Source organism: Burkholderia sp. MSMB1078WGS, from assembly GCF_001528895.1.
GTDB lineage: Bacteria > Pseudomonadota > Gammaproteobacteria > Burkholderiales > Burkholderiaceae > Burkholderia.
In genome coordinates this window covers 1-90,014 of the sequence record NZ_LPDI01000015.1, presented here as the reverse complement: position 1 = coordinate 90,014, position 90,014 = coordinate 1, and the positions used below count along the sequence as shown (strand labels likewise).

The window sequence follows — 90,014 nt, the reverse complement described above, 5'->3', positions numbered from 1 at the left end:
GGGCTGATCCGGCAGATCGCGCGCCGCTACCTGGAAAACGGGATGTCGGTGGATCCGAACGAGATCATCGTGACGGTTGGCGCGACGGAGGCGATCAACCTGTGCCTGCAGGCGGTGGCGAAGCCGGGCGACACGATCGCCGTGGAATCGCCGACGTTCTACGCGATGCTGCATGCGATCGAGCGGATGGGGATGAAGGCGATCGAGGTCGCCACGCATCCGGAATACGGAATCGACATCGCGGCGCTGGCCGCGATCGCGAAGTCGCAGCCGATCGCCGCGTGCATGGTGATGCCGAACTTCCAGAACCCGCTGGGCTTCCAGATGCCGGACGAGCGCAAGCGCGAACTGGTTGAGTTTGCAACGAAAGCCGGGATGCCGGTCATCGAGAACGGCGTGTACAACGAACTGTATTTCGGCGACACGCATCCGAGCTCGCTGAAGTCGTACGACCGTAGCGGGATCGTGCTGCATTGTTCGTCGTTCTCGAAGAGCCTGACGGCCGCGTACCGGATCGGCTGGGCGCTGCCGGGCCGCTATCGCGAACAGGTCGAGAAGCTGAAGTTCCTGAATACGCTCGCGACGCCGTCGTTGCCGCAGCTCGCGATCGCGGAGTTTCTCGAGCGCGACGGCTACGAGCATCACCTGCGGCGCTTGCGCAAGGCGTATGCGCAGCAAGCGAACCTGATGCGCGCGATGGTGTCGCGGTTCTTTCCGGAGGGCACGCGCATGTCGAGCCCGGCGGGCGGTTACGTGCTGTGGGTCGAGTTGCCCGCGCAGGTCGACGCGATGCGGTTGTATCAGCTCGCGCTGGAGCAGGGGATCACGATCGGGCCGGGCTACATGTTCTCGATCACCGACAACTACCGGAACTTCATCCGCCTGAACTACAGCAGCCCGTGGTCGCCGGATATCGAGCGTGCGGTCATCGTCGTTGGCAAGCTCGCCGCAGTCTGCGTCGGCTGAGCGCACCATCGCGCGGCGCGTCGTCATGTCAGCCGGTACGACTGCGCGCCAGTGCATGCAAGCGTGCCGTCGTCGACGATCAGGCATTCGTTGCGGATCGGCTTGCCGTCGAACCGGCATTGCAGGATCTCCAGCGTGCCGCCCGCATCGCGCCAGCGCGGACAACGCGCCCCTTTGACGGAGGAAGGCGGCACGCGGCTTGCGCGCGTCGCGCGGCGGCCCCTCGCGGAGCGGCCGCCGTGTTGCGCCGCAACGTCGATCATGGGCTACGCCGGTCATGGATCGCGTACACGCTGCAGTCGGCGTTTGCGTGCGCTGCGGGGCGTCTGTACCTGTTCTTTTCAGGACGGACGTCGATAATGGGATCGTTACCTGACTTTCCGGGAGCCACGTCATGACTGGAAGCGATGCTGCGTCCTCACCCGATCTCACGCAAGGGATCGCCCTCGACGATCTCGCCGACGGCGCGATGATCGAGGGCCATGTCGGCGACGCGGCGGTGCTGCTCGTGCGCCGCGCTGACGAACTGTTCGCGGTGGGCGCGCAATGCCCGCACTACGGCGGCCCGCTGGCCCAGGGCCTGCTGATCGGCGACACGATTCGCTGTCCGTGGCATCACGCGGCGTTCTGCCTGCGTACCGGCGAGATGGAGCGCGCGCCGGCGCTCGACGGGCTGACGTGCTGGCGCGTCGAGCGGCGCGATGGCCGCGCCGTCGTATTCGATGCAAGGCCCGCCGCCGTGCCGTCTGCGCCGAAGACAGCCGGGCTGCCAGCGTCGGTCGTGATCGTCGGCGGCGGCGCCGCTGCGATCGCGGCCGCCGTGACGCTGCGGCAGGAGGGCTATCCGCATTCGATCACGCTGCTGAGCGCCGATGCCGATCCGCCGTACGACCGGCCGAACCTGTCGAAGGATTACCTCGCGGGCACGGCTCAGGCCGACTGGCTGCCGCTGCGTGCGCCGTCGTTCTATGCCGAGCAGCGGATCGACGTGCGCTGCAACACGCGGGTCGTGCGCATCGATCCCGCGCAGCGGGCGGTCGAGCTGGCCGACGGCAGCCGTGTCGAATACGGTGCGCTGCTGCTCGCCACCGGCGCCGAGCCGAACCGGCTGAACGTGCCGGGCGCCGATCTGCCGCACGTCTGCCTGCTGCGCTCGCGTGCCGATTGCGATGCGCTGATCGGCAAGCTGAAAACGGCACGCCGTTGCGTGGTGGTCGGCGCGAGCTTCATCGGGCTCGAAGCGGCCGCCGCGTTGCGCACGCGCGGGCTCGACGTGCACGTCGTCGCGCCCGATGCGCATCCGATGGGCCGCGTGCTCGGCGATGCGCTCGGCGACACGATCAAGGCGCTGCACGAAGCGCACGGCGTGGTGTTCCATCTCGGCGCGACGCCCGCGCGGATCGGGCCGGACAGCGTGACGCTGTCGAGCGGCGACGTGCTGCCGGCCGACGTCGTGGTGGTCGGCATCGGCGTGCAGCCGAACGTCGGGCTCGCGCAGGACGCGGGGCTCGCCGTCGAACGCGGCGTGACGGTCGACCGCTTCCTTCGGACGAGCGCGCCCGACATCTACGCGGCCGGCGACATCGCGCGCTGGCCCGATCCGCTCACGGGCGAGCGGATTCGCGTCGAGCACTGGGTCGTCGCCGAGCGGCAGGGCAGCGTCGCGGCGCGCAACATGCTCGGCCAGCGGCGGCCGTTCGACGCCGCGCCGTTTTTCTGGAGTCAGCAGTACGACCTGACGATCCGCTATGTCGGCCATGCGGAGCAATGGGATCGCGTCGAGATCGACGGCAACCTCGGCGCGCACGATTGCACGATCGGGTACTGGCGCGGCAACACGCGGCTCGCGGTCGTGACGATCGGGCGCGATCTCGACAGCCTGAAGGCCGAAGCCGCCCTCGAGCGGCAGATGTCCGCCGCGTGACGGCCGAACCGCCGATGGAGGCGAGAGGGGCCCCGACGTCCGTGCACGTTTCAGAACCGCGTTCGCGCCGCGCATCGCGACGCGCGGATGTTCCGGGCGTCGTTACCGGTCGCGCGTCCTGATCATCACGCGCCCCTGGTCGATGCCGCCGCGCAGCGCTTCGTCGCACGTGAGCCATTCGGGCGTGACGAGTTCGGGCGCGGGCAGATCGACCGGCGCGCCGTCGCGGAAGATCCGCACCTGCGCGACCCACGCGCCGTTCGCGTTGCGCGTCGCGTCGACGCGAATTTCGTGATCCATGAAAATGTCGGTGGCTTGCATCGGTCGGGGCCCTCCGTCGTGCGCGAATGCGGTGCGTCGATCGTATCAGCAACGCGCGACGTGTTGTCCTGTTCCGATATCGACGCGCCGCGCGCCGCTGGGCGGCGACGCGACCGACACGACACCGCCGATCGGCGCCGCACCGACGCTCGTCGAAGCGATCTCGAACGCGCATGACGGCAGCGGCCCGGCGACGGGCCAACGCGTCGGCACAACCCCTCCTCGAAAACGAAGCGCTTCCTGTCCGTGCATCGCGCCGCACGTGCGCAGCACAGGAGCATGCCTTGCTCGATCGGCTCGACGGTCACATTCACCGTTTCCGCTTTCGACAAGGAGGGCCAGACATGAAAGCAGTCGTATTTCACGGCATCGGCGACATTCGCATCGACACGGTGCCCGATCCGGAAGTCTCCGAGGCGACCGACGCGGTCGTGCGCCTGACAGCCAGCGCGATCTGCGGCACCGATCTGCACATGGTGCGCGGCACGCTCGGCGGCATGAAGCCGGGCACGATTCTCGGCCACGAAGGCGTCGGCATCGTCGAGGCGGTCGGGCGCGACGTGCGCAACCTGCGGCGCGGCGATCGCGTGCTGATTCCGTCGACGATCGCGTGCGGCAGTTGCGCATACTGCCGCGCGGGCTACACCGCGCAATGCGACGCCGCGAACCCGGGCGGGCCGCGGGCAGGCACCGCGTTCTTCGGCGGCCCGGCCGATACGGGCCCGTTCGACGGGCTGCAGGCCGAATACGCGCGCACGCCGCTTGCGCACGCGAGCCTGATCCGGCTGCCCGATGCGATCGACGACGATCGCGCGATCCTGATGTCGGACATTTTCCCGACCGGCTATTTCGGCGCGCAGCTCGCGGAAGTGAAACCCGGCGATACGGTGGCCGTGTTCGGCGCGGGGCCGGTCGGCCAGTTCGCGATCGCGAGCGCGAAGCTGATGGGCGCCGGGCGCGTGATCGCGATCGACCGCATCGCGTCGCGGCTCGAGATGGCGTGCGCGCAGGGCGCCGAGATCGTCGATTTTTCCGAGGACGATCCGGTCGATACGGTGCTGCGGCTGACGGGCGGGATCGGCGTCGATCGCGTGATCGACGCGGTGGGCGTCGACGCGATGCGCGCGACGCACGGGCCGGCGGCGGCCGATCGCGAGGCTGCGCGCGCGTTCGATGAGGAAGTCGACGCGATCGCGCCGCACCGCAAGCCGGACGGTCGCAACTGGGTGCCGGGCGACGGGCCGTCGCAGGTGCTGCAATGGGCGGTGCGCGCGGTCGCGAAGGCCGGCACGGTCGCGGTGATCGGCGTGTATCCGCCGGCGGCCCGCGTGTTTCCGGTCGGCGAGGCGATGAACCGCAACCTGACGATCAAGATGGGCAACTGCAATCACCGGACGGTGACGCCGCCGCTCGTCGAGCTCGTGCGCAGCGGTGCGTTCGATCCGCTGTCGGTGCTCACGCGCTGCGAGCCGCTGACGAACGCGATCGACGCGTACCGCGCGTTCGACGTGCGCGAGCCGGGCTGGATGAAGGTGAAGCTGACGCCGTGACGACACGAACCTCAACCGGGAGCACTGCAATGACGGATCGATACGACAACTGCATGGCCGCGTGCGACGCCTGCGCGCACGCGTGCGACACCTGTGCGGCCGCCTGCCTCGCGGAGCGCGACGTGCATGCGCTGGCCGGCTGCATCGCGCTCGACATCGAATGCGCGCAGCTGTGCCGCTTCGCGTCGGGCGCGATGGCGCGCCGCAGCGCGTTCGCCCCGCGCATTTGCGGGCTGTGCGCGCACGCGTGCGACCTGTGTGCGGCCGAGTGTTCGCGGCATGCGCACGAACATTGCCGCCGTTGTGCGCTGGCGTGCGAGGCCTGCGCGGCGATGTGCCGCGCGATGGCCTGAGCACGGGCGCTTACGGCGTGTCCTGAACTTCGCGCGCGACGCGCTGGAGCAACGCATCGAGCACGGCCATCTCGACGGGCTTCACGAGATGATCGTCGAAACCCGCGAGTTCCGTGCGCGCGAGATCCGACGCGCGTGCATGGCCGGACAGCGCGACACAGGTCGTGTCGCGCAGCGCGTCGATCGTGCGCAGTTCCTCCAGCAGCGCGAAGCCGTCGACGTCCGGCATCGTCAGGTCGAGCAGCATCAACTGCGGCGCATAGTCGCGCGCGAGCGCCAGCGCGTCGGCCGCGTTGTACGCGACGCGCGGTGCATGGCCTTTCAGTTGCAGCAGCACCGCGAGCGTGTCGGCCGAGTCGCGGTTGTCGTCGACGATGACGATGCGCAGCGGCACGGCGGCAGGCTGCAGGGGCGCGGCAGGCGCGTGCGGCTCGGCGTGCTCGTTGCGCGTCGTTTGCACGATCGGCAGCCAGACCGTGAACGTCGCGCCGTGGCCGGGCCCGTCGCTTTTCGCGACGATCCGCCCGCCGTGCAGTTCGACGAAGGACCGGCAGATCGCGAGACCGAGCCCGAACCCGCCGGACGGGGAGTGGCCCGACGCACCTTCCTGCTGGAACAGGTCGAAGATCGTTTCGAGCGCGCCGGGCGCGATGCCCACGCCGTGATCGACGACGTCGATCGCCACCGACGATCCGTCGATACGCGCGCCGACGTCGATCCGGCCGCCGTGCGGCGAGAATTTCGATGCGTTGTCGAGCAGGTTGTGCAGCACCTGGACGAGCCGTGCGTCGTCGCCGTGCAGCACCACGGAATCGTCGGGCAGGTCGACACGGATCCACTGCCCGCGCGCGGCCAGTTTCGGCTGGATGCTCTCGACGCCGCGGCACACGATGTCGCGCACGGTGACGGGGCGATCGTCGAGCTCGACCTTGCCGGCCGTGATGCGCCCGACGTCGAGCAGATCGTCGACGAGCCGTGTCAGTTGCCCGACCTGACGGTGCACGGCGTCGCGGCACTGCGCGAGCGCGGGTGCCGGATCGGGCAGGCTCTGCAGCACGCCGACCGAATTGCGCAGCGGCGCGAGATGATTGCGCAGCTCGTGCGCGAGCATCGCGATGAATACGCTGAGCCGGTGTGTCGACGCTTCGAGCGCCTCGAGCCGCTTGCGCTCGGTCATGTCGCGCGTGATCTTGATGAAGCCGCACAGCTGGTGCGTCGCGTCGTGCACCGGCGTGATCGTCACGCTCGCCCAGAACTGCGTGCCGTCCTTGCGCACGCGCCACCCTTCGTCCGCGAAGTGGCCGTGCGCGGCGGCCAGCGCGAGCCCGTGCGCCGGCCGGCCGGCCGCGATCGCGTCGGACGGATAGAACAGCGAGAAGTGGCGGCCGAGGATCTCGGCGGCGCGGTAGCCCTTGATGCGCTGCGCGCCGGCGTTCCAGGTCGCGACGTTGCCGTGCGGGTCGAGCATGAACACCGCGTAGTCGGTGATCGACTCCACCACGGTCTGGAACCGGAATTCGGCGAAGCGATGCAGCAGGTCCCGCGCGTCGTGCGAGCCAGGCGGCAGAGGCGGGTGAAGATCGGCGTCGTCGTTCGTCATCAGGGCGGCAGGTCCAAAATGCGGGCGGCCGAATACCGTCCGCCCGCCGCCGGATACGCCGGGGGCGGCTACGCGAACCGGATTGGCACGTCCGAAAGAATAAAGGAACTCGATTCAGGCGATCAATGGGTGCGCATCGGCCGTGCCGTCCACCGCACCGCGAGCCGGATTCGCGCCGGAGCGCCCGACGGCGGCCGGCGCGGCATGCCGATTGCACGACCGTTCGGTCCCCCTGCCGTGCCGCAGCCGTCCGGCCGCGGCACGGCAGGCAAGCCAGGCAAGGAGATCGACATGAACAGCACGCTGAATCCCGACAACGAACCGGCCGGCCCGGACGACGACAACGCCAGCCGCGGCCGCGACGGGCGCGCGCTCGGCCCGAGCGATTCCTCCGACAGCGGCAGCGACACGGCGGGCGCGCGGCGCCATCCGTTCGACGTCGATTCGCCGCTCGACGATCACGCGCTCGAACGCGGCGACGCGTCGCTCGACAGCGATACCGACCGCGCGGGTACCGGCGAGCGCGCGTCGGCGGACGGCGACTCGACGCTCGAGGAAGGCGCCGACATCGAGCCGGACCGCACCGAGCGGCTGAGCGAGCCCGGTCGCACGGACGAACCGGGCGACGGGGGCGAGGCCGGCGGCGCGCCGTGACGCCCGACACGCAAAAACTGCAATCGCGTTGCAGATTGGGGCGCCTGGCGGCTTGCCGGCGCTGCGGCGCACAACCGTCGCGGCCCGGCAACGGCGCCGGCACGCGATTTGCATTGACCCGACCGACGCGCGTCGCGATCCGGCATGGGGCCGCGCGGCGCAGGCGCGATCAAGGAGAGACACGATGCAACGACGATATCCCGGACGGCACGGCGAGCGTGGCGGCCCGCCCGACTGGCAGGAGCGCAACGAACGCGCGTACCGGGGCGCCGGCGAGCGCGGCATCCCGGACGACCCGGCACTGTGGCCGGAAGAAGACGATGAATCGGCTTACCGCCGCTTCGCGAGCGAGGACGTGGGCCCGGAAGACTGGGGCAGCGAATGGACCGAGCGCGCCGCGCGCCCGGCCGACCAGCGGCGCGGCGGCACCGACCCGGACTGGCCGGGCGGCGCGCGCCAGCCGGCGCGGGACCCCGAGCGCGGCTACGGCGGGCCGGCCCGCCGCGCGGAGGGCCGCGAAGGCCGGTACGGCGGCGAGCGCCCGGAATTCCGCGGCCAGCACCGGATGGGCTGGTACGGCGGCGAGCGCGACGTCGGTAATCCCCGCAGCGATCCCCGTGGCGACCCGCGCTACGGCGGTCGCGCCCCCGACCTGTCGCGGTTCGGCAGCGAAGCCGAACGCGACGCGCTGCGCCATCGCCGCGGGCCGAAAGGCTATACGCGCTCGGACGAGCGCATTCGCGAGGACGTGTGCGAGCGGCTCGCGCATGCGCTCGAGATCGACGTGAGCGACGTCACCGTGCAGGTGAAGGAGGGGCGCGTCGAACTGGACGGCACGGTGCCGGCACGCTGGATGAGGCACGACATCGAGGATCTGGCCGATGGCTGCATGGGCGTGCGCGACGTCGAGAATCGCGTGCGCGTGCGCCGCGACGGCGAACACGATACGGGCATGGTGCTGCATCCCGATCAGCGGACCGTCACGCCGACCCAGCCTGCCGCGCGCGACCCCGAGCCCGGCACCGTCGTGCCCGGCCGCGAGCGCGAATCGCGCCATTGACGCCCGTGCGTGAAACGGCCAGACCCCGACCGCGGGCAACGCGTGCATGACGACCGGAATCGACGACACGCCAATCAGGCACCGTGATGCCCCTGCAGCCCGCGAGCGCCGCGACGCGCGCGGCTTGCGGCTGCGGATCGCGGCCGAACTCTGGCGCGCGATCTGGCATTACCGCGCGCGCGTGCTCGCCGCGATCGCGCTGCTGGTGCTCGCGAAAGCGGCGGCCGTCTCGGTGCCGCTGCTGCTCAAGGACATCGTCGACGGTTTCGGCCGCGTGGCCGGCCAGCCGCTGGCGTGGCCGGTGCTGCTGCTGTTCGCGTACGCGGTCGTGCGCTTCGCGTCGAACGCGCTGAACGAAGTACGCGACATGACCTTCGTGCAGGTCACGCAGCATACGGTCGCGTCGTTTACCGTGCGCACGTTCGGTCACCTGCACCGGCTGGGCGCGCGTTTTCATGCGCAGCGCGAGACCGGCGCCGTCGTGCGCGACCTCGAGAAAGGCACCGCCGGCATCGGTTATCTGCTCGGCGTCGCCGTGTTCACGATCGTGCCGACGGCCATCGAGATCGGCTCGGTGCTCGTGATCGTGATCGGCAAGTACGGCGGCGGCTTTACCGCGATCATTCTCGTCACGTTCGCCGTCTACGCGGTGTATACGGTGGTGTTCACGCGCCGCCGCATGCGTTTCCAGCGGCGAGTGAACGCGCTCGAGGCCGAGTCGAATTCGCGGGTGGTCGACAGCCTGCTGAACGTCGATACGGTCAAGTACTTCGCCCGCGAGGACGTCGAGCGCGACCGGCTCGATCGCGTGCTCGACGCGTGGCGCGAAGCCGGCGTCGACAATCAGTACGCGCTGTCGACGCTGCATATCGGGCAGAGCGCCTGCATCGGCGCGGGGATCGCGGCCGTGATGCTGCTCGCCGGGCAGCAGGTCGCGCGCGGCGCGATGACGATCGGCGATCTCGTGCTGATCAACGCATACATCATCCAGATCAGCCTGCCGCTGAACGCGCTCGGCTTCGTGTTTCGCGAGGCGAACGATGCGATGACGAACATCGAGCGGCTGTTCGGGCTGCTCGATGCGCGCGGCAAGCCCGGCGAGGACGGCGATGCGCCCGGTGCGCAGCCGCTCGTCGTGCGCGGCGGCGCGATCGAGTTCGAGCATGTCGACTTCGGCTACGAGCCGAGCCGGCAGATTCTGTTCGACGTGTCGTTCCGCATCGAGGCCGGGCAGACGATCGCCGTGGTCGGCGGCAGCGGCTCGGGCAAGTCGACGCTCGCGCGACTGCTGTTCCGGCTGTATCAGCCCGACGCGGGCACGATCCGGATCGACGGCCAGGACTTGCGGCTCGTCACCGAGCGCAGCCTGCGCGACGCGCTCGGCATCGTCCCGCAGGACACCATCCTGTTCAACGACACGCTCGCGTACAACATCGCATACGGCAAGCGCGATGCGACCCGCGGCGAAGTGATCGCGGCCGCGCGCGGCGCGCAGCTCGACGCGTTCATCGAGCGGCTGCCCGACGCGTACGACACGCGCGTCGGCGAGCGGGGCGTGCGGCTGTCGGGCGGCGAGCGGCAACGTGTCGCGATCGCGCGCGCGTTGCTGAAGGCGCCGCCGATCGTCGTGTTCGACGAGGCGACGTCGGCGCTCGACACGCGCTCGGAGCGGGCGATCCAGCAGGAGTTGATGCGCGTCGCGCAGCATCGCACGAGCCTCATCATCGCGCACCGGCTGTCGACGATCGTCGATGCCGATCGCATCCTCGTGATGGAGCACGGCCGGCTCGTCGAGCACGGCACCCACGACGAGCTGCTCGAAAGCGGCGGCGTGTATGCGCAGATGTGGTCGCTGCAGGCGAAGCAGCGCGAACTGGAACGCACGGAGGCGAAGTTCGCGCGGCAGCCGGTGCGGATCAACCCGATGGTGTCGCAGGTGCTCGATTCGCTGGCGGAGGCGGCCGCGCAGCGCGGCGTGCCGGTGTTCCGCCACGTGTCCGACGAGGATCTCGTCGTCAAGGCCGATCCGGCCGCGCTGCGGCGCTTCGTGTGGGAACTGTGCCGCGGCGCGATCGACGCGAGCAGCGGCGGGCAGCTCGAGGTGCGCACGGCGCGCCACGATCCGGAAGCGCGGATCACGATCGCGTGCGCGGGCGTCGACGCCACCGAACTGTCGCTGATCGATCTCGAACGATTGCAGGACGCGATCGAGGAGGCCGGCGGCTACGTCGTGCGCGAACGCGACGATATCGGCGTGACACTGCACCTGTCGCTGCCGATGTGCGCGGTGGCGCCGGCGTCGATGCAGCCGGACGGCGCCGTGCCGAACGCGGGCGCCGGCGCGACGGCCAAGCCGCTCGACGGCCTGCGCATCGCGTGCGTGGACGACCACGACGAGGCGCGCGACGCGCTCACCGCGCTGCTGGAGGTGGCCGGCGCCGACGTGCGCGCGTATGCGTCGGGCCAGGCATTGCTGGACGACCTGTGGCGCGCGCGCCGGGCCGACTGGCCGGCGCTGCTCGTTTGCGACATCGATCTCGGCGACGACGAGGAGGACGGCTACACGGTGATGTCGCGCGTGCGTCAGCTCGATGCCGCGCGCGATCGCGACGGCCGCGCGCCGCTCGAGGCGCTGGCATTGTCCGGCCATGCGCGCGATCGCGATCGCACGCGCGCGGTCGAAGCCGGTTTCCATGCGTACCTGACCAAGCCCGCGGTAGCGGCCGACCTGATCGCGGCGTTGCGTGCGCTCGCGTTTTCCTCCGGAGAAATCCATGCCGAACCTTCTGAATTCGACGACACCCGAAGCCCCGAACGCGCGTCGCGGCGGTAGTGCGTTCGCCGACCGCCAGGCGGCGGTGGCGGCCGTCGAGCTGCTGTTGCCGAGCCTGGCCGCCGCGCTGCAGAGCGACTTCGTCGGCGACAGCGGCTGCCTGCACATCGTGATCATGGACCCGGCGCTCGGGCCGCACGACGCGGCGTTCGAGGACGCGATCCTGTACGAGTTTTCGCTGCCCGACCCGAAGGACTGGGACGCCGACTATCGCGCGTATGCGCGCGCCAAGGCGCGGCTGTCGTGGGAAACGGGCCGCGACGGCCATGTCGTGCAGGCGCTCGAGCCGTACCGGCTGCGCGCGGGCGACACGAACCTGTGGGGCGGCGTCGCGCTCGGCGGCATCGTGGTCGGCGTGTCGGGCGCGCAGCCGTGGTTCGACGAGGCGTTCGCAGGTTGCATCGCGCACTGCCTGCGCGCGCTCGCGAAGCACCGTGCGCAGGCGACGCCCGACGGGCTCGCGATCTGAGGGGGCCGCCCAGGCGCGGCCGCCCGGGACCCGTTTTTACAGCCGGTTATAAAAAAGCCAGCGAGCGTGCGGCACGGCCCGATGCGGCGCGGGCGCGCGCGAGCCGGCACGGTTTTCGCTGTATCTCCTCCACGGACGGTTGTCGCGACAAGCGTCGCCGTCAGCCGGATTGCTTTTCCGACATCGACAGGAGGTGCAGGTGAACGCGACTCACGATCCAGCCAGACCGCCGCTCGCCGGCCGGACCGCCCTCGTGACCGGGGGCGGCCGCGGTCTCGGTGAAGCCATTTGCGAAGAGCTTGCGCGCCATGGCGCGCACGTGGTGGTCGCCGATCTCGACGGCGATCGCGCGGCGGCCGTCGCGCAGCGGCTCGAACGGCACGGCGGGCAGGCGGTGGGCCGGCCGCTCGACGTGCGCGACGAAGCGTCGGTGCTGCAGGTCGTGCACGATGCGCGCGAGTCGCTCGGCGAGCTCGACGTGATCGTCAACAACGCGGCGATCGACGTGACCGCGCCGATCGACGACGTGAGCGTCGACGCGTGGCAGCAGGTGCTGATGACGAACCTGTTCGGCCCGTACCTGATGTGTCACGCGGCCGTGCCGATGATGAAGGCGCGCGGCGACGGGCATATCGTCAACATCGCGTCGACCGCGTCGAAGCGGGCGTGGCCGAACGCATCCGCGTATCACGCGACGAAGTGGGGGTTGCTCGGCCTGTCGCACGCGCTGCATGCCGAACTGCGGCCGAGCGGGGTGCGCGTGTCGGCGATCGTCGCGGGCGGGATGCGCACGCCGTTCCTGCTCGACCGTTTTCCGGACATCGACGAGGACACGCTGCAGCCGCCGGAGCACGTCGCGGCCGCCGTGCGTTTCGTGCTGACCCAGCCGCCGGGCACGGTCGTGCCGGAACTGATGGTGCTGCCGATGAAGGAGACGTCATGGCCCTGAAGCGCGAACGGCGGCTGCCCGGCGCGGTGCTGCTCGACAAGGACGGCACGCTGCTCGACGACGTGCCGTACAACGTCGATCCCGCCCGGATGCGCCTCGCGCCGGGCGCAGCGCGCGCGCTGCGCACGCTCGGCGCGACCGGCATGCCGCTGGCGGTCGTGTCGAACCAGTCGGGCGTCGCGCTCGGCCGCTTTACCGAAAACGAGCTTGGCGCGGTCCGCCAGCGTCTCGCCGAACTGTTCGAAGCGAATGGTGCGACGCTGGCGGATTTTTTTTACTGCCCCCATCACCCGCGGGGCAGCGTGCCGCGCTACACCTGCGACTGCATCTGCCGCAAGCCGCGCCCCGGCATGCTGCGGCGCGCGCTGGCGGCGCTCGGCGCCGTGCCCGAATGGAGCTGGATGATCGGCGACATCCTCGACGACGTCGAGGCCGGCCGCGCCGCACGCTGCGGCACGATCCTGGTCGACTGCGGTCACGAGACGGAGTGGCGCGTCAACGCCGCGCGCACGCCGCTCCACGTCGTCGACCGCGTCGACCTGGCCGCCGACATCGTCGTGCGCGAAGCCGTGCGCCGGCACGGCTCGGGAGTGCGGCGATGAACATGGCCTGGAGCCGCGCCCGCCGCATCCTGTGCGTGCGGCTCGACAGCATGGGCGACGTGCTGATGACGACGCCCGCCCTGCGCGCGCTGAAGGAAAGCGGCGCCGACCGCCGGCTGACGCTGCTGACGTCGCGCACGGGCGCCGCGCTCGCCAGGCATCTGCCGATGGTCGACGACGTGTGGCGCTACGATGCGCCGTGGGTCAAGCATCCCGACGTGCGCGGCGATCCGGTGGCCGATCTCGACATGATCGACCGGCTGCTGGCGGGCCGCTTCGACGCGGCCGTGATCTTCACCGTCTACAGCCAGAATCCGTTGCCCGCCGCGATGATGTGCTGGCTCGCCGGCATTCCGCTGCGGCTCGCGCATTGCCGCGAGAACCCGTACGAACTGCTGACCGACCGCGTGCCGGAGACCGAGCCGGAATCGCACGTGCGCCACGAGGTCGCGCGTCAGCTCGCGCTGGTGCGCACCGTCGGCGCGACGACGTCGGACTGGCGGATGGCGTTCGACCCGGGCGACGCGGCGCGGCGCGCGGTGCACGCGCGCTTGCAGGCCGCGTTGCAACGCGTCGGCGGCGCACGCGGGCCGGATGCGCGGCGCGCGCGCTGGCTGGTCGTCCATCCGGGCGCGAGCGCGGCGTCGCGGCGCTGGCCGGCCGAGCGTTTCGGCGAAGCCGCCGCCGCGGTCGCGCCGCTGTTCGACGGCATCGCGGTGACGGGCAGCGCGGGCGAACGCGAGCTGATCGACGCGGTGTGCGAACGCGCCGGGCCGCGCGCCGTGCCGCTCGCCGGCGTGCTGCCGCTCGGCGAACTCGGCGCGCTGATCGAGACGGCCGACCTGCTGCTGTCGAACAACAGCGGCCCCGTGCATCTCGCGGCCGCGCTCGGCACGCCGGTGGTCGACCTGTACGCACTGACCAATCCGCAGCACACGCCGTGGCGTGTGCCGCACCGTGTGCTGAACGTCGACGTGCCGTGCCGCAACTGCTACCGCAGCGTGTGCAACCAGCCCGGGCATCCGTGCCTGCGCGGCGTGAGCGTCGACGACGTGGTCGCCGCCGTGCACGCGCTGCTGCACGGTCGCGCGCGCCATGCGCAACGCTTGGCCGCGCGGGCCGCTGCGCCCGGCAGCGAGCCGGTCGCGGCGCACGCATCGAACGTGCTTCCGTTCGCGCACGTCATCACGAGGAACTGACGCATGCCTGACCCGATCCATACGCTCGGCATCAACGCCGCTTTTCACGACAGCGCCGCGTGCATCGTGCGCGACGGCGTCGTGATCGCGGCGGCCGAGGACGAACGCTTCACGCACGTGAAGCACGCGAAGCGCCCGGTGCCGTTCTCGACCTGGGAGCTGCCCTTCCACGCGATCGACTATTGCCTCGCGGAAGCCGGCATCACGCTCGCGGACGTGGACCACGTCGCGTATTCGTACGACCCGTGGCTCGAACTCGACCGCGAAGGCACGGAGCCGGCGCTGACCCTGCCGCTGTCGCCGTCCGCGCATGCGCCGCGCGACGACGGCGCGTCGCCTTGGCATCCGCTGTTCCTGTCGTCGATCGTCAACGCGCCGCGCCAGCTCGCGGGCGGCGCGCCGCATCATCTGCAGCGGCGCTTTCGCGGCGTCACGCACGACGGGCCGTTCCGCTGGCATTTCATCGAGCACCATCTCGCGCACGAGGCGAGCGCGTTTCTCGCGGCGCCGTTCGAACGCTGCGCGGTGATGACGATGGACGGGCGCGGCGAGCGCGCGACGACGAGCTACGGCGTGTTCGACGGCCGCTCGTACCGGCGGGTCGGGCAGGTCAACCTGCCGCATTCGCTCGGGCTGCTGTACGAGCGCGTGACCCGCTATCTCGGCTTCCTGCACTCGTCCGACGAATACAAGGTGATGGCGCTCGCGTCGTACGGCAAGCCGGTGTTCGCCGACGAGATGCGCAAGCTGGTGCGGTATCGCGGCGAAGGGCGCTATGACGTGGTCGACGGCGATCTGGCCGCGCAATTCGGCCCGCCGCGCGAACGCGGCGGCCCGATCGAGCCGCATCACTGCGACATCGCGCATGCGTTGCAACTGGTGCTCGAGGAGACGACGCTGCAGGCGGTCGACTGGCTGGCCGCCGAAACCGGCGAGCGGCAGCTCGCGATGGCGGGCGGCGTCGCGCTGAACTGCGTGATGAACGCGAAGATTCGCGATCGCGGCCCGTTCGACGACGTGTGGGTGCAGCCGGCCGCCGGCGACGCGGGCACGGCGCTCGGCGCCGCGCTGTGGGCCGACTTCCGGATGCGCGGCGAGCGCGGCGACTGGCGGATGGATCATGCGTATCTCGGGCCGGCCTACGACGACGACGCGATCGAGGCGTTCCTGAAGGAAGCGCAGCTGCCGTACCGGCGGCTCGCCGACGTCGCCGCGCAGACGGCCGCGCTGCTCGCGGCGAACCGCGTGATCGGCTGGTTCCAGGGGCGCATGGAATTCGGCCCGCGCGCGCTCGGCGCACGGTCGATCCTCGCGTCGCCGATCGACCCGGACATGCAGCGCAAGCTGAACCGGATCAAGGATCGCGAGGATTTCCGGCCGGTCGCGCCGGTCGTGCTCGAAGACCGTGCGCATCACTGGTTCAGCGGCGGCCGGCGTACGCCGCTGCGCGCGCCGTTCATGCTGTTCGTGTACGACGTCGTGCCCGAGCGCGCCGAGAGAATTCCGGCGGTGCGCCACATCGACGGCACCGCGCGCGTGCAGACCGTCGACGAAACGCAGCACCCGCTGCTGCATGCGTTGCTGACCGAGTTCGACGCGCTCACCGGCGTGCCGGTGCTCGTCAACACGTCGTTCAACACGCGCGGTGAACCGATCGTGTGCTCGCCGCGCGACGCGATCGAATGCTTCTGGACGTCGCCGCTCGATGCGCTCGTGATCGGGCCGTTCCTGCTGGAGAAACCCAGATGAACGCGCGCGACACGCAACTGCCGCCGGTCGTGTCGGTCGTCGTGCCCACCTACCGGCGGCCCGACCTGCTCGCACGCTGCCTCGACGCGCTGTGCGTGCAGGTGTTCGATCCGACCACCTACGAGATCGTCGTCGTGGACGACGATCCGGCCGGGAGTGCGCGCGCCGTCGTCGATGCGTGCCGCACACGCGTAACCGACGTGCCGGCGATCCGCTACATGACCGCACCCGACACGCAGGGCCCGGCCGGCGCGCGCAACGTCGGCTGGCGCAGCGCGTGCGGCGCGCTGATCGCGTTCACCGACGACGACACGATTCCCGATCCGACCTGGCTGCGCCACGGCGCGGCCGCGCTGCTGGCCGAACCGTCTGCGGCGGCCGCGGCCGGCCGGATCGACGTGCCGCTGCGGCCGTGCCCGACCGACTACGAGCGCGATGCGGCGGGGCTCGCGCATGCGGAATTCGCGACCGCGAACTGCTTCGTGCGGCGCGCGGCGCTCGAACGCGTCGGCGGCTTCGACGAGCGCTTCACGCGCGCGTGGCGCGAGGACGCCGACCTGATGTTCGCTCTGCGCGAGCATGCGGGGCCGATCGTCGAGGCCGACGCCGCGCGCATCGTGCATCCGGTGCGTCCCGCGCGCTGGGGATCGAGCATCGGCGCGCAGTCGAAGGTGTATTTCGATGCGCTGCTGTACAAGAAGCATCGCGCGACTTACCGGCGTCATATCCGGCCGATGCCGCCGTGGCATTACTACGCGGCCGTGCTCGCCGCGCTCGGCGCGCTCGGCTGCCTCGCGGCCGGCTGGCCGGCGCCGGCCATCGCGTGCGCAGTGGTGTGGGCCGCGATTACCGCGGGGTTCTGCGCGAAACGGTTGCGCGGCACGCAGCTCACGCCGTCGCATGTGGCCGAAATGATCGTCACGTCCATCGCGATTCCGCCCGTGTCGCTGTACTGGCGCATGCGCGGCGCGCTTCACTTCCGGGTGCTCTTCCTATGAAGCTCGATCCCAGCGTCGATTCCGACGGCCCGCGCGGCCCCAAGCGGATCGCGGTGTTCCGCGCGCTGCAGCTCGGCGACATGCTGTGCGCGGTGCCCGCGCTGCGTGCGCTGCGGCGCGGCGAACCGGATGCGCGCATCACGTTGATCGGCCTGCCGTGGGCGCGCGAGTTCGCGTCGCGCTTTTCGGACTACATCGACGGTTTCATCGCCTTCCCCGGCGCGGCGGGGCTCGCCGAACAGCCCGAACCCGACGCGGCCACGCGCGAGGCGTTCATCGCCGAATGCCGCTCGCGCGACTTCGACCTCGCGATCCAGCTGCACGGCAGCGGCGCGCACACGAATGCGATCGTCGCGTCGCTCGGCGCGACGCGCACGGCCGGCTTCGTGCCGGCCGACGGCGGCACGGCCGCGCTCGACTGCACGCTCGTGTGGCGCGACGACGAACCGGAAGTGGCGCGCTATCTGGCGCTCACGCGCAAGCTCGGTTACGCGGACTGGGGCGACTACCTCGAATTCCCGCTCGGCGGGCTCGACTACGCGCTGTGGCACGTGCTCTGCGACGAACACGCGCTCGATCCCGGCCGCTACGTGATCGTCCATCCCGGCGCGCGGATGCCATCGCGGCGCTGGCCGGTCGAGCGCTTCGCGCTCGCTGCGCGGCAGCTCGCCGACGACGGCTGGCAGATCGTGCTGACCGGCACGCGCGCGGAACTGGTGCTGGCGAGCGCGTTCGCCGAGCACCTCGGGCGGCCGTGCGTGAACCTGTGCGGCCGCACGCCGCTCGGCGCGCTCGCCGCGCTGATCGCCCGCGCGCGGCTGCTGCTGTGCAACGACACGGGCGTGTCGCACGTCGCGGCGGCGCTCGGCACGCCGAGCATCGTCGTCGCATGCGGCAGCGATACGGCCCGCTGGGCGCCGCTCGACGCCGAACGCCATCGCGTGCTCGCGAACTACCCGGCGTGCCGGCCGTGCATGTTCGATACGTGTCCGTACGGGCACGAATGCGCGACGGCGATCGGCGTCGGCGAAGTGATCGATCGGGCGGGCGAGCTGCTCGCCGAGGAGAGACGTCATGTCACGTAAGCGGTTGCGCGTGCTGACCTGGCACGTGCATGGCAACTACCTGTATTACCTGTCGCAGGCGCCGCACGATTTCTACATCGTGACGAAGCCGCAGCATCCGCCCGGCTATGCGGGCCGCGTCGGGCACCTGCCGTGGGGCGACAACGTGCACGAGGTGCCGGCCGAGTGCGTGCGCGACACCGCATTCGACTGCGTGCTGTACCAGCACGTGAATCATTACCGGAACGACCGCCTGCGGCTGCTGAGCGAAGCGCAGCGCGCGCTGCCGACGCTGTTCGTCGAGCACGATCCGCCGCGCGAGCATCCGACCGACACGCTGCATCCGGTGCAGGACCCGAACGTGTTGTTGGTGCACGTGACGCCGTTCAACGCGCTGATGTGGGACAACGGCGTGACGCCGACACGCGTGATCGAGCACGGCGTGCTGCTGCCGGAAGGCGTCGAGTATCACGGTACGCTGCCGAAGGGCGTGGCCGTGGTGAACAACCTCGCGCGCCGCGGCCGGCGCCTCGGCGCGGACCTGTTCGAGGTGGTGCGGCACAGCGTGCCGATCGATCTGGTCGGGATGGGCTCGACCGAACTCGGCGGGATCGGCGAAGTGCCGAACCCGGCGCTGCCGCAATTCCTGTCGCACTACCGGTTCTTCTTCAATCCGATTCGCTACACGAGCCTCGGGCTCGCGGTGATCGAGGCGATGATGATCGGGCTGCCGATCGTCGCGCTCGCGACGACCGAGATGGCGCAACTCGTGAAGACCGGCAGCAACGGCGTGGCCGATACGCGGCCGGCCGTGCTGATCGACGCGATGCGGATGCTGATTCGCGATCAGGAACTGGCGCGCGAGTGGGGCGCGGCGGCCAGGCGTGACGCCTGCGAGCGATTCGGCATCGAGCGCTTCGCGCGCGACTGGGACGCCGCACTGCGCGACGTGACGGCGTGACGTGGCGAAGGCGACGTGGCGAGGGCGACGTGACGAAGGCGGCGTCACCCGCCGTCTTCATTGCGTCGTCGCGGGCGGCGAAGTGGGCGGGCTGCCGCCGTTTGCGGCGCCTGGCGCCGCCGGCGCGCTGCCGCTGGCCGCATTGCGTTCGCTTTCGGGCAGCAACGCGAGGCGGTTGTACAGCGTTTTCAGGCTGATGCCGAGCGCCTTCGCGGTGCGCGGCTTGTCGCCGTTGAAATGACGCAGCGACGCGACGATGAAGCGCTGCTGCGTGTGCGCGAGCGTCGTGCCGATATGCAGCGTCATCGCGTTGTGGCGTACTTCCTCGCGCGGCGGCTGGCGGCGCGGCAACTGCAGTTCGATCTGCTCGTCGGCGAGGATGAACGCGCGCTCCAGCGCGTTGCGCAGTTCGCGCACGTTGCCGGGCCACGTGTACGCGCGCAGCGCCTTCATCGCCTGCGTCGACAGGCGCTTCCTCGTGCGGTGCCGCGCGTTCAGCCGTTCGACGATCTGCAGCGCGATGTCGCCGACGTCGTCCTCGCGCTGCCTGAGCGCGGGCACGTGCAGCGCGACCGGCGCGATCCGGTAGAACAGGTCTTCGCGCAGCCGGCCGCTGCGCAGTGCCTCGACCGGATCGTGGTGGGTGGCCGCGACGATCCGCACGTCGAGCGGAATCGGCTCGTGGCCGCCCACGCGCACGATCGTGTTGGTTTCGAGCGTGCGCAGCAGCTTGACCTGCAACTCGGCGGGCATCTCGGCGATCTCGTCGAGAAACAGCGTGCCGCCGCGCGCGGCCTCGAACATGCCCACATGTTGCGCGACGGCGCCCGTGAAGCTGCCTTTTTCGTGACCGAACAAGTGCGACTCCGCGATGTCCTTCGGAATCGCGCCGCAGTTGACGGGCACGAACGGCCCGCGCCGGCGCGGGCTCATGTCGTGAATGAGCCGGGCGACGATATCCTTGCCCGCCCCGCTTTCGCCGACCACCAGCACACTCACGCGGGTGGCGGCGACGCGCGACACTTTCAGCAGCAAATCCTGAATTGTTCGCGAACGCCCGAACAGTCGCGTGCCGTCATCGTCGGATTTCGACATGGAGTATGACCGAGTTGGGAAGTTTTGACCGAAGGTGTCGTGATCAGGTAAAAAACGACGTGGCACACGTCGTCTTTCACGTATGCAGGATACCTTTTATACCGATTCGTCGACATTGAATCTGGCAATGCGGCTGGCGCCGGCAGATAGATTTATTCGATGAACGGCGAATGCACGACACCGTTCTTCTATACTGCTAAGCACTCGTTTTCAGTGCAGGACCGCCTGTCTGCCCGATCGTGTGCAGCGTTGAAGATGCGTCGTGTGCCCGCTGACGTGCATGACGCTGCACGTGTCGCGGTGCCGGCCCACCTATGCGCCGGGCCGCATCAAAAGGAGCCTCGATGCCTTACGTCCTGATCGTCGAAGACGACGCCGATACGCGAACGATGCTGGCCACGCTCGCACGCACGCAGCAGCTTTCGTGCGATACGGCCGCGACGCTTGAAGAAGCGCGCACGCTCGTCTCGACGCATACCCCCGATCTCGTGCTGTGCGACCTCGTGCTGCCCGACGGCAACGGGATGGATCTGTTCGACGCATTGCCCAAGCGCGGGCATTGCGAAATGGTGTTGACCACCGGCCACGCGAGCCTCGAAACCGCGATCGACGCGTTGCGGCGCGGCGCGACCGACTATCTGGTGAAGCCGCTCAACATGCAGCGGCTGAACAGCATCTTCGCGCGCGTGCCGCGCACGACCGCGCTGCACGAGGAAATCGCGGAGCTGCGCTCGGAGTTGCAGCGGCTCGGCCGGTTCGGCCGCATGCTCGGCAGCTCGCCGGCGATGCAGGCCGTCTACGATGCGATCGGCCGCGTCGCGCGCACCGAAGCGTCGGTGCTGCTCACCGGCGAATCGGGCACCGGCAAGGAGCTCGCCGCGCAGACCGTGCACGACCTCAGCCTGCGCCGCCGCGGCCCGTTCCTCGCGGTGAACTGCGGCGCGATCGCCGCGAATCTCGTCGAGAGCGAGATGTTCGGCCACGATCGCGGCAGCTTCACCGGCGCGGAACGCCAGCACAAGGGCTTTTTCGAACGTGCGGACGGCGGCACGCTGTTTCTCGACGAAATCACCGAGATGCCGGTCGAATCGCAGGTCAAGCTGCTGCGCGTGCTGGAGACCGGGCGCGTCACGCGGCTCGGCTCGACGCGCGAGATCGACGTCGACGTGCGCATCGTCGCCGCGACGAACCGCGACCCGGAGGCGGCGATGGCGGAAGGCAAGCTGCGGCCGGACCTGTTCCACCGGATCAACGTGTTTCCGATTCCGCTGCCGTCGCTGCGCGAACGCGGCGACGACATCCCGATGCTCGCCGACGCGTTCCTGCAGCGCTACAACGAGGAAAGCGGCCGCAACCTGCGCTTCGCGCCCGCTGCCCGCGAAGCGCTGAAGAGCTACGAATGGCCCGGCAACGTGCGCGAGTTGCGCAACTTCGTGCAGCGCGCGAGCATCTTCACCGATGCCGACGTGATCGAGACGCTGCCTCCGCCGATCATGGACGAGCTGTCCAGCATGGTCGATTCGCATGAAGATCGCGTGACGGTGCCGTTCGGCACGCCGCTCGAGGAGGTCGACCGCAAGCTGATCCTCGGCACGATCGCGCAGTGCGGCGGCGTGAAGGCGCAGGCGGCCGAGGTGCTCGACGTCAGCCTGAAGACGATCTACAACCGGCTCGCGCAACTGGAAGACGAAACGGAAAAACCGGATTCCTGATGTGGCCCCGATCGCGCTCATGTTCCCGCTCATCGTCCCGTTTCGGCTCCGCGGTGCGCGTCGCGCTCGAGCCGGCGGCGCATGCGTTCGACGTGCGGCGGAATGGCGCGGCGTTCGCGCAGGATCCACGGCAGGCCAGCGAACGTGCGCACGATCGCCCGTTCGCGGCGCAGCAGCGGCAGCATGCGCATCGTGTGCAGCCACGCGGCCGCGGCCGGCCATCTGAGCCACGCCGTCCATACCGCGTTGCGGGCGGCGGTGCGCGCGCGCGTGGGCCGGTCGCGCTGCGCCGACGGGTAGTGATGGACCGTCAGGTGGGGCGCATACACGAGCCAGTGGCCGGCGCGAGACAGATCGAGCGCGAGCAGCGCTTCCTCGCCGCCGAGAAAGTAGCGCGGATGGTAGCCGCCCGCGCGCACGAACGCGTCGCGCCGGAACGCGGTCGCACCGGCCAGCAGCCCGAGGATCGGGCGGCCCGGCAGCGCGACGGGCGCGTCCAGCGGGCTGTCGGCCATCAGCCGGCAGGTCGGGTCCTCGCGCCGGTCGGGGCCGACGAGCACGCGCGCGGTGACGGCCGCGACGTGCGGATACGCGTCGAGCAGGTTCGCGGCTTCGGCGATCGAACCGGGCGCCCACCACGTGTCGTCGTCGCAGAACCCGACATGGCGCGTGCGCGCCACGGCGACGCCGAGATTGCGGCCGGCTGCGCCGAGGTTGCCCGGCGCATGCACGAGCGCGACATGCGCGAAGCGCTCGCGGATCAGCGCGGCCGTCTCGGCGTCCGCCGCGTTGTCGACGACGACGATCGCCGGCCGGTCGGGCAGCGCGGAAAGATGTTCGAGCGTGCGCGCGAGTTCGGCGGCGCGCCGGCAGGTCAGCACGATGGCGGTCATGCGCGGCTCGCCCGGCGGCAGCGCGACGCGCGCGGGCGTTACGCGGACGTGACGTCGCATTCGAGCCGCCAGGTCATTTCGGGTTCGTGGAGAGCGGCGCGCATATGAGGTTCGAACAGCGTTACCTGGCTTGCATATGTATCGACGGCGGCGGCTTTCGCGGTGGCGCCTTTCGTGTCGCCGCCGGCCGGCGGCGCGACCGGATGCGCGATCCAGCCGCGCTCGCGCCAGCCGATCACGCGCCTCGCCATCAGCCCGTCGATGCGGCGATACGGCACGTCCTCGTAGAAGCGCCAGATGCGCGACGGATCGTCTTCGCGCAGCAGCGACAGCATGGCCTCCTGCACCTGCAGGTGATCGCGGTGGAACAGGCCGGCCGGCGCGAGCACGCCGAAGCCCGGGTGCGCGTCGATCGTCGCGGCCACGTGTGCCGCGATCGCGGTCGACGTGGCCGGGATGCCGTACTGGTCGTCGAGGAAGTCGAGCCACACGGGGCGTGCGTCGAGCAGTGCGAGCGCGCGGCGGTCTTCGTCGCGGCGCGCGCGCACCGCTTCGTCGGCGTCGTGAAACCCTGCGCGGCGATCCCACGGCGGCGCGGGCATGCCGCGCGGCGGGATCCCCGCGAATACGGTGACGACGATCGAGCCGGGCGCCTGCGCGAGCAGTTGCCCGCAACTGAAGACGGCATCGTCGAGATGCGGCGAGACGACGAGCCAGCGTGTCGGGTCGGGCATGGCGTGAGGATCTCCATCGTGAGCGGCCGGGCCGCCGGTGCCGATCGGCCAGCATGCGCCGTGCCCGCCGGCGGCGCGCACGGCGCCCGCTGCCGACTGTTCCCGCAGGAGCGTGTTCAATGACCGAAATTGCACGGCCGCAGGCCGGAAATTACGCAACGGCCGTGATGCTGGTCGCGATCGCGACCGTGCTGCAGACGCTCGCGATCCGGTTCGGCGGCGTGAATTTGCCGTTCGTGCTGTATTACCCGCTGCTCGCCGGCGCCGCGTGGGCGACATCGTTCCTGTTCGGCATCGTGTCGACCGTGGTCAGCGGGCTGCTCGTGTGGACGCTGTTCCTGTCCGATCCGGCCGCCTATACGGCGCCGCTGCCCGAGCGGCTCGTGCAGCTCGGCACGTTCATGCTGATCGGCGCGCTGGTGTGCGCGATCGCGTCGATGCTGCATCACACGCGCGTGACGAACGCTCGCGCAAGCCGACGCGAGGCGGCTGCACGCCGGCAGCTCGAAGCCGTGCTGGGCGCGCTGCCGCACGGCGTGATCGCGGCCGATACGATGGGCCGGGTCACCTATCTCAACGCGGCCGCGGCCGAACTCGTCGGCTGCCGGCCGGACGACGCAATGGGGCGGCCGGTGCGCGACGTGCTGCGGATCGTCGACCACGAAGGCCGCCGCGTGCCGACCACGCCGCTCGATCGTGCGCTCGGCGGCGCCGAGGCGACGTCCGACCGGCACTGGCTGCAGACCGGCAACGGCGATCCGGTGCCGATCGTCGCGGTCGCGTCGCCGCTTGGCGATGCGGACGGCAATCTCGGCGGCGCGGTGCTGATGCTGCGCGATGCCGGCGCGGACCGCGCGCGCGTCGACGCATCGCGGCTGCAGCGTGCGGTCGTCGATGCATCGCCGGACGCGATCGTCGGGATCGACGCCAGCGGCCACATCGCGAGCTGGAACCCGACCGCGCAGCGGATCTTCGGATACGACGAGGCCGATGCGCGCGGCCGCCGGTTCGACACGCTGATCGCGCCGCGCTGGTTGCGGCTCCATCCGCTCGCCAAATCGTTCGACACGATGCGCGAGCCGGTCGGGCCGCTCGAACTGCTGTGCGTGCGGCGCGACGGCCGGCGTTTTCGGGCGACGGTATCGGCATGTCCGGTGCAGGGCGACGCGCGGGCCTGCGTCGCGCTGTCGCTGACGCTGCGAGAAACCGGCGCGCAGCGCCGCCACGAGCTGCGGGCGCAGCGCTCGTTGCAGGGCGCGCGCCATGCGCGCGAGCAGGCCGACACGTCGAACCGGCTGAAGGACGAGTTGCTGGCCACGGTATCGCACGAATTGCGTACGCCGCTGAACGTGATCTACGGGTGGATCGAGGTGCTGCGCAATACCGGCGACCACGCGCTGCAGCATCAGGCGATCGACGCGATCGACCGCAGCGCGCGTTCGCTCACGCGGATGGTCGGCGACATCCTCGATGCGTCGTCGCTCGCGACCGGCAAGCTGCGGCTCGACACGACGCCGGTCGACATCGTCCGGCTGTTCTCCGACCAGGTCGGCACGTTCCAGACCGCCGCATCGTCGGCCGGCATCATGCTCGAATTCGACTGCGACGCGTCCGCGTGCATCGTGTCGGGCGACGCCGAGCGGTTGCGGCAGATGCTGTCGAACCTCATTTCGAATGCGCTGAAATTCACGCCGGCCGGCGGCAGCGTGACGGTCGGGCTCGCGCGCGACGACGCGCATGCGGTGCTGACCGTCGCCGATACGGGGCAGGGTGTCGCGCCGGAGTTCGTCCCGTACGTGTTCGACATGTTCCGCCGTGCGGACGATTCGCCCGCATCGCCGCGGCGGGGGCTCGGCCTCGGCCTGTCGATCGTGCGGCACATCGCACAGTTGCATGGCGGCCGGGTGACCGTCGCGAGCGCGGGCCGCGATCGCGGCACGACGTTCACTGTGACGCTGCCGGCCGGGTGGCAGCCGGCCGGCGCGATGGCGTGGGGGATCGTGCAGGCGGGCAGCCGTCGCGACGCGCTCGTGCTCGATACGCAACGCATCCTGATCGTCGACGACGATCCGACCACGCGTGCGAGCCTCACGGCCGCGCTGACCACATTCGGCGCGGCCGTCGCGATCGCGTCGTCGGGGCGCGAGGCGCTCGCGATGGCGGCCGACATGCGGCCGACGGTCGTGCTGTCCGATCTCGCGATGCCCAACGGCGACGGCTTCTGGCTGCTGGACGCGTTGCGGCGCGGCACGATGAACGGTGACGGCGGCCCGCCCGACGTGCGCGTGCTGGCCGTCACCGCGCACGCGGGCCTCGCCGACGAACGCCGCGCGCTGGAGGCCGGCTTCGACGGCTACCTGTGCAAGCCGGTCGACGTGCGCGAACTGGCGCACAAGATCGCACACGTGACGAAGCGCGACGGCTGACGCGCGTCGCGCACCGGCCGCGTCAGGTGGTCGGCGCCGGCCGGTTCTGCGTGTGGACCTGGGCGAGCAGATGCGACGCGATGCGCGTGCTGCGCACGAGGTCGCCGGGCGTGTGGTGCGTGACCTGGCGTTGAATGAAGTATCGCGCGGTGTGCGCGAGCCCGTTCGCGAGCGTCGTCGTCGCGCGCCAGCCGAGCCGCTTCTGCGCGGCGGCCAGATTCGGCCGCCGCTGGCGCGGATCGTCGGACGGCAGCGGCCGGAACTCGATCGGCACCGTCGCGCCGACGATCCGCACGACTTCCCGCGCGACGTCGATCATCGCGATTTCGACGTCGCTGCCGAGATTGACCGGCTCGCTCGCATCGCCCGGTTCGTCCATCAGCCGGATCAACGCATCGACCATGTCGTCCACATAGCAGAACGAGCGCGTCTGCTTGCCGTCGCCGTAGACGGTCAGCGGCTGTTCCGCGAGCGCCTGCGTGACGAAGTTCGACACCACGCGCCCGTCGGCCGGGTGCATGCGCGGGCCGTACGTATTGAAGATCCGCGCGATGCGCACGTCGACGCCGTACTGGCGGTGATAGTCCGCGAACAGCGTTTCCGCGCAGCGCTTGCCTTCGTCGTAGCACGCGCGGATGCCGGTCGGATTGACGCGGCCGCAATAGTGCTCGTCCTGCGGATGGACGTCGGGGTCGCCGTACACCTCGCTCGTCGATGCCTGCAGGATGCGCGCCTTCACGCGTTTCGCGAGGCCGAGCAGGTTGATCGCGCCGTGCACGCTGGTCTTCGTCGTCTGCACGGGGTCGCGCTGGTAGTGAACGGGCGACGCCGGGCACGCGAGGTTGTAGATCTCGTCGACTTCGACGTAGAGCGGAAACGTCACGTCGTGGCGCATCAGCTCGAAGTTCGGCGCATCGAGCAGGTGCGCGATGTTGTCCTTCGTGCCCGTGTAGAAATTGTCGACGCACAGCACGTCGTGGCCGGCCGTCACGAGCCGCTCGCACAGATGCGAACCCAGGAAGCCGGCGCCGCCGGTGACGAGGACGCGTTTTCGATCGTAGCCCTTCATTACGTATTCTCCTTGCGGTGTGCGAGCATGGCCGTCGTGGTGCCGACGGGCGTGCGCCGGCCGGTGCCGGCCGACGTGCCGGCGCGCTGCGCGTGGGCGACGTCGCGATAGATGTCGACGAGCCGGTCGGCTACGCCTTGCCAGGTGTAGAAGCGATGCGCGCGCAGGTAGCCGGCGCGGCCGAGCGCCGCGCACAGCTCGGGCTTCGCGCGCAGTTGCACGAGGCGCGCGGCCAGCGCGGCCGGGTCGCGCGGCGGCACGAGATAGCCGGTGGTGCCGTCGTCGACCGTCGTGCGGATGCCGCCGACGTCGCTGCCGATCACCGCCGCCGCGCACGCCATCGCCTCGACCGGCGTGATGCCGAACGGCTCGTACCACGGCGTCGTCACGAACACGTCGGCCGCGCTGTAGTACAGGTGCAGCGCGTCGCGATCGCGCCGGCCGACGAAGGTCACGCGGTTCGCGATCCCGAGTTCGTGCGCGAACGCGGCGAGCCGCGCGAGTTCCGGGTCGCGTGCGGGGTCGGGCGTCGCCTGGCTGCCGCCGACGACGTACAGGTGCGTCGGCCGCTGCGGATCGCGCGGCATGCGCGCGAGCGCGTCGATCACGGTATCGATGCCCTTGCGCGGCACCAAGCGGCCCAGTTGCAGCACGACGAACGCGTCCTGCGGCCAGCCCAGCCGCGCGCGCGCATCGACGCGCGGCACCGGCCGGAATTCGCGCTCGTCGAAGCCGCACGGCACGATCTCGATGCGCGCGGTGTCGGCGCGATAGTGGGTCGTCAGATCGAGCGCATCCTGAGGACATTCGGCGATCAGGCGGTCCGAGCGGCGGGCGAGCGTGTCCTCGATCGCGAAGCGCGCATCGGGGAAGCCGTCGGCCGTGCCCTGGTGCAGCCGCCGCACGCGGCCGAGCGCATGGAACGTCGTGACGAGCGGGATGCCGAGCGCTTTTTTCACGCGCAGCGCCGCGTCGCCCGACATGAAGAAGTTCGCGTGCATCACGTCGACCGGGTCGGGCTCGCGCCGCATGCGCGCGATCATGTATTTCGCGAATGCGCCCATGTACGGCAACAGCCGCTCCTTGGGCACGTCGGCCGGCGGCCCGGCCGGCACGTGAATCACGCGCATGTGCGGGCCGATCGGCACGACTTCCGGCAAATGCGGGTTGTCGCAGCGCGTGTAGACGTCGACGTCGAGGCCGCGCTCCGCGAGCTGCTTCGCGACGTTCGCGACATAGATGTTCTGACCGCCGGCATCGACGCCGCCGATCACGCCCAGCGGCGATGCATGTTCACTGATCAACGCGATTCTTTGCATGGTATTGCTCCCGATATCGGGGCCGCGCTCATGGGCCGCCGTCATCGGTCGCTCGGCAATCGGCATGCCCGCCGGATTGCGGGGAAAACCGCTTCCCGGTGTGCCGAAAAAATTACAACGCGTTGGATGAAAGGGCGTCTGATCGCGGTTTCCCGCGGGCAAGCGGCGCACGCGTCGCGGCACGCGATTTGCGCGACCTCTGCTCACCCGCCGGCCCGCCCGGCCCGATGAAAAGGAGGTCACGATGAAGGTATTCCAGCTGCAAGCCCGCTCCCCGCACATCCGCCGCCAGCGTGCGGTGCGCACCGGCATGGCGGTCGCGATCGCCGCGGCCACCGCGTGCATGGTCGTCGCGCCGAACGCGGTCGCCGCCGGTGACGACGGCGCCGCATCGTCGTCGACGTCGTCGTCGCATTCGAGCACCGGCACGAAGATCCGCGACGCGACGATCACGACCAAGGCGAAGGCCGAGCTCGTCGGCACGAACGGCCTGTCGGCCGGCGACATCCACGTGAAGACGCGGCACGGCACCGTGACGCTCACCGGCAGCGTGCCCGACGAGCAGCAGCGCACGCAGGCCGTCAGCGTCGTGAAGCAGGTGGACGGCGTGCAGACCGTGCGCGACCAGTTGACCATCCGACCCAAATAACCGCGCGGCCGTCACAGGAGTCCAGCGATGAACTGCATGCTCAAACCGGTCGGCGAACAGACGATCGTGATCACCGGCGCGACCAGCGGCATCGGTCTCGTCACCGCGCGCAAGGCGGCACGGCGCGGCGTGAAGCTCGTGCTGTTCGCGCGCAACGAGGAAGCGCTGAACACGCTGTGCGAGGAAATCCGCCAGCACGGCGGCCTTGCGGTGCCGGTGGCCGGCGACGTCGGCAATATCGAGGATCTGCAGCGCGCGGCCGCGGCGGCGGCCGACACGTACGGCGGCTTCGACACCTGGGTCAACAATGCGGGCGTGTCGATCTTCGGCACGGCGGCCGCGGTGCCGCTCGAGGATCAGCGCCGGCTGTTCGACACCAACTACTGGGGCGTCGTACACGGCTCGCTCGTCGCGGCCGACCATTTCCGGCGCAAGAGCGATTTCCACGGCGGCGCGATCATCAACATGGGCAGCGAGGCGTCCGACGCGCCCGTGCCGCTGCAAAGCGCATACGTCGCGTCGAAGCACGCGGTGAAAGGCTTCACCGATTCGCTGCGGCTCGAGATGGAAGCGGATCACCTGCCGGTGTCCGTCACGCTGATCAAGCCGGCCGCGATCGACACGATGTTCGTGATGCACGCGAAGAACTACATGAACGTCGAGGCGAAGCTGCCGCCGCCGATCTACGACCCCGACCTGGTGGCCAACGCGATCCTGTTCGCGGCCGCGCACCCGCGCCGCACGCTGTTCGTCGGCGGCGCCGCGAAGTTCACGTCGGCGAGCGCGTACCACGCGCCGCGCCTGTTCGATCGCGTCGCGGCCACGCTGTTCTCGCGCGGCCAGCGCACGGTGCGCCCCGCGCGGCCGCGCGACGACAACGCGCTGTACGACTCGCGCCACGCGCTGCACGAGCGCGAGGGCATGGAAGGGCCGGTGCTGCGCAGCTGTGCGTACAACACGGTGGTGCAGCGGCCGAAGGTTGCCGGCGCGGTCGCGCTGGGCGCGGCGGCGCTGGCGTTTGCCGCGTTCGCGCGGGCACGCCGGTCGTCCGCGTGATTTCGTTGAGATTTTCCAAGGAGGCTTTCATGACATCCCGACAACATACGGGCCACGAATACAGCCACTCGCGTGCGCACGAAGGCGAGCGCACGCAGCAGGACCACGACAAGGGCGGGCACCAGACGGGGCACGGCAAACCGCCGAGCCCGGTCGACGTGCAGAAGGCGCTGAAGGGGATGGACTACCCGGCCAGCAAGTCGGACGTCGTGCAGTGCGCGGAGCGCTCGCATGCCGACCGCGAGGTGCTCGACATGCTGCGCAAGATTCCCGAGCGCGAGTACGACACGCCGGCGTCGGTATCGAAGGAACTCGGGCGGCTGATGTAGGCGTCGCCCCGTCGCGCCGCGTGCGCGAGCGCGCGGCGCACCCATCACGAGGAGCACGACCATGGCGATGATCGTCGCAGGCCGTTTCACGACGTTCGATGAAGCGGAAGGTGGGGCGCGTCACCTTTACGAGCGCGCGTTCGGGCCCGATGACGTGTCGATCTTCTTCCTGAACCCCGGCGGCCAGCACGCGCGCTTCCCGATCGGCGGCGACGTGTATGCCGATACGGCGGCGAAGCCGGGCGGCCGCGGCGCGATGGTCGGCGCGATTCGCGGCTTGCTGATCGGCGTCGTCGTCGGATTGATCGTGTATGCGCTCGGCTTGCGCTACTGGTTCGTGCCGGCTGCGGGCGCGCTGGCCGGCGCGTATCTCGGCGCATTCGGCGGCGCGCTCGGGCGGATGCGCGGCGAGCAGGCCGAAGGCAAGGGCACGCTCGCGCAGAGCCAGACCGGCGTGATCCTCGCCGCGCGCGTGACGCCCGATACCGCGACGGCCGCGGAAGACGTGCTGCGCGCGACCGGCGCGAAGTCGATCGAGCGTGTCGAAGGCGACTGGCAGGACGGCGAATGGCGCGATTTCGATCCGGTGCGCCGGCCCGATGAAGCCGCGTCCGGCGGCCCGCGCTGAAGATGCCCTTTTTCCAGACGCTTGCAACGCCCACCGTCGAAACACGGTCGACGCGTGCAGGCCGGCGTGCGGCGCGCGCGGCACGCCGCTTGCGCGGCATCGTCGGCATTCGTTCAAGGAGGAACCCATGACCCACGCACAGACCCCGCCGCCGCAGAAACAGGCGCATCGGCCGGGCACCGAGCGCGACATGCATCCGAAGCCGCGCGACGAAGCGGCCGACTACGTCGGCAGCGGCAAGCTCGCCGGCAAGGTCGCGCTGGTGACGGGCGGCGACAGCGGGATCGGCCGCGCCGTGGCGATCGGCTTCGCGAAGGAAGGCGCGGACGTCGCGATCGTCTACCTGAAGGAATCCGACGACGCCGCGCATACGAAGCAACTGATCGAGCAGGCCGGCCGGCGCTGCGAGGCGATCGCATGCGACGTCGGCGATCGCCGGCAGGCGCGCGACGCGGTGGCGCGCACGGTCGAGCGGCTCGGCCGCCTCGACGTGCTCGTGAACAACGCGGGCGAGCAGCATCCGCAGCCGGGCATCGAGGACGTGTCCGAGGAACAGCTCGAACGCACGTTCCGCACGAACGTGTACGGGATGTTCTTCTGCACGCAGGCCGCGCTGCCGCACTTGAAGCCGGGCGGACGCATCGTCAACACGGCGTCGGTCACCGCCTATCACGGCAGCCCGAAACTCCCCGACTACTCGGCGACCAAGGGCGCGATCGTCGCGTTCACGCGGTCGTTGTCGATCGAGCTGGCCGAACGCGACATCCGCGTGAACGCGGTCGCGCCGGGGCCGATCTGGACGCCGCTGATTCCGTCGACGTTCACGCCCGAACAGGTCGCGAAATTCGGCTCGAACGTGCCGCTCAAGCGACCGGGGCAGCCGGACGAACTGATCGACTGCTACGTGCTGCTCGCGTCGGACGGCGCGAGCTACATGACCGGGCAGACGCTGCATCCGAATGGCGGCTCGATCGTCGGCGGCTGACGGCCGCCCTCACGCAACTACAAGGAGAAAGCAGATGAGACAACCCAACTGGACGATCGCCGCGCTCGCCGCCGGCGTGCTCGCCGTGTCGGGCCTCGCCCGCGCGCAGATGCCGAGCGAGCCGCCCGCGTCGAATTCGCATGTGCCGGGCGGCGTGATCAATCCGTCGTCGGGCGCGGGCGCCGCGGGCGATCCCGGCATCGCGAAAGCGCCGAAGGGCACCGACGCGGAGTTCGTCGACAAGGCCGCGATGGCCGGCAAGGCGGAAGTGCAGGCAAGCCAGCTCGCGCTGAAGCAGGCGCAGTCGGCGGACGTGCGCGCGTTCGCGAAACGGATGGTCGCGGATCACGGCAAGGCGAATGCGAAGCTCGAGGAAATCGCCTCGCGCAAGGGCATGAAGCCGCAGGTCGACCCGATCTCGGATCCCGACGTGGAGGCGCTGCGCGGCAAGAGCGGGCACGACTTCGACACCGCGTATCTGGCGGCGGCCGGCCCCGATGCACACAAGAAGGCAGTCGCGTTGTTCGAAGACGAAGCGCGCGACGGCAAGGACGCGCAACTGCGCGCGTTCGCCAAGTCCACGCTGCCGACGCTCAGGCATCACCTGAGCATGGCAGAGACGGTTGCACGCAAGGTGGGCTCGCAATAACGCGCGCCCGGTTCCACCCTCGGGCCGCACGTGCGGCCCGCTTTTTCGGAGAAGCAGTCATGGCCCAACGGCAATCGAAGCACGAAGGCATCCTCGAACTGCTCTGCCAGGCATACGAGACCGAGCTTGGCGGTGCGCAGATCTACGAGGCCGCGCTGCAGTGCGCGACCGACGAGGATCTGCACAAGGAATGGGAGAAGTACCACCGCGAGACGCTGCATCACCAGGAGGTGCTGCGCAAGGTATTCGAAACGCTCGGCCTCGATCCCGATGCGCAATCGCCGGGGAGCGCCGCGGTGGCCGCCACCGGCAAGTCGCTGGTGCAGGTGATCCAGCAGGCGAAGAAGCAGGCCGACCCGGCCGTCGCGCAGGTGGTGGCAGCCGAGTGCGTGGTGCTGGCCGAAACCAAGGATCACCTGAACTGGGAGCTGATCGGCTACGCGGCCGACCAGTTGCCCGACAGTGACGCCGCGAAGGCGCTGAAGGCCGCGCACGACGAGGTGGAGGCCGACGAGGATCATCATCTGTATCACACGCGTGGCTGGGCGCGCGAGATGTGGATCGAGTCGATGGGCTTCAAGGCGGTGCTGCCGCCGCCGGAGGAAGTGAGGAAGGTGGAATCCGCCGCCGATGCGGCACGTGCCGAGCGCTCGCGCGGCAAGATGATGTAACGACCGGGCGGGCGGCGTCGCGCTCGGCGCGGCGCCCGCCCGCCGGCCATGAAGGTTGCGTACGCAACCGACTTCGGTGGATCGTGTCGGTCCTTCACGTCAGCATGTCGACGAGCATCGTCACCACCGCCGCCGCCATCAATGCGACCGCCACCCAGCCGAACAGTTTCGATACCGGGCCGCTTCCGGGCTGGCCGGCCGCATCGCGCTTGCCCGACAGCAGCATCACGAGCACGAGCATCGGCACCGCCGCGACGCCGTTGAGCACGGCGCTCCAGTACAACGCCCGGATCGGGTCGATCGGGCTGAAGCAGATCGCGATGCCGACGATCACGCACAGCGCCAGCACCGTGTAGAACGCGGGCGCGCGCCGCACGGGCTCGTTCAACCCTTCGCGGAACCGCCAGGCTTCCGCGCAACCGTAGGCGGCGCTGCCTGCGAACGCGGGAATCGCGAGCAGCCCGCAGCCGACGATGCCGAACGCGAACACCAGGAACGCGGCTTCGCCGGCGATCGGCCGCAGCGCCTCGGCGGCCTGCGCGGTGCTGCCGATGTCGTGCCGGCCGCGCGCGAAGAAGACGGCCGCGCCGATCACCATGATGCAGAACGACACCGCGTTGGTGACGATCATGCCGGTCCACGTATCGACCGTGACGCGCTGCTCGGTCTCGCGGCGCGTGTCGCGTTCGCCGTCCCGTTGCTCGGCCGTGGTTTGCTCGACTTCGAGCGCGGCCTGCCACACGAATAGATACGGGCTCAGCGTCGTGCCGAGCACGGCGACCGCGGTGGTCGCATACGCATGCGTGAACGCGATCTGCGGCAGCACGATCGCATGCAGCACGCCGCCCCAGTCGACGTGCACGAAGCCGAGTTCGAGCACGTACGCGATCAGGCCGAGCGTCATCCATTTCAGCCAACGCGCATAGCGTTCGTACGACAGCATCACCTGCAACGCCAGCGATGCGATCCCGTAGAGCGGTGCATACCAGTAGCTGCGGCCGCCGACGACGAGCGCCGTCGCATCGCCCATCGCCGCCAGATCGGCGCCGACGTTCACGACGTTGACGATCACGACCATCACGATCAGCGTCTTCGCGACGCGATCGGAAAACCGTTCGCGGATGCCGGCCACGAGGCCTTCGCGATTGCGTCGCCCGATGAACGCCGCCGCCAGCTGCACGGCGACCATCATCGGCAGCGTGACGACGATCATCCACAGCATGTTGAAACCGAACTGGCTGCCGGCCTGCGCGTAGACGGCGACGTTGCTCGGATCGGCGTCCGACGCGCCCGCGAGCAGGCCGGGGCCGAGCCGCCGATACCACGGTTTCGCGGCGGGCGGCGGCGTCTCGGCGGCCGCCCGCGCGCCATCGCCCAGTCCGCTCATCCGGCGTCCCCGTGCGACGGGCGAGCGCCGCCGCCGCGTCGCTCGCGCGCGAGGCGCGACGCGGTGCGCAACGCGTCGACCAGTGTGCGGTACGCATGTTCGCGGGAATCGGCGCCGCGCGTGCGCAGCACGTACGACGGATGATAGGTGGCGACGACGAGCCGGCCGTCGTCGGTGCGCACCGGCGCGCGCGTGCGCTCGAGCGTCGCGTCGTTGTCCTGCAGGACCGCGCGCAACGCCGTCGCGCCGAGCGCGACCACCACGCGCGGCTGTACGGCTGCCAGCTCGCGTTCGAGCCAGTAGCGGCACGCGGCCACTTCGCGCTGCGCGGGCGTCTTGTGCAGCCGCCGCTTGCCGCGCGGTTCCCATTTGAAGTGCTTGACCGCGTTCGTCAGATAGACGTGCGAGCGTTCGATTCCGGCTTCGTCGAGCGCGCGGTCCAGCATGCGGCCGGCTGCACCGACGAACGGCATGCCCGCGCGATCCTCCTGGTCGCCCGGCTGCTCGCCGACCAGCATGATCGTCGCATCGAGGGGCCCGGCGCCCGGCACCGGCTGCGTCGCGTGTTCCCACAGCGCGCAGCGGCGGCACGCGTCGAGCGTGCGCGGGGCCTCGTCGTCGGGCGGCGGTGTCGGAGCGTCGGGCGCCTTGCGGGTCATGCGGCGCCTCCGGTGCAGGCCGACGCAGCGGCGCGCGGCGATCGGGCGGAACACTTCGGCAATCGCATGGTCGCACGCGCAGAGGGACGCAAACGGGACGATTGATGCCGCATCGCACGCATGAAGGACTCCCGGATCGACGATGCGAACCACGCAGCAACCGGCATGCCGCATGCAGTCGCTATGGGCGCGCGCCTTGCGTGACAAGTCCGTCCAACGACAGGAGAAGCAGATGCTACCCGACCCCGGCGACGACCCGGCCGCCGACGACGTGCTGCTGTGGCGCGCGCCCGACAGCGTGCCGCGCCGCCCGCGCCGCGTGCTCGTCGTCGACGACTATCGCGATGCGGCGGATGCGCTGCGCCTGCTGCTCGAGGCGCGCGGCTTCGAGTGCCGGGTCGCCGACGATCCGTTCGCCGTGTGCGACGTCGCACGCGACTGGCAGCCGTTCGCGGTCGTGCTCGATATCGCGATGCCGGGCCTCGACGGACTGGAACTGGCGACGCGGCTGCGCGGCGATCCGCAAACGGCCGACATGCTGCTGATCGCGTGCAGCGGGCTGGCGTCGCGGCGGGATCGCGAACTGGCGAAGGAAGCCGGCTTCGATGCGCATTGCGCGAAGCCGCTGACGCCGCACCGGCTGCTGGGCTACCTCGAATCGGCGTGCGGCGGCGCGGTGGCGCCGGACGGGGACGTTACACGACCCTTGTAAAAAGGCTGGCGGCGCGCGCGGCGCGGGCAAAAAAACGCCCCGCGCGGGCGGGGCGTGTCGGACGGATGCGCCGGCGAACCGGCGCTGCGTCGCGGTGCGGTCAGTGGCGGCCGCGCGTGCGCGGATCGTCGAGGTCTTCGGTCGGGTCGGTCAGCCCGAGCTCGTCGCCGGCACTCCAGTACGGGGTGCTGCCGTAGAACTCGTGCAGCGGCTCGGCCCATTGCGGATCGGCCATTGCCGGCCAGTGGTCCTTGTCGAACCCCGGCGCGTTGCGGATCCGCTCGGACGATACCGACAGCAGGAAGCACTTGCGCTCGGTATCGAGCGTCAGCGCGCTCCACGGGATCGCATGGAGCTTGTCGCCGATGCCGAGGATGCCGCCGCTCGACAGCACCGCATACGCGATGCGGCCGGAGCGCACGTCGAGCATGATGTCCTTGATCTTGCCGACATCGTCGCCGTCGGTCGTATAGACCTTGTCGCCTTCCAGCGTATCGGCCGCCATCACGTCGGGGCCGGGGCCGGCCGCCGTCGCGGCGCCCTTGCCGATGATGCGGGTCTGACCTTGATCGGGAGTCTGCATGGTTTCCTCCAGGCTGCGTGGGGCGCGACCGTGCCCGGGGGGCGGGCCCTGCGGGTCGCGCGGGTTGTCGGGGCGGGGCGAAAATCGCTCCGTCACGTCTGCTTCGGTTGCGACACGCCTTCCAGCGTGTTCGCCACGTCGTCGCGCTCCGGGCTGGCCGTGCGCGTCGCGATGTCGGCAAGCGACAGCATGCCGACCAGGCGCTTGTCGTGATCGACGACGGGCAGCCGGCGCAGTTGCGCATCGGCCATGTAGTGCTGGATCTCGTCCAGCGAATCGTCGTCGAAGCACCATTCGATCGGGCCGGACGCGACCTCGTGGATTCGCGTCTCCGGCGGCTTGCCGGCCGAGATCGCGCGCACCGCGAGATCGCGGTCCGTCACCATCCCGACCAGCCGGTTGTTGTCGCACACGGGCAGCGCGCCGATGTCGTAGCGCTCCATCAGTTGGGCGGCATGACGGATCGAGTCGGTCGGTGCGATCCGCACGACGTCCTGCGACATGATTTCGTTGACGCGATGCATGAAATTCTCCTTGGCGGTAGGTGAAGCAATGTGCCGATGCGGCTGCTGCGATCCAGCAAGCCGCATGCCGTGCGCGTGGGTCGTCGCGTCATTCGTCGTCGCGTTCCCGCTTGTCCTGCCACGGCCCATCGTCATGCGTGCCGGGCGGCGTGTCGGGCTCGATGCGCGTGACGCCGCCGGTCGCGGGCGGGTCGCTCGCTGGAAACGTGTCCTCGAGCTGCTTGTCGATATGACGCTCCGAGTGGCGTGTGTGCGTGCGGTCCTGGTCTTTCAGCGGCGGGTGCGGGTCGGGCTGCCGCTCGTGCGCCGGTGCGTCGTGGCCGTGCCGGGTCGAATCCTTCATGGCGGTGCTCCGTATCGGGGACGATGAGCCGCCTCGGCGCAACCGGCGTTCCCGGTCCGCACGCACGGCACGTGATTTGCCGCTCCCCCGGTGACCACGACGACGACCATGACGACACGGCGCAACAGCAGGCCTGCTGCGCGCATATCGAGCGGGAGGTACGACGATGATTCCGAAACGACGACCAGGGGTGCGCTACGAGATCAACGTATGCGGCGGCGGATTCGATTCCGTGAAGAGCCATTTCGACACGTGGAAGCATGAACCGCTGATCTACCGGCCCGAGCGCCGGATGTTCGAGGGCAAGGCCGACGTGCGGCCGCTCGGCGACGAGACGTTCGGGGCGACCGAGCCGGCGCGCTTCGCGCTGCAGCGCGCGTGCGAGCCGTCGGATCCCTACGCGCTCGCGGCGCGCGTGCGGGACGACGGCCGCGAGCTGTGGCTGGTCATGGCCGCGTACGACGCGTAGCGGCGTGCTTGCAAGTTTTGCAGCGAACGGTGTAGCGAAGGCATGGCGCTTCGCGTTGGGCCGCGCGACGCCGCGTCGACGCCCGTGCAGGGACGACGGGAGCGGACGGCACGCGGTTTGCGGATCTTCGCTTCGCCAATCGTCGATACGCGGCCGTCGCGCCGATATCGACCCGAATCCAGCAACCATAGGGAATGCCGATGACACACGAACCCGAGCGGTGGCTGCAACGGCCCGAGCCACCGATCCCCGACATCGAGCCGGACCCCGAGCCGCCCGATCCCGACGACGTGCCGCCGGACATGCCCGAACCGTACCGGGAACCGGAGGGCGACCCGCCCGGGCATGCGCCGCCGGAACGCGATCCACCGTCCCCGGAGCCGCCAGTGCGCGCGATGTCGCTCGTGCGCAGGGAGGGCCTGCAATGAGTATCCGCGTGAAACCCGGCCTGCTGCGCGACATCGCGGAGACGCTCGGCCGCCATTTCGAGGCGCGCGAGATGCCGTTTCACGTCGAGGAGCAGCCGGCCGGTGCATTGCACGTCGGCTTTCACGTCGACGGCCATCCGGCGTCGCTGACCGTCACGTTCGACCCCGACGCCTTCGCCGCGCTCGAACGGGCCGACGTCGAACGGCAACGCGGTGCGCTCACGCGCGTCGCGGCCGAATTCGACGCGATGATGGCGCGCCGCGGGCCGACCGCGTACGCGGGCGATTTCCATTTCAACCGGCTCTGAGCGGTGCCGCCGCGGCGTGGCCCCGAGCCGCCGACTTCCGGGAGGATTCGATGAACACGATCCAGACGATACGGGTGGGCGCCTGTGCGTTCGCCGCTGCGTGCGCGCTGGGCGCATGCACGCAACCGACCAACGGCCCCTACGGCGCGCATGCGGCGCCGCCCGCGCCGCCCGACGGCCGCGGCGCGCAGTCGACCACGACGATGCCGGATGCGAATACGCGCTACGACACCCGTCCGTCGCCGGGCAACGCGATGCCGCAGGGCGCGACCGTCGGCGAACCGGCCGACGTGCCGCCGCCCGGCCCGAACGGCACGCAGGGCGACCCGCCGCTGCCGGGCACGCCGCCGCCGATGCAGTACTGACACGACGCGTTGCGGCGACGCGGCGCGGCGACGCGTCGCGACGCCGTGTCACGGCATGCCGCATCGCGATGCGGTCGGAGGAATGCGATGGCGAATCAGCACGAGCACCTGGAGGACTGGCTGCGCGATGCATACGCGATGGAGCGCCAGGCCGAGACGATGATCGACGCGCAGATGAAGCGGGTCGGCCACTATCCGCAATTGCAGGATCGGCTCCGGCTGCATCTTGACGAGACGCTCGGCCAGCAGGCGCTCGTCGAAGCGTGCCTGATGCGGCTCGGTACGTCGCCGTCGGCGACCAAGGATCTGTCCGCGCGCGTCGCCGCCTACGGGCAGATCGCGAGCGGCATGCTGGCGGACGACGAAGTCGTGAAGACGGCGTTGGCCGGCTATGCGTTCGAGCAACTCGAAATCGCCGCGTACACGGCGCTCGTCGCGGCGGCGCACGCGGCCGGCGAAGAAGAGATCCGCGCGTGTTGCGAGCGGATCCTGCAGCAGGAGCGCGACATGGCCGCTTGGTTGCTGCGTCATCTGCCCGAGTTGACGACCGCGTTTCTCGATCGTTCGGCGGTCGACCGCATCGATGCGAAGCGGTAACGACGCGCGTTTTCCCGCGAGCGAAATGCGTGCCCCAAACTTGCCCCCGGCTTGTAAAAAAGCTTTCTCGGCGTGTGTCGAGACGGGGTTCGAACCCGCGAGAGCCGCGACGCATCGCGCTTTGCGCGATTGGCACGGAAGCTGCATGACGTCCGGTAGAAGACATACCGCGAACCGAACCGTCAGGAGGCTTTCGATGCCCGTCTCGCTTGCGCTGCAGATGCGACAGCATCTGGCACTTACGCCGAGGCTTCAGCAGTCGCTGCGGCTGCTGCAGTTGTCCTCGCTTGAATTTCAACAGGAATTGCGTCAGGCGCTCGACATGAACCCGTTTCTCGAAGACGGCCTGGGCGACGAGGAAACGGCTGCCGGAACGCCCGAGCAGCCGACCGAAGCGGCCGCGCCCGAAGCGGCGCCCGAGCACGACGAAATCCGCCCGCCGGACGGCGAGGTGCCGTTTACCGCCGCGCCCGCGCCGCGCGGCACGAGCCGCCAGGGCGAGGACGGCGACGGCCTGTCGCCCGGCGAATGGATGGCCGCCGAGCCGTCGCTGCATCAGCAACTGCACGATGCGCTCCGGCTCTATCCGCTCAACAAACGCGATCGCGAAGCCGCGCGCCTCGTGATCGATGCGCTGGACGATGACGGCTACCTGCGTCAGGCGCTTCCCGAACTCCTGGTCGCCGCCGATCCGGCGTGGCTGCTGTCGGAGCAGGATCTCGCGGTCGCGCTGCGGCTCGTGCAGATGCTCGACCGGCCGGGGATCGCCGCCCGTTCGTTGTCCGAATGCCTGGTGTTGCAGCTCGACGCGATTCCGGCCGGCACGCCGGCGCTCGCGGAAGCGAAAGCGATCGCGCGCGAGCATCTGGAGCGGCTCGCGCGCCGCGAGACGGCCGAGATCCAGCGGCGCCTCGGCTGCAACACGCAGACGCTGCATGCTGCCTGCGCGCTGGTGCGCGGGCTCGACCCGCGCCCCGGCAATCACTACGGCAGCACGCGCGGCGATTACGTGGTGCCTGACGTGATCGTGCGCCAGGTGCGCGACGAATGGGTCGTCACGATCAATCCGGCCGTGCTGCCGCGTGCGCGCTTGCACGAGCGCTACGCGACGCTGTTCGCGCAGTCCAGCGGCGAGCGCGATTCGCCGCTCGGCCAGCAGCTGCAGGAGGCGCGCTGGCTGATCCGCAACGTGCAGAAGCGCTTCGACACGATTCAGCGCGTGGGCGAATGCATCGTCGCGCGGCAGCGCGATTTCTTCCGCTACGGCGAGATCGCGATGAAGCCGCTCGTGCTGCGCGACATCGCCGAAGAACTCGACCTGCACGAGTCGACCGTATCGCGCGCCACCGGCAACAAGTACATGGCCACGCCGCACGGTACGTTCGAGTTCAAGCACTTCTTCCCGCGCAAGCTCGAGGCCGCGGGCAAGGGTGTGTGTTCGGCGTCGGCCGCGAAGGTGCTGATCCGCGACATGATCGCGGCCGAGCGGGATACCGATCCGCTGTCCGACGTCGCGCTCGCCGAGAACCTCGCGGGCCGCGGCATTCTTCTTGCGCGCCGCACGGTGACGAAGTATCGCCAGGCGATGAAGATTCCGCCGGCCGACCTGCGGCGTCGCGACGCCGCGTGACGGCCCGATTGTTCCACCCCGCGCGTGCCGCGCGTTGCGTCGGCTCGCGCGCCAACGAGAGGAGCGCGACCATGCCAGCCAAATCCCAGGCCCAGCAGCGTGCCGCGGGAGCCGCGCTGTCGGCCAAGCGCGGCGACGCGAAAATGAAGGATCTCAAGCCGCCGGCGAAATCGATGGCCAGGTCGATGAGCGAGAAAGAGCTCGAGAAAATGGCGTCCACGTCCACGCACGGCAAACCGAAACACAAGCACGATGCGTGAGCGCCGCCGACGTTTAGTGACGACTGCTGTCATCCAGGAGGGTTCCATGCTTCGATACGCCATCATTTTCTTCGTCATCGCGATCATCGCGGCCGTGTTCGGCTTCGGCGGCATCGCCGCCGGCGCGGCCGAGATCGCGAAGATCCTGTTCTACATCTTCGTCGTGATCTTTCTGGTCACGCTGCTTCTGGGCGTCGTGCGACGATGAGCGTAACGCCCGACCGGTCGCAGCGCGTGCAGGAACTCGAGCACGCGTTCGCGATCGGCTTTCCGTCGCAGTCGACCGTCGTCGTGCATGCGGACGACGCATCGGGACGGCTGACGATCCACGTGTCGTGGGTGCGCGTGCCGTCCGACGAGGACGCGCGCGAATGGCGCTGCGCGGTCGACATGCGGTTCGATGCGGACGTGGTCGAGCGCTACGCGTCGCTCGACACGGCCGACCGGCTGCGCGTGCGCACGCAGCTGTGCGACCGCGCGCGGCGCGCGGTGGACGAGCACAAGCCGCGCATCGAGGATGCCGCGATCGAATGCAACGTCGCGCTCGACGTGACGCGCGCCGAATTCGACGCGGCGCTGCGCGCGCCCTGACGCCGCGGCCGGCCCGCGGCCGTTCGCGGTCGTTTCGAGACCGTTTCGCGACCGTTTCGCGACCGTTTCGCGGCATCGGGGCCGGCGTTCCCTGCCGTCCGCACGCGCGCGCCGCGGCGCGTCGTCGTGCGGCGGTTCCCTAGCGAATCCCACGAGGACCCCTGACGATGACGAATCCCCCATCCGCCGGCCAGACCCCGCCGACGCAACCGCCCGACAGCGCGAAGTCGCGCCAGCTCGAAGAGAACCGTGCGCGGCCCGACGGCGAGGCGTTGCGCACCAACCAGGGCGTGCGGATCGCCGACAACCAGAACACGCTGCGAGGCGGCGCGCGCGGCCCGTCGCTGCTCGAAGACTTCATCATGCGCGAGAAGATCACGCATTTCGATCACGAGCGCATTCCGGAGCGGGTGGTGCATGCGCGCGGTGCGGCCGCTCACGGCGTGTTCCGCGTATACGAGCCGATGGCCGACTACACGAAGGCCGCGTTTCTGCAGGACCCGGCCGCCGAAACGCCGGTATTCGTGCGCTTCTCGACCGTGCAGGGGCCGCGCGGGTCGTCCGACACCGTGCGCGACGTGCGCGGCTTCGCGGTGAAGTTCTATACCGAGGAAGGCAACTACGACCTCGTCGGCAACAACATGCCGGTGTTCTTCATCCAGGATGCGATCAAGTTCCCCGACTTCGTGCACGCGGTGAAGCCTGAAGCGCCGAACGAGATGCCGACCGGCGCGTCGGCGCACGACACGTTCTGGGATTTCGTGTCGCTGGTACCGGAAACCACGCACATGGTGCTGTGGCTGATGTCGGACCGCGCGTTGCCGGCGAGCTATCGCGCGATGGACGGCTTCGGCGTGCACACGTTCCGTTTCGTGAACGCGGCCGGCGTCGAGCGTTTCGTGAAATTCCACTGGCGGCCCGTGAGCGGCGCGTATTCGCTGCTGTGGGACGAGGCGCAGCGAATCGCCGGCCACGACCCGGATTTCAATCGGCGCGACCTGTGGGCGGCGATCGAGCGCGGCGACTATCCGGAGTTCGAGCTCGGCGTGCAGATGATCGATCCGGCCGACGCGGACACATTCGACTTCGACCTGCTGGATGCGACCAAGCTCGTACCGGAAGAAATCGTGCCGGTGCGGCCGATCGGCCGGATGACGCTGAACCGCAACCCCGACAACTTCTTCGCGGAGACCGAGCAGGTCGCGTTTCACCCGGGCCACGTCGTGCCGGGCATCGACTTCACGAACGACCCGCTGTTGCAGGGGCGGCTGTTCTCGTACACCGATACGCAACTGAGCCGGCTCGGCGGCCCGAATTTCCACGAGATCCCGATCAACCGGCCGGTGTGTCCGTTCGCGAACAATCAGCGCGACGCGATGCACCGGCAGACGATCAACGTCGGGCAGGCGTCGTACGAGCCGAACTCGACGAGCGGCGGCTGGCCGCGCGAGACGCCGCCCGCGCCGTCCGGCGGCGGTTTCGAGACCGTGCCCGAGCCGCTCGAAGGCCACAAGGTGCGCGTGCGCAGCGAATCGTTCGCCGACCATTTTTCGCAAGCCGCGCTGTTCTACCAGAGCATGACCGAGATCGAGCAGCGGCATATCCGCGACGCGTACTGCTTCGAACTCGGCAAGGTGACGCAGCCGAAGATTCGCGAGCGCGTGGTCAACGAGATCATCGCGCGCTTCGACGCGGGGCTCGCCGCGCAGGTCGCCGAACGGCTCGGGCTGCCCGCGCCGCAGGCGGCCGCGACGCCGGCCGTCGCGCAGCGTTCGCCCGCGCTGAGCCTGATCGGTCGCGCGAAGCCCGGCATCCGCTCGCGCAAGATCGCGCTGATCGCGACGCCCGGCGTGAACCAGGTGCTCGTCGAGCAGGTGCGCGATGCGCTGCAGGCCGCGCACGCGGTGCCGACGATCGTCGCGCCGACGCTCGCGCCGATCGGCGGCATCGTGCCGGAGGCGACGCTGGCCGGCATGCCGTCGGTGATGTTCGATGCGGTGTTCGTTTGCGGCGGCGACGGCGATGGGCGCGACCTCGCGCACAGCGCCGAAGCCCGCCATTTCGTGCGCGAGGCGTTCAAGCACCTGAAGCCGATCGCGGCCGTCGGGTCGGGGCGGCAATTGCTCAGCGCCGCCCACCTGCCGGATCCGGCCGAAGGCGTGTGCGTCGGGCAGGCGGTCGATCTCGACAAGGTGCTGAACACGTTGTCGGATCACCTGGGCCAGCATCGCGTGTGGGCGCGCGAACAGCAGGCGGCCGAACTGCCGGCATAGGGCCGGCGGCGGCTTGCGCCGTACGGCGCGCCCGCTCCCGGGCGGGCGCGCATCCGGCAAGGAGGAACCACGCATGGCACCGCGGATGATATGGAAAGGCGCGATCAGCTTCGGGCTCGTGCACGTGCCCGTGCAGTTGTTTCCGGCGACGCGTACCGTGAAGCCGTCGTTCCGGATGCTCGACAAGCGCTCGATGGACCCGATCGGCTATCGGCAGATCAACAAGCGCACCGGCAAGGAGGTCGCGCGCGAGGACATCGTGCGCGGCTACGAGTACGAGAAGGAGCGCTACGTCGTGCTCAGCGACGACGAAATCCGCGCGGCGAACCCGGAATCGACGCAGACCGTCGACATCCTGACCTTCGTCGACGAGGACGCCGTGTCGTTCCTCTATCTCGACACGCCGTACTACCTGGTGCCCGACCGCAAAGGCGAGAAGGTCTACGCGCTGCTGCGCGACGCGCTGAAGGACAGCGGCAAGATCGGCATCGCGCTCGTGGTGATGCGCGACCGCCAGCATCTGGGCGCGCTGATTCCGGTCGGGCCGATGCTCGCGCTCGATACGCTGCGCTGGCAGGAGGAACTGCGGCCGCTCGACGAATTGTCGGTGCCGGCCGACGACGCGAAGGGCGCGGGCGTCACCGCGCGCGAACTCGACATGGCGAAGAAGCTGATCGACGACATGTCCGGCAAATGGACGCCCGACGAATATCACGACACGTTCCGCGACGACATTCTCGAACTGGTCGAGCGCAAGGTGCGCGCGGGCAAGATCGAGGAGATCGAGGACCGGCCCGCGCAGACTGGCCGCGCGGCCAGCAACGTGGTCGATCTCACCGAGCTGCTGAAGCGCAGCCTGAAGGGCGGCGGCGCCGGCGCGCGCGCGGCGGACCTGCGTGACGAGCGCGACGAAGCGGAGCGCGACGCGTCGTCGTCGCGGGGCGGCGCGCGCCGCAAGCCGGCGGCGAAAACCACGGCGAAATCCGCATCGAAAGGCGCGGCAACGAAAACCGCGGCGAAGCGAACCGCCGCGAAACGCGGCGCGGCGAGCGACCCTGCGGCGAAGAAGACCGCCGCGCGTCGCAAGCATGCGGCGTGATGCCGATGATGCCGATTCCGACTCCGACTCCGACGAGGTGATGCGATGGCCGGCAAGCTCGATCCGTATCGCCGCAAGCGCCATTTCGGCGCGACGCCCGAGCCCGAAGGGGCGCACGGAAAGCGTCGCGCGAAAGCGCAGACGAAAGCGGACACGAAGCCTGCCGCGCGCGCACGCCATCCGCTGCGCTTCGTGATCCAGGAACACCACGCGCGACGGCTGCACTACGACTTCCGGCTCGAGCTCGACGGCACGCTGAAGTCGTGGGCCGTGCCGAAGGGGCCGAGCTTCGATCCGCGGGTGAAGCGGCTCGCCGTGCACGTCGAGGACCATCCGCTCGAATACGCGTCGTTCGAAGGCGAGATTCCGGCCGGGCATTACGGTGCGGGGTCGGTCGTCGTGTGGGACGAAGGCACGTGGACGCCCGATGGCGGCATCGCGCACGCGCGCGAAGGCTATCGGGCCGGCAAGCTGACGTTTCGGCTGGACGGCCGGAAGTTGCACGGCGGCTGGGCGCTCGTGCGCAGCGGGCGGCAGGAAGGGCGCCAGGAGCAGTGGCTGCTGATCAAGGAGCGCGACGACGAAGCACGCGGCGCGGATGAATTCGACGTCGTCGGCGAGCGGCCGGGAAGCGTGCATGACGGTGCGTCCAACGGCGCGGGGCGGCGCCGTGGATCGACCGGCGCGGACGGCGCCGCACGTGGCGCGCGACACGAAAGCCCGCGCCCCACCGAACCGTCGCAAGTCGAAGGCGCGGTGCGTGCACCGCTGCCCGAGCGCGTCGCGCCGCAACTCGCGACACTGGTCGACGCGCCGCCGACGCAGGGCGGTTGGAGTTACGAACTGAAGTTCGACGGCTATCGGATCCTGGCGCGTATCGCAGGGAAGGGCGCACGCCGGCGCGTCACGTTGATGACGCGCGAAGGCCGGGACTGGACCGCGAAGCTGCGCGCGCAGCGCGACGCGCTCGCGGCGCTCGACGTCGACGACGCATGGCTCGACGGCGAGGCCGTCGTGCTCGGCGAAAACGGCCTGCCCGATTTCCAGGCGTTGCAGAACGCGTTCGGCACCGGAAAGGCGGACGCGATCGTTTTCTTCGTGTTCGATCTGCCTTATCTCGACGGATACGACCTGCGCGACGCGCCGCTCACGGCCCGTCGCGTGCTGCTCGAACCGCTGCTCGCGAACAGCGATCCGGCGCGTGTGCGTTTTTCGCCCGATCTCGGCGAGGACATCGCGTCGCTGATCGCGAGCGCCTGCGACACCGGCCTCGAAGGGCTGATCGGCAAGCGTGCGGACTCGCGCTATCGCGCCGGCCGTTCGCCTGCCTGGATCAAGCTCAAATGCCGGCGCCGGCAGGAGTTCGTGATCGGCGGCTTCACGGAGCCGTCGGGCAGCCGGCACGGCTTCGGCGCGCTGCTGCTCGGCGTGCACGAACCGGCGCCGGCCGGCAAACGGCGGCGCGGGGCCGGGCCGCTGCGCTACGTCGGCCGCGTCGGCACCGGCTTCGACGCGCGGATGCTCGATCGTCTCGCCGCAATCCTGCGCCGGCACGAACGCGACACGATGCCGTTCGATGCGCCGCCGCGCGAACGCACGCGCACGCGCGTGCACTGGGTCGAGCCGAGCCTCGTCGCCGAATGCGAATTCGCGGAATGGACCGGCGACGGCATCGTGCGGCAGGCCGCGTTCATCGCGCTGCGCGAGGACAAGCCGGCGGCACAGATCGTCCGCGAGATGCCGAAACACCTGGAAACGGAGGAGGCGATGGATCAGCGTTCGACCACGCAGGACAAGCCGCGGCGGCCGTCGCGCACCGATCGTCACGCGAGCGCGGGTAACGCGCGCGGCGCGCGGGCCGATGCCGATGCCGACACGCTCGGCCGCGTGCGCATCACGCATCCCGAGCGCGTGCTCGACCCGCAAAGCGGCACGCGCAAGATCGATCTCGCGCGGTACTGGCAATGGGTCGCGCCGTGGCTTCTGCCCGACCTGAAAGGCCGGCCCGTCTCGCTCGTGCGCGCACCGGGCGACATCGCTGGCGAGCTGTTCTTCCAGAAGCACGCGGAGCGCCGCGAGATTCCGTTCGTCACGCAGCACGAAGGGCTCGACCCGGGCCATGGGCCGCTGCTGTCGATCGATAGCGTCGATGCGCTGCTCGGCGCGGCGCAGATGGGCACGGTCGAGCTGCACACGTGGAACGCGCATGCGTCGAACATCGAGCGGCCCGACCGCATCGTGTTCGACCTCGATCCCGACCCGGCGCTGCCGTGGCGCACGATGATCGACGCCGCGCAACTCGTGCGCGGGCTGCTCGACGAGCTCGGGCTCGTGTCGTTCTGCAAGACCAGCGGCGGCAAGGGGCTGCACGTCGTCGTGCCGCTCGCGCGGCATGCGGGCTGGGACGACGTGAAGGACTTTTCGCGCGCGGTCGCGCAGCACGTGGCCGGTACGCTGCCCGACCGTTTCACCGCGACGATGGGGCCGCGCCATCGGCGCGGCAAGATCTTCATCGACTACCTGCGCAACGGGCGCGGCGCGAGCACGATCGCTGCGTATTCGGTGCGCGCGCGCCCCGGCATGGGCGTGTCGGTGCCGCTCGACTGGGACGAGGTGCCCGACACGACGGGCGGCGCGCAATGGTCGATCGACACGCTGCACGAACGCCTGGACACGTTGAAGCGCGATCCGTGGGACGGCTACGCGAAGGCGCGCCAGCGCATCACCGCGGCGATGCGCTCGCGGCTCGGCGCCGACGCATGACCGTCAGCGCCGATGCTGGAGCCGGTAATACCAGTTCATCAGCGGAGTAGCGGAAATCCCGTGCGCGACCACCGACGCGGACACGACGGCCAGCACTGGCGCCGCGAGCGGGCGCACGACCTCGGACGGCCCATGCTCGAGCGCGAACAGCAGGTAGTAGAACGACCCGATCCCGCGGATGCCGAACCACGCCATCAGCCGCCGCTGCGCATGGGTCGCACGCGAGCCGGCAAGCGTGACCAGCACCGCGAGCGGGCGCACCGCGACGAACAGCACGGCGGCCAGCGTGGCGGCGCCCCACGTGATCAGCGGGCCGGGTAGCGTCGAGAGCACGCTGCCGATCATCGTCATCACGATCGCTTCGGCGATCCGTTCGAGCTCGATCGTGAAGCCGAGCACCGATTCGGCCATGAACGCATGCGCTTTGTCCGGATGCTTTTCGGTGGCGACGACGTCTTCCGAATCGATCTGGCCGATCACTTCGCGCGGCGGGCGGTCGCCGCTCGCGCGATGCTCGACGCGCCGCATCGCGACGCCGGCGGCGAACGTCGCGATGAAGCCGAACGTATGCGCGAGCTGCGCGGCGCCGAACGACAGCACGATCAGCGCCAGCGCGAAGAAGCCTTCGAGGCCGAGCGCCTGCGCGTGGCGCGTGCGCAGCCAGCCGATCGTCTTCGTCGTGACCCAGCCGAGCCCGCCGCCGATCGCGGCCGCGCCCGCGATGCCCCACAGCGCGACGAGCGCGAACGTGCCCGACAGCGGCGGGATGCCGTGCGTCGCGCCGGGTACGCCACACAGCGCGAGCCCCGCGAGCGCGAACGGCAGCGCGATGCCGTCGTTCATCCCGCCTTCGCCGGACAACGCGAAGCGCACCAGGTCGCGATCGCCCGGATCGTGCACCTGCACGTCGTGCGCGAGCACCGGATCGGTCGGCGCGAGGATCGCCGCGAGCAGCAGCGCCGGGCCCCAGCCAAGACCCAGCGCAAGCACCGCGCACGCCGCGAGCAGCGGCACCGTGACGATCATCGCGAGCAGCCCGAGCCGGCACGGCACGAGCCACAGCTTGTCCGACAGCGGCACGCGCAACCGCAGCCCGATCGCGAACAGCGACACGAGCAGCGCGACTTCGACGATCTCGCGCAGCAGGCGGCCGTCGCGTTCGAGGTCGAGGTGCAGCAGGCCGGCGCCGGCCGGGCCGAGCGCGATGCCGAGCACCAGGTAAATCATGGCGGAGCTGCAGGGAAGGTGGCGCAGCGCGGACGTCACCACGCCCATGCCCAACAGCACCGCCCCGATGATCAGGTACCAGAGGGTTTCGTGCATGCGTGTGATCGCGGCAGGTCGGTACGGGCGGCGCGCCGATCGTCAGGGCTTGCGGCCGAACGCCTCGCGCAATTTTTTCTTCGCGCGTTCGAGCGTCGTGCGGCGCGTCTTGGGGAGGTTGCGGCCCGCGCGGTTCACGTAGAAGTTCAGCATCGACATCGCCGACTGGAACGGCGACGCCTTGCGGCGGCGGCTGTGTTCGGCCGAGCGCTTCAGCGACGCGGCGATCGCGGCTGGATCGTCGGATTTGAAAATGTCGGGCTCGATGTCGAGCGCATCGCTTTTTTGCGTGACTTCGCCGGACCAGCGCTTGCGGTGGGCCGGGTCGGCGCTGCGCGCGCGGCCCGGGCGGCGCGTGTGGCGCTTGCCGTGCGAGTGGGAAGCAGAAGCGGAAGGCATAAGGCAGGGCTCCGTATGGGGTCGCAGGACGGGCATGCAGGGAGAGGCGACGCAAACCGCGTGCCGCGTCGCAAACGCTGCCCGCGACGGCATGGGCCTTGCTGAAGGATCGGAGCAGGAATTTCCATCACGCGATCATCCATAGGGAGAAAACGCCATGAAGTCAGCATTCGAATCGAAGTTTGTCGCGCGGCGCGTGCTGGCCTGCGCGGCTGTCGCGCTCGTCGCGGCCGCGCCGGCCGCGTGGGCGCAGAACTCGCAGCGCTCGGACGAGGGCACCGGCGCGCCGAATCCGTCGATGGACATGTCGACGCCGGGCGCCAACGGCAATACGGCCGCGCCGCCGCCGCCCGCGGGCACGCAGCGGCATGGCGCGAAGCACGGGATGCGCTCGCACGGCACATCGGCCCGTCACACGAAGCCGGGCGGCGGCCCGAACGGCGCGGGCGAGGGCGGCAGCGGCGCCACGGGCGGCGGTGTCGGCGGCGGCTCGGGTGGGGCCGGCGGTGCGGGCGGCTCCGGCGGGACGGGTGCCGGCGGTATGGGTACCGGCGGCGGCGGTTCGGCGGGCTCGACGGGCTCGGGCGGCGGCGGCGCTGCCGGCGGCGGGTCCAGCGGTTATTGACGGTGTCGTGCCGGCGCGGCCGGCACGGCGCGATGGCGGCGCGGTTCCCGGGATGGGCACGCCGCCACCACGCAGGAGGACATCATGCAATCGAATTCCCGAATTTCCCTGGCGCACGACGAGCTCGACGACGATGCAGTCGACACGGACGATCTCGACACGACGGTCCACGTGGACGTCGAGACGGGCCGGGTCATGTTCCATGCGGCGTGGGCGAATGCCGCCGAGGCGCCGCCGGAGGCGGCCCGACATTCGGTCGTGCTCGCGCTCGAATGCTCGACGATGGAACGCTACGCGGATCTCGACGACGGCGCGCGGATGCGCGTGCACGCGATGCTGCACGATGCCGTGCAGCAGACGCTCGATCAATTGCCCGATACCGACGAGAACCTGACGCTGACGATCGAGTTGACCGACGCCATGCTCGATGCGGCACGCCATCTGCAGTAATCGCGCCGGATCGACGCACGACGTCGCGTTACATCACGTTGAAAACTTTGCAGCAGGGCCGGTGTTTGTCACAGGCCGACCGGCCTCGGGGGCCTGTCGGATCCGATTGCGGGTCGTTCCCCGACGGACGCCGGAGGGCGCGCGGGTGTGCCGCGACAGGCGGCCGGAACGGCGATTGCTGGATGACGGCACGGCACGACGTGTGCCGCCTTATCCCACTCCACGGAGGCATTTCATGAGCGGCAGGCTGGATCAATGCAAGGTAGCGATTCTCGCGGTCGACGGCTTCGAGGAAGCCGAGCTCGTCGAACCGCAGCGCGCGCTCGCGGCCGAAGGCGCGCAGGTGGACGTGATTTCGCAGAAGCGCGGCGAGATCCAGGGTTTCCGGCACGTCGACAAGGGCGAGCGCGTGAAGGTCGATCGCACGTTCGACGATGCGCGCGAAGGCGACTACGACGCGGTCGTGCTGCCGGGCGGCGTCGTGAACGGCGATGCGATCCGGATGCTGCCGGCCGCGCGCGAATTCGTGACGGCGGCCGTCGGCGCCGGCAAGCCGGTCGCGGCGATCTGCCACGGCGGCTGGCTGCTCGTGTCGGCCGGGCTCGTGGAGGGCAAGACGATGACGAGCTGGCCGAGCCTGCAGGACGATATCCGCCATGCGGGCGGCAAGTGGGTGGACGAGGAAGTCGTGCGCGACGGCAACCTGATCACGAGCCGCAAGCCGGCCGACCTGCCCGCGTTCAACGGCGCGCTGGTCGAGCGCCTCGCGTCGCGGGGGGCATGAGCCGATGCCGGCCGATTCCGCCCGCCCCGTGACGCTCGCCGACGAACCGCCCACGTTCGACGGTGCGGCGCTGCAGTTGCGCTTCGTCGTCGACGTCGCCGGCGTGCCGCAGACCTGCGCGATCACCGTCGAGGCGCTGGAAGATCATTTCGGCGCGCAGTCCGCGCTGGAAGCCGACCTGCGCGACGCGTTCGAGCGTGGCCGCACGCGTATCGAAGCCGCGTGCGCGGACGTGCTGGCGAGCGGCGACCACGACGTGGTGCTGCATAGCGGGTATTTCCGTGCGCCGGCCAAGCGCGGACGGGCGGGGGCGTTTCGCCAGCGGCAATCGTGACGGGACCGCGTTTGCCGGAGCGTTCCTTCCGCCACCTTCACTCGCCCGCCCTTACATGCCGTTGAAAACTTTGCAGCGGCCCGAACGCGCCGTCCGGTGCCATATCGCGCGGCGTGCGCACGGCATGGACACCGCTCGCACGCCGCCGATTGGCACGATCCCTGCATGCTCGTAACGTCGCCGGCGCGCGCTTCGCGTCGGCTGCCGATGCGACGCCGGTGTCGCGTCGCGCGTAGCCGCCAACGGGGAAACGAGCATGCTGACCGCCCACGAATTTGCCGCGCTGTTCCTGGTGCACCACGCGCCGGAACAGATCCAGATCGACCGCGACGACGTCGTCGCACTCGTCGAGCAACAACTGATCGTGCTGCAGCGCGACGACGCATCGGGCGCGCGCCGGCCCGCATTGACGGCCGACGGACTGTCGGTCCTGCGGTGCGTGCAGCGTCACGACGCCGACGAATCCCGTGCGATCGACGTTGGCGACGCGTGACGCACCGGGCGCGCGCGGCGGCATTCACCGCGCGATCGCGACGGACGCATTGACCTGCACGACCGGCGGCTGGCCTTCGAACGGCGGCGCGTGCAGAAAGCGGTCGATCACGCCGGCCTCGAACAGCAGGCAGTAGGTCGAGCCGCCGAACTGGAAGTAGCCGATCTCGTCGCCCTTGTCGACGCGCTGGCCCGGCACGACCTCGATCACGCACGACGACACGTCGCCCATCCCGACGAACACGGCGGCCACGGTGCCGATGCCGGGATCGTCGCTCGCGATCGCGACCACCGCGCGCGCGGCGACGGCCGTCATGTAGCCCTGCGAGTCGTTGAGCCCGGCCGGGTCCGGGCCTTCCGCTTCGGCGACCGAGTAATACGTGCCGTCCACCCGATACGCGTGCGTGACGACGCCGCGCACCGGCGCATGCCAGCGGTGGTAGTTGTACGCACTGAGATAGGCCTGGTAGACGTCGCCGCCGACGAAGCGCTCGGCGAGCGGCAGCCATGCGGGCGTGAACAGGTCGCGCAGGGAATACGGCTGCGCCTTGATCCAGAATTTGTCGCGCAGCTTCACGTTGGTTTCGGTGTGATAGGGCGCGGCTTCGCACGCGCTGACGATCACGTGAGGATCGTCGGGCGCCGCAACGGGCCGCGCACCGTCGCGAAAGCGGCGCGTGAAGAAATCGTTCCACGAATCGAAGCCCCAGTGCGGCTGGTCTTCGCGATACTGGAACTGCGAGAGCCCCAGACGCTTGCGTGCGGCGTCGCAGAACCAGCCGTCGGGCGCCGACGTGTCGAGATGCGCGCGCGAATGCGGGCCGCCGAGGAAATCGCACCAGACGTTCAGTACGCGTTTCAACTGCGCATTGACGGCCGCGTCGCGAAACACCGCATGGCCCGACGGCATGCACATCGGCCAGTCGAAGAACGCGTTCAACGGGCACACGATCAGGCTTTCCTCGCTGAACGGCGGCGTGTAGGTCATCAGATGGTCGAGCACGGTCATCAGCTCGCCGATCGACGCATAGCCGAGCCGGTACCCCGCTTCCCGCGCTTCGTCGATCGCGCGGCTCAGGCTCATGCGCAACACGGCGTTGTCGTCGAACAGCCGCGCGAGTGCCTGCACGGCCGGCGTGCGCAGCCGGTCGCCGGCCTGCGCGTGCGCTTCGCTCGCGATTTTTTCGCGGAACGCGGCCATGTGCGATTCCTCGGTGGCCATCCATCCGCCGAGGCGGCGGCGTGTGGCGGGCGGCGTGTTGCGATTCGTCGGCATCGTCACCTCCGGAACGGTTGCGGTCGAACCGGGATAGCAAGACGCTTGCCCGATGGGCGGCACCGAAATTGCGGCGTTCGAGCGACCGGTTCTTTCGATGACTCAGGGAGAAGAAATGGCTACAGATCCGAACGCACGACAGACCCACGACGCAGCGACGGACGAACGCCGCCGCAACGGACAGCGGACCGTGACGTCGACGCGCAAGCCAGCACGCACGCGAGCGGCGGTGTCGCGCGACGGCGCGCGGCGAGCCGAGCGCGGGAGCGGTAGTGCAAAAGGAAACGGACCGGTGACGCCGAGCCGTGGAGAAGAGGCATCGAAGCCGCTGTGGGAGGACGACAGCGGGACGATGCCGCCGGAAGAATGGTCGTGAGATGCCGACGTCCATCGTGTGCGGCACAAAATCGCTTACGAGCGGGCGTTTCGGTTGAAATTCGATTACGCGTGCACAAAATCGATTATGTATCGCACGTTTTGCACAAAATCGATTTCGGTGACGCAGGGCTGGCACCTATTCGGCGTCGGCCTCACTTTCCACGCCGCGCGGCAACGAGCACCGCAACGGGTAACTCGGCCAGGTAGCGATCGAGCGCCAGTGCACCGTCCGGCGTATCGATCGCTTGCTCCGCATTCAGCCAGTCGACCCACGGCCCTTCCAGCCCGCGCGGCAGCACGACCGCCGTATCGCCCCATTCCCGAGGCGCCACACGCGGCAACCCCGGCGCTTCGCCCAGCAACCGGCACGCGAGCCGCGTCGCGACCACCACCACGGTCGCCGCGTCGTCGCAGCGCGCGAACGCCACCGCATGCCTCCCGAGCGTGCCGCGCACGCGCAGCGGAACGTACGCGCCGTCCGCGAACGTCGCCGGCCACCGCGCACGCAGCGCCAGCATCCGCTCGATCAGCGCGCGCTTCACGCGCGCATCGGGCCACGTCGGCAGATACGACGCGACCGGTCCGTCGACCGGCTGCGCCGCCAGCGTCGCGAACGGCACGTCGCGCCGGTTGTCCGGATCGACGAGCGAGTGATCCCATGACTCGGTACCTTGATACAGATCGGGCACGCCGGGCGACGCGATCCGCAGCGCGGTTTGCGTCAGGCTGTTGACGACGCCTGCCGGCGCGATCCGCGCGACGAACGCGTGCAGCCGATGCGGAAAATCGCCGGCGCCGCGCGGCGTCAGGAGCGCGCGAACGAACGCTTCGCAGCCGCGCTCGTAATCCGGCTCGGGCGCGAGCCAGTCGGTGTATTGCTTCGCTTCGCGCAGCGCCTTCGTCTGCCATTGCACGACGCGCGTCGCGAGCGCGGCGAGCCCCGCCGCATCGTCGGGCGCGAGCGTCGGCGGCCAGCAGCCGACCAGCGTCTGGTACAGCATCGCCTCGGCGGCCGGCCCGGGCGTCCACGCGAGGTCGCGGTGCGCGCCGCCGCGATGCGGCAGGTTCAGCGCCGACCAGTCGAGCGACACCGCGCGCCACGCATCGGGCGCTTCGCTCAGCACCGCGAGCCGCGCACGCGCGTCCTCGCCGCGCTTGTGGTCGTGCGTGGCCGTCGCGACGAGCCCGTGCGGCACGGTGCGCGCGCGGCGCCGGTTGCGCGCATGGAAGGCGCCGCGCGACAGGCTGAAGTCGCCGGCGTCGGCGCCGACCTCGTTGCGCGACAGCAGCCGGCCATAGCGATAGTTGGCCGTATCCTCCACGCCCTTCGCGGCCAGCGGCGCGGTGAGCTGCGCGAACGCGACACGCGCCGCGGCCAGCGCGTCGGGGTTCGCGCGCGGCACGCGCACGACCGGCAGGCCGAGCCACGCGGCGACGCGTTCGAGCGCGAACCGGTCGGCCGGATCGACCGCCGCGTACGCACCGTCGTACGCATGCGCGAGGACGCGACGGTCGGTCTCGGCGAGTTCGTCGCCCGGCACCGGATACATCCGGTACACGGGGAGCCGCACCGCGAGCTCGCCGAGCACGCGCTGGATCGCGATTCGACTGACGTCGCGCGTCGCCGGCGATGCGCGCGCGATCCCGTGCAGCAACCGCGCGACCCGCGCATGCTCGACGGCGAGCTGGCGCATCAGCACGCGCCGCTTGCCGTCGAGGGCTTCCTGCGCGAACGTGCGTGCGGAACCCGATACGGCCGCCCAGTGCGCGGCGAGCGGTTCGGCGCCCGCCGGGTCGTGCAGCAGCGCGCCGACGTCGTTCATGAAGTCGTAGCCGGTGGTGCCGTCGACGGCCCAGTCGGTGCGCAGCGCCTCGCCGGGCGCGAGGATCTTCTCGACGACGATGTAGGGTCGCGCGTTGCGCTGCGCGGCGAGCCGCGCGTGCAGCCGGCGGCAATACGCGCCGGGGTTGGCGAGGCCGTCGACGTGATCGACGCGCACGCCGTCGACGAGCCCGGCCGCATGGAGGCGCAGCGGCAGCGCATGCACGGCGTCGAACACCGCGTCATCGTCGGCCCGCACGGCCGCGAGCGTCGCGATGTCGAAGAAGCGCCGCCAGTTCAGTTCGTCGGCGGCCGTGCGCCACCATGCGAGCCGGTAGTGCTGGCGTTCGAGCAGCCGGTGCAGGCACGCGCGCGAGCGCGCGCGGCGCGGGTCGGCGCCGCGCAATATCGCGTCGAACGCGTGCGGGCCGTGCGCGCGCGCATGGTCGCGCAGCGCCGCATGGGCGGCGGCGAGCCGCGCGCTGTCGCGTGCCGGCGCGGCGTCGAAGCGCTCGGCGAGCGCGTTCAGGTCCGCGCGGTTCGCGATGCGCAGGATCTCCGCGTAGGTGGCGACGGCGACCGGCAGCTGCCGTCCCGGGCACGCGATGGTGAAGCGGCCCGTGGCCGGATCGGCACGCAGCGTGATGTCGCCGGCCGCGAGCGCGTCGCCGTACGGCGCGCCGAGGCACGGCAGCAGCACCTTGCCGTCGAGCGCCGGGTCGGGCGGGTGCCAGTCGATGTCGAAGGTGCGCGCGTACGGGCTCGCCGGTCCCCATTCGAGCACGTCGTTCCACCAGCCGTTCGACGAGCCGCCGACGCCCATGTGATTCGGCACGATGTCGACGATGATGCCGAGGCCGCGCGCGCGCAGCGCGTCGACGAGCCGCATGAAGCCGGCTTCGCCGCCGAGTTCCGCGCCGAGCGCGCCGTAGTCGACGGTGTCGTAGCCATGCAGCGAGCCGGGTTCGGCCGTCGACACCGGCGACAGGTACAGGTGGCTGACGCCGAGCCGCGCGAAGTAGTCGACGTGCGCGGCCGCGTCGTCAAACGTGAAGCCCGCATGCAGCTGCAGTCGCAGCGTCGCGCGCGGGATCATGGGCCGTGCCTCGGCGCGCGGCGCGCGTGCACGACCGCGGCGATGCGGGCGCGCACGTCGGCGTCGAACAGCGTGTCGATCGTGCGCGGCAGCCGCTGCCGCCAGTTCGGATGGCCGCACGGCGGCCCCGGCAGATTCGGCTGCGCGTCGAGCGCCAGCAGATCCTCGAGCGGCAGCAGCGCGAGCGGCGACGGGCCGCTCGCGACGTATCGGAGGATCGCGGTCACCGGCGGCATGTCGGCAGGCGGCATCGCGGCGCCGGCCGGCACGCACCCGGCCTCCTGCAGCGCGCGCCACAGCGCCGTGCGCTCGCCGGCGCGTTCCGCGTGCGCGGCGAGCAGCTCGGCAGGCGGCGCCGGCGGAGGCGTCGGGTTGCCGGGTTCGGGGCGCTGCACGGTGTCGTGTCCGAACGCCATGCTTTGCACGATCTCGTCCGAATCGTGCGCGCTCGCGTCGTCCGGCGCCGGGGCGGCGACGTCGCGCGGCGGCGTGGCGTCGTGTCGTTTCGCGGCTTCGGCGTCGGCTGCGATGCGCCGCCATCCGAGATCGACGCCGCGCCACCAGCCGGCCACGGTCGGCAAATCGTGCGTCGAGGTCGTCGCGATCGCGTCGCGATCCCACGCGGACGGTGGCCGGAACGCGCCATTCGCCTCGCGCTCGAACCACAGCACGCGCATGCCCGCGACACCTTGCGCGCCGAGCCGTTCGCGCAATCCGGCCGGCACGGTGCCGAGATCCTCGCCGATCGCGATCGCGCGATGGCGGGCCGCCTCGAGCGCGACGAGCCGCACCAGATCGTCGAGCGGGTAGCGCAGGTACGCGCCGCTGCGCGGCGAGCTGCCGTCCGGCACGATCCACATCCGCGCGAAGCCGAGCACGTGATCGATACGGATGCCGCCCGCATGCGCGAACGCGGCGCGTAGCAGCTCGATGAACGGCACGAAGCCGTCCGCGCGCAGCGCCTCGGGCGACCACGTCGTCACGCCCCACGCCTGGCCGGCCGCGTTGAACAGGTCGGGCGGCGCGCCGAGCGACACGCCGCGCAGCAGCGTCGTGCCGTGCGCCCACGCGTCGCTCCCGGCGCGATCCGAGCCGACCGCGAGATCGGCGATCAGCCCGGTCGCCATGCCCGCGCCGCGCGCCGCGTGCTGCGCGTCGCCGAGCGCGCGCGACGCGCACCATTGCAGGAACGTGTGGAATGCGATCGTGTCGGCATGCGCGTGCGCGAACGCGTCGACTTCCGCCGATCCCGGCATGCGCCATGGCGCGGGCCACTGCCGCCAGTCCGCGCCGATCCCGTGTTCGATGCAGAACGCCTGCAGCGCATCGAAGCGCGCATGCGCGTCGAGCGCCGCGCCGCCCGCCGCGCGAAAACGCTGGTACGTGTCGCGCGACGGGTCGTCGCTGGCGCGCCACGCGTCGAAGCACGCACGCAGGCGGCGCAGCTTCATCGGCAGCACGCGGGGCCAGTCGATCAGCGCGGTGTCGGCCGTGGCCGCGGATGCGCGGGACGCGGCATCGGCGCCCGGCACCGCGTTGCAGTCGAGATACGCGACGTTGTGCCAGCGTCGCGACGACGGCGAATACGGGCTGTCGTGCGCGGGGAGCGCCGGGTAGCCGGCGTGCGTCGGGCTGATCGCCACCGCCTGCGCGCCGTGGCGCGCCGCCTGCGCGGCCAGCCGCGCGAGCGCCGTGTAGTCGCCCGCGCCGTCGTCGCCGGCGCGGCGCAGGCTGTAGAGTTGCGCCGCGATGCCCCAGCGTCTCGCGTCGTGCCTGCGTGCGAATGCGTCGAACGGCTGCGCGCGCGGCGGAGCGATCGCCAGGCCGATGCGCTGCTCGCCGACGTCGAGCGCGTGATAGCCGGGCATCGCGAGCGGCGGCAGCGTGCCGTGTTCGCCTGCGTCGCCCATGCGCCCGTCCACGTGCCCGCCGGTTTCGAGCGAGATCCGGAAGCGCGCGCCCGGCGACGCGACGGTCGCGGGCAGCGTCAGCGGCAGGCCGGCGTCGCCGGTCACGACGCGCGGCGGCGCCGCGTTCGCGTCGGCGAGCGCCGCCGCGCTGTCGACCCGCTGGATCGCGGTGCCGCACGGCCAGCCGAGCGCATCGACGAGCGCGACGAGCGCGTCGTCGTCCACGCGCTGCGCGACGCCGCCCGCGTCGGTCCAGTCGGGCTCCAGCCCGGCCGCACGGGCGAGCGCGGCGATCGGGACGTCGGTCGTCATGATGGGCTCCGTCCGTTCGCGCGATGCTGCCGCGCATCCTGGTTGACCGCGCCGTCGCGCCACACGATGCACGCGCGCGGCGGCAATTGCCGGCCCGGCAGCCGGTCGCGTGCGCGCGGCGGCGTTTCGAACACGATCTTGCCGACCGGTAGCGCGGGCAGCGTCGCGTCGTGCGAGCCGAGGTTCAGCGCGATCGTCAGCGTGCTGGTGTCGCCGAGGCGCCAGCGCGCGACGAGCGCCTGCGGGTCGCCGTCGCCCGCGAGCAGGTCGACGCCGAGCGACTGCGCACCGGCCAGGTGCGGCGTCACGAGCGCCGCGCGCACGGCCAGCGCGCTGCGGTAGAACCGCCGCCACGCGGCCGCGTCGGGCCACGATTCGTCGGGCGGATGGTGCGACGACGAACGCACGAACGTGGCGATGTCGTTCGGGTCGGGAATCGCGTCGCGATGCGCGGCGTCGGCGAACGCGGGAAACGCGGCGAATTCGCGGCGCCGGCCGTCGCGCACCGCGTCGGCGAGCGCGCCGCGATAGTCGGTGAAGAACTGGAACGGCTGCGTGCTGCCGTCTTCCTCGCCCATGAACAGCAGCGGAATCGAGGGCGCGAGCAGCATCAGCGCGGTCGCCGCGCGTACCGCGTCGTCGTTCGCGAGTGCACGCAGCCGTTCGCCGAACGCACGATTGCCGATCTGGTCGTGGTTCTGCAGGAACGCGACGAACGCGGTCGGCGGCAAATGCGCGCTCGGCTCGCCGCGTGCGGCGCCGTCGTGCAGCGGCGACGGCTCGCCCTGGTACGCGAAGCCTTCGCCGAGCGTGCGCGCGAAATGGCGCAGCGGCGCGTCGGCGTAGGCGCGGTAGTAGCCGTCGCGCTCGCCGGTCAGCAGCACGTGGGCGCTGTTGTGGAAGTCGTCGTTCCATTGCGCGTCGAAGCCGCCGGGGCCGAGCAGGCTCGCGGTATTGCGCTCGTTCTCCAGCACGAGATGCACGTGGCGCGCATCGCCCGCGTACGCGCGCACGCGGCGCGCGAGTTCGCGCAACCATGCGTCGTCGTCGATCGCGTGCGCGGCGTCGATGCGCAACCCGTCGAAACGGTATTCGTCGAGCCAGTACAGCGCGTTGTCGATGAAGAACGCGCTCGTCTGCGGGCGGGAGAAGTCGATCGCCGGCCCCCACGCGGTCTGCCGGTCCGAGCGGAAGAATTCGGGCGCGTAGCGCGGCAGCAGGTTGCCTTCGGGGCCGAAGTGGTTGTACACGACGTCGAGGAACACCTGCAGCCCGAGCCCGTGCGCGGTGTCGACCAGCGATTTCAGCTCCTCGGGCCGCCCGTACGACGCATCGGGCGCGAACGGCAGCACGCCGTCGTAGCCCCAGTTGCGCGCGCCGGGGAATGCATTGACAGGCATCAGCTCGATCGCGGTCACGCCGAGTTCGGCGATCGACGGCAGCCGCCGCTCGACGGCCGCGTAGCCGCCGCATGCGCCGACGTGCAGCTCGTACAGCACCGTCTCGTGCCACGGGCGGCCGCGCCACCCGTCGTGGCGCCAGCGGTACGCGGCCGGATCGACGACCTGGCTCGGGCCCAGCACGTCGTAGGGCTGAAAGCGCGACGCGGGATCGGCTACCGCGAGCGCGTCGTCGAGCAGATAGCGATACAGCGTGCCGGGGCCGCACGGCGCGACCGTCTCGAACCAGCCATCGCCGGCCGGCGTCATCGGAATCGCGCGGCCGCCTTCGTCCTGCAGCTCGACGGCGGCCGTGCGGCTCGCGGGCGCCCACAGCCGGAAGCGCGTGCGCTCGGCATCGACGCAGGTCGCGCCGAACGACGATTCGAATGCATGCGTGCCGGTGGGGCGCGCGGAACGGGTGGTCATGGCGGTCCTCACGAAGGGTAATCGGGCGGCACGGCCGCGACCGCGATCACGGCCGCGTGCGCGGCGACGTCGAGCCCGGCTTGCGGCCACGAGCGCGGGCCGGCGTCGGGTGTGGCGGTATCGAGCAGGATGCGGTATTCGAGCACGGGCGCGGGCGGCATGAACGTGATGGTCGCGGCCGACGCGTTCAGCATCACGAGCAACGCCTCGGTGCGGCCGGTGCGGCCGGTGCCGACGCGCCGCATCGTCAGCGCGCGGCCTTCGCCGTCTTCCCATGCAGGCACGGTGAGCGCGTCGCCGCGTTCGTCGAACCACTCGATCTCGCGCATGCCCGGCGCGCCGTCGCGGTCGCCCGACGGATAACGCGGCGCCGACATCACCGGGTACATGCGTCGCAGCGCGGCGAGCCGCGACACGAAGCGCGTCATCTGCACGCCGTCGTCGCTGTGCGCGAGGTCCCAGTCGAGCCACGACAGTTCGTTATCCTGGCAATACGCGTTGTTGTTGCCCTGCTGCGTGCGGCAGAATTCGTCGCCGGCGACGAGCATCGGCGTGCCGAGCGCGGTAAACAGCGTCGCGAGCATCGAGCGGGCGACGCGCGCGCGCACATCGCGGATCGCCGCGTCGTCGGTCGGCCCTTCGGCGCCCCAGTTCGCGCTGCAGTTGTCGTCGTGGCCGTCGCGGTTGTCCTCGCCGTTCGCGTCGTTGTGCTTGCCCGCATACGACACGAGGTCGGCGAGCGTGAAACCGTCGTGCGCGGTGATGAAATTGACCGACGCCCACGTGCGGCGCCGCCCGTGGTTGAACAGGTCGGCCGAACCCGACAAGCGCGCGGCCAGTTCCGGGCGCTGTCCGGCATCGCCGCGCCAGAAGCGCCGCACGGTGTCGCGAAACCGGTCGTTCCATTCGGCGAAACCGGGCGGATGGCGGCCGAGCTGATAGCCGCCGGGGCCGAGATCCCAGGGCTCGGTGATCAGCTTGCGCTGCGCGAGCACCGGGTCCTGCCGCAATGCGTCGAAAAACCCTGCGCCCGGATCGAAGCCGTGATCCTCGCGGCCGAGCGTCACGCCGAGATCGAAGCGGAAGCCATCGACGTTGAATGCGGTCGCCCAGTAGCGCAGCGAGTCCATCACCATCTGCACGACGCGCGGATGCGACATGTTCAGCGTGTTGCCGCAGCCGGTTTCGTCGACGTGGTAACGCGGATCGTCGGGCCGCAGCCGGTAGTAGCTCGCGTTGTCGAGGCCGCGCCACGACAGCGTCGGCCCGAGCTGATTGCCTTCGCACGTGTGGTTGTAGACGACGTCGAGCACCACTTCGATGCCGGCCGCATGCAACTGGCGGATCGCGATGCGCATTTCGTCGAGCCGCCGGGTCGTGAGATACGCGGGTTCCGGCGCGAAGAACGCGGCCGTGTCGTAGCCCCAGTAGTTGCGCATCCCGCGATGCACGAGCGCACGCTGCTGCAGGAATGCGTGAACCGGCAGCAGCTCGACCGTCGTCACACCGATCGACAGCAGATGATCGATGAACGCAGGATGCGCGAGCGACGCGAACGTGCCGCGCTCCGGTGGGCGCAGCCCCGCGCGGCGCATCGACGCGCCGCGCACGTGGGTCTCGTAGATCACGGTGCTGCGCCACGGCACGTTCGGGCGGCGGTCGGTGCTCCAGTCGAATGCCTCGTCGACGACCACGGCCTTCGGCATCGCGGGCGCCGAATCGCGGCGGTCGATCGACAGGTCCGCGCGGTTCGAATGCACGCGATAGCCGAACAACGCGTCCGACCAGCGGAACTGGCCGACCAGCTTGCGCGCGTACGGGTCGAGCAGGAGCTTGGTCGGATTGAAGCGGTGGCCGTGTTGCGGCTGGTACGGGCCGTCCGCGCGAAAGCCGTACACGGTGCCCGGATGCGCGTTGGGCAGGTAGCCGTGCCACACCTCGTCGGTGCATTCGGGCAGGTCGAGGCGCGCGAGTTCCTTGCGGCCGGTCGGATCGAACACGCACAGCTGGATGCGCTGCGCATGCGCGGAAAATACCGCGAAGTTGGTCCCGAGGCCGTCCCACGTGGCGCCGAGCGGGTAGCAGCGGCCGGGGTCGAGACGGGCGGGCAGGGCGGTCGGCATGGGGCGGTCTCCGTGTCGAGGGCGCGGGAAATCAGGCAGGTGTCAGCCACAGCGTGGCGAGCGGCGGCAGGCGCAAGGTGGCCGACCACGCCTCGCCGTGGGCGGGCACGGCTTCGGCCCACACGGCGCCGTCGTTGCCGGCGTTGGTGCCGCCGTACGACGCGGCATCGGTGTTCATCAGTTCGCGCCAATGACCCGGCGCGGGCAGCCCGAGGCGGTAACCGGCGCGCGGCACGGGCGTGAAGTTGCAGACGGCGACGACCAGGTGCCCCGCATCGTCGCGGCGCGCGAACGCGAACACGCTGTTGTCGCGGTCGTCGCCGATCAGCCAGGAGAACCCGGCCGCATGGCAGTCGAGCGCATGCAGCGCCGGTTCGGCCGCATACGTGCGGTTGAGGTCCCGCACGAGCCGCTGCACGCCGCGATGCGCGGGCGCGTCGAGCAAGTCCCAGTGCGGCGACGCATCGTGCGCGAACTCGGCCCATTGTGCGAATTCGCTGCCCATGAACAGCAGCTTCTTGCCGGGATGCGCCCACATGAAACCGAAATACGCGCGCAGCGTCGCGAGCCGCTGCCACGCGTCGCCGGGCATCTTCGCGACGAGCGAGCCCTTGCCGTGCACGACCTCGTCGTGCGACAGCGGCAGCACGAAGCGCTCGGAGAACGCGTACACGAGCCCGAACGTCATGCGGTCGTGGTGATAGCGGCGGTGGATCGGGTCTTCGTGCAGATACGCGAGCGTGTCGTGCATCCAGCCCATGTTCCACTTGAAGTCGAAGCCGAGCCCGCCGTCGCCGGTCGGCGCGGTGACGCCCGGCCACGCGGTCGATTCCTCCGCGACGGTGACGACGCCGGCCGGCGCGGCCGCACCGTGCAGCGTGTCGTTCAACCGGCGCAGGAACGCGACCGATTCGAGGTTTTCGCGGCCGCCGTATACGTTCGGCACCCATTCGCCTTCCTTGCGCGAATAGTCGCGGTACAGCATCGACGCGACCGCATCCACGCGGATGCCGTCGACGTGATAGCGGCGCGCCCACGCGAGCGCCGACGCGACGAGGAACGCGCCGACCTCCGTGCGCCCGACGTTGAACACGCAGGTGTTCCAGTCGGGATGCATTCCCTCGCGCGGATCGGCGTGCTCGTACAGCGCGCTGCCGTCGAATTGCGCGAGCCCGTGCGCGTCGTTCGGAAAATGCGCGGGCACCCAGTCGACGAGCACGCCGATGCCGGCCGCATGCGCGCGATCGACGAAGCGCGCGAAGCCGTCGACCGGCCCGAAGCGCGCGGACGGCGCGAACTGCGCGAGCGGCTGGTAGCCCCACGAGCCGCCGAACGGGTATTCGGCGATCGGCATGAACTCGACGTGCGTGAAGCCCATGCCCTTGACGTACGGAATCAGCCGCTCCGCCAGCTCGTCCCACGTCGCGCTGCGTTCCATTTCCTCGGGTATGCGCAGCCACGACTCCGGATGGACCTCGTAGATCGACCACGGCACGCGATAGCGGTCGTGGCGCGGCCGCGCCTGCATCCAGCCGTCGTCGTGCCACGCGAACGCGTCGAGCGCCGCGACGTCGGCGACCACCGACGCCGTGCGCGGCGGCGCTTCGGTCGCGCGCGCGCACGGATCGGCCTTGTGCGGCAGCACGCGCCCGTCGGCCGCGCGCAGCTCGTACTTGTAGCGTTCGCCCGCGCTGATGCCCGGCACGAACAGCTCCCACACGCCCGACGGCCGTCGCAGCCGCATCGGATGGCGGCGCCCGTCCCATCCGTTGAAATCGCCGACCACCGAGACGCGCTGCGCGTTCGGCGCCCATACGGCGAAGCGCACGCCGTCGGTATCGTCGATGCGCACGGGCGTCGCGCCGAGGCACTCGAGCACGGCGGCCGGGTCGCCGGCCGAGAAGCGCGCGAGCGCCGCGTCGTCGAGCAGCGTGCCGAATGCGTACGCGTCGTCGGTCACCTGGTGCGCACCCGGCCAGTCGATCGCGAGCAGGTAATGGGGCCAGCCGCCGTCGTGCGCGATCGTCCCCGCGAAGCAGCCGGCGCGATCGATGCACGCGAGCGCGCCGAGTTCGGCGCCGTCCGGCGACAGCGCGCGCACCCGTTCGGCGCCGGGCAGCAGCGCCCGCACGACGATCCGGTCGGCCTGTTCGTGCGGGCCGAGGCACGCGAACGGGTCGGGATGCCGGCCGGCGAGCAGTGCGTCGATGTCGGCGCGTTCGAACAGCGTGTCGGTCATGGGTTTCCTCCGTCGTCGGGCAGCACGCCGTCGCCGAGCAGGCGATCGACCAGCGCCGCGAGCCCGCCGACCGGCACGCTCAGCCAGTCGGGCCGGTTCGAGGCTTCGTAGCACAGCTCGTACGACGCCTTGTCGATCAGGAACAGCGCGAGCAGGCGGTCCGCGTAGCGCGGGTCGACGAAGCGCGCGGGCGCGAGGTCCGCGGCCGCGCGATAGCATTCGACGAAGCGGTCGGCGGCGGCCTGCCCGAAGCGGTCGAACAGTGCGCGCTTGCGGCCGGCGGCCTGCGGCGGCGCTTTTTCGATCGCGAACTGCGCGGTCGCGCTCACGTACGACAGCGAGCGCAGCAGGCCGGCCACGTCGCGCAGCGGATGCGACTTCGCGCGACGCCGCTCGAGCGGGCGCGCCGGTTCGCCTTCGAAGTCGATCAGCAGCGCGTCGCCCTGCACGTCGAGCACCTGGCCCAGATGAAAATCGCCGTGAATCCGCGTGCATTGCGCATCGAGCGTGCGCGGCACGAGTTCGCCGAGCGCCCGCACGGCCGCGTCGCGCGATGCGAGCAGCGCGTCGGCCGATGCGCGGGTGGCCGCATCGAGCGCGTCGAGCCGCGTGCGCAGCACGTCGAGCGCACGCTCGAACGACGCGATCGCGTCCACGCACCAGCCGTCGACGTGCTCGGGCGTCGCGCGCTCCGGCGCGAACGCGGGATCGTCGGACGGCTGCGCGAGCGCGACGTGCAACTGGCCGAGCCGCGTGCCGATGATGCCCGCGAACGCCGCGTAGCCGAGCAGCGCATCGGGCGCTTCGTCCGTCTCGGCGGCCTCGCCTTCGTCCGCGGCCGGCAGCGCGAGCTCGTCGATCGCGCGCCGCAGGAAATCGAACGAGCGCGTCCACGCGTCGCCCTGGTTGTCGACGTAGCGCTGCAGGATCGCGACCGTGTGCGGCGAGCCGTCCGGATCGACGTGCACGACTTCGCCGGCCAGCGTCGCGGTGTTCGCATAGCCGATGCGCGTCAGGTGGCGGCTCATTTCGGCTTCCGGATGAACGCCGTGCGCGACCTTGCGCACGAGCTTCAGCACGATCGCGTCGCCGATCACGAGCGAGCTGTTGCTTTGCTCGGCCGCGAGCCAGCGCACCTCCGCGTCGTCGCCCGGGTCCAGCCCGACAAGCGCGTCTTCCGGAAGAAAGGTGAGCCGGCCGCCGTCGGCCGTCGGCACCGTCGCGCCGTCGCGCAGCTTGCGCAGCATCCCGCGCGCGAACGCCGGCAGCGCGAACGCGTCGGTCAGGTAGCCGACCGTGTGGCCGCGCCGCACGCGCGCCAGGGCGAGCTGCGTGAACAACGGATGAGACGTCTCGCCGCCCCAGGCGGTCGCGAGCGGCACCACGTAGCGTTCGACGCCGCCGTCGCTTGCGGACACCCACGCCTCGGCATACTGGAACGGCTCGTCCGCCACCGGCGTGACGACGTTCAGCCACGCGTCGCCGATCGCGCGGTCCTTCGACGCGAACCAGCGCCGTCGTGCGAGCCACGACGCGAGCGCGTCGTGCGCGAGCGCATGCAGTTGCGAGACGTCCGGCCGCGTATCGCCGCGCCGCATCACGAGCGTCACGTATTCGGGCAGCGGCTCCGCGTGCGGCTGCCGCCACGACGGCTCGCGGCCGTGCTCGGCGAGCACGAACCACAGGAACCCGTACGGCGGGAAGGTGAGGAGATACGGGAGCTGGCCGATCGGCGGAAACGGCGAATCGGACGTCATCTCGATCGGCACGCGGCCCGCGAATTCGGACAGGTCGAGTTCGACCGCCTGCGACGCGCGCGACAGGTTCGCGACGCACAGCACCGGCTCGTGGCCCTCCAGCTCGCGCAGGTACGCGAGCACCTTGCGGTTCTCCGGACGCAGGAAGCGGATCGTGCCGCGCCCGAACGCCTGCGACGCGCGGCGCGTCGCGAGGATGCGGCGCGTCCAGTTCAGCAGCGAATGCGGATCGCGCGTCTGCGCCTCGACGTTGATCGCGTCGTAGCCGTACAGCGAGCCCATCACCGGCGGCAGCACGAGCAGTTCCGGGTCGGCGCGCGAGAAGCCGCCGTTGCGATCCGACGACCACTGCATCGGCGTGCGCACGCCGTCGCGGTCGCCGAGGTGGATGTTGTCGCCCATCCCGAGCTCGTCGCCGTAGTAGATCACCGGCGTGCCGGGCATCGACAGCAGCAGCGAATTGATCAGCTCGATGCGGCGCCGGTCGCGCTCCATCAGCGGTGCGAGCCGGCGCCGGATGCCGAGATTCAGCCTGGCGCGCCGGTCGCTCGCATAGGCCTGCCACAGCAGGTCGCGTTCCGAGTCGGTGACCATCTCGAGCGTCAGCTCGTCGTGGTTGCGCAGGAACACGGCCCACTGGTTGCTCGGCGCGAGCGCCGGCGTCTGTCGCATGATGTCGAGGATCGGGAAGCGATCCTCGCTCGCGATCGACATGTAGATGCGCGGCATCAGCGGGAAGTGGAACGCCATGTGGCATTCGTCCTCGTTGCCGAAGTATTCCTGCACGTCCTCCGGCCACTGGTTCGCCTCGGCGAGCAGCATCCGGTTCGGATACTCGGCGTCGATCGTCGCGCGGATCCGCTTCAGGATCGCATGCGTCTCCGGCAGGTTCTCGTTGTTCGTGCCTTCGCGCTCGACCAGGTACGGCACCGCGTCGAGCCGCAGCCCGTCGATGCCGAGGTCGAGCCAGAAGCGCATCACCTGGATCACTTCGCGCACGACGGCCGGGTTGTCGAAGTTCAGGTCCGGCTGGTGCGAATAGAAGCGGTGCCAGTAGTACTGGCCGGCCACCGGGTCGTGGGTCCAGTTCGACGTTTCGGTATCCAGAAAGATGATCCGCGTGCCCGCGTATTTCGTGTCGGTATCGGACCACACGTAATAGTCGCGATGCGTGGAGCCCGGCTTCGCACGGCGCGCGCGCTGGAACCACGGGTGCTGGTCCGACGTGTGGTTGATCACGAGCTCCGCGATCACGCGGATGCCGCGCGCATGCGCTTCGCGGATGAAGCGCCGCACATCGGCCAGCGTGCCGTAGTCGGGATGCACGTCGCGGTAGTCGGCGATGTCGTAGCCGTCGTCGCGGCGCGGCGACGGATAGAACGGCAGCAGCCAGATCGTGTCGACGCCGAGTTCGGCGATGTAGTCGAGCTTCGCGATCAGGCCGGGAAAATCGCCGATGCCGTCGTTGTTCGAGTCGTAGAACGACTTCACGTGCACCTGGTAGATGATCGCGTCCTTGTACCACAGCGGATCGTCCGCACAGAGCGCGGGTTCGCGGCGGCGCGCGCGGCGCCGGCGCGGCGTGCCGGCCGGCGCGAGCGACGGGAACTGCGCGCGCCGTACGTCGTCGAGGGAATCTTCGCGTTTCATCATCCGTGGGCTCCCGAGGAGGGTCGGGCGTCGTCCGGTGCGGGCGCCGCCGCCCGCGCGGCGCCCGGAGACGGCGCGAGCCGCCAGATTGCGTACGGCCGCACGTGCGGGTCGAGCGAGACGTACTGGCGATGGCCTCGCCAGCTTTCCGCGTGCGCGGCGTCCTGTTCGAGCGCATCGAGCGGTTCGCCGTCGGCCAGCCCGAGGCCGCGCCACAGCGCCGCATCGAGCGTGAAGTTCGCGGCCTGCGGATGCCACGGGTCGAGGCTGATCGCGACGGCCACCACGCTGTCGAACGCGGGCGTCGCCTTCGTGAATACGAGCACCGAATCGTTGTCGGCCTCGACGAAGGTCAGCCCGAGATGCGTCTGCAGCGCCGGATGATCGCGCCGTGCGCGATTCAGCCGCGCGATTTCCGTGCCGATGTGCGCGGCCTTGCTCCAGTCGCGCGCGCGCAGCTCGTATTTCTCGGCGTCCGCGTATTCCTCGCTGTCCGGCAGCGGTGCCGATTCGCCGAGCTCGAAGCCCGAGTACAGGCCCCACGAGCCGGCCAGCGTCGCCGCGAGCGCCGCGCGGATCACGAACTGCGAGCGCGGCGCGTTCTGCAGGTGGCGCGGGTTGATGTCGGGCGTGTTGACGAAGAAGTTCGGCCGGAAGAATTCGCGCGCAGGGCCGGCCGTCAACTCGGTCAGGTAGTCGATGAAGTCGCGCTTCGACTCGCGCCACGTGAAGTACGTGTACGACTGCGAGAAGCCGACCTTGGCGAGCCGGTACATCATCCCCGGCCGCGTAAACGCCTCGGACAGGAACACGACGTCCGGATGCCGGCCGCGCACGTCGGCGATCATCCACGCCCAGAACGGCAGCGGCTTCGTGTGCGGGTTGTCGACGCGGAAGATCCGCACGCCCGCATCGACCCAGAACAGCACCGCGTCGCGCAGCGCGAGCCACAGGTCGGGCAGCGCGTCCGGCGCGTAGAAATCGGGGTTCACGATGTCCTGGTAGCGCTTCGGCGGATTTTCGGCGAAGCGCAGCGAGCCGTCGGGCCGCCATGCAAACCAGCCCGGATGTGCGGCGAGCCATGGATGGTCGGGCGAGCACTGGATCGCGAAATCGAGCGCGATCTCGAGCCCGTGCCCGCGCGCGGCGTCGACCAGTGCACGGAACGATTCGAGCGTGCCGAGTTCCGGATGCACGGCCGTATGCCCGCCGTCGGGGGAGCCGATCGCGTACGGGCTGCCGACGTCGTCGGGGCCGGCGGTGAGGCTGTTGTTGCGGCCCTTGCGGGCGGACGTGCCGATCGGGTGGATCGGCGGGAAATACAGCACGTCGAAACCCATGTCGCGGATGCGCGGCAAATGGGCGATCACGTCGTCGAACGTGCCGTGCCGGTGCGGATCGTCGCTCGCCGAGCGCGGAAACATCTCGTACCAGCTCGAGAAGCGCGCCTTGCGGCGCTCGACGTCGACCGGGTAGGTCGTCCCGTCGTGCGTGACGAACGGGCGGTAGCGCAGCGCCGCGAACGCGTCGGCGAGCGCGGGCGCGCCAATCAGCGCGAGGCGGTCGTCGGGCGACGCGTCCTTGAGCTCGGCGGCGAGCCGTTCCATCCGCGTGACCGCGCGCGGATCGTCCGGCTCGGCGAGCTTCAGCGCGGTCGCGAGCAGCAGTTGCGCTTCGCGCACCTCCAGCGTCACGTCCTGGCCGGCCGCCCGCTTTTTCGCGATGTCGGTGACCAGCGACGCCCAGTCGTCGCGCCACGCGATCACGCGAAATTCATGGCGACCGAGCCGGTCGAGCATGACGCGCGCATGCCAACGGTCGTTCGGCTCGGCTTCGAACGGGATTTCGCGCCAGGCGTCGTCGTCGGCGGCGCGCCACTGGAGCACGGCCGCCAGATGCGCGTGCCCGTCCGTGAAGATCGACGCACGAACGACGAGCGGCTCGCCGATCACGCGCTTGATCGCGAAGCGGCCGTCGTCGACCGACGGCTCGACGCGCTCGATCGCGATCCGGTCGGCCGCGAGCGCCGCCGAGAGCACGGTGCGCTCGCGCGCGGCGTCGGGACGCGCGGTGACGGGCGGCGCCTGCCACGCGTGCAGCAGCGCATACGCGCCGGGCGCGAGCGTGAACGGCTCGAGCGCGGCCGGCGGATGCGTTTGCGCGCCGTCGTGCGTGGCGACGCGCGTGAAGCCGCCCGGCACGCCGGGCAGGATCGTCGCCGGGTCGACCGTGGCCGGCGCGTCGAGATCGGGATTCAACGCAATCAGCAACGCGGTGTCGTCGTGTTCGAGCAATGGACCGGTGCCGCGCAGCAGCGCGGTCGCATGCGCGCCCGGCGCGCTCAGTTGCACGATTTCGCCGCGGGCCGCCACGACGGGCGTGGCGCGGCGCCATGCATTCGCATCGGCGATCGCGCCCGACAGGTCGAAACGGGCGTGCTCGAACGCGACGCGGTAGCGTTCGGCATCCGCGTCGCGGGCCATCAGCGGCACCGTCACGCCGCGCTCGAAGCCCATCGGCACGAGCCAGCCGGTGCCGACGGCGGCGGCCGTCCACAGCGCGCGGCGATACGCGCGGGCGACGGTGTCGTCGGGTGCGTCGGGCCAGTCGTCGGCGAGACGCGGGCCGTCCGGCGCATCGGGAAACGCGATCGGCGCGCCGATGCGCCGCAGCAGCCGGTGTTCGTCCGTGAACCATGGCGCGCGCAGGTCCCACCAGCGCACCGACGAGAACACCGCGTCGAAGCCGGCGGTTTCGAGCTGTGCGAGCGCGTCGCGCGCATGGCCGGGCACGCCGGCGAGCACGGCGACGTCCGGGCGCGCACGGCGCAGCGCCGCGCGCCAGCCGGGCCACCAGTCGGCCGGCAGATGATGGGGGGCGTCGATCAGGAAGCCGGCCGCGCCCGCGTCGGCGAACGTCGCGAGATGCGCGCACCACCATGCCGAGAGCGCGTCGCGCGCCGCTGCGTCGCCGGCGTTCGCCTGCGCGATATCCAGCGCGTGCGCGGTGCCGCGCGGGTCGATCAGCGCATCGTCGTGCGCGTGCTCGACGTACCAGTCGGGATGGTCGGCGCGCAGCGGGTTCTCGCGCGCGATGCGATCGGGCACGACTTCGAGCAGCAGGCGCAGCCCGTGGCCTTTCGCCAGTTGCGCGAGCCGCGAGAAGGTTTCCAGTGCGCTGGCGCGCGTCGCGAACGATTGGGCCGGCTGCCGGAAATCGGCCACGTGGCGCGGAAAACCGGCGACGCTCGCGGCCCAGAACGCGCCGACGAGCACGTGATCGAAGCCCATGCCGGCGATATGCGCGAAGGTCGGCGGCCACGCGTCGAGCGGCCCCACGAGACGGGCGTCGCAGAAGTAGAGGTGCGGAGCGAACGGCGGTGTGGAGTCCATGGCGTGGCGAGGGCGAGTGGCGGCGAGCGGTAAAGCCGGTGCGTCGCAACGCGCGTGCCTGCTGCGCGACCGTCGGCGGGGCGGGGCGTTCGCGGGAATGCGAATTGAAGGGCTGTCGTTTTTACATGCCTGACTGACCGGCGGCTGCACTTACATGCGCGGTATCGACCGGATATCCGAACTGTCTCCTGCCGCCGGGTCGCCGGCCGCCGGATCGTCATCCGTGTCCGGAATCGGCGCCCCCGGGTCATACCGCACCACCGCGCCATGTTCGATCCGGTGCGGGAACGGCGGCGGCTCGTCCACCTCGTCGCCGAAGCGCGCGCGCACGAACGCGCGCAGCAGCGCTTCGCGCGCCGTGCGGCCGCGAGCACCGCAGGTCGACGGGCCGTCGACGAAGGTCGCGTCGCATTCGACGGTGTTGCCGTGGCCGGCAATCCGCAGGTCGGTCACGCGATCGAGCACCGCGCCCGCATCGGCCCACGATGCCGAAGGCGCGAACGGCGCGTCGAGGTGCCGAAGCGCGTCGCATGCGGCCGTCACGACGACGGTGGGCGAGACGGCCGTGAAGCGCAGCGTGTCTTCGTCATCCGCGCACAACGCGCGTGCGCACCAGTAATCGAGATCCTTTCCGTCGAGTGCGTCGGTTCGCATGAGCGGGCTCCGTCGTATCGAAAAAAGCTCACCGCGCAAGTGCCGTGCCCGTCGCGGGCGTCGCGCGCATCCGGGCCACCAGCGGGTAGTGATCGGACGCGTGCCGTGCCCGCGCGCTGCGATGCACGACCACGTCCACCAGCAACTCGCCCGGATGGATCCAGATCCGGTCCAGCGAGAACACCGGCCACACGGTCGGAAACGTGCGCGGCGCGGGCGCGCGCCGGAACCGCGTGACGAGCGCTTGCAGCGCGCGGCCGCGCACGAACCATTCGTTGATGTCGCCGAGCAGGATCACCGGCATCGCGCCCGTGTCGAACGCCGCGAGCAGCCGCTGCACCTGCGCGCTGCGCTCGCTGGCCGACAGCCCGAGATGGGTCGCGACCACGCGGATCGTGCCGGCGCTGCAGTCGATGTCGGCGTCGAGCGCGCCGCGCGGCTCGCGCGGGTGGAACGACAGGTCGAGCGTGCGCGCCGCGCGGATCGGGCAGCGCGACAGCACCGCGTTGCCGTAGCGGCGCTCGGGCGTGTCGATCGTCGGGCCGGCCACCGCGTGCATGCCGGTCGCGTCGCGCAGGTGCGCGAGCACGTCCGGCGCGCGCGTGCCGCCGAGCGGTACTTCCTGCAGCGCGATCACGTCCGCGTCGAGTTCGTCGATCACCGCCGCGATCCGGTCGGCCGCGCGCGCGTGCCACACGCCGTAGCCGCCGCGGATGTTGTAGGTCGCGATCCGCAGGTCGCGCCCGCCCGGCGCGGCGACGGGCGCCGCGTCGGCGGTGACGACCTGCGGCGGCGGGGCCGCGTGCGTGCTCAGCGCCATCGTCGCAGCATCCTCACGAGCAGGATCGACACGCCGACGAGCGCGAGGCCGATTGCCGCGAGCCACGCGAACGCGCCCGGCCCGGGATGACTGAGCGCGGCCGTCAACTGGTGCGCGAACGTGACGGTCAGCACGATGCCGGGCAGCATCCCGAGCGCGGTGCCGACGAGGAAGTCGCGCAGCCCGATGTGCGACGCGCCGGCGACGAGGTTCACGACGGTGAACGGCGCGATCGGCAGCAGTCGCAGCACGGCCATCGCGACCACGCCGCGCCGGCCGATGTGCTCGCTCAGCCGGTTCGCGCGCGGGCCGGCGAGCCGGCGCACCGCGTCGCGCCCGAGCCAGCGACCGAGCGCGTAGGTTGCCGCGGCGGCCGCCATCGAACCGACTCCCGCATACGCGAAGCCCGGCCACGCGCCGAACACGAGCCCCGTCGCGGCGATCAGCAGCGTGATCGGCACCGCGAAGGTCGCCGCGACCACGTAGGCCGCGAGCAGCAGCGCAGGCGCGGCCGGCAGCCGCGCGATGCCGGCCACTGCGCGCGACAGCGACGCGACGTTCAGGTGCGCGCCCAGCGGCGTGAAGCGCCACGCGAGCGCCAGCGCGGCGATGGCCAGCACGATCGCCCCCAGTACGAAAAAGCGCGCGGTGAGCGAGCGATGCTGCTCGTGCGGCACGAATTCGCGGACGAACCGGTCCGGCTCGATCGGCTGCTCGGGGTCGAGCCGCGCGCTGACCGGCACGAGCGCTTCGAATTGCGGCGACACGGCCGGGTCGAGCGTGCGCAGCGTGCGGCCCGGCTTCGCGCGCAGCCGGTCGAGCACGACGTTCGGCCGTTCCCCGCACGCGAACGCGTCGGCCACCGCATCGGGCGTCGTGCCGAGATGCTCCGCCAGCAGCCGCTCGCGCATGCGGGCGATCGCGCCGCGAATGCGTGCGTCGCCGGCCGCGACGAGCGCGATGCAGCATTCGGTATCGAGCAGCATCGAGCGGTTGTTCAGGTTCGCGCTGCCGATCACGATGCATTCGTCGTCGACGATCGCGACCTTGCTGTGCACGTTCACGCACGCGTCGCCGAGCCCGTCGACGTGCGGATACAGCAGCCGGTAGCGGTCGAAGCGGTCGGCCGCCGCGAGCGTCGCGTGCAGCCGCGCGCGCAGCACGCCCATCGTCGCTTCCTGCAGCCAGCCGCTTTGCACGCGCGGCGCGACGACCGTCACGTCCGGCCCGTGCGCGTCGGCGAGGCGCGCGGACAACGCTTCGCGCACGACCGCCGCGGTGAAGTACTGGTTTTCGACATACAGGTGCCGCCGTGCGGCGCGGATCGCGTCCTCGACGAGCGCGCGCACCTGCCGCACCGGCTCGCGGCCGCCGTGGCGCGGCGCCGTGTACGCGATGCCGAGCCGCACGTCGCGTACGTCGACGCGCGCATCGGGCGGCCACGGGTCGTCGTCCGCCCGGTCGAGATGGCGCCGCGCGCGGATCGCGATCGGGCGCCCGCATGCCTGCAGCCAGCGGGAGCGCGCCTGTTCGCCGATTGCGGCGGCGGCGTCGCCGTCGAACATCGCGTGCACGTCGTGGAACGGCCCGTACGGCATGCCGTGCTCGTCGCGGCGGCGCGGGTCGTCGGCCGCATGCGCGGGCGTGTCCCAGCGGGCGCGCGTCAGGTCGAGGCCGCCGACGAACGCGAGCCGATCGTCGATCACGACCAGCTTCTGATGATGCGACGCGCCCCGCGGGTGCGCATCGTCGAGCCGGAACCGGATGCCGCGATGCGCGCGCCAGCCGGCCCGATACACGGGCGGCCAGTCGCGCTCCAGCGCGTAGATCATCGCGAAGTCCCACGCGAGCACGTAGATGCGCAGGTTATGGCGGGCGGATGCGAGCGCATGCAGAAAGGCCGCGAGCGTGTCGGGCAACGAGTCGTCGGCGCCGCCCGGCGCGAGCCGCATCCGGCTGTCCACGTCCCAGCCGACGATGAACACCGTATAGCGTGCGCGCAGCAGCGCCGCGCGCAGCGTCGAGAAGTACGCGTCGCCGTCGACCAGCATCGCGAAGCGGTCCGCGCCGCGGATCGCGTCGCAGTTGCGCCCGCGCTCGAGCAGGCCGTGCCGCAGCGGGCCGTCCGCCGGCGCGGCGTCGAGCCGGCGGTCGTCGGCGCGGGCGATGCGATCGGGCACGATCATCGGGCGCCGACGTCCCGGTCGCCGTCGAGCCACTGCAACAGCGCATCGCAGCGTGCGCGCAGCGCCTGCAGTTCCGGCGAATCCGCGTCGATCCGCACGCGTTCGCCGCTGTGCGGATCGCCGTGCGCGACCGCGATCTCGTAGATCTCCTGCGCGATCGTCGCCGACGCGTGCGCGATCCTGATCCGGTCCAGCCAGTCGCATTCGGCGTGGCGGCACGCGAGCCACGCGCGCAACGCGCCGACCAGCTGGCCGGTCGTGAGCCAGGCCCCGCTGCGCATGCGCGCGGCCAGTTGGCTCGTCACGAGATAGGAGAGCAGGTCGGTCTGGGTCACGCGAAACTCCTTGACGAGGTGTCGGGTCGACAGGTCCGGACGCACGCGATGTTTTGCAGCGTCTCGCAGATCGCCGCGAATTCCGGCCCGCTCGTGCGCGAGAACGAGACGGAGATGTCGTCGGTGTCCGGATCGTCGTCCGACTGCTGGACGATGAACCGTTTCACGCGCACGCGGCCGGGGCCGAGCGCTTCGTGCAGCGTGCCGAGCGTCAGGCCGCCGCGCTCGGCCACGAGCAGCAGCGTGCGCTGCTGGCGCTGCGCGATGAAGCGGCGCTCGAGCGGCTTCACGCCCGCGAGGATCGCGAGCACGATCGCGGTGGCGCCGATCGACGCAACCACCATGCCGCCGCCCGCGGCGAGCCCGACGCCGGCTACCGCCCACAGGCTCGCGGCCGTCGTCAGTCCGCGCACCATTTCGCCGCGCAGCAGGATCGAGCCCGCGCCCAGAAAGCCGATGCCGGACACCACCTGAGCGGCGACCCGCGACGGATCGAGCACGACGCCGTTTTGCCCGCGCACGTCCTCGAAGCCGAACGTCGACACCAGCATCACGAGCGCGGCGCCCACGCACACGAGCATGTGCGTGCGCAGCCCGGCGGCCCAGTTCAGGCGCTCGCGTTCGAGCCCGATCACGCTGCCGAGCAGCGCGGCCAGCAGCAGGCGTCCGAGTAATTCGAGGTGGCCGATCATGATGTGCATCCTTTCCGGCCCTGCGCGATGCGGGCCCGTTGCGCTTCGATGCGGAAAAGGGACGCAAGCGGCGTGCCGGCCGGGCACGGCGCGTGCGCGCGAGACCGATGGCGTGCGCGGCGCGCCGCCGGCGCGCATTTTTTGCATCGTCATCGCAGATAAGACAGGAGGCCACCGTGGCACATCAACAGGACGCACAGGTTCGAGATCCGTATCGCGGTCACGAAATCCTCGTATGGGCGCGGCCCAACGAGCGAGGCGCGTGGCGCGACGAGGTACAGGTGTACGCCGCCGGCGCGCGCATCGAACTGGCTGTACCGGAGGCCGCCGGCCCCGAATGGCTGACCGAGGTCGAGGCGCTGCGCGCGGGCGTCGAGCGCGGTCGCTATCTGGTCGACAAGCGCGTGGACGACGATTGACCGGCATGGCGCTTGCGGCGCCGTGTGCCGCAACGCCGCCCCGCAGCACCCGTGAACCCATGCCGGCCCCGCGCCGGGAGGAACCGATGAGCGATCCGCGCACCCTGCATATCTACCGCTACGACCCCGATCGCGACGCGCAGCCGTACCTGCAGCGCTACGAGATCGACGTGGACCCGGCCGACCGCATGCTGCTCGACGTGCTCGGCCGCGTGAAGCGCGACGACGAGACGCTCGCGTACCGGCGCTCGTGCCGCGAGGGGATCTGCGGCTCGGACGCGATGAACATCAACGGCAAGAACGGCCTCGCATGCTTGACCAACATGCAGACGCTGCCGCGCGAGATCGTGCTGCGGCCGCTGCCGGGGCTGCCGGTGGTGCGCGACCTGATCGTCGACATGACCGACTTCTTCAACCAGTACCATTCGATCCGGCCATACCTGATCAACGACACGACGCCGCCCGCGCGCGAGCGGCTGCAATCGCCGGAAGAGCGCGACCAACTCGACGGGTTGTACGAATGCATCCTGTGCGCGTGCTGTTCGACGTCGTGCCCGAGCTACTGGTGGAACCCGGACAAGTTCGTCGGGCCGGCCGGGCTGCTGCAGGCGTACCGCTTCATCGCCGATTCGCGCGATCTGGCGACGGCCGAGCGGCTCGACGATCTCGAGGATCCGTACCGGTTGTTCCGCTGCCGGACGATCATGAACTGCACGGACGTGTGTCCGAAGGGGCTGAATCCGACGAAGGCGATTTCGGAAATCCGGACGATGCTGGTCAGGCGGACGGTGTGACGCGCGACGTGTGAATGCGTTGCAGCAGAGGTAGTACGCATCACACGCCCTGAATTTCTGGCCAGGGCCTTTCCGTGTGTCAATCGGTTTGGCCAAAAGACATCAATTAAATGCTTCAATTTAATCATCAACTCAATATCGCGGGCGCCGCCAAGGTTCCAATTGGTGCCGAGTCGATATAGCAGATTGATTGCGAAATACATGCTCGTCGCGGGCGCGGTGGCCGGCGGCGGCCTGACCGTCATTGCGAATGCGCCGAATCCGGCCGGCCTCGCGATCGTGCGCAGGGGTTTTCGCGACGAATCGGTGAGCGTGGGCGGATTGCTCGCCGCAGCCATTGTGCCGACGCTCGTTGCCAGTGCGGCACTGCTTTTTCTGTGAACGCTGCGCGCTGCCGTTGAAGTTGCTTCGCTGAACCGGATGTCAAACCGCGTTTTTCGCAAGCTGGCAGCCCTCGCGATCGGCTGCGCGTCAGCCGTCGCGGCATGCGCTGCCGCTCGCGTTCATTGGGCTGGCACGTTGCTCGGCGGCCGCTCGTTCATCCCCGGCCTTGATATCATCGCCACGTTGAATCCAGACGAGGCAACGACAGCGCCATGCCCATTTCCCCACCGTCCACCGTGCTGTCGGCGATGCGCCGTTACCAACGCGCCGCGCTGTTCGGCGGCGGTATCGTGCTGACTGTCCTTGCGCTCGTCACGTTCGGAATGGCAGTGGCGTCCATTGTTCACGTGCACCTGGCCAGCGAGCGGCGTGCGTTGACGGTCGAGGGCCTGCAGTTGGCCAGCGAAGCCGTGAAGGCGGAGCGCGTGCTGCGCAGCACGGTCTATTTCGCGGAACTCATATGGGCGCAGCGCGAAACGGCTTCGGGCGCCGAGGTCGCGCGGTTTCGCGCGAACGGCGGCCAAATGGAACTTCGGCGCGGGAGCGGGCTGCAATCGATGTTGTTCGTCAGTCCGTCGCCCGCAGCGCCGGTGCCGGAACTCGGCCGCTTCATCGCACTGACGGGGCATCTGTCGGCCACGATGGCTGCCATCACCAGCGAACAGCACTATGACCTCAGTGCTTACCTCTACACGCCGTCGCGTGACCTGGTCGTGGCTTCGCCGGCGCCCTGGCCCGATCGGGCGCGGCTCGATGCATCGCTCTCGAACCGAACCGCGCTGTTCGACGCGCTGACGCAGGCGGGCGGCAAATCGATCGCGCCCGACAAGGCGACCGATCCGCGCAACGGTTTGCGCGCGGTGCGCTGGGTCGATCCGAGCCCCAGTCCACTGACCGGCATCCCGTCGATCCGGCTGACGATCAACGCCGTGGACACGAGCGGCGCGCCGTTCGCCGTGTTCGTCAGCGAAATCCCGGTCGATCTGATGCTTCGATCGGTATCGGCTGACCGGTTCGACGGGACCTTCGTCGTGACGAACCAGGAAGGCGTACCGATTACGACGAGCGCCGAGGGTACGGCCCGGCCCGACGTGCTGGCGGCCGCCCGCGAGGTGGCCGGCGCATCGGGCATCGTGACGCGGCGGGCAAGCAATGGCGTGTTCACCGCGAGCGGACCGCTAGGCACGACTGGCTGGCGCCTCATCTATGCATACACCTGGGGCGATCTGGCAGCCGGCATCTGGCCGCAGGTCCGTCTCACGGCCGCGCTCGCGGCGGGGTTGATCGGCGTGCTGTGGGCGCTGTTGCTGTGGTTCAACCGGCGCGTGTTCGGGCCATTGCTCGAACAGTCGGCGCGCGTCGTCGAAACCGAGCACCTGAACCGGATGCTGATCGAAACCGCGCCGATCGGCCTGGGTGTGATCGAGGCCGGCACCGGCCGGCCGATGCTGTTCAGTCCCGCGACGAACGACGTGGCGGAGCGGGTGGTCACGGAAACGGATTCGCTGTTCGGAGACATTGCACGGCGCTACGTCGAGCAGCGCGATGCCGGCATCGTGCACGACGATCTCGCGCTTACCACCCGCGACGGCGACCGGATCGACCTGGCGATCAGTCTGGCGCCCGCGCGATACCGGAACGCCAGCGTGCTGATCGCGGCCTTCACCGACATCACGGACAAGAAGCGCATCGAGCAGGCGTTGCGCGACGCCAAGCTCGCGGCGGACAACGCACGGCACGCGGCCGACGATGCGAATCGCGCCAAGTCGACCTTTTTGTCGACGATGAGCCACGAGATCAGAACGCCGCTGAACGCGATCCTCGGCAATCTCGAACTGATCGAGCGCATGGCGTTGCCGGCGGCCGCGGGCGAGCGTCTGCGTGTCGTCGTGTCGTCATCGAACGCATTGCTCGGCATCATCAACGACGTGCTCGATTTTTCGAAGATCGAGGCCGGACAGATATCGATCGAATCGATTCCGTTCGATGCCGCGGCCGTGGTGCGGGACGTCGCGGCGATCTTCGAGCCGGTGGCCGACGCGAAGGGGCTGCTGTTCGACTGCATCGTCGACGACGGTCTCGCCGCGCGCTATCTAGGCGATCCGACACGCGTTCGCCAGATCGCGTCGAACCTGCTCAGCAACGCGATCAAGTTCACGGACGAAGGCGACGTGCTGATCGAGATCAACGCGACAACCGATGACGCGGGGCGGCCGTCCATTGCGATCGGCGTCAGCGACACCGGGATCGGAATTAGCGATGTGCAGCAGCGCAAGCTGTTCGAGCCGTTCACGCAGGCCGATTCGACGATCGCGCGGCGCTTCGGCGGCAGCGGGCTCGGGCTGTCGCTGTGCCGCCGGCTGGTCGACCTGATGGACGGGACGATCGACGTGAGCAGTGTGCCCGGCGAGGGTAGCCGGTTCGTCGTCACGCTGCCGTTCCCGCCGACCGATGCGCCGCTGCCTGCGGACGATTCGGCATTGGCGCTCGGCGGCGCGGCGGCGCTGGACGGCCTACGCGTCCTCGCCGTCGACGATCAGCCGTCGAATCGCGAGCTGATGCGGATGCAACTCGAGGCGATCGGCTGCAGCGTCGAGCTGGCGGAAAGCGGTGCCGATGCGTTGCATCGCCTCAACACGCAACCATTCGATCTGCTGCTGACCGACCTCAACATGCCGGGCATGGACGGCTACGTGCTCGCGCGCAGCCTGCGTGCGCAAGGGGCGACCTTGCCGATCGTCGCACTGACCGCTCACGCCGAAATCGAAGAACACCGGCGTTGCAAGGCGGCCGGCATCGACGCGGTGCTGGTGAAGCCCGTCATGCTGGCGACGCTCGATGCGACGCTGCGCCGCCTGTCGGGTGCGACCGCGTCGCCCGCGGCACGCATGCCCGATAGCGACAGCATCGGCGACGGGCGCCTGCCCGACGCGGTGCATGTGGCGTTGAGCCAGTCGGCGCACGGCCTGCTGGCGTCGCTGCGCGAGGCGCTCGCCGGGAACGACGCCGATGCGGTGCTGCGCGATCTGCATACGCTGCGCGGGATGTTCGCGATGATCCGCGAGTACCCGGTTGCCGACACGTGTGCGGAACTGGAGCGACAGGTCAAACGTGGCGAGCTGGCCGCCCTCGCGTCCGCGTTCGATGGGCTCGAATCGCTTGTCCGGCAAACCCTCGGCAGACGCGGCGCATCGGCGTTTGTGCACCAACAGTCAACAGAATAGGACCAGCCTGACGGCGCTTCGCCGCCGTTTTAAGATTGATCCGATTATCGGGATGGACGCCCGTCTCTATATTGTCCGGGTGGGGAGATCGCGTCGATTCCAGCCACGGCGCCATGCCGTGCCGCGCCGGGACCGATCGAGCTCCTGTTTGCAACGACAAAATCGAGGCCGGGGGAACGTGTGCAGGCAGATGAACTGGGTCGGCATTGGGAAGATGGTTCGTCAATTCGTGTGATGCTCGCGGACGATCATCCCGCTGCGCTGCTTGGCCTGTGCCATACGCTTGCGCGGGAGCCCGGCATGACGATCGCCGGCACGGCCCGCGGCCCGACGGAATTGCTGTCGGCGCTCGAGGCCGCGGATTGCGATGTCCTGCTGTCGGACTACGCGATGCCCGGCGACGGTCAGGACGGCTTGCCGATGTTCCGTCATATCCGCCGGCATCATCCGTCGCTACGCATCGTCGTCCACACGATGATCGACAATCCGGCCACCGTGCGGTTGCTGATACACGAAGGGATCGGCTGCCTGCTCAGCAAGACGGACGTGATCGCGCACCTGGTGCCGGCTATCCATGCCGCGTATACGGGCGGCAGCTACGTATCGCCCGCCGTCGCACAGCTGATCGGCGTGGCGTCCGGCCCGCTGCTCGGCCATCGGCGTGTGAAGGCGTGGACGGAGCGTGAAGCGAAGATCATCGAGCTCTATATGTCGGGGCTCACCGTCAACGAGATCGCGGACATGCTGCATCGCACCAAACAAACCGTCAGCGCGCAGAAAAGCACCGCGATGGCCAAGCTCGGGCTGCACAGCGACATCGATCTGATCAAGTATGTGATCGAGACTGCCGCGGCAATGCGGCCGGCGTAGCCGGCGCGACAGCGCGCGAAAGAGCCGGCACGTGGCTGCCGTCGCGCAGGCGTTCTATCGTAAAATTGCGCCGGCCGCCCTCGATCGGCAGCGCCAGATGGCACACAGGAGAATCGAATGAACGAACTGCGCATCGGTGTGGTGGTGGCCGACGACCATCCGGGGATGATCGTCGGTGTGTCGCACGAATTGTCCAGAATGAAGGAGATCGAGCTCAGGGGGCACGCGACCAATTCGACCGAGCTCGTCGAACTGCTGGAGACGACGCCGTGCGACGTGCTGGTGTCCGACTATGCGATGCCGGCCGGCCAGTACGGCGACGGTATCGCGCTATTCAATTTCATCCGTCGACGCTTTCCCGACGTGAAGCTCGTCGTGCTGACGATGCTCGACAACCCGGCGATTCTCGGCTCGCTCGACGACATCGGCGTACGGGCGATAGTCAGCAAGGCCGATGCGGTGTCGTATCTGTTCCCTGCTATTCTGACCGCGCACGCAGGCGGCCTCAAATACCATTCCCCAACCGTTTCCGATGTGCTGAAGGTGCGCGAAGCGCGCCTCGCGAGGCCCAATGCGAAGAGCGAATTGAGCGTGCGAGAAACGGAAGTCGTGCGGATGTTCGTGTCGGGCATGCGCGTCGACGACATTGCCGACAAATTGAAACGCAGCAAAAAGACGATCAGCACGCATAAGGCGCGTGCGATGGAAAAGCTCGGGATCAAGAGCGATACGGATCTGGTCAAGTATGCCGTCGAGCACGGCTGGGAAACGTCGTCCCGTGCAAAGCCCGATCAAGGTGCCTGACATGGCGTGACCGGGCGTGGCTTGCCGCCGGTTTTACCACGCTCAAACTCGCTGCCCGGTCGATTGCGGCCCCCTTGAATCGCGATCGGCCGGCGCGGACAGCGCCTGCCGCTCCCATCCCTCGACGATGTGACGCCGCTGTTGCGGCGACGAGAACAGGAATTCATTCATCGCGCCAAGGAACTCTCGGCGCTCGACACCCGCTAGTTTCGAAAACTCGATCAGAATCAGTCGCACTCTTTCCTTTTCAATATGCTTCACGATGTCGGCCTGTAACGACGCGCTTGACTGTTTAGGTGTACTGCGTCGGCGTCTTGACGCGCACCCTTGCTAAGTTAAAAGGCGTCATCGATAGTGTCCATCGGACCCGTCCGGGAATGTCAATTTTGATCTGACTTTTCGGCCGGATCGGTAATGCCAGTGGGTACTTCGATCGGGCGCGCGGTAGACGGGACGAGTCCTGTTTCAATTCCGTAGCGCACGAGGTCGACTTCTCGTTCGATATTGAGCTTCAACATCGCGTTGCTCTTCTGTGTGCTGATCGTCTTCTTGCTGCGATGCAGCCGCTCGGCGATCTCGTCGATGCGCATGCCCGACACGAACAGTCGAACGACCTCGAGCTCGCGCAGCGTAAGCCGCGGCTCGCCTCGCGTGGCACGCCCCGACAGTCTCTGCGCGCGCAGAATCCGTTCGATCGTCGGCGACATGTAGCCGCCGTTCGCATACGCGGCATGGACGGCGCGCGACAGATGCGTCGTGAGGTCCGACTTGCTGACGATGCACGGGATGTCGAGTTGCGTGAGCGCCGACAGAATCGCCGGACTTTCGAGCATCGTCAGGACGACGATTTTCAGATGCGGATAGCGCTGCTGGATCAGGGAAAGCAGCGCGACGCCGTCGCCGTAGTTGCCGGCCGGCATCGAGTAATCGCATACCAGCACGTCGAAACGCATGCGGCTCAGCAAGTCGAACAGCTCGGTGGAATTGCGCGCGAGACCGTCGACCGAGATTGACTGACTGTTCGACAGCTCGTGCTTGACACCGAACAGGATGGCGGGATGGTCGTCGGTCACGGCGACATGGATCATGTTGGTTTTCATCGATTCGATAGCCTCGCTCGATATGTCAGGGATGTATCGACAGGGTCTTCGGTCGCCGGTCGGCGCCATGCAGCGATCGCTTCGGAATGGGCGCAATGTCGGTCGCGCGCGATAACGTGGGCCACGAACGGGAACGAGAAGGACCTGAGGGTTCAGCAGCCACTTTATTGAGTCGCATTGGCCGCGAGAAGCGGCCGGGTCCTATAGAAACGTCGAGGGCCATCAGACTAGGCCTAATGTAAATCGAGCGAATTAGCTTGAGGTCTTATGCCGTTATCCGGATGGGTAGGACCAAGCTCAATCGGGAGCCTGTCGTTATCTGGCGAGGAAGATGCAGCGCGCGAAGGAATCGCGTGCGACGCCGTACGCCGCGAATGGTAGGACTAGACAGACAGGAGGGGCGGCGGCTTTTCAGCTTGGCCCGATAGGCCCGCCAATGGAGGTTCCGTAAATTGCATCGGGTGCCGAAGCAATCGGATCTTCATTGAGAGAAACACATGAACAAGTCTTATCGAGTGGTATGGAATGCGTCCACCGGGACGTGGGCGGCCGTGTCCGAAACGGCGCGTGCGCGCAGCAAGTCGACTTCGAACGCGAAGTCGGCGATCGCGACTGCGGTTGCGATGATGGCGGGCGTAGGTGGCGGGGCATTGTCATTGGATGCCCACGGAGCGCCCGCAAGCGGCAACGGCGCGCTGTTGCTGTGTGGGCCAACAACCGGGACAACAATCGGATCTGCCAGTTCGATAAGGCCCTCTTGCGCCCCATCTCTTTTTGCGCCGTATACGCCGGTATATCAGGGGCGTGCTCCTTCATTCAGTCTGGCCAACAACGCTGGAATTGACGGAAGCAATCTCGGTGTGGCGGACTTTCGGACGTACGCAGCCGTCTCCGGGAGCAAGGACGGCCACCTCGTGCTCCTCGGCGGGTCCGGCGTGCATATCTCCGGGCCGGCGGATTTTGACGACAACGTCAACCTGGCGAGCCATCGCATCAACAATCTGGCTGCTGGCGTCGCAGGTACCGACGCAGTCAACCTCAATCAGCTGAATGCAGCGATCAAGCAGGCATCGACCGATAACCCGTACGTCAAGGTGAACAGCACGGGAACGGGAGCATCGGCCGGGATTACGGGCGCAATTGCTATCGGCGAAAATGCTCGCGTGACTTCCGGGACGATTCCCGGCGCCGCAAATTCGATCGCAATCGGAACGGACGCGTCGGTCGCCGGTATCGGGTCGATCGGTATCGGTGCGAAGGCGAGCAATTTCGGTTCTTACTCGGTCGCCATCGGCGACTCGGCTTATTCGCAGCGAGGAGTCGCGCTCGGCACGCTCGCTCGCGGAAGCGCAGACGCGGCTGTTGCACTCGGGAACGGCGCGACGGCCAGCACTGGCAGTGCGGTCGCACTGGGCTCCGGCAGCGTGGCGAATCGAGGAAATGCCGTATCGGTCGGCAGCGCCGCGACCGACGGCAGCGGCTTTACACGTCAGATCGTCAACGTCGCCGCCGGCACGCAAATTACGGATGCCGTGAATCTCGGGCAGTTGAATGCCGCGATTGCGTCGGTCGACAATCCGTATGTGAACGTACGCGGCACAACCCCAGCTACTGCTACAGGCACCAAGTCGATCGCCATCGGCGACGGTGCGTATGCAGGAAATTCATATGGTGGAGACATCGGGCAAACGAATATCGCGATCGGTGCCGGCGCCCGTACGTCGGCTGGCCTGGGGCAGATTGCATTTGGCGAGGGCGCTTCAGCACAGAACAGCATTGCCGGCGGCGCGATTGCGATCGGCCGCAATGCGACCACGACGAGCCGGGGCGTCGCATTGGGCGACGGCACCCGCGTGACGGCGAACTATGGCGTCGCATTGGGCGACAATTCGCTCGCAAATCGCGGGAACAGCGTGTCCGTCGGCTCGGATACGCTCAAGCGCCAGATTACCAATGTGGCTGCCGGTACGCAGGATACCGACGCAGTGAACGTCGCGCAGTTGAACGAGGCCATCGCGAACGTCGACGGCGATAGCCCGTATTTCCGTGCGAACGGTGCAGGCAACGGCAGTGACGCGGCCAACGCGGTAGGCGCAGGCTCGGTCGCTGTCGGCTCGAACGCGTCGACGGTCACGGATGGTGGCGTCGCGATCGGCAACCATGCAGCGTCCACGATGCAGAATGGCGTCGCAATCGGTAACACCACGTCCGCATCGGAGAACGCAGTCGCTGTCGGTTACGACGCGCATGCGATGAGCGCAGGGTCGATCGCGGTGGGCGCGCGTTCGACCGCCGCCATGAATGGCGCGTCGCTGGGCTTCAACGCGAAATCCGCGAGCAACGCCGTCGCGCTGGGCGCGAATGCCGTGGCGGTCGGGGACAATTCGGTCGCGCTCGGTAATGGGTCAGCGGCGTCTGAAGCCAACACGGTGTCGGTTGGTACTGCAAGCAATCAACGCAAGATCGTGCACGTCGCGCAGGGCGCCGTGCACGCGGCGAGTACGGACGCCGTCAACGGCTCGCAGCTGTTCGACGCGGCGCAAAGCGTGGCGAGTGCGCTCGGTGGCGGCGCGACGGTGAACGCGGACGGCACGATCGGTGCGCCGACCTATCAGATCGGCGGCACGGATTTCAACAACGTCGGCGATGCGCTGACGAACCTGGACGGCCGCACGACCGAGAATACGGACGGCATCGCCGACCTGCGGGACAAGCTGACGGATAGCGGACTGGTCGACGACAACGGCAACACGCTGGCAGCCGTGACGTACGACAAGAATGCGGACGGTACGCCGAACTACGGTTCGGTGTCGCTCGGCGGGGAAAACGCACACGCGCCGGTGGCGTTGAAGAACGTTGCCGCAGGCAAGGACGACACGGATGCGGTGAACGTCGGTCAGTTGAAGGACTCGGGCCTGGTTGGCGACGACGGTCATGGCAACCTGACGTCGCTGGCGGTGACGTACGACGACGCGATGAAGACCGGCATCACGCTCGGCAACGCCGGTACGCCTGTGGCCATCCATAACGTAGCGGCAGGCGACCTGTCGGCGACGAGCACGGACGCGGTCAACGGCTCGCAACTGTTCGAGACCAACCGGAACGTCACGAACCTCGGCGACCAGATCACGAATGTTTCGAACGAAGTGACCAACGCGACGCGCTACCTCAAGGCGAACGGGCTGAACGACGGCACGGACGACGCATCGGCAACGGGCACCCGTGCCGTGTCGATCGGCGCGAACGCGAACGCCGTCGGCGGCAACGCGATCGCGTTGGGCGCGAACGCGGCAGCAAACGGCACTTCGTCGCTCGCGCTGGGCACGGGTGCGAACGCGTCCGCGATGAACTCGATCGCGCTGGGTGCGAACTCGGTTGCCGATCAGGTCGGCGTGGTGTCGGTGGGCCAAGTGGGCGCCGAGCGCCGGATCGTCAACGTCGGCGATGCGCAGGCGGGGACTGACGCGGTCAACCTGCGCACGCTCGAGGAGAAAATCGGCGCGGGTTCGGCTGCGACGCTGAATGAGGTCGATGCACGCGTGAACCAGTTCAACGATCAGGTGGCCAAGCTCCAGTCGACGCTGGACGCGATGCCGCAGGTAGCGGCGGACGGCGGCTACTTCGTCGCGGACGGCGCGGGCGACGGCAGCGATGTGCCGACGGTCGCGGCCGGGCTCGGCGGGCTCGCCGCCGGCGCGGGCGCGACGTCGAGCGGCATCGGCGGTGTCGCCGTCGGCGCGGCCGCGAAAGCGACCGGCACGCAAACCACGGCGCTCGGCACGGATGCGCAGGCGTTGAACGGCAATGCGACGGCCATCGGTGGCGGCGCAACGGCGAACGGCAGCTCGAGCGTGGCGATCGGTTCCGGTGCGGTGACCGCGGCAGGCGCCAATTTCGCGACGGCTATCGGATCGCTGGCGAACGCGGCCGGCGGCAGCGCGGTCGCGATCGGCAACGGCGCAAATGCGGGCAGCCAGAGCCTCGCGATCGGTACGAACTCGGGCGCGACGGGCGCCAACTCGGTCGCGATGGGCTTCAACACGAAGGCGAACGCCAACAACTCGGTCGCGCTGGGCGTCGGTTCGCAGGCGGATCGCGTCAACTCGGTGTCGGTCGGTGTTGCGGGCGGCGAACGTCAGATCACGAACGTGGCTGCGGGCACGGCGGATACCGATGCGGTGAACGTGAAGCAACTGAAGGATGCGGGCCTCGTGGGCACCGATCCGGGTACGGGCGACCTGGCGTCGCTGGCGGTCACGTACGGCAAGAACCCGGACGGCTCGGCGAACTTCGACGAAGTGGCGCTGAAGGGCGCTGACGGCACGACGATCTCGAACGTGAAGGCGGGCGTGGCCGACACGGACGCGGTGAACGTGAGCCAACTGAAGGGTTCGGGCCTGATCGACGACGACGGCAAATCGCTTGCAGCGGTCACGTACGACGACGCGTCGAAGGGCACGATCACGCTGGGCGGCGATCCGGCAACGGGCGGCACGAAGATCAAGAACGTATCGGCAGGCGACCTGTCGGCGACGAGCACGGACGCGGTCAACGGCTCGCAGCTGTTCGCGACGAACACCCGCGTGGGCGACCTCGAAGACACGTTGCACGACAGCGGCCTGATCGACCCGGCGACCGGCGAATCGCTGGCTGTGGTGTACGACAGCGCAGCGAAGGACAAGGTGACGCTGGGCGGTACGAGTGCATCGGCTCCGGTGACGCTGTCGAACGTGAACGCGGGCGTGGCCGACACGGACGCGGTGAACATGAGCCAACTGAAGGGTTCGGGCCTGATCGGCGACGACGGAAAATCGCTTGCTGCGGTCACGTACGACGACGCGTCGAAGGGCACGATCACGCTGGGCGGCGATCCGGCAACGGGCGGCACGAAGATCAAGAACGTATCGGCAGGCGACCTGTCGGCGACGAGCACGGACGCGGTGAACGGCTCGCAGCTGTTCGCGACGAACACCCGCGTGGGCGACCTCGAAGACACGTTGCACGACAGCGGCCTGATCGACCCGGCGACCGGCGAATCGCTGGC

Annotated in this window: 79 protein-coding genes and 2 pseudogenes; 51 read left to right on the top strand and 30 right to left on the bottom strand. The window is 69.7% G+C overall.

All coding sequences use genetic code 11. From position 1 onward, the window contains the following. The coding region (locus WT24_RS03375; RefSeq protein ID WP_156441740.1) for a PLP-dependent aminotransferase family protein at window positions 1-966 on the top strand (966 nt) is incomplete at its 5' end. 23 nt (window positions 967-989) lie between these two features. Here the strand turns inward: WT24_RS03375 and WT24_RS35705 are convergent. Further along, window positions 990-1,229, bottom strand: coding sequence for a hypothetical protein (locus tag WT24_RS35705; RefSeq protein WP_060031250.1), 240 nt, complete (start codon window positions 1,227-1,229; stop codon window positions 990-992). Window positions 1,230-1,360: 131 nt separating this feature from the next. Between WT24_RS35705 and WT24_RS03365 the strand changes: the two genes are divergently transcribed. Next, on the top strand, window positions 1,361-2,890 hold the full coding sequence (locus WT24_RS03365) for an FAD-dependent oxidoreductase (RefSeq protein WP_060031247.1): 1,530 nt from the start codon (window positions 1,361-1,363) through the stop codon (window positions 2,888-2,890). A 102-nt stretch (window positions 2,891-2,992) separates the two neighbouring features. On the opposite strand, the gene WT24_RS03360 is transcribed toward WT24_RS03365, so the two are convergent. Beyond that, window positions 2,993-3,211: a DUF6566 family protein gene (locus tag WT24_RS03360; RefSeq protein ID WP_059502900.1), complete on the bottom strand. Its 219-nt coding sequence runs from the start codon at window positions 3,209-3,211 to the stop codon at window positions 2,993-2,995. Window positions 3,212-3,555: 344 nt separating this feature from the next. Here WT24_RS03360 and WT24_RS03355 point away from each other — a divergent pair, with 344 nt between their 5' ends. Both WT24_RS03355 and WT24_RS03350 read left to right on the top strand, forming a co-directional pair. After that, window positions 3,556-4,761, top strand: a complete 1,206-nt coding sequence (locus WT24_RS03355; RefSeq protein WP_060031244.1) for a zinc-dependent alcohol dehydrogenase — start codon at window positions 3,556-3,558, stop codon at window positions 4,759-4,761. A 29-nt stretch (window positions 4,762-4,790) separates the two neighbouring features. Next, on the top strand, window positions 4,791-5,114 hold the full coding sequence (locus tag WT24_RS03350; protein ID WP_034209281.1) for a four-helix bundle copper-binding protein: 324 nt from the start codon (window positions 4,791-4,793) through the stop codon (window positions 5,112-5,114). Window positions 5,115-5,124: 10 nt separating this feature from the next. On the opposite strand, the gene WT24_RS03345 is transcribed toward WT24_RS03350, so the two are convergent. Continuing rightward, a complete protein-coding gene (locus WT24_RS03345; RefSeq protein ID WP_060031241.1) occupies window positions 5,125-6,714 on the bottom strand; it encodes an ATP-binding protein in 1,590 nt (529 codons plus the stop codon). A gap of 291 nt (window positions 6,715-7,005) precedes the next feature. Here WT24_RS03345 and WT24_RS03340 point away from each other — a divergent pair, with 291 nt between their 5' ends. The 11 genes from WT24_RS03340 to WT24_RS03290 all read left to right on the top strand — a co-directional run bounded on the left by WT24_RS03340 (window position 7,006) and on the right by WT24_RS03290 (window position 19,252). Continuing rightward, window positions 7,006-7,368 carry a hypothetical protein gene (locus tag WT24_RS03340; RefSeq protein WP_059503034.1) on the top strand — a complete coding sequence of 121 codons (363 nt, stop codon included), beginning with the start codon at window positions 7,006-7,008 and terminating at the stop codon, window positions 7,366-7,368. A gap of 184 nt (window positions 7,369-7,552) precedes the next feature. Further along, entirely contained in the window at window positions 7,553-8,428 is an 876-nt protein-coding gene (locus WT24_RS03335) for a BON domain-containing protein (protein ID WP_059794131.1), read from the top strand. 46 nt (window positions 8,429-8,474) lie between these two features. Continuing rightward, entirely contained in the window at window positions 8,475-11,261 is a 2,787-nt protein-coding gene (locus WT24_RS03330; protein WP_060031238.1) for an ABC transporter transmembrane domain-containing protein, read from the top strand. Continuing rightward, window positions 11,203-11,730 carry a hypothetical protein gene (locus tag WT24_RS03325; protein WP_060031236.1) on the top strand — a complete coding sequence of 176 codons (528 nt, stop codon included), beginning with the start codon at window positions 11,203-11,205 and terminating at the stop codon, window positions 11,728-11,730. Before WT24_RS03330 ends, WT24_RS03325 begins: the two co-directional genes overlap by 59 nt. A 199-nt stretch (window positions 11,731-11,929) precedes the next feature. Next, window positions 11,930-12,679, top strand: a complete 750-nt coding sequence (locus tag WT24_RS03320; protein WP_059503032.1) for an SDR family oxidoreductase — start codon at window positions 11,930-11,932, stop codon at window positions 12,677-12,679. Beyond that, on the top strand, window positions 12,670-13,281 hold the full coding sequence (locus WT24_RS03315; protein WP_059502890.1) for an HAD-IIIA family hydrolase: 612 nt from the start codon (window positions 12,670-12,672) through the stop codon (window positions 13,279-13,281). The genes WT24_RS03320 and WT24_RS03315 overlap by 10 nt, the downstream gene beginning before the upstream one ends. Continuing rightward, complete coding sequence (locus WT24_RS03310; RefSeq protein ID WP_060031233.1) at window positions 13,278-14,480, top strand: glycosyltransferase family 9 protein; 1,203 nt, start codon at window positions 13,278-13,280, stop codon at window positions 14,478-14,480. The genes WT24_RS03315 and WT24_RS03310 overlap by 4 nt, the downstream gene beginning before the upstream one ends. 3 nt (window positions 14,481-14,483) lie before the next feature. Then, window positions 14,484-16,229, top strand: coding sequence for a carbamoyltransferase C-terminal domain-containing protein (locus WT24_RS03305; RefSeq protein WP_060031230.1), 1,746 nt, complete (start codon window positions 14,484-14,486; stop codon window positions 16,227-16,229). Next, window positions 16,226-17,227, top strand: a complete 1,002-nt coding sequence (locus WT24_RS03300) for a glycosyltransferase family 2 protein (protein ID WP_060031227.1) — start codon at window positions 16,226-16,228, stop codon at window positions 17,225-17,227. The genes WT24_RS03305 and WT24_RS03300 overlap by 4 nt, the downstream gene beginning before the upstream one ends. Then, on the top strand, window positions 17,224-18,312 hold the full coding sequence (locus WT24_RS03295) for a glycosyltransferase family 9 protein (RefSeq protein WP_060031224.1): 1,089 nt from the start codon (window positions 17,224-17,226) through the stop codon (window positions 18,310-18,312). Before WT24_RS03300 ends, WT24_RS03295 begins: the two co-directional genes overlap by 4 nt. Further along, window positions 18,302-19,252 (top strand): glycosyltransferase family 4 protein, encoded by a 951-nt coding sequence (locus WT24_RS03290; protein WP_059502880.1) that lies wholly within the window; start codon window positions 18,302-18,304, stop codon window positions 19,250-19,252. The genes WT24_RS03295 and WT24_RS03290 overlap by 11 nt, the downstream gene beginning before the upstream one ends. A 57-nt stretch (window positions 19,253-19,309) precedes the next feature. Here the strand turns inward: WT24_RS03290 and WT24_RS03285 are convergent, their stop codons facing one another. Next, the gene (locus tag WT24_RS03285) at window positions 19,310-20,347 is read right to left on the bottom strand and encodes a sigma-54-dependent Fis family transcriptional regulator (protein ID WP_059502878.1); all 1,038 of its coding nucleotides are present in this window, start codon (window positions 20,345-20,347) and stop codon (window positions 19,310-19,312) included. A 344-nt stretch (window positions 20,348-20,691) separates the two neighbouring features. Between WT24_RS03285 and WT24_RS03280 the strand changes: the two genes are divergently transcribed. Continuing rightward, the gene (locus tag WT24_RS03280) at window positions 20,692-22,059 is read left to right on the top strand and encodes a sigma-54 dependent transcriptional regulator (protein ID WP_059502877.1); all 1,368 of its coding nucleotides are present in this window, start codon (window positions 20,692-20,694) and stop codon (window positions 22,057-22,059) included. Between the two features lie 29 nt (window positions 22,060-22,088). Here the strand turns inward: WT24_RS03280 and WT24_RS03275 are convergent, their stop codons facing one another. Next, the gene (locus WT24_RS03275) at window positions 22,089-23,012 is read right to left on the bottom strand and encodes a glycosyltransferase family 2 protein (protein ID WP_060031221.1); all 924 of its coding nucleotides are present in this window, start codon (window positions 23,010-23,012) and stop codon (window positions 22,089-22,091) included. Continuing rightward, the gene (locus WT24_RS03270) at window positions 22,991-23,686 is read right to left on the bottom strand and encodes a PIG-L family deacetylase (protein ID WP_060031263.1); all 696 of its coding nucleotides are present in this window, start codon (window positions 23,684-23,686) and stop codon (window positions 22,991-22,993) included. Before WT24_RS03270 ends, WT24_RS03275 begins: the two co-directional genes overlap by 22 nt. Before the next feature lie 119 nt (window positions 23,687-23,805). On the opposite strand from WT24_RS03270, the gene WT24_RS03265 reads away from it, so the two are divergent. After that, on the top strand, window positions 23,806-26,112 hold the full coding sequence (locus WT24_RS03265; protein WP_060031218.1) for an ATP-binding protein: 2,307 nt from the start codon (window positions 23,806-23,808) through the stop codon (window positions 26,110-26,112). Window positions 26,113-26,134: 22 nt separating this feature from the next. On the opposite strand, the gene WT24_RS03260 is transcribed toward WT24_RS03265, so the two are convergent. Further along, window positions 26,135-27,181, bottom strand: coding sequence for a UDP-glucuronic acid decarboxylase family protein (locus WT24_RS03260; protein WP_059502871.1), 1,047 nt, complete (start codon window positions 27,179-27,181; stop codon window positions 26,135-26,137). Continuing rightward, a complete protein-coding gene (locus tag WT24_RS03255; protein WP_059503029.1) occupies window positions 27,181-28,500 on the bottom strand; it encodes a glycosyltransferase family 1 protein in 1,320 nt (439 codons plus the stop codon). Before WT24_RS03255 ends, WT24_RS03260 begins: the two co-directional genes overlap by 1 nt. A 244-nt stretch (window positions 28,501-28,744) precedes the next feature. Here WT24_RS03255 and WT24_RS03250 point away from each other — a divergent pair, with 244 nt between their 5' ends. From WT24_RS03250 to WT24_RS03220, 7 genes are all read left to right on the top strand, one after another. Then, window positions 28,745-29,149 carry a BON domain-containing protein gene (locus WT24_RS03250; RefSeq protein ID WP_060031215.1) on the top strand — a complete coding sequence of 135 codons (405 nt, stop codon included), beginning with the start codon at window positions 28,745-28,747 and terminating at the stop codon, window positions 29,147-29,149. A gap of 27 nt (window positions 29,150-29,176) precedes the next feature. Beyond that, on the top strand, window positions 29,177-30,205 hold the full coding sequence (locus WT24_RS03245) for an SDR family oxidoreductase (protein ID WP_060031212.1): 1,029 nt from the start codon (window positions 29,177-29,179) through the stop codon (window positions 30,203-30,205). Window positions 30,206-30,234: 29 nt separating this feature from the next. Next, a complete protein-coding gene (locus WT24_RS03240; protein WP_059502866.1) occupies window positions 30,235-30,534 on the top strand; it encodes a DUF2795 domain-containing protein in 300 nt (99 codons plus the stop codon). Window positions 30,535-30,595: 61 nt separating this feature from the next. Next, the gene (locus WT24_RS03235; protein ID WP_059502864.1) at window positions 30,596-31,162 is read left to right on the top strand and encodes a hypothetical protein; all 567 of its coding nucleotides are present in this window, start codon (window positions 30,596-30,598) and stop codon (window positions 31,160-31,162) included. A gap of 127 nt (window positions 31,163-31,289) precedes the next feature. Next, entirely contained in the window at window positions 31,290-32,147 is an 858-nt protein-coding gene (locus WT24_RS03230; RefSeq protein WP_059502862.1) for an SDR family oxidoreductase, read from the top strand. A gap of 34 nt (window positions 32,148-32,181) precedes the next feature. Beyond that, the gene (locus WT24_RS03225) at window positions 32,182-32,796 is read left to right on the top strand and encodes a DUF4142 domain-containing protein (RefSeq protein ID WP_059794151.1); all 615 of its coding nucleotides are present in this window, start codon (window positions 32,182-32,184) and stop codon (window positions 32,794-32,796) included. A 59-nt stretch (window positions 32,797-32,855) separates the two neighbouring features. Continuing rightward, entirely contained in the window at window positions 32,856-33,467 is a 612-nt protein-coding gene (locus WT24_RS03220; RefSeq protein ID WP_060031210.1) for a DUF892 family protein, read from the top strand. Window positions 33,468-33,561: 94 nt separating this feature from the next. Here WT24_RS03220 and WT24_RS03215 read toward each other — a convergent pair whose 3' ends face one another. Together WT24_RS03215 and WT24_RS03210 are read right to left on the bottom strand one after the other, a co-directional pair. After that, on the bottom strand, window positions 33,562-34,854 hold the full coding sequence (locus WT24_RS03215; RefSeq protein WP_060031208.1) for an NRAMP family divalent metal transporter: 1,293 nt from the start codon (window positions 34,852-34,854) through the stop codon (window positions 33,562-33,564). Beyond that, window positions 34,851-35,513 (bottom strand): UdgX family uracil-DNA binding protein, encoded by a 663-nt coding sequence (locus WT24_RS03210; protein ID WP_059794583.1) that lies wholly within the window; start codon window positions 35,511-35,513, stop codon window positions 34,851-34,853. The genes WT24_RS03215 and WT24_RS03210 overlap by 4 nt, the downstream gene beginning before the upstream one ends. 232 nt (window positions 35,514-35,745) lie before the next feature. On the opposite strand from WT24_RS03210, the gene WT24_RS03205 reads away from it, so the two are divergent. Further along, a complete protein-coding gene (locus WT24_RS03205; protein ID WP_059503025.1) occupies window positions 35,746-36,225 on the top strand; it encodes a response regulator in 480 nt (159 codons plus the stop codon). Between the two features lie 100 nt (window positions 36,226-36,325). Here WT24_RS03205 and WT24_RS03200 read toward each other — a convergent pair whose 3' ends face one another. The 3 genes from WT24_RS03200 to WT24_RS03190 all read right to left on the bottom strand — a co-directional run bounded on the left by WT24_RS03200 (window position 36,326) and on the right by WT24_RS03190 (window position 37,675). Then, a complete protein-coding gene (locus tag WT24_RS03200) occupies window positions 36,326-36,808 on the bottom strand; it encodes a PRC-barrel domain-containing protein (protein WP_006498342.1) in 483 nt (160 codons plus the stop codon). Between the two features lie 92 nt (window positions 36,809-36,900). Beyond that, window positions 36,901-37,332, bottom strand: coding sequence for a CBS domain-containing protein (locus WT24_RS03195; RefSeq protein WP_006498341.1), 432 nt, complete (start codon window positions 37,330-37,332; stop codon window positions 36,901-36,903). 88 nt (window positions 37,333-37,420) lie between these two features. Continuing rightward, on the bottom strand, window positions 37,421-37,675 hold the full coding sequence (locus tag WT24_RS03190; RefSeq protein ID WP_059502854.1) for a hypothetical protein: 255 nt from the start codon (window positions 37,673-37,675) through the stop codon (window positions 37,421-37,423). A 166-nt stretch (window positions 37,676-37,841) separates the two neighbouring features. On the opposite strand from WT24_RS03190, the gene WT24_RS03185 reads away from it, so the two are divergent. From WT24_RS03185 to ligD, 12 genes are all read left to right on the top strand, one after another. Next, a complete protein-coding gene (locus WT24_RS03185) occupies window positions 37,842-38,144 on the top strand; it encodes a hypothetical protein (RefSeq protein ID WP_012336612.1) in 303 nt (100 codons plus the stop codon). A 200-nt stretch (window positions 38,145-38,344) separates the two neighbouring features. Next, on the top strand, window positions 38,345-38,572 hold the full coding sequence (locus WT24_RS03180; RefSeq protein ID WP_060031259.1) for a hypothetical protein: 228 nt from the start codon (window positions 38,345-38,347) through the stop codon (window positions 38,570-38,572). Next, window positions 38,569-38,880, top strand: a complete 312-nt coding sequence (locus tag WT24_RS03175) for a hypothetical protein (RefSeq protein ID WP_059502851.1) — start codon at window positions 38,569-38,571, stop codon at window positions 38,878-38,880. Before WT24_RS03180 ends, WT24_RS03175 begins: the two co-directional genes overlap by 4 nt. Before the next feature lie 50 nt (window positions 38,881-38,930). Then, complete coding sequence (locus WT24_RS03170; protein WP_059502849.1) at window positions 38,931-39,245, top strand: hypothetical protein; 315 nt, start codon at window positions 38,931-38,933, stop codon at window positions 39,243-39,245. An 87-nt stretch (window positions 39,246-39,332) separates the two neighbouring features. Next, complete coding sequence (locus tag WT24_RS03165) at window positions 39,333-39,842, top strand: DUF892 family protein (RefSeq protein WP_059502847.1); 510 nt, start codon at window positions 39,333-39,335, stop codon at window positions 39,840-39,842. Between the two features lie 196 nt (window positions 39,843-40,038). Continuing rightward, on the top strand, window positions 40,039-41,472 hold the full coding sequence (gene rpoN, locus WT24_RS03160) for an RNA polymerase factor sigma-54 (protein ID WP_059502845.1): 1,434 nt from the start codon (window positions 40,039-40,041) through the stop codon (window positions 41,470-41,472). 71 nt (window positions 41,473-41,543) lie between these two features. Continuing rightward, on the top strand, window positions 41,544-41,732 hold the full coding sequence (locus tag WT24_RS03155) for a DUF3008 family protein (protein ID WP_059503021.1): 189 nt from the start codon (window positions 41,544-41,546) through the stop codon (window positions 41,730-41,732). 46 nt (window positions 41,733-41,778) lie between these two features. Next, on the top strand, window positions 41,779-41,940 hold the full coding sequence (locus WT24_RS32045; protein ID WP_006498332.1) for a DUF1328 family protein: 162 nt from the start codon (window positions 41,779-41,781) through the stop codon (window positions 41,938-41,940). Next, window positions 41,937-42,323 (top strand): DUF3022 domain-containing protein, encoded by a 387-nt coding sequence (locus WT24_RS03150; protein WP_059502843.1) that lies wholly within the window; start codon window positions 41,937-41,939, stop codon window positions 42,321-42,323. Before WT24_RS32045 ends, WT24_RS03150 begins: the two co-directional genes overlap by 4 nt. A gap of 167 nt (window positions 42,324-42,490) precedes the next feature. After that, window positions 42,491-44,596, top strand: coding sequence for a catalase HPII (gene katE / locus WT24_RS03145; RefSeq protein ID WP_059794161.1), 2,106 nt, complete (start codon window positions 42,491-42,493; stop codon window positions 44,594-44,596). A 73-nt stretch (window positions 44,597-44,669) separates the two neighbouring features. Further along, window positions 44,670-45,695 carry a Ku protein gene (locus WT24_RS03140; RefSeq protein WP_060031206.1) on the top strand — a complete coding sequence of 342 codons (1,026 nt, stop codon included), beginning with the start codon at window positions 44,670-44,672 and terminating at the stop codon, window positions 45,693-45,695. A 45-nt stretch (window positions 45,696-45,740) separates the two neighbouring features. Continuing rightward, window positions 45,741-48,458, top strand: a complete 2,718-nt coding sequence (ligD, locus tag WT24_RS03135) for a DNA ligase D (RefSeq protein WP_060031202.1) — start codon at window positions 45,741-45,743, stop codon at window positions 48,456-48,458. Between the two features lie 3 nt (window positions 48,459-48,461). On the opposite strand, the gene WT24_RS03130 is transcribed toward ligD, so the two are convergent. Beyond that, window positions 48,462-49,781, bottom strand: coding sequence for a cation:proton antiporter (locus WT24_RS03130; protein ID WP_060031199.1), 1,320 nt, complete (start codon window positions 49,779-49,781; stop codon window positions 48,462-48,464). 42 nt (window positions 49,782-49,823) lie between these two features. Beyond that, entirely contained in the window at window positions 49,824-50,180 is a 357-nt protein-coding gene (locus tag WT24_RS03125) for a DUF3175 domain-containing protein (protein WP_059502833.1), read from the bottom strand. A gap of 157 nt (window positions 50,181-50,337) precedes the next feature. Between WT24_RS03125 and WT24_RS03120 the strand changes: the two genes are divergently transcribed. The 5 genes from WT24_RS03120 to WT24_RS03100 all read left to right on the top strand — a co-directional run bounded on the left by WT24_RS03120 (window position 50,338) and on the right by WT24_RS03100 (window position 52,866). Continuing rightward, the gene (locus WT24_RS03120; protein ID WP_059794168.1) at window positions 50,338-50,805 is read left to right on the top strand and encodes a hypothetical protein; all 468 of its coding nucleotides are present in this window, start codon (window positions 50,338-50,340) and stop codon (window positions 50,803-50,805) included. Window positions 50,806-50,889: 84 nt separating this feature from the next. Beyond that, window positions 50,890-51,255 (top strand): DUF3022 domain-containing protein, encoded by a 366-nt coding sequence (locus WT24_RS03115; RefSeq protein ID WP_060031196.1) that lies wholly within the window; start codon window positions 50,890-50,892, stop codon window positions 51,253-51,255. Window positions 51,256-51,490: 235 nt separating this feature from the next. Further along, a complete protein-coding gene (locus WT24_RS03110) occupies window positions 51,491-52,039 on the top strand; it encodes a type 1 glutamine amidotransferase domain-containing protein (RefSeq protein ID WP_059502828.1) in 549 nt (182 codons plus the stop codon). A 4-nt stretch (window positions 52,040-52,043) separates the two neighbouring features. Continuing rightward, a complete protein-coding gene (locus tag WT24_RS03105) occupies window positions 52,044-52,373 on the top strand; it encodes a DUF1488 domain-containing protein (protein ID WP_059794170.1) in 330 nt (109 codons plus the stop codon). Between the two features lie 256 nt (window positions 52,374-52,629). Beyond that, entirely contained in the window at window positions 52,630-52,866 is a 237-nt protein-coding gene (locus WT24_RS03100) for a hypothetical protein (protein WP_059500521.1), read from the top strand. A gap of 24 nt (window positions 52,867-52,890) precedes the next feature. Here WT24_RS03100 and WT24_RS03095 read toward each other — a convergent pair whose 3' ends face one another. Then, the gene (locus tag WT24_RS03095; protein WP_060031256.1) at window positions 52,891-54,141 is read right to left on the bottom strand and encodes a phosphatidylserine decarboxylase family protein; all 1,251 of its coding nucleotides are present in this window, start codon (window positions 54,139-54,141) and stop codon (window positions 52,891-52,893) included. Window positions 54,142-54,193: 52 nt separating this feature from the next. Between WT24_RS03095 and WT24_RS32040 the strand changes: the two genes are divergently transcribed. Continuing rightward, complete coding sequence (locus WT24_RS32040; RefSeq protein ID WP_257127416.1) at window positions 54,194-54,517, top strand: hypothetical protein; 324 nt, start codon at window positions 54,194-54,196, stop codon at window positions 54,515-54,517. Between the two features lie 154 nt (window positions 54,518-54,671). Here WT24_RS32040 and treY read toward each other — a convergent pair whose 3' ends face one another. The 12 genes from treY to WT24_RS03035 all read right to left on the bottom strand — a co-directional run bounded on the left by treY (window position 54,672) and on the right by WT24_RS03035 (window position 77,375). Beyond that, on the bottom strand, window positions 54,672-57,437 hold the full coding sequence (treY, locus tag WT24_RS03090) for a malto-oligosyltrehalose synthase (protein WP_060031193.1): 2,766 nt from the start codon (window positions 57,435-57,437) through the stop codon (window positions 54,672-54,674). Further along, a complete protein-coding gene (malQ, locus tag WT24_RS03085) occupies window positions 57,434-59,659 on the bottom strand; it encodes a 4-alpha-glucanotransferase (RefSeq protein WP_060031190.1) in 2,226 nt (741 codons plus the stop codon). The genes treY and malQ overlap by 4 nt, the downstream gene beginning before the upstream one ends. Continuing rightward, window positions 59,656-61,527 (bottom strand): malto-oligosyltrehalose trehalohydrolase, encoded by a 1,872-nt coding sequence (gene treZ, locus WT24_RS03080; protein WP_060031187.1) that lies wholly within the window; start codon window positions 61,525-61,527, stop codon window positions 59,656-59,658. The genes malQ and treZ overlap by 4 nt, the downstream gene beginning before the upstream one ends. Window positions 61,528-61,535: 8 nt before the next feature. Further along, the gene (glgX, locus tag WT24_RS03075; RefSeq protein WP_059794183.1) at window positions 61,536-63,650 is read right to left on the bottom strand and encodes a glycogen debranching protein GlgX; all 2,115 of its coding nucleotides are present in this window, start codon (window positions 63,648-63,650) and stop codon (window positions 61,536-61,538) included. Window positions 63,651-63,681: 31 nt separating this feature from the next. Continuing rightward, window positions 63,682-65,889, bottom strand: a complete 2,208-nt coding sequence (gene glgB, locus WT24_RS03070; protein WP_060031184.1) for a 1,4-alpha-glucan branching protein GlgB — start codon at window positions 65,887-65,889, stop codon at window positions 63,682-63,684. Then, entirely contained in the window at window positions 65,886-69,296 is a 3,411-nt protein-coding gene (treS, locus tag WT24_RS03065) for a maltose alpha-D-glucosyltransferase (protein WP_060031253.1), read from the bottom strand. The genes glgB and treS overlap by 4 nt, the downstream gene beginning before the upstream one ends. Then, the gene (locus WT24_RS03060) at window positions 69,296-72,688 is read right to left on the bottom strand and encodes a maltotransferase domain-containing protein (RefSeq protein ID WP_060031181.1); all 3,393 of its coding nucleotides are present in this window, start codon (window positions 72,686-72,688) and stop codon (window positions 69,296-69,298) included. Before WT24_RS03060 ends, treS begins: the two co-directional genes overlap by 1 nt. A gap of 150 nt (window positions 72,689-72,838) precedes the next feature. Then, window positions 72,839-73,342, bottom strand: coding sequence for a phage protein NinX family protein (locus WT24_RS03055; RefSeq protein ID WP_060031178.1), 504 nt, complete (start codon window positions 73,340-73,342; stop codon window positions 72,839-72,841). Between the two features lie 28 nt (window positions 73,343-73,370). Continuing rightward, entirely contained in the window at window positions 73,371-74,162 is a 792-nt protein-coding gene (locus WT24_RS03050; RefSeq protein WP_059500496.1) for an endonuclease/exonuclease/phosphatase family protein, read from the bottom strand. Next, on the bottom strand, window positions 74,153-76,348 hold the full coding sequence (locus WT24_RS03045; RefSeq protein ID WP_060031174.1) for a VTT domain-containing protein: 2,196 nt from the start codon (window positions 76,346-76,348) through the stop codon (window positions 74,153-74,155). Before WT24_RS03045 ends, WT24_RS03050 begins: the two co-directional genes overlap by 10 nt. Then, window positions 76,345-76,683 carry a hypothetical protein gene (locus WT24_RS03040; RefSeq protein ID WP_060031171.1) on the bottom strand — a complete coding sequence of 113 codons (339 nt, stop codon included), beginning with the start codon at window positions 76,681-76,683 and terminating at the stop codon, window positions 76,345-76,347. The genes WT24_RS03045 and WT24_RS03040 overlap by 4 nt, the downstream gene beginning before the upstream one ends. Continuing rightward, window positions 76,680-77,375: an MgtC/SapB family protein gene (locus WT24_RS03035; RefSeq protein WP_059780008.1), complete on the bottom strand. Its 696-nt coding sequence runs from the start codon at window positions 77,373-77,375 to the stop codon at window positions 76,680-76,682. The genes WT24_RS03040 and WT24_RS03035 overlap by 4 nt, the downstream gene beginning before the upstream one ends. Window positions 77,376-77,551: 176 nt before the next feature. Between WT24_RS03035 and WT24_RS03030 the strand changes: the two genes are divergently transcribed. The 6 genes and pseudogenes from WT24_RS03030 (at window position 77,552) to WT24_RS03005 (ending at window position 83,870) form a co-directional block, all read left to right on the top strand. Then, window positions 77,552-77,794 carry a DUF6566 family protein gene (locus WT24_RS03030; RefSeq protein ID WP_034209223.1) on the top strand — a complete coding sequence of 81 codons (243 nt, stop codon included), beginning with the start codon at window positions 77,552-77,554 and terminating at the stop codon, window positions 77,792-77,794. A gap of 86 nt (window positions 77,795-77,880) precedes the next feature. After that, a complete protein-coding gene (locus tag WT24_RS03025; RefSeq protein ID WP_059500499.1) occupies window positions 77,881-78,588 on the top strand; it encodes a succinate dehydrogenase/fumarate reductase iron-sulfur subunit in 708 nt (235 codons plus the stop codon). 192 nt (window positions 78,589-78,780) lie between these two features. Further along, window positions 78,781-78,969: pseudogene (locus WT24_RS03020) on the top strand (putative Na+/H+ antiporter); the annotation flags it as partial. 215 nt (window positions 78,970-79,184) lie between these two features. Next, window positions 79,185-82,196 (top strand): hybrid sensor histidine kinase/response regulator, encoded by a 3,012-nt coding sequence (locus WT24_RS03015; protein ID WP_156441739.1) that lies wholly within the window; start codon window positions 79,185-79,187, stop codon window positions 82,194-82,196. 234 nt (window positions 82,197-82,430) lie between these two features. Next, the gene (locus WT24_RS03010; protein ID WP_060031165.1) at window positions 82,431-83,066 is read left to right on the top strand and encodes a response regulator transcription factor; all 636 of its coding nucleotides are present in this window, start codon (window positions 82,431-82,433) and stop codon (window positions 83,064-83,066) included. A gap of 117 nt (window positions 83,067-83,183) precedes the next feature. Then, window positions 83,184-83,870: a response regulator transcription factor gene (locus WT24_RS03005; RefSeq protein ID WP_059500503.1), complete on the top strand. Its 687-nt coding sequence runs from the start codon at window positions 83,184-83,186 to the stop codon at window positions 83,868-83,870. 42 nt (window positions 83,871-83,912) lie between these two features. On the opposite strand, the gene WT24_RS34125 is transcribed toward WT24_RS03005, so the two are convergent. Then, window positions 83,913-84,131 (bottom strand): hypothetical protein, encoded by a 219-nt coding sequence (locus WT24_RS34125; protein ID WP_156441738.1) that lies wholly within the window; start codon window positions 84,129-84,131, stop codon window positions 83,913-83,915. A 119-nt stretch (window positions 84,132-84,250) separates the two neighbouring features. Beyond that, a complete protein-coding gene (locus tag WT24_RS03000; protein ID WP_059500505.1) occupies window positions 84,251-84,970 on the bottom strand; it encodes a response regulator in 720 nt (239 codons plus the stop codon). Window positions 84,971-85,467: 497 nt separating this feature from the next. On the opposite strand from WT24_RS03000, the pseudogene WT24_RS35700 reads away from it, so the two are divergent. Beyond that, window positions 85,468-86,037, top strand: a pseudogene (locus WT24_RS35700) (ESPR-type extended signal peptide-containing protein); the annotation flags it as partial. Window positions 86,038-86,394: 357 nt separating this feature from the next. Then, window positions 86,395-90,014 (top strand): beta strand repeat-containing protein (locus tag WT24_RS02995; RefSeq protein ID WP_373557220.1); only part of this gene is annotated, 3,620 nt, incomplete at its 3' end.

What these genes read in the sequence shown, in the direction of transcription:
- WT24_RS35705 (WP_060031250.1), bottom strand. Translation starts at nt 1,229, where the DNA reads ATGATCGACGTTGCGGCGCAACACGGCGGCCGCTCCGCGAGGGGCCGC.
- WT24_RS03365 (WP_060031247.1), top strand. Translation starts at nt 1,361, where the DNA reads ATGACTGGAAGCGATGCTGCGTCCTCACCCGATCTCACGCAAGGGATC.
- WT24_RS03360 (WP_059502900.1), bottom strand. Translation starts at nt 3,211, where the DNA reads ATGCAAGCCACCGACATTTTCATGGATCACGAAATTCGCGTCGACGCG.
- WT24_RS03355 (WP_060031244.1), top strand. Translation starts at nt 3,556, where the DNA reads ATGAAAGCAGTCGTATTTCACGGCATCGGCGACATTCGCATCGACACG.
- WT24_RS03350 (WP_034209281.1), top strand. Translation starts at nt 4,791, where the DNA reads ATGACGGATCGATACGACAACTGCATGGCCGCGTGCGACGCCTGCGCG.
- WT24_RS03345 (WP_060031241.1), bottom strand. Translation starts at nt 6,714, where the DNA reads ATGACGAACGACGACGCCGATCTTCACCCGCCTCTGCCGCCTGGCTCG.
- WT24_RS03340 (WP_059503034.1), top strand. Translation starts at nt 7,006, where the DNA reads ATGAACAGCACGCTGAATCCCGACAACGAACCGGCCGGCCCGGACGAC.
- WT24_RS03335 (WP_059794131.1), top strand. Translation starts at nt 7,553, where the DNA reads ATGCAACGACGATATCCCGGACGGCACGGCGAGCGTGGCGGCCCGCCC.
- WT24_RS03330 (WP_060031238.1), top strand. Translation starts at nt 8,475, where the DNA reads ATGACGACCGGAATCGACGACACGCCAATCAGGCACCGTGATGCCCCT.
- WT24_RS03325 (WP_060031236.1), top strand. Translation starts at nt 11,203, where the DNA reads ATGCCGAACCTTCTGAATTCGACGACACCCGAAGCCCCGAACGCGCGT.
- WT24_RS03315 (WP_059502890.1), top strand. Translation starts at nt 12,670, where the DNA reads ATGGCCCTGAAGCGCGAACGGCGGCTGCCCGGCGCGGTGCTGCTCGAC.
- WT24_RS03310 (WP_060031233.1), top strand. Translation starts at nt 13,278, where the DNA reads ATGAACATGGCCTGGAGCCGCGCCCGCCGCATCCTGTGCGTGCGGCTC.
- WT24_RS03305 (WP_060031230.1), top strand. Translation starts at nt 14,484, where the DNA reads ATGCCTGACCCGATCCATACGCTCGGCATCAACGCCGCTTTTCACGAC.
- WT24_RS03300 (WP_060031227.1), top strand. Translation starts at nt 16,226, where the DNA reads ATGAACGCGCGCGACACGCAACTGCCGCCGGTCGTGTCGGTCGTCGTG.
- WT24_RS03295 (WP_060031224.1), top strand. Translation starts at nt 17,224, where the DNA reads ATGAAGCTCGATCCCAGCGTCGATTCCGACGGCCCGCGCGGCCCCAAG.
- WT24_RS03290 (WP_059502880.1), top strand. Translation starts at nt 18,302, where the DNA reads ATGTCACGTAAGCGGTTGCGCGTGCTGACCTGGCACGTGCATGGCAAC.
- WT24_RS03285 (WP_059502878.1), bottom strand. Translation starts at nt 20,347, where the DNA reads ATGTCGAAATCCGACGATGACGGCACGCGACTGTTCGGGCGTTCGCGA.
- WT24_RS03280 (WP_059502877.1), top strand. Translation starts at nt 20,692, where the DNA reads ATGCCTTACGTCCTGATCGTCGAAGACGACGCCGATACGCGAACGATG.
- WT24_RS03275 (WP_060031221.1), bottom strand. Translation starts at nt 23,012, where the DNA reads ATGCGACGTCACGTCCGCGTAACGCCCGCGCGCGTCGCGCTGCCGCCG.
- WT24_RS03270 (WP_060031263.1), bottom strand. Translation starts at nt 23,686, where the DNA reads ATGCCCGACCCGACACGCTGGCTCGTCGTCTCGCCGCATCTCGACGAT.
- WT24_RS03265 (WP_060031218.1), top strand. Translation starts at nt 23,806, where the DNA reads ATGACCGAAATTGCACGGCCGCAGGCCGGAAATTACGCAACGGCCGTG.
- WT24_RS03260 (WP_059502871.1), bottom strand. Translation starts at nt 27,181, where the DNA reads ATGAAGGGCTACGATCGAAAACGCGTCCTCGTCACCGGCGGCGCCGGC.
- WT24_RS03255 (WP_059503029.1), bottom strand. Translation starts at nt 28,500, where the DNA reads ATGCAAAGAATCGCGTTGATCAGTGAACATGCATCGCCGCTGGGCGTG.
- WT24_RS03250 (WP_060031215.1), top strand. Translation starts at nt 28,745, where the DNA reads ATGAAGGTATTCCAGCTGCAAGCCCGCTCCCCGCACATCCGCCGCCAG.
- WT24_RS03245 (WP_060031212.1), top strand. Translation starts at nt 29,177, where the DNA reads ATGAACTGCATGCTCAAACCGGTCGGCGAACAGACGATCGTGATCACC.
- WT24_RS03240 (WP_059502866.1), top strand. Translation starts at nt 30,235, where the DNA reads ATGACATCCCGACAACATACGGGCCACGAATACAGCCACTCGCGTGCG.
- WT24_RS03235 (WP_059502864.1), top strand. Translation starts at nt 30,596, where the DNA reads ATGGCGATGATCGTCGCAGGCCGTTTCACGACGTTCGATGAAGCGGAA.
- WT24_RS03230 (WP_059502862.1), top strand. Translation starts at nt 31,290, where the DNA reads ATGACCCACGCACAGACCCCGCCGCCGCAGAAACAGGCGCATCGGCCG.
- WT24_RS03225 (WP_059794151.1), top strand. Translation starts at nt 32,182, where the DNA reads ATGAGACAACCCAACTGGACGATCGCCGCGCTCGCCGCCGGCGTGCTC.
- WT24_RS03220 (WP_060031210.1), top strand. Translation starts at nt 32,856, where the DNA reads ATGGCCCAACGGCAATCGAAGCACGAAGGCATCCTCGAACTGCTCTGC.
- WT24_RS03215 (WP_060031208.1), bottom strand. Translation starts at nt 34,854, where the DNA reads ATGAGCGGACTGGGCGATGGCGCGCGGGCGGCCGCCGAGACGCCGCCG.
- WT24_RS03210 (WP_059794583.1), bottom strand. Translation starts at nt 35,513, where the DNA reads ATGACCCGCAAGGCGCCCGACGCTCCGACACCGCCGCCCGACGACGAG.
- WT24_RS03205 (WP_059503025.1), top strand. Translation starts at nt 35,746, where the DNA reads ATGCTACCCGACCCCGGCGACGACCCGGCCGCCGACGACGTGCTGCTG.
- WT24_RS03200 (WP_006498342.1), bottom strand. Translation starts at nt 36,808, where the DNA reads ATGCAGACTCCCGATCAAGGTCAGACCCGCATCATCGGCAAGGGCGCC.
- WT24_RS03195 (WP_006498341.1), bottom strand. Translation starts at nt 37,332, where the DNA reads ATGCATCGCGTCAACGAAATCATGTCGCAGGACGTCGTGCGGATCGCA.
- WT24_RS03190 (WP_059502854.1), bottom strand. Translation starts at nt 37,675, where the DNA reads ATGAAGGATTCGACCCGGCACGGCCACGACGCACCGGCGCACGAGCGG.
- WT24_RS03185 (WP_012336612.1), top strand. Translation starts at nt 37,842, where the DNA reads ATGATTCCGAAACGACGACCAGGGGTGCGCTACGAGATCAACGTATGC.
- WT24_RS03180 (WP_060031259.1), top strand. Translation starts at nt 38,345, where the DNA reads ATGACACACGAACCCGAGCGGTGGCTGCAACGGCCCGAGCCACCGATC.
- WT24_RS03175 (WP_059502851.1), top strand. Translation starts at nt 38,569, where the DNA reads ATGAGTATCCGCGTGAAACCCGGCCTGCTGCGCGACATCGCGGAGACG.
- WT24_RS03170 (WP_059502849.1), top strand. Translation starts at nt 38,931, where the DNA reads ATGAACACGATCCAGACGATACGGGTGGGCGCCTGTGCGTTCGCCGCT.
- WT24_RS03165 (WP_059502847.1), top strand. Translation starts at nt 39,333, where the DNA reads ATGGCGAATCAGCACGAGCACCTGGAGGACTGGCTGCGCGATGCATAC.
- rpoN (WP_059502845.1), top strand. Translation starts at nt 40,039, where the DNA reads ATGCCCGTCTCGCTTGCGCTGCAGATGCGACAGCATCTGGCACTTACG.
- WT24_RS03155 (WP_059503021.1), top strand. Translation starts at nt 41,544, where the DNA reads ATGCCAGCCAAATCCCAGGCCCAGCAGCGTGCCGCGGGAGCCGCGCTG.
- WT24_RS32045 (WP_006498332.1), top strand. Translation starts at nt 41,779, where the DNA reads ATGCTTCGATACGCCATCATTTTCTTCGTCATCGCGATCATCGCGGCC.
- WT24_RS03150 (WP_059502843.1), top strand. Translation starts at nt 41,937, where the DNA reads ATGAGCGTAACGCCCGACCGGTCGCAGCGCGTGCAGGAACTCGAGCAC.
- katE (WP_059794161.1), top strand. Translation starts at nt 42,491, where the DNA reads ATGACGAATCCCCCATCCGCCGGCCAGACCCCGCCGACGCAACCGCCC.
- WT24_RS03140 (WP_060031206.1), top strand. Translation starts at nt 44,670, where the DNA reads ATGGCACCGCGGATGATATGGAAAGGCGCGATCAGCTTCGGGCTCGTG.
- ligD (WP_060031202.1), top strand. Translation starts at nt 45,741, where the DNA reads ATGGCCGGCAAGCTCGATCCGTATCGCCGCAAGCGCCATTTCGGCGCG.
- WT24_RS03130 (WP_060031199.1), bottom strand. Translation starts at nt 49,781, where the DNA reads ATGCACGAAACCCTCTGGTACCTGATCATCGGGGCGGTGCTGTTGGGC.
- WT24_RS03125 (WP_059502833.1), bottom strand. Translation starts at nt 50,180, where the DNA reads ATGCCTTCCGCTTCTGCTTCCCACTCGCACGGCAAGCGCCACACGCGC.
- WT24_RS03120 (WP_059794168.1), top strand. Translation starts at nt 50,338, where the DNA reads ATGAAGTCAGCATTCGAATCGAAGTTTGTCGCGCGGCGCGTGCTGGCC.
- WT24_RS03115 (WP_060031196.1), top strand. Translation starts at nt 50,890, where the DNA reads ATGCAATCGAATTCCCGAATTTCCCTGGCGCACGACGAGCTCGACGAC.
- WT24_RS03110 (WP_059502828.1), top strand. Translation starts at nt 51,491, where the DNA reads ATGAGCGGCAGGCTGGATCAATGCAAGGTAGCGATTCTCGCGGTCGAC.
- WT24_RS03105 (WP_059794170.1), top strand. Translation starts at nt 52,044, where the DNA reads ATGCCGGCCGATTCCGCCCGCCCCGTGACGCTCGCCGACGAACCGCCC.
- WT24_RS03100 (WP_059500521.1), top strand. Translation starts at nt 52,630, where the DNA reads ATGCTGACCGCCCACGAATTTGCCGCGCTGTTCCTGGTGCACCACGCG.
- WT24_RS03095 (WP_060031256.1), bottom strand. Translation starts at nt 54,141, where the DNA reads ATGCCGACGAATCGCAACACGCCGCCCGCCACACGCCGCCGCCTCGGC.
- WT24_RS32040 (WP_257127416.1), top strand. Translation starts at nt 54,194, where the DNA reads ATGGGCGGCACCGAAATTGCGGCGTTCGAGCGACCGGTTCTTTCGATG.
- treY (WP_060031193.1), bottom strand. Translation starts at nt 57,437, where the DNA reads ATGATCCCGCGCGCGACGCTGCGACTGCAGCTGCATGCGGGCTTCACG.
- malQ (WP_060031190.1), bottom strand. Translation starts at nt 59,659, where the DNA reads ATGACGACCGACGTCCCGATCGCCGCGCTCGCCCGTGCGGCCGGGCTG.
- treZ (WP_060031187.1), bottom strand. Translation starts at nt 61,527, where the DNA reads ATGACCACCCGTTCCGCGCGCCCCACCGGCACGCATGCATTCGAATCG.
- glgX (WP_059794183.1), bottom strand. Translation starts at nt 63,650, where the DNA reads ATGCCGACCGCCCTGCCCGCCCGTCTCGACCCCGGCCGCTGCTACCCG.
- glgB (WP_060031184.1), bottom strand. Translation starts at nt 65,889, where the DNA reads ATGACCGACACGCTGTTCGAACGCGCCGACATCGACGCACTGCTCGCC.
- treS (WP_060031253.1), bottom strand. Translation starts at nt 69,296, where the DNA reads ATGAAACGCGAAGATTCCCTCGACGACGTACGGCGCGCGCAGTTCCCG.
- WT24_RS03060 (WP_060031181.1), bottom strand. Translation starts at nt 72,688, where the DNA reads ATGGACTCCACACCGCCGTTCGCTCCGCACCTCTACTTCTGCGACGCC.
- WT24_RS03055 (WP_060031178.1), bottom strand. Translation starts at nt 73,342, where the DNA reads ATGCGAACCGACGCACTCGACGGAAAGGATCTCGATTACTGGTGCGCA.
- WT24_RS03050 (WP_059500496.1), bottom strand. Translation starts at nt 74,162, where the DNA reads ATGGCGCTGAGCACGCACGCGGCCCCGCCGCCGCAGGTCGTCACCGCC.
- WT24_RS03045 (WP_060031174.1), bottom strand. Translation starts at nt 76,348, where the DNA reads ATGATCGTGCCCGATCGCATCGCCCGCGCCGACGACCGCCGGCTCGAC.
- WT24_RS03035 (WP_059780008.1), bottom strand. Translation starts at nt 77,375, where the DNA reads ATGATCGGCCACCTCGAATTACTCGGACGCCTGCTGCTGGCCGCGCTG.
- WT24_RS03025 (WP_059500499.1), top strand. Translation starts at nt 77,881, where the DNA reads ATGAGCGATCCGCGCACCCTGCATATCTACCGCTACGACCCCGATCGC.
- WT24_RS03015 (WP_156441739.1), top strand. Translation starts at nt 79,185, where the DNA reads ATGCCCATTTCCCCACCGTCCACCGTGCTGTCGGCGATGCGCCGTTAC.
- WT24_RS03010 (WP_060031165.1), top strand. Translation starts at nt 82,431, where the DNA reads ATGCTCGCGGACGATCATCCCGCTGCGCTGCTTGGCCTGTGCCATACG.
- WT24_RS03005 (WP_059500503.1), top strand. Translation starts at nt 83,184, where the DNA reads ATGAACGAACTGCGCATCGGTGTGGTGGTGGCCGACGACCATCCGGGG.
- WT24_RS03000 (WP_059500505.1), bottom strand. Translation starts at nt 84,970, where the DNA reads ATGAAAACCAACATGATCCATGTCGCCGTGACCGACGACCATCCCGCC.